Here is a 95,533-nt window from a genome sequence, read left to right as displayed (position 1 = left end):
GGTATATATATGGCAGCGGATGTATGTACATCCGCTGCCATATACTTTAAAGGTTTAAAATATCCCCCTATTGGTCGCATATAATTTGGAGATAAGGTTAACCATTAACTTTAGTGAAATAGTGTTTAAAAAGTTGATAAAAACGCGTCACATGAAGCGGTTTTTCGCCTCTATACTGATGAAGGAAATAAAAATGCCACGCTTTTCCTCGAGCGCTTGGTATCACCCTTTTAATCTGCTCTTCGGCCAAAAGAGAGTGAACTAGAAACTCTGGTAGCAAAGCCACTCCCATATCATTTAGTACCATTTCTAAGGCCGTGTTGGGGGTATTGGTTCTTGCATAATGTTGCACGTCAATCAGCACTTCATTGGCATGGCTATTATCAAATAAATGTAACGTACCGTGTTGCCATTCAGTAGCGATAAATCTGTGTTCTGGCAATTTTTCTATGTTGTTTATACTGCCGTGCTGCTTTATGTATCGAGGCGAAGCACAAAATATTTCTGACACTTTACCAATTGACAGCGCACGATAATCACAATCTTTAATATTGCCGCCAAAGATGGCGGCATCCAACTTATTCTCTATCAAATCTTGCCATCTACCCGTAACTAATAATTGTGGAGTAAGTTTCGGGAATTCTATACATAGCTGTTTCAACGCAGGTACAACGATGTCTTTTTCGAAAAAAGGGGGAACCGATACTTTAAATAAGCCACTAGGTTGGCTTTTTGCATTGTCCAGTTCTGCAACGGTGAGATCTATCTGCTCACTAAGGAGCTCACTGCGCGCAAGTAGCGTCTCGCCGACGGCAGTCAGAATTACGCCGCGGGTGTTGCGTATGAGAAGTTGTTGCCCTATTTCACTTTCTAATTTTGTAATTTGTTGGCTAATCGCAGATTTGCTCAATCCTAGCTTTTTAGCCGCTAATGTAAACGATCGCTTGTGCGCAACTTCAACAAAAATAAGTAATAACGGGGCCAATTTTACGGTGTTCATAATATTAAACAAAGTGTTCAAATAGTGCTTATTGTTCAATATGTATTACGGGTTTATCTTGAGTCAACGAAAAGAGATGAATAGCAGTTTTTAAATAGTCAGTAATAAGGAACCAAAAGATGCAAAGTTTAGTTGTCGTTGACCTAACCCCAGTAAATAAAGCTGTCATAGCGGAATATAGCGCTTTAGCAGCCGAAACATTAAAGCCGTTTAACGGAGAGTTTATTGCCAAAGGTCATATAGAGGTATTACATGGTGAGGCTGGGCATCCGATGAAAGCTGTCATTGCGTTTCCTGACAATGAAAGCGCAAAGGCGTGGTACAACAGTGCGGCGTATCAAGCCATTGTCCCCCTTCGCGATTTAGGTATGCATAGCCAATTTCATTTGGTGTAGATAAGGTAGTGACTATTTTTAATAATGGGGAGCCGAGCCTTGGCTGCCCTTTATTCTGCCTGCGTATATTAGCGTAGATGAGTAAGTTTTGTTCTATTAACCTATAGGCAAGGCGCCGCCGCACAACGATGGATTGGCACTACAGTAGCAATGAACATTTTCAATTAATTCACGCGCTTGAGCACTTGGGCTAGAGGAGTTGGGCCACAATGCATAGATAGGGCGAGTAAATAACTGCTCACTATGAAACTGCAACTCAGGCGTTTTATCATCTATGAGTGTCTGAATTTCAGTACTTGGTAACAGTGCAGCCCCATTTCCCGACGCCACAAACTGTTTCGCTAGCGTAATATCACCCACGTAATGCGTATAGTCATACGCGCTGGCTAAAACATTAAATTGCTCAGCGTTGGGAATTTGTTTGATGGTGTAGGGTACAAAAAGGTGAGAGGTATTCAGTTTCTTATTTCTTCCAACAACGTGAACAGTAACGCTGCCCATTTTTCTTTGAATTAATGAAGAATCTTGCTGATCGCCCACACGAAACGCGATATCAAATTGCTTTTGACTGGTTAATACGTTGCGGTTGTCGGGCTCGATACGCAGTTGTAATGTTGGGTGAGTAAATTGAAAATCACTGAATGGTGTAAATAGCGGGCCGGCTACCAAGTTTTGTGGGCATAACACGCTAAGCATATTTAGCTGTGTGCTGTCGTAAGCTTGCACCTTTTGTTTTACGCGTAAAATAACATCGGCAACATCATCGTATACCATTTTACCGAATGCAGTTAGCACTACGCCTCTGGCCGAACGTGAGAGTAAAGGGGTACCAAGTCGTACTTCAAGTTTTGCGATACGTTTTGATAACGCTGAGGGCGATATACGTAAATCTTCCGCCGTTTTGGCAAAACTGCCTCGTTGGATCACTTCGATAAAAAGCGTTAAGTCGTCTAGCACATCAATTCCTGCAATCTAAGGTTTCCATTTCGCTTATTCTCACCGAGCGACATAGGTATACACTAACATCGCTCAAAGGAGGAATGGATGGAAAGAATTATCTTTACTGCGCTGTTTTCATGTTGTCTGTCAGGACTGATGTCCGGTTGGGTGACCTTTATTAATTTAGGGGTCACAGATACGTTTCTGTCAGATTGGTCAATGGCATTCATCAAGGCTTATTCCATGGCCTTTTTGGCTGCATACGGCCTTGCTAAGCCAATTAAATTATTAACCCAAAAAATCATAGGATCAAATTCATGACAAAAGTCGACAGACCGGTGCATATTGTTGCCATTATTCAACCACAGTCACGCTATTATGAAAAGGGAGTAGAGGCGCTTCAGCGCCTTCTACTCCCCACTAGAGGAGAGCCAGGATGTATTCGCTTTGATATTTTTGAAGATAGAGAAAATGGCCAATACATTTTAGTTGAGCACTTTAAAAGCCAGGCCGACTTAGACTTTCATTACGCGCAAGAATATACCAAGTCGGTATTTGCACTGTATGAAACCATTTTGGCAACAGCACCTGAAATTCGCTACCTTTTGCCCATTGAGGCAAGCTAGCACCTAAATCGCTACATAAATAAATTTAACTCAAAAAGGCTCAACAACAATGTAATGTGTAGCGCACTAACAAACTCGCTTGAGTCGGCCTTGTGCCGCTGTCTATCAATGCTACGTTAAGCAGCAATGCTGCGTTTGCAATCCACAAAATTACCCCTACACTCGGGGTGCAACGTTGAAGCTACTGCACAAATGCTTTAAAAGCAGACTGCAAAAAACATCAATTGAAGGGGGCTGGCCATACTTAAGTAAAAATCCTCGATAATTACGCGGGGTAATTAAATGAACGTGCGCAACATTGGCAATGCTTACGCCGCTTTTACCGATAAGTCTTCTAAGTGTTCGCTTATTGACAGGGTTTTATGCTTGTCTCGCAGTTAAAAATTAAGTAGAAATAAACAACCGCTAAGTCAGCCGATTTTTGCGATGAGTAGAGAAGCGCATGTTTGGCTTACAGACTAAATATTTTTGAATATCAGTCATATTTCATAGCGAAGTGATATTTTGGAATAATAAAAATGCGTTATTTTTACTCGTTTCAATAGAAAGCGTTAGTTGGTTCTACCCGCATTATTGATTTCATGAAGTATCTGAAATTAGCCAAATAAAGTATCTACCCTTACGCCATCAGATTAGTCTACTTGCTGAACAACTCACTATTTATGCTTTGCTTCTCGATTGGCCTTATCTGCATTCGGTCATAGTGATGGCGGCAAACGGCAGTTGCAGTAATTAAACGTGCTTCGGCAATAAAGGCAACAGGAGAGCAGATGTCTCAGTCTAATGAATTTTCAGGTAAAACCGCGGTCATTTCGGGCGCAGCGGGTGGAATTGGCTTAGCCCTAAGTGAGGCATTAGCAGCGCAGGGAATGAATATTGTTATGGGCGATATCGACGCTGCAGCCCTTGCACAATCTAGCGAAGGTTTGCGTGCTAAGGGTTACAAGTTAATAACCTGCTCACTTGATGTAACTGATTATGCCCAGTGGGAAGACGTTGTTGCAAAAGCTAAAGACGCGTTTGGCAAAATTCATATGGTCATCAATAACGCAGGTGTGGGTGGTTCTCCTGGAAAAATAGAAGACTCAGAAGCTGAAACTTGGCGCTGGGTAATGGACGTGAATGTAATGGGCGTGTTGTATGGAGCCCAAGCTTGCGTTCCTGCCATAAAAGAACATGGTGAAGGGGGCTGGGTGCTAAACGTGGCATCGATGGCGGGCATGATGGGTATGCCATACGCGGGCGCATACTGTGCCTCTAAGGCCGCAGTAGTCTCAATGACTGAAAGCTGGATGCCAGAGCTAGAGCCCTTCAATATTCATACGTCAGTATTATGCCCTGCATTCGTAAAAACTCGTATTCATGAGTCTTATCGTAATAGACAAGAAAAATACGCGGTAGCCACTGAAAAACGTATCGATAAAGAAAAACTAAAAGCAGGGGCTAAAGCTGCCACCATAGCGGTGGAGTCGGGAATTCCTGTATCAATGTTAGCTGAACGTGTGTTGGAAGCATTGCGTTCAAAACAAATGTACATTTACACGCATCCAAACTATCGCAAGGTAACCCGCGGCCGCGCAAAAGCGATTGATAACGGGTTTGTCGATGCTGAAAACAGCCCTGTGGTAGGCCATTTAATTGACGATGACATCGTCACTTTTTAATTAGACGCATTTGCTTATTGAGAGCTGTGCTTTTTATAAACGCCTTACTTTTTAACTATCATTTTAGCGGTAAAAAAAGCGTAGCGATTACCGCTGAAAGCGAACATGCCCACCATGATTTAGGAGGGGGAGTATAAAAACCTCCCCTAGACAGCGCTTGCCTAATGACGACGATTTTTTAACCTCTATATTAGGTAGTTGGTCGTGTGTTTATTGAAACTTTATAGGTTTATTAGTAACTCTATATAGTGTTAATACCTATAATTCTAAATTCAAAATAAACACTCTGTGGATAATAATAATGAAAAAGCTTCTTAAAGCTGCAGTAGCTGTATCTCTTGCACTCTCATGCTCGACTGTTTTTGCAGAAAAACCTAACGACGACAAACCTATTTTTAGCAGTTCTACTTTCGAAGCAATGGAGCTGAGAAATATTGGGCCTGCTTATATGTCTGGCCGAATAGCCGATATTGCTATCGATCAAAATAATCCTTCAACGTGGTATACCGCAGTAGGTTCCGGTGGCGTATGGAAAACTACGAATGCGGGTAATACGTGGGCCCCCATTTTCGATAAACAAGCAGTATATTCTATTGGCGATGTGACCATTGCGCCAAGTAATTCGAACATCATCTGGGTGGGCACAGGTGAGAACAACGGTGGGCGTCATATTAGCTTCGGTGACGGCGTTTACAAGTCTGTAGATGGCGGTCAAACATGGAATAACGTAGGGCTGGAGAAGTCTGAACATATCTCCGATATTATTATTCACCCTACCAACCCTGATATCGTGTGGGTTTCTGCCCAAGGGCCGTTATGGTCTGGCGGCGGTGAACGCGGCCTTTATAAAACCACTGACGGCGGCGACACGTGGAAGCAAGTACTTACGCCTGCCGATAAATGGACTGGTGTAACCTCGTTACTTATCGATCCACGTAACCCTGATAAACTTTACGCAGCTACATGGGCTCGCCAGCGTTCAATTGCGGTATATGTAGGGACTAACGAAGGGGCGGGCATTCATACGTCTGACGATGGCGGTGAAACCTGGACTGAACTTAAAACCGGTTTGCCAGAAGGCAACATGGGTAAAATAGGCATGGCGATATCGCCTATGAACCCAGATGTGCTTTATGCCACTATCGAGACTGACAACCGCAAAGGCGGTTTCTATCGTTCGGCAGATCAAGGTGCAAGTTGGACTAAGGTATCGGATGAAGTAGGTGCAGGTACGGGCCCTCACTATTACCAAGAAATTTTTGCTGACCAACACCAATTCGACCGTGTTTATATTGCCAGTAACTACAGTAAAGTGTCTGATGATGGCGGTAAAACCTGGACGCCAATTAACACGAAACGTAAGCACGTAGACGATCATGCCATGGCATTTCACCCTACCGATCCTGATTTTGTTTTGATGGGATCAGACGGTGGTATTTACATGTCCCATGACAGAATGGCGAACTGGCGTTTTATGGCTAACTTGCCGTTAACGCAGTTCTATAAAGTGGCGCCGGATGATTCAAAACCTTTCTACATGATTTATGCGGGTGCACAAGATAATTCTACCCAAGGCGGTCCTTCACGTACCAATCGAAAAGAAGGCATTAAGAATAAAGATTGGTTCTTAACTCTAGGCGGGGATGGCCATCAGCCGGCGGTTGAACCGGGTAACCCAGATATTATGTATTCACAGTGGCAACAGGGTAACCTTACCCGCGTAGACATGACCACCAAAGAAGGTGTTTACGTTAAGCCGCAGCCATTACCGGGCGATCCAGCAGAGCGCTACAACTGGGATGCACCTATTAATGTGTCTAGCCATGACCCTGCTCGTATTTACTTTGCATCACAGCGAGTATGGCGTTCAGACAATCGCGGCGATAGCTGGACGGCCGTGTCTGGCGACCTAACCCAAGACGGAAACCGTATGCATATGCCTATGATGGGCAGAACGTGGTCGGTAGAAGCGGGCTGGGATTTGTACGCCATGACAGAATTCCACACTATTGCTAACTTCTCTGAAAGTCCAGTGGATGAAAACATTCTGTGGGCGGGTACCGACGATGGCATTATTCAAGTCACTACCAACGGCGGTGAGTCGTGGAAGAAAATCGAATTAGACGATATTAAAGGCATACCCGCTACCGCTTATGTGAACGATATTCGGGCTGATTTGTACGATCCCAATACCGTATATGTTGCTCTAGATAACCATAAATATGGCGACTACAAACCCTATTTGATCAAGTCGACGAACCTAGGCAAAAAGTGGACATCACTTGCCGATGACCTACCTGCAAAACACCTTGTTTGGCGTATTGTGCAAGACCATGTGAACAAAGATTTGATGTTCATTGGTACCGAGTTTGGCGTTTTCTTTACGGTTAACGGCGGTATAAAATGGGTTGAACTTGATGGCGGTATGCCAACCATTTCTACTCGCGATGTAAAAATCCAGCGCAGAGAAAACGACTTGGTAGCCGGTACATTTGGCCGTGGTATTTATATCTTAGATGATTACGCACCACTTCGCGCATTAACTGAAAAATCGATGGAACAAGATGCACTTTTGTTTGCGCCTAGTCGCCCGGTGAAATGGTTTCAGTTAGACACTAGGCACACTGACTCAGACGGCGACGACCGCTTCGCGGCTGAGAACCCAGCACATGGTGCTACGTTAACCTACTTCTTAAAAGACAGTTTGTTAACCGCGAAGGGTAAGCGTCAAGAAGCTGAGAAAAAGCTAATTGAAGATGAAAAATATCCTAAGTACCCAAGTTGGGAAGCAATAGAGGCTGAAATTCAAGAACCTGAACCTGCGGTTTATATCGAAATTCGTGACAATGCAGGCGACGTAATAAATCGCGTAGCGGGCAGCACGAAGAAAGGACTTCACCGCATTACGTGGGATATGAAGTATTCAAATACCACACCACTTACCAAAAAAGATAGTAAAAATAATGGTTTAATGGCATTGCCAGGCACTTATAGCGCTACACTGTTTAAGCGTGAAGGGGCAACTGTTACTCAGCTAGCTGAGCCTGTTGAGTTCACGTTAAAATCTATCTATGAGGGTGCACTTAAAGGGGCATCTGCTGAGGAAATTGCAGCTTATGGTAATGCGGTTGATAAAGCGCAAAAACGTGCGATGTCTTCAACTACTGTGCTAGGCCAAGTGAAAGAAACGATGGCATTACTTCGTGTTGCTATTGACCGTACGCCTAGCGATGTTAGCCAACTTGAAGCGCAATTTGCGAGCATTCAGAGTGAAATAAACGATATTAATAAAGCGTTTAGTGGCTTAGAGTCGCGCAATCGTAAAGGGATTAAGCCGGCTAATATTATGAGCCGCTTACGTTACGCAAGGTCTGCATTAGGTTCATCTTATGGGCCAACTCAACAGCATAAAGACCAACTTGGTTACGCTGAAGATGAATTAAATCACGTGATTGCGCGCATTAAAACGTTGCATGAAACCACGCTGCCTGCGCTACAGCAAGCGGTGGTGAATGAAGGTGGTCCTTGGACTGCAGGCATTCCGGTTATTGCAAACTAACGAGCGTTAGTGCAAACAGATGCGGCAGCGTTACGCTGCCGCGTTTTTTATTTTCACCCTTCTTTTTTAGCTTTACTACCGTAGCAAGACCCAATGAAAAGCCTGTCGTATTCTTTCTGTTTTTTATCTTTTGCTAAGTTTTCGCGTTTTGGATTAGCCCCTTTTAGACTATTGTTAACCGTTTCTTTTTTAGCCGTCCCCGTTTTTTATGCCAGTGCTACTGATGCTCAAGGGGCTGACGAACCTAGCTTCAATGGTGTTAGCGCCAAGGAAGTCGAGCGTTACACTGTTACCGCAGAGCGCGCCTATTACAATCAAACCTTAAACAGCATTTTCCCCCAATATACTTATGATAAATCGAATCTTGTGGGTAGCCCCCACATTAATGACATTTTGCTCCAATCGCCTTCAGTTAACTTAAATGGGCAAGGTGGGCAAATTCAAAATATCAATATTAGGGGCTTTTCTCGCTGGCGAATTCAATCGCTTATTGATGGTGTACCTATTGAGAGTGATCGCCGAGCAGGCGCGAGTGTGGGGTTTGTTCCTCCTTCATTTATTCAAGGCGTGGCCGTTATGCCAGGTGCTGCGTCTACCTATTTAGGGTCGGGCGCTATTGGTGGTGCTGTAGATTTGTTACTTCCATACAACACAGCACCAAACCTTCAAATAGGGTGGAGCAGCAACCAACAGACACAAGATTATAGTTATGCCGATTACACAGGGAATATCGATTGGAACCTGTCGTATCGTAACGGAAATAACGGCTCAGATGCACAAGGTAATACCTTGTTCGATAAGTTTGAACAAACGGCATTGTTTATTAGGCATCGACCTGAAAGTGGTGTGCTGAAAGAAGCCTGGACGTTGTATTCAGACAACCGTGATATTGGTAAATCCAGCAGCGACTTTCCAGAAGATAGAGTAACTACCTACCCAGAAAATACGCACTGGCTAGGTAAAATGACGTTTGTATTCTCTGATATATTTAGCAGCCACAAAGCTAGTAACGACACCGCTAGCAATAACAGATCTAGTGACGACATATCTAACAATGACATAGTGAGCAACCTTTGGTGGCACCAATCCACATTGGACACCCACATTGTAAGACCCGAGGATCGGATAAACGAAAGTGAAAGCGAGGCGTTAGACTTCGGGTTTGATGTGGGCAGTAATACACGCATTAATAACTGGCAAGTGAATTGGCAAGTTCAGTTGATGGGGCGGGAGGGGGTAACTATTGATGAAAAAGAGCTCACCATGGTTTCCTCTGCTACTCAATCTCTTGTAGACGAGCCTGTTATAGAGCAGCCCTCAGGCCTAACCAGCTCATTCTTCATTTCTGAATTGGCTTACGAGCTTCGTACATTGGATGCCAGTGAAACCACCGTAGCAGGTATTGCTGATGCATCTCGAACCTTTGGTGCTACGACGCTAGCGTTTGGAGGTAGGTTAGATTGGCAGCAACAGTCTAACAACGTTGACGATGTTGAAAATACTAACATCAGCGGTTTTATTGGCGCTAGCCATATACTTTCGCCGCAATGGACGGCAAGTGTTTACTTATCTAGCGCCTTTAGGAATCCGTCATTAACTGAACGCTATTTCTCCGGTGAAACCCCTCGGGGTACCGTATTAGGTGATGCCGATTTAGATACAGAGCAGGCCACAAATATACAGGCTTCGTTATCGTATAACAGCAACGGCTTAACAGGTTCAGTTGAAGTGTTTCGGCAGAAAATCAACCACTATATTGAGCGTACTACGGTATCTGAAGATGTTCAGGTTTACAGTAATTTAGACAGTGCGACCATTCAAGGCATAAGCTATCAGCTAGATTGGCAGCAGTCACAAGGTGTAAATAGACCGGAAAATAATGCACCAGGAAAGGGGTATTGGTTCGCGCAGTTAAATGGCGCGTGGATTGAGGGCGAAGATAATATAGGTAGCGCTATTGCTGATATTCCGCCACATAGTCAGCGACTAACACTAGGATACGAAGTGAGTGAAATTCGCCTATTTTCAACAGTTGTTTATCGTGCCAGCAAGCGGGATATTGGAGATGGTGAAAAAGAACTCGATAATGTAACCACAGTAGATATTGGCGCGGCTTGGCAATTCAACCAACGTACTTCACTGCAAGCTAGCTGGCGTAACCTTACTAATCAGCAATATTATGTGAGCGCCGACGATAAAGCCGCATTTGCGCAAGGTGAAAGTGTACAGCTAGCGTTAACCTTTTTGCTGTGAACGATAGTAACGTTTTCGATATTTACTCTTTAACGTAGTAAATAACATCACTAAGCCCGTCAGCCATAAAATGAATAGCAAAATGGCGGCGGGCAAAAACAGCCATAACTTTGCGCCTTCAAAAAACCAGCTGCCATCGTGAATAGCTTCAATGGTATCGGTACGCCGATAAGCAACCAGCAGCACTTCGCCATTGGTTGCGTTCAGCTGCACTTCCCACTGATTCTTTCCGCGTACTTTTATAATGCCTTTGTCGGGCCTAACGTCTAAACGGTCGATATCATCCCAGCTATTCAGTTTCGCTTCTGGTACGTCTTGAACCACTTCAATAATAGTATCAAAGCTTATAGTTGGGGCATTGCTAAGGGCTTTTTGAGTGGGCGGTTGTAGCCAGTCGAACTCTTTTTTTACCTGCAACAAAAGACCACTGCCAATCACAACAACAACAGGAATAAAAATGGCCAAAGAGAGCCACAAGTGAAAATTGCGGCTTGTTTTACGCAGGTTAATCGACATGCACTTACTACCTAAAAATGGACACTCATTATACTGCATCTAATTTAGCGAGTAAAAAATGTCAGCCCACACTAAGATTTCAAGCGACGAATAAATGGGTTAAAAGCGCTTGGTAATAGCCGTAATATTGGTAATCTTAAAGGAAGCAGAAAATCAACTGAGTAAATCCATGAAACACAGGCTTCTTGTATCACTATTTACCTTGCTGTCGTTTGCCTTGCTGCCAGCTGCCCTAAACGCCGAAGCACTTGAATCCCCTGAAGCGCTTGAAATACATAAAGGGCTTAAAACACTAAAAGTAGCCACGTTTAATGTGAGCATGGAATCGACTAACTACAAAGCGCTCGGGTTAGCACCTAGTGCTGAGGTTTTACAACAGGTGCTATCTAATGGTGAGAATCAGCAAGTTAAAAATATTGCTGAAATTATTCAACGTGTTAACCCAGACATTCTGTTACTCAATGAGTTTGATTATATCGCCGACCAGTCAGTAGGCATTGATAACTTTATAAAGCATTACTTGAATGTATCTCAGGCGGGTCAAAAAGCGGTGGATTATGGCTATGTTTATACAAATACCGTAAACACCGGCGAGCCCACTAATTTTGATTTAGACAATAATGGCAAAAAAGAACAATACGGCGGTGATGCCTATGGATACGGCTTATACCCAGGCCAATATGGCATGGTGGTATTGTCTAAGTACCCTATTGAACAGGCGAATACACGTACTTTTCAAACCTTTAAATGGCAAGATATGCCTGATGCGCGACAGCCAATTTCACCCGCTACCGCACCAAATGAAGAGGATAAACCTTGGTATTCAGAAGAGGAGTGGAAAGCTTTTCGCCTAAGTTCAAAATCTCATTGGGATATTTCGGTGAACGTGAACGGAGAAATAGTGCACGTATTGGCCATGCACCCCACACCGCCAAATTTCGATGGTGAGGAAGACAGAAACGGTACCCGCAATCACGATGAAATTCGCCTAATGGCAGATTACTTAACACCTGAACGTGGTGGCTATATATATGACGATGCTGGCGAGCAGGTTAGCTTAAAAGAGAACGACCGGTTCGTATTAGTCGGCGATTTTAATGCTGCTGACCTTGGTGATAAGCACAGACCAGATGTGATTGAGCAGCTGACGGAAAGCCCTTTAGTGAACAATAGCCTTATTCCAATAAGTGCTGGCGGCGCAGAAGCATCTAGTGAAGCCTTCAGTAGCCGTTTCACTGCATATTGGGGGGCAAGAGCCGATTATGTGCTGCCTTCACAATATGGCTTTGACGTAAAAGACGCTGGCGTATTTTGGCCTACCAAAGAGAGTGACTTGTATAGGTTAGTTAAAGACAGACAAGCAAGTTCTGATCACAGAATGGTTTGGGTATCGTTAACTATAAAATAGCTCGTTTTTTGTTTTGTGCCGTTTAACGCTGCTTAAAGTGCTTAAGAAAACCGTCTAACGAACACGTTAATTGATGAAGTGGTGCGGCACACCTATCAGACGGCTGGATAAACTGTTTCGCCTCCAGCCGCCAAACGTTAAAAAAATTTAATGAACTGCTAATCTGTTCTGCTCTGTTGCCCGTTTATAACCTCATACGCCTTCGCTTACGTCGCTTGTTGTAGTCCGTGTTTATGAGGAGAAGCTTCTTTCTATGAACGATCCTACGTTAATTATCCTAATGTATTTTATCATTCCCATCTGGTTTCTGGCGGGCATCGTCGACTGGTACTGCCATAAGCGTAGTCATATTTCCGGTACTAGCGGCGCGAAAGAATCACTTATCCATTTGCTTATGTTCGCCGAAGTAGGCATTCCCCTTTTCATGGTGCTGATATTCGAAGTAAACAGCCTAATTATCGCCATCAGTATCCTGCTCTTTTTTGTGCATGAAGCAACGGCAATGTGGGATGTGTCTTATGCTGTGACTAAGCGCCGTGTAGGGCCCATTGAACAGCATGTTCATAGCTTTTTAGAAATGATCCCGTTGCTTGCCTTGGTTTTGGTGGTGGGCCGACATTGGCCGCATTTTACTGCACTGTTTGGTATCGGCGAGATCTCCGCCGATTTCTCGCTACAATTTAAAGAAGACCCTTTACCCACATGGTATTTAGTTACCGTGCTATTGATAGCACTAGCCTTAGAGTTTGTACCCTATTTGGAGGAATTAATGCGTGGTTTGAAAGATAAAAATCAAATCAAGAGGGGCGAGACCACTGGCACTCGCATCAGAAACGTCACCCCCCTTTCAGATGGGGAAGCCGAAGCTGCTAGCCCCTATGCTACGTCAGTGGCTGGGGAAGAAGATCCCGGTGTGGCATTAGAAGAACTGGTAGAGAGTAGCAATGTGGTTACCCCTATTTCCAAGAAGTGATAAAAAACGGTAACTGGGTATCCATAGATTAGTTTTACCAACGAAAGTAAGGGCCCCTTAATCTGCATGCTATCCATTGTTTCATACCTGTAGTGGCATAACATGAAGTAGCGCATATTTGAGGGGGCCCGGTTTAAGCACCGTGTCTTAAACTTATTCCTCGGTCTGCTTGTTCTTCATTTCAGCTTGCGCTTCCTGCCACGCTTTATAATCCTCGAACCGCTGTTCGTAGCGAAGCACCTTACTATTAGGATCGGCAACCACCACATCGTATTCGGTTACCATTAAACTGGTTTGGTTTTGCATATCAAGCGTAGTTACTTCACCGTTTACGCTAACCTCTAGGGGCATAGGGAAGGGTAAGTCACCTTCTGTTTTCCACGTAAAGGTGACTTCATTTTCTGTATGGGCCACATCTAATATAGGTAAGGCCGCGCTAAATATATACACGTCAAAAAACCAATCTAAATTATGCTCGCTGTTTTTATTGACGATATCGATAAAGTCTTGAGTATTGGCGAAAATAGGTTCGAAATTGCCTGGTTGTGGGTCGACACGGCCATACACAAGTTCGGTTACCGAGCGGAAAAAATCTTTATCGCCCATTAGCCCTCTAAGTGTATGAATAACCCATGAACCTTTGGCATAAATATCACCCGCAGGGCCTTTTTCGTACACATCTTCTTCAGACATCAATTCGTTGCTAACGATAGGGTGAGCATTAGCCAACCCTTTTCGCTGCGCATTAAGCTTCACAAAATAGGCTTCATTGCCGTGTAGGTATTGGGCATATAACGGCTGCATGTAGGTGCCAAACCCTTCGTGTAACCACATATGGTCCCAGTTGTCGTTGGTCAGCTGATTACCAAACCATTCATGGGCAAATTCGTGCTGCATTAACCAATCGTATCCAGCATCATCTTTTCTATAATCATTGCCATAGGCGTTTATGGTTTGATGTTCCATACCCAGGTGAGGCGTTTGTACTATGCCTACTTTCTCGTCAGCAAACGGATAAGGGCCAATCATACGCTCGAAAAAGGTAATCATTTCAGGTAGCTCGGCAAACAAAGCTTTAGCTTTGTCTTCGTTTTCTGGCAGGTGATAGTAGGTTAACGGGTAGGTGTTACCGTATATGCTGGTAAAACTTTTGTTAAGCGTTTCATAAGGCGCAATGTTCAAGGCAATGCCGTAAGTATTGTGTGTCGACTTGGTTTGCCAATGAAAGGTGTGGTCGCTACCTTTTTCTTCAATAGCAACCAATACGCCATTACTGGCGGCCACAAGGGGCTTAGGTACGGTAATGAAAAGCTCGGTGTTAGCGGGTTCACCATAAGGTTGGTCAATGCACGGCCAGAAAAGGTCGCACCCTTCACCTTGCACTGCGGTTGCCAACCATGGATGACCATCCGGTGTTTCTTCCCACATCACACCGCCATCCCAAGGGGCTCTAATCGGCGTTCGTGGATGACCAGAATAGACAACGCGTAACGTTGCAGGAAAAGCCACTTTGCTATTTGGCGAAACAATAAGCTCGCCTTCAAGGTTACTATATTGCTGTGCAGGTAGCTCGGTAGCATTCAGCCAAACGCTTTCAATAGTAAAACGAGTGTCTAAATCCACAGAGATTTCTTGTTGTGGTGAAGGAGCCTGCAGCGTAAGTGTGGTATCGCCAAACAATATCTCTTTGTCAAAATCGAAAGAAAAGGCAAGCTTCGCATGACTAATGGTTAGATGCTTTTGCCTTTCAGAAATCTCTCCGCCTGATTTCAAAGAGTAGGGGGTTGATAGCTCAGCAGTGGGCACCTGATTAACTGAAGAGGCGGGTTGAGTTGCACATCCAGCAATAAATGATGAGGCACACGCTAGGGCAAGCGTTTTTAATTTCATGTGTTTTCCGTTTTTATTATTGTGACTTCGTTATTCCGTTCTTACTGTTATAGGAACGGGAGCAAGATAAATCAATAACTTATCTTTCGCAAAAGTCCTAATACTATGCAACGTGTAAACGGTTAATACGAGGGTAAGTAGGATGAAAAGCAATAACTGACCGTGTGGTTAATCTAATTTCTGATAAAGGCGGCTTTGTATAAGGCGACTATTTTCATAGCCTATCTTAGCTGGCTATCTTTACTGCCCCTACGGTTGAACAACGACTCTACTTTGCTTGTTTTTTCCATTTCGGCTTGGCAGTTAATACATAATTGCACACCGGGCACTGCGATGCGTCTGCGTTCAGGAATACGAGCATCGCACTCTTCGCAAAATACAGCACTCTCGCCTTGATACATGTTGTTTTTAGCACGCGCCACGGCATCTTCAACGCTTGCGTCTATTTGATCTTGTACTGCCCCATCTTTTGCCCAGCCACTGGCCATGTTTGCTCCTAAGCGTATCTTGTTAATTTTGCTACTAACCGGTATCAAAATTAATCAGCATCGATATTAATCACTAGCGTTAACCATAGAATGAAGCAAAGACAGTGCCGAGCCCTTCCTTAATATTTTTTGAGAATAATTACAGCAGGTTAGGGTAAGCGAAAAAGATAAAGCAATATAGGGAATGATGAAGTGTTCGTAGTCTTTACTGATGGCAGTGAAATATTTGCTTCGTACTATGTTGGAATGGTCTAAGACAGAGCGGTCTAACACAACATAGCCTAAGAAGGAATAGCTTGAGAGAGTAGCCTTGTTTGAAGAAAACACTAAAAGGAGCAAGAGCTCCTTTTAGTATTCTTACTGTTTTGGGCTTAAGCTTACTTATCAGTGCCCGCCGTTAATGGCTGGTCAAGTTTATAGTCGAGCTGCACTAACAAACCTGTTTGCCTACGCGCAACACCACCTTTTACAGCCGGTTTGTATTTCCATTGCTTAAGCGCGGCTTTTGCACTTTCATCAAATACGCCTTCGGGAGTGGCATTAACTACAGTGATATTGTCGGTGGTACCGGTTTTAGAAATATCGAATTGCAATACGACAAAGCCTTCAATATTGCCTTTTTCGGCCGACTTGGGGTAAGCGGGCGATACAAATTCTACCGGGGCTGCTTCATCAACTTTCGACTGCTTGTGTTCAGTATTTTGAAGTGGCACATTGGCTAACGCCATGTTGGCCGTTACTAAGGCAAAAATAGCAGCTGTGCCAGCGGCAAGTAATTTATTACCTTTATGCGGGGTCTTAATCGCGTTTAATCTTTTAATCATTGTATTTTTCTCTCCAAAGGTTGGGTACAGGTTTACTGCTTGTGAATTATGCTCGGCACAACATACAAGTGCTTTTGCATAAATGAGTTTCTCGGTTGGTGATTTGTTGGCGAGCACTGCGTTATCGCATGCTAATTCTTGACTGCTACGAAACGATTTCAATGCAATCCAGAGCACGGGGTTAAACCAAAAAAGCACCGCAAACGCTAACGCAATGGCATTCCATAGGTTATCTTTGTGTTGGTTATGGACACTTTCATGTTCAAGTATTAATGCTTGTTGAGTGCGTGAAAAAGCAGTTTCAAAGTAACTTGGCAGTAGTACGGCTGGTTTCAAAAAGCCAAATAGCATAGGTGTTGAGGCTTTATTAGAATAATAAGCGCGAAGGCAAGGTGATGTATTTGAGGTTACCGGAACCGTTGCGCTAGGCGCTCGCACAAGGTGCTTTTTATCAATAGATCGTAATATATTTATATGGTTTACCACTATGTAAGCCGCTACTGCGCTAGCACCCGTTGCCCATAACCAAAACAACACATTAAACTGCTCATCGGATACACTAGGGTTAATACCCACTAAATAGCGGCTGATGCTATTAGTGGGAATAGAAACCAAATCAATTGGTAGGTTGTTCATCACAAGTGCAGCCGGAAGTAATAACCATGCTTTGTAAACAAACGTAGTGCCTAGTTGGGCAGTGAGGAATCGCTCACAAAGAACCAATAGCGCCAGAACAACGGTTAACATAGTTTGCTGAGAAATCATCCACTCAATCATTGTCTTTCTCCCATTGTTTGATCACCGCTTTAAGCTCATCGATATCTTCTTTAGATAACTCGTTTTGGTTGGCAAAGCCTGCAATCATTGGCGCAACTTTACCTTTGAAGAGTCGGCTTAAAAAGCTACTGGTTTCTTCCTGAACATATTCTTCGCGGGCAATTAAGGGGTAGTAAAGGTATTGGCGCTGCTGCTTGTGAAAACTGATAGCCCCCTTTTTTACTAAGCGTCCAAGCAAGGTTTTCACCGTTTTTTCATGCCACGGTTTATGTTGATTAAGGCGCTCAATGACCTCGTTAGACGAAATCGGATTGCTGTCCCAAATCACGTCTAATACTTCAAACTCGGTATTGCTAATATCTGGCTGCGCTTTAGGTGTGTTCATAATTATTTCGCTTTAACCAATGTGGTAGTGGCTTTTCTATAAATGGATTACATATGTAGTCTCAATTTAAGATTACATGTGTAATTCTAAAGCGCAAGTTTTTATCGCGTTTTTTTTAATCAGTGCTGGAGGGAAGGAGGCTGGCCTGTCACGGGAGTGGCCTATCAGTGGAGCAGGAAAGTGTGAGTGGTTAGGGCGAGACGGGATAACTAGTAACTACTCATGCCCATCTATTTCATTTTGTAGGGTGTCTAGCTCATCCAGTACTCTCATAAACTTTCTGCCAAACTCAGTGACCTCGTACTCAACTCGGGGCGGAACTTCATTGTAAGAAACGCGGGCTAAAATATTAAACTCGATATTTTTGCGTAAACATTGGTTGAGTACTTTTGTGGTAAGGCCATCTACGCACCGCACCATTTCGCCGGGGCGATTAATACCATTATTCAGAAGTTGGTAAATGGTAAGCGACCATTTACAGCCATAAATAGTTTCTACCATCTGAGCAGCTTTGCTTGGTGCTAATTTTTTTGAAAAATTCTTCTCTAATGTTTTCATTAAGATGTACCAAAAAGTACCTACCTTACCGATAAGTACTTACTTTTTAAGCCTATTAATTACCGTTAAATTCGCCACACAGTTTAACATAACCAAGGTAATTAATTATGCATACTTCAAAAATAGCACTAATAGTAGGTGGCTCTAGTGGAATGGGATTAGCCACCGCCAAGCAACTTATTGCTAAAGGTATTAGTGTTGTTATTTTAGGTAATAAAGGTAGCAAATTAGCTACTGCTAAATCTGATTTAGAAGCGATATCGAAAGATGGCGCTACGGTAGAAACTATTCAAGCTAATTTATATCTTAAGCAAGACATAGACAAAGTTATTCATAGTATAAACACTGAAAATCGACATGTTCAGCACCTAGTGAACGCTGCTGGCTACTTTAACCCTAAGCCATTTTTATCTCACGAAGGCAGTGATTACGATACTTATGCAAGCTTAAATCGCGCTACTTTTTTTATTAGTCAGGCAGTGGCGAATAATATGATTAAGCATGGCGGCGGTGCTATTGTGCATATTGGTTCTATGTGGGCGAAACAGGCAATAAAAGCAACACCGTCTTCTGCCTATTCAATGGCAAAAGCAGGCTTGCATGCATTAACGCAACATATGGCTATGGAACTAGCAGAGCATAATATACGGGTAAATGCAGTATCGCCTGCGGTAGTTAAAACGCCTATTTATGAGTCGTTTATTGACCCATCTGAACTTGATGATGCGCTAGCCGGCTTCAACGGTTTTCATCCAATAGGTCGCATTGGAACACCTGATGATATCGCTAATAGTATTGTCTTCCTGTTACAAGAACAAACGAGTTGGGTAACCGGTGCGATTTGGGATGTTGATGGCGGTGTTATCGCTGGGCGAAATTAAGCGGATTATTTCATTGCAAATTGGTAGCTGGCAAGGTCGCTTGTTCGAAGGCGTTTAATTGGCTGTTTTACTGTCATTAAACGCCGCGAATTTTCTTGAAAATACTAGCGGACAATAACGATAAAAGCCCTGTTACTATACCCGCAAGTAAGCCAACCCAAATAGCGTGCAGGGGAATAAAAAGAAGTGCCAATGCGGCTGTCGATGATAGGCGCTCACCATTATAGGAAGGGTAATTTAAGCCCCAATATCCCCAAAAATGGAAAAGTGCTATTGCTATTAGTGCTCCCCAAAATGCCATTTTTTCATGAGCAGAATAATAGTCACCAAGGAATGCAGCTAGGCTAGTAAGCAGCAAGTAAGGAATAAGCCGAAAGGGAGCCGATTCAAAGTAAGCAAAAGGAGAGGAATATCGAAAGATGTGCTCGAAGCTGGCTTCGAAACCATAACCGCCAATGGTAATGGCGAGTAACCAATCTACTGTTATCTCATTGATTACAATAAAGCAGAAAATCAATACACCCCAAAACCATTTGTTCATCTCTCGCTCCTTTTTGATTCAGTGCAATCATTGCTTGGTATCTGAAACCTTAATTAACTTCCCGCCAAAGCGCCTCATGCTTTACGTTTTTTTGCTAGAAATTTACACACAATCACAAACAGCAGTTCTGACGGTAGAGATTAATGTTGCCCATCAAGTGAGGTGTTTAGCGCTGAGGTTGGCACAAGGCGTAGCCAACGGAAAAGCAAACCATTAAATCATGTGGTTTAACAATTGCTTCAATTGGCTGCGATAGACTCTTTATGATTCAAATGTATTGGAATACCGATGTTTTTTCTTTTCAATTTAGGCTTAGTAGTGAGCGTGATTTCATGAGTGTAGTGCCGGAGTATTTAAACCGTAGGCGGGCGTTAAAAACCCTAATTGGTGGGGTGTTAGGAACCTTTGCGGCGTCAAAATTGGTTCATGCTAATAGTAAAGTTGCATCATCGACCACCGCTAAGTTACCCCCAAGACCTAATAATATATCGCCCGAGTTGCTGGCAAAAGATGAATCATTTTGGGCACAAGTTGCACTGAATTATGACAAAGCGCAGGGGATAGTTAATTTAGAACATGGTTACTGGGGAAAGATGTCTAAGCAGGTGCAGGAAGTATTTGTTGATAAAACGAAAATGGTGAATACACAACTTTCCGTTTATGCACGTAAGCATTTCTCTGAGGACCTAAAGCTAAGCGCTGGCAAAATCGCACAAGCGCTAGGTGCTAATTATGATGAAGTCGTTATCACTCGTAACGCGACGGAATCGATTCATAACTTAATGCGTCAGTACAACGACTTTAATGCTAACGACACCGTATTATTTGCCGACATCGATTACCCTAGCTTTAAAGACACCATGCGGTGGTTGGCTAAAACGCAGAACGTCGAACCTGTGGAAGTCACGTTACCTGCGCAAACCAATCAAGCTGAGATACTCAGGGTATACACGAAAGCCTTTGATGAAAACCCTAATTTGAAGCTAATGCTGCTTACTCATGTGAGTAATCAGCACGGCCTCATATTGCCTGTTGCTGATATCGCTAAAGCCGCAAAAGCCCGTGGTATAGATGTTATTTGTGATTGTGCCCAATCGTGGGGGTTGCTCGACTTTAACATTACCGACTTAAATGTGGACTGGGCAGGCTTCAACTTGCACAAATGGATAGGCAGCCCAGTGGGGGTGGGAGCGCTTTATATGAAGAAGGGCACGTTAGGCAAAATATCTCCATACCCCGGTGAGACCGACCCTACCAATACGTTGGCCCACAAGCGGGTTCATACAGCGACTTCAAATTTTGCGTCTATCTTGACGATCCCAACCGCTATCGATTTTCATCAGTCTATAGGGGCTGCCAATAAAGAAGCTAGGTTACGTTACCTGCGTAACTTGTGGGTAGAAGAAGCAAGAAAATTGCCTAATATTGAAGTATTGGGCGGCGAAGATGACGCATCAAGCACAGGAATGGGGGCATTTCGAATAAAAGGTAAAGCGTCGCTAGACGATGCCAAAGCTTTGCAGAAAAGACTAGAAAATGAATTCAACGTATTTACGGTAGTAAGAGTAGGGCTAGCCAGTGGTTGTTGTATAAGAGTAACACCGCAGATATTCATTTCAGCTGAAGAAATAAACCAATTAATTCTAGCGTTAAAAAGCTTATAAAAAGGAAGAACGATGAAGAAATTTATAGTATCGACAGCAGCTTTATTAATATTAATGCCTTTAGTTGCAAGCGCGAATTCGCCAGAGGAAAACCTCAAAGCGGCGGGGTTTACTTTGCCAGCGCCAGTGAAGCCGATAGCCAATTACGTAACATGGCGACGTGCGGGAAACATATTGTACTTATCGGGTCACGGGGCCTGTGAAGGCAAGAGTGTACTTGGCAAATTGGGGCAAGACGTATCGGTAGAGCAGGGTTACGATGCTGCTCAATTGGTGGGGCTATGCGCGTTGGCAACGATTAAAGAAGCCACTGGAGATTTGAGCACGGTAAAACAAGTGCTACAGATAACGGGGATGGTAAATGCCACTGATGATTTCACTGGGCATTCACTCGTGATAAATGGCTTTTCCGATATTTTTGTCACTGCGTTTGGTGATGATGGTAAAGCAGCAAGAGCCGCCGTTGGCATGAGTAGCTTGCCGGGCAATATGGCGGTTGAAGTGAGCGCAGTTCTTGAATTGAATGGGAGTTAAACGAGGAGCTTGAGGGAGAGCTCTACAGTGGCTAAATCTGCGTTAGCATTGACGTCAAACGCTTAGCATAAGTAACAGTATTCAAAAATAACTGTTCGCAGCCTCGCGCATGCATACATCATACATACTACACCGCTTCTATTTTAAACAGTCAATACATGGCCGGCGTGACCGGCTTCATGTTTCTCGAACCTTCAACGATATAGCCAATTAACGCCCAGCTTTTTTGTGTGAGGGACTTCGTGTGTAACAAAGCCTGTGCAAAATATTAAGATACTTTGGCAAGGCTGACCTCGTGGCCTCAATTCGCATTTTTGTACGAAAGGTCTATTTTTGAAATAAGATAATAGTGAAGACTTGCGGTTAGTTTTGATGAAATATATGGCGAACTTGATGCCTAAGAGTCAGAATTATCTGAGTTTTTACTATGTTTATACATTGTTAATTAAACCTTAGTCTAAAACGATTAAGTTAATGGTGGGTAAAAACTAAAAATAAATTGAACTTTTTTATATTATTGAGTTTTTGCCTAAGATTATGATTTTTATGTGTTTGTAATTTTAGTTTGCTGATAAGGTGAGATGGGTTCGGTTATTTTTTTAAACAAATATTTTACATAATGCAATTCTTCTAGTAATCTTTTACTTAATCGATTAAGTCGGTGTTTGTTAATTTATGGTTTTAGTTCTCTTTCGCTTGTTTCTATAAAGTTGAGCGTAAGAGAGTTTCGCTTAGCTTTGGAGAATACCCATGCACACTACATTTAAAAAAAGCGCATTGGGCATTGCAGTGTTAATAGGCCTAAATGGCGCTGCTTTAGCTCAAGACTCTTTATCTCAAGATAATTCATCTCAAGAGAAGAAAGCAAAAGAAACGTATGAACAGATCGTGGTAACAGCCAGCCCCGCTGGTGTTTCCGCACAAGAGGCAAGTGTCTCTGTTAGTTCGTTTGATGAAGAAGACGTCATGAAACTAGCACCTCGCTCAACGGCTGAGGTGTTCCGTGCGCTGCCAGGCATTCGCGCCGAATCATCAGGCGGTGGCGGCAACGCAAACATCACTATTCGTGGTATCCCTTTGGCGACGGGCGGCTCTAAATTCATGCAAATCCATGAAGATGGCCTTCCCGTTTTAGAGTACGGCGATATTAACTTTGGTAACGCAGATAACTTCTTGCGCTACGATTGGTCTGTAGAACGGGTGGAATCGGTACGTGGTGGTTCAGCATCTACATTTGCCAGTAACTCACCGGGTGGGGTCATCAACATGATCAGCGCAACGGGAGAACAAGGTGGTGGTGCAATCGGCACATCTTTTGGTCTTGATTACGAAGAGTTTCGTTTAGATTTCGCTTACGGCGGTGAAATAAACGACGATCTATATTTTCATATTGGTGGTTTTGCACGCGGTGGCGAAGGTGTTCGTGACACCGGCTATAACGGCGATCAAGGTGGCCAAGTAAAAATCAACTTCACTCAGTTACTAGATAACGGTCATTTACGCTTTTACTTCAAGCATTTAGACGACAGGGTGACTACCTATTTACCAGCTCCGGTATTGGTAAAAGGTAACGGCAGCTATGGCGCAGTAGATAACTTCGATGCAAGCAGCCAAACACTGCATTCTGCTTACACTACCAATGTTTCGACTTTCGATTCTTTCGGTAACCCAGTTAATCGTGATCTAACGGACGGTATTGAATCTGAGGTGACCTCATTCGGCTTTGAAGCTGATTTAGAAGTGGCAGAAGATCTTTACCTACTTAACAAATTCAGAACGTCTGATGTAGGCGGTGGATTCGTATCTCCATTCACCGATACTTTCGGTGCTTATGGACCGCAGTCTGCTAGCAGCATGGCTACCGCTATTTGTGCATCAGCCTTAGACGGCGACGGTAATGCTTTTAACTGTGATTCAACCAGCGTAACGCTTGCGAATGGTCCAAATGCCGGTGAAGAGTACAACGGCTTAGCTTTCCTTAATTTATTGTTCGATACGACTTACAATGATTTAGGTAATATGATCAACGATTTAAGCCTTCGTAAAGAGTACGATAATGGCGTAACACTTACCGCAGGTTATTACTACTCTAAGCAAGATATCGCTATTAGCTGGAACAGCTGGAATACGTTTATTCAAACGGTTGATGGTACTAACTCTCAGTATCTTCATATTGAAGATGCCGACGGTACTGCACTTGTTGACCAAGGGCTTTGGGCTCCAAGCTTCCTTTCATGGGAATGGGATTTAAATTACACCACTACAGCACCATACATCAACGTAGGCTTCGAAGTGGGTGATAACTGGTTGTTTGACGTGAGTGCACGTCGTGACACAGTGCAAGCAAACGGTGAGCTTATCAACTCTTGTTGTGGCGGTAACACTGATGTAGACATCAATGGTGACGGCATTATCTCAGGCAATACCGAAGATGCATCTGCATCAAATGGCTTCGGCTTCGGGGGTGGTGTAATTCGTTTGAACCGTGCTAACGCAACAAGCCAAATAGTTGATTATGAAGCAAGTAATACATCATTCTCATTAGGTGGTTCATACCTGTACAGCGACTCTGTGACTTTCTTTGGTCGCTATAGTGAAGGTGGCCGAGCGCTAGCTGATAGACTACTTCAAATTGCTGGTACCCTTAATGCAGATGGCAGCTTAACGAGTACGACGAGTGGTTTCGACGAAACAGAGCAGTTAGAGTTTGGTGTCAAGTACGGTACGCGAGACTTCAATTTTAACGCGACATTGTTCAATACGGTAACCCAAGATACTCAAGCTGAAGTGACAAGCGGTTTAACCTTTATTCGTGAATACGAAGCAACAGGTCTAGAACTTGAAAGTAAGTACGATTTCGGTAACGGTTTCACAATGTCAGGAAACGCAACGTGGACAGATGCAGAAATTAGTGAAGACAAGTTCAACCCTGCATTAGTAGGTAAGACACCTCGTCGTCAAGCTGATTTCATCTACACGGTTATTCCACAGTACGACTTCGAAAACTTTAGCATCGGTGCGTCTTTACAAGGTTCAACTGAGTACTATGTGCAAGACTCAAACGAGCTTAAGCAAGATGCTTATGTGGTGGCTAACTTATTTGCAACTTGGTATGTATCTGACCAGTTCTCAGTATCGTTGAATGTAAACAACGCCACTGATGAATTTGTTATCACTGAGTCTGAAGAGAGTGCTGCATCAGCTGGCGATATCATTCGAGCTCGCCCGATTAGCGGAAGAACGTCTTCAATTCAATTGAAGTACGCCTTCTATTAATCGCAGTTCGCCGCGGCGCTGCTTTTTGCAGCCGCCGCTGGCGCTGTTTACCGTATTTAGCCGCAGGCGCTAGTTAAGATATTTAGGCGCAGGTGCAGTAATGCGTTTATCTTTCTTAAGTATCAAAGGTAAATCTCCATGTCTACTAACCAAACGAGCGAGCATAACTACGGGTTAATTCGCTGGTTAACCTATTTGATGTTTATGATGTTTGCGATGACATCCGACTCGGTAGGCGAAATCATTAAAGAAGTAAAAATTGAGTTTGCAGTGACCAATACTCAAGCGAGTTTAATGCACTCTTTGTTCATGATTGGTATCGCTTTTTCTGGACTGTTTCTTGGCTTCTTAGCAGATAAATTTGGTCGTAAAAATACGCTAATATTGGGCTTAGCCTTATTCGCGATTTCTTGCTATCTGTTTATGGTAGGCAGTACCTTTGCTTTTATTCTAAGTTTGGTAACCCTATCAGGCCTGGCAGTTGGGGTGTTTAAAACCGCTGCACTTGCCTTAATTGGCGATATTTCACGCTCAACTAAAGAACATACTGGCACCATGAACGGTGCTGAAGCTTTCTTTGGCGTTGGTGCAATCATTGGTCCAATTTTAGTGGCCTGGCTGATTACTCAAGGCGTTCACTGGACTTGGTTGTACGTCATAGCCGGTGGTTTATGTACCATACTAATTTGCATGGCACTGATGGTTGAATACCCACAAAGCAAGGCATTAAAAGAGAAGCCTACTAGCCTTGTCGATAGTCTAAAACTGCTTAAAGATCCTTACGCACTAGGCTTCTCTATTGGTGCGTTTCTTTATGTTGCGGCCGAGAGCGCAATATATGTGTGGATGCCAAGCTACTTAATTTGTGACGCTAACTCGGCATCAGATATTTACAGCTGCTACGCCAATGATTCTACTCAAACACTCGCCATCTACGCCGTTTCTGTATTCTTTGCTTTGCGTGCAGTAGGTCGGTTTGTCGGAATTTGGATGATGCAGCATTTCGAGTGGACCAAAGTGCTACTGTTATTTAGTTTCATGATAATGGTGTGTTTTGTGGTTGGTTTAATGACTGGCCCAACATTAGCCGTTTTCCTTTTCCCATTAAGCGGCATATTTATGTCGGTCATTTATCCTACTTTCAATTCTAAAGGCATTAGCTGCTTCGAGAAGCGACAGCACGGTTCAGTGGCGGGCGTTATCTTATTCTTTACCGCTGCGGGCGCTGCGGCTGGGCCTTTTATCATGGGCGTGGTGAGCGATGCCTATGGTGGCGATGCCAAGTACGGGTTTGTAGTAGCCACAGGCTTTTCTATCTTGTTGTTCCTAGGGTTACTTTACAACGCTATTGCTCAGCCAACGCGAGCGCGTCTGGCCATGATTGAGAAACGAGAATATGGCGTTGACTCAACTACACCTGGCTAAAGCAAAGACGATTAGTTAGAGCAATATTACGTTTCACTATATACATTAAATCAATGCAGTGCTTCTTGTTGCCATAGAAGCTATGCAAGTCTTCGGTGCAATTTTGCTTTTCAATGCGCAGCACCCCGTTATTTGGAGAATTTTCATGCCTTTACGCAATGGTGTTCAACTCATTACCTATGCAGACCGTTTGGGTCAAGGAAATATGTCTGGCCTCAATACGCTTTTAAGCACCACGTTAAAAGGGCTGTTTACAGGCGTTCATATTTTACCTTTCTATTACCCATTCGATGGTGAAGATGCAGGTTTTGATCCTATCGATCATACTACCGTTGATTCGCGTTTGGGTAGTTGGGCCGATGTGAAGCAGATTGGTGAGTCGATGAATATTATGGCAGACCTAATAGTGAATCATATGTCTGCGCAAAGTGAGCCTTTTTTAGATGTGATTAAACAGGGGCGAGAGTCTCAGTACTGGCCGCTATTTTTAACAAAAAAATCGGTATTTAGCGAAGATGATGCGGCTAATATTACCAATATTGGAAAGGTCTTTAGGCCTCGCCCTACGCCATTTTTCTCTGAGTATGAGTTAGATAACAAAGAGGTGGTGCCTTTTTGGACCACGTTTACCGCTAATCAAATTGATATTGATGTTGAGTCTGACTTGGGTAAAGCATACCTAGAATCAATCCTAGAAGCTTTTACACAAAGTAATGTCGATTTAATTCGTTTAGATGCCGCAGGTTATGCCATTAAACGCGCTGGCACCAACTGTTTCATGTTAGAAGAAACCTTTGAATTTATTGAAGCATTAAGCAAGCGGGCACACACTATGGGCATTCAAAGCTTGGTTGAAATTCACAGCCATTTTGAAACTCAAATTGCTATTGCGTCTCGTTGTGACAGTGTTTACGACTTTGCGCTTCCACCATTGGTATTGCACACCCTATTTAGCAAAGACGCATCCGCCTTGGCGCATTGGTTGTCTATTTCCCCTCGCAACTGCTTCACCGTACTAGATACCCATGATGGAATCGGTATTGTTGATGTGGGAGCAAGCGGTGACAAGCCTGGGCTTTTGACTAACTCGCAAATCGACAATTTGGTAGAAACCATTCATGTTAACTCGAATGGCGAGTCGAGAAAGGCCACTGGCGAAGCTGCGAGTAATGTCGACCTGTATCAAATTAACTGCACTTATTATGATGCGTTAGGAAAGGACGATTATAATTACTTGCTCGCGCGTGCGATACAGTTCTTCAGCCCAGGAGTACCACAAGTGTATTATGCTGGGATGTTAGGGGCGACTAACGACATGGAGCTGCTAGCGAAAACTAATGTGGGTCGTGATATCAATCGCCCTTATTTAAGCGAACGCGATATTGATGAAGCTCTCGCTAAGCCAGTGGTAAAAGGCCTAATTGAATTAATTCATATTCGTAACGATACGAATGCGTTTAACGGCGATTTCTCTGTTACTGAAGATGCAGGTACTTTGTTATTAGTCTGGACATTAGGTGAAGAACGCGCCGAATTACGGATAGAAATGAGCACGCTTGATGCAAATATCACATTGCTAGAAGGGGGGCTAAAATCAACCCTTTCTTTAGCGAAACTCACGGCATAGTCTCTGTTCTAGCCCGAACAAAAACAAAAAAACGCGGTAGTGGCTTCATTTATTCAGTCGGGGTCACTACCGATTATTCATCATTAAATTCAGCTTGTTACCCTCATAAAAAAGCGCAAAACCTTGCTCTTTGATTGATACGTTTACCATTTCCTCCAGATAACACGCAAAGCTGAAACTGAATTGGTTGTATTTTGTGCAAATAGTGTTAAGTTAATATTCAATAAGTTTAAATAATAACCATCGAAATGAAGTATGTTTCAAGGTTGCATGGACACAGCCCAATGCACTTCACCACTTCAGAGCGACTAAAACGAATTCAACAACACTTGGGTGTTTCACCTGATGGTGTGCTTGGCGGAGAAACGCTTTCAGCCCTTGAAAAGCGGTTACTTCCCATCGAAGAGCGCCTGACCCAAGTTACCTCAACAATAACGCCTGCCAATTCAAATGAAATAAGCCTTACGCTTTCACAAAAGGGGATAAACCTTATTGTGCAGCATGAGATCAGTTCAAAGCAATATTATGAAAAACGGCTTACCCATCCCACGTGGCCTAAAGGTGAATCGGGGATCACTATCGGTATCGGTTACGATTTAGGTTACGCGAGTAAAAGCCAATTTCAATCAGACTGGCAGTCGCTCCTTAGTACCTTTGATATGGTGAAGCTTACCCGGGTTTGTGGCCTGAAGGGGCAAGCCGCTAAAATACATGTCTCTTCTTTACGTTCTGTTACGGTGCCCTTCGATGCCGCGAAACATGTATTTGTTCACTCATCACTGCCTAAATATGCACAAAAAACAACATCTACGTACCCAGGTGTCGAGTACTTGAATGCTGATGCTCAGACTGCATTGGTCTCGTTAGTGTATAACCGTGGAGGTAGCCTGAAAGGGGATTCACGACGAGAAATGGCTGCCATAAAACCTTTGGTTTTAAGCAAAGATTACGTTGGCATTGCGCTGCAAATTACCAAGATGAAACGATTGTGGCAGGGCAGAGGGCTCGATGGATTGTTACACCGGCGAGACGATGAAGCTAATTTAGTCAGGCATTCAGATAGAAGGTATTTAGCTGGCGACTTAGTGAGGGTGGCGTAATGAAAACGATTCAGCACGATTTACATTTACGATACGAAGCTTACACCCGAGCACATCAGCGCTTCGCCGAAAGGGGGGAGTTCCGGGTTGAAATATACCAAGGCAGATTGGAAATCGACAATCAGCACGACATCAAGCATTTGGCTACCTCTTCATTTTCTCAGGAAATGGTAGAAGAAAGTGCAGTTATACCAGCATCTATACCAGCAGTTCAGGACACCGCTTTGCCCTTGTTTAAAGCGCTGTTTAATACAAACTTTGTTAAGGCAATAAAGCTGCTTTTTTATTAATTTATAGAAGGAATTTTATGATGGGAAAGTTCAAAGACGCAATGCAAACTATGGCAGACGGTATTGGCGATTTGTCTAAACTTGATGTCGTGACATTTCAAGGCTCAGTCACACTGAACGCAACGGATACCGCGCCGTTAAAATTTGATGACGTGATGTCCTCTGCCATGGGTAATACCACGGTGGCAGTTAAGGTGCTGGCCAGCACTCAAACCAGTATCGATGGCGACATTGTTGCTTTTTACGATAAGGATATCACCGAAGAACAGCGACTTGCTCATGCTGACTTGGTGCTCGCAGGCGCTGAATCTCGAGCAGCATCTATCGAGTTTGTGAGATCTATTGTTGGGGAAATTGCGGATTTGTAGTGATGGACGACAAATTTGGCACAGTCGATAAGTTGGGGAGGGGGCTTGATGCTTCGGTATCTAAGCATTATTTGCCCAACGCAACGTTAGCTTCAGATAACCCAAATGAAATAGATTCTTCTGCCTATATTCGCGCCATTAGATCCCGTTTAATTGAGCTAGGTTACTTAGGTGAAGGGCATAAATTCACGAATCGTCATAACCCTCAGATTGACCGCATACTGATTAAAAAAATAAAGCAGTTTCAACATGATGCTGGTATTACCCAAGACGGTTGGGCCGGAAAGCTAACATGGCAGGCATTGGAGTGCTTAGTAAGCTTTGAAAACCAGCAAAGTCCTGCATTCTGGGGCAATGTTTGGCGAAATGCTTCTAGCGAGGAATGGAGAAGTTCATGGCAGCAATCAACGCCAGAAAATCAACCCCAATTATGGCTATTTAAAGATGGGGTTTTACAAAACAAAGCAGTGATGCGAGCGGTGTATTGTCGTTTGTATACACTCGGCTTTTTTACCGATTGGGATAAACATCGCATTCACACCAAAACTATCATCAACCCTAGCGAAAATGCCGACTTTCAAAATGCGATTGACCAGTTTTGTGTGTTTGCCAAGCAGCTGAGACTAGTGAGAAATTCGTGCTCTGGATTGAATATGGATTTACTCAACGCCATATTTGAATACGACAATATCGTTTCTAGGTTAAGCGACAATGCACACTTTGAACCCGCAATTACGACGTACCCTAAAACTATAGAAGCGATCGCCAGAGTAGAGCTTTGGTTGCTCGGTTATGATATTTCACCGGGGAAAGATCAAACGATTAGAAGAGCTACAAGAAGATTCAAAAAAAGAACGTTTATCAGCGTATCCAAAACTCAACTCGCGATTAAAAAATTTTATTCTGACTACCCCGTGGCGCTCGAACGTGATGAAATAAGTGATAAGGGACACCCAATAAACGCAGCTTTAATGGCGGCATTCTCTGCGCTATCCACCGACATAGAAGTGGACGAAAGTGACAGTGAAAAATTGAACGCTTCGGTAAGTCAACTATGGCAAAGTAAAAGTAAGCAAAGTGCGTTAAGAGCACAATTTAACAGGCTAGCCAATGGTATTTTCGACGGATTAAAGCGAATGGTAAGTTGGCTATTTGGCGCAGTAAAACGCGTGCTTGAAAAAACAAAGGAAGTGATTGCGAATATCGCACGTTACATTAGCAAAAAAGCACGCAAGAATTATTTGAGTGTCGTGAAAGCGTTCGATATTGTTTATTCAGGCATGTCGTATTTAAAAGGTAATGCGTTTCACTATGGTACGCCCTCTAAAGCTTGTTTCGCCCATGACAATGATTTTGATCAGTTTTGCTGCATAGACCCAAAAGCGCTAAACGAGCAGCTTAGTTTTGATAGAACCCAGTATGCTTTTCAAGCCAAACTTTATGTAGCAGGATTAACTATTGTTGGTCATTTATTGCGTATAGCGCAACGAGTCGTACGAACAGTTTCTTCACCTGTAGGTTGGCTTTTAGCTCTACTTTCGTTGGCAAATCTTGCTAACTCTATAAAGGCAATAAGCAAGCAAATCACCCTTGTTCAGAAGTATGAACTTGACGTTACACATCAAAAGTCGTTGTTTAAAACACGAATTTCTTAATGTCAGACTGTGTCTTTACCGCGTATTTTTAACTTCCACTTTTTCTCCACATTGTTTCCCGTACTTATTTAGTAAGGTCGTTGTTCGGTAATTATTTTTTTCCTGAGTATGGCTGTGTGCTGGCTAAGTACTTGTTTACCCAGCTTTGCTCGGGGTTATAGATAGGCGGCGGTAAATTGAATCTGTGCCTTATATTTTACAAAGGAAACAACGTGAATAACGATCTGCTCAAAATTGCTTTTATTTCACTATTTTTGTTTTTAACTGCCTGTGGCGGTTCAAGTGATTCAAGTACTGAAGTAACCGACAGTAGTGCAATCGATGGCTCTGACGATACTTCTGATAATGATGATACCAATGATAGTTCTGATAGCGATAGTTCTGATGACGACGCGCAAAATGATGAGGCGGGAATAGATGTCGATGCGACTTTGTTTCTTACCGGAGAAAACGTCAGCATTGATACTGTATCCTGTACCTTGATGAATGGTACGCAAACATTGTGCTACGAAATAACATCAAAACACACCGCAGAAGAGCACGATATGGGCCCTTGGTGCCCCGAAACAATTTACGATACTGCCGAAGAGGGGGGGCTTTGGTTTGACAAAGGTGAAATAAATGATCTAGATGGCGCTTTCATTGAAAACTTGGCCACCTATTATGATGACCCCGGCTTTAAGATGTACGAGGACGACGGTACCGTTCGCAGAATGGAAACCGCAGAGGAGTGCGCAGAGGGTGCAGATCCTAATATTGAAGACAAATACACAAACATGTGTGCTCAATGCTTGCCCGAGTGGGTAAGTACACAAGTGACCTATCTCATCCCTATTACACCCATTAAGCAAGACGAACCGGTTGAGCTGAGCGATGGCCCCACGTTAGAAGTAGCAGGGGTAGAGTATGGACCTTCAGTAAGAGGCTTGGCATTCAATGGTGTTAGGTTCGATCATCCAGCCGACATCGATATTATTCTAGCTGGGTATCAAATTGCGCCGGTAGATGATGCAGGTGGGCACGTAAACAACAGCTTAGGTTATCACTATCATGGCGACACCGGCATGACAACTCGTATTGAGCAATCGGATAGTCATGCGGCAATGATTGGCTATGCCCTTGATGGTTTTGGTTTGTACGCAAAGTTAGATGACAACGGTAACGAAGCAGAAGATTTGGATGAATGTAGAGGGCACAGCGACGACACTCGTGGCTACCATTATCATGTACTGTCGTTAGAGAGCAACGAGTTCTTAGATTGCTTTTATGGCGCGTGGGCAGAGTAATCCAGCGGGTATATTATGAATGTAGTTAAACAGTCGGTGTTAATTGTGACCTTGTTATGGTGGTCTATTAGCGTTCATGCCCACGGATTCGATTATTCTGTTGTCAGGTTAACGGAAACAGAAAACCATATGTGGCGCTTAGCCGTAACCTCATCATTAGATGCTTTTAGAAAAGAAGTGCGTTTGCACTTCTCCAAGACCCCTTATACTACTCCTGAGGAATTTAACGAGCAGCTTCTTAACCATATTAGCGCAACGTTGAGTATCAACGCAGAAAATGAATCTGTTTCACTTGGTGAAGGTACGGTATCTCTTGGGCATGAAACATCGGTTGTTTATACCCAAATCAAGCTTCCCAAAAGCGCGCAAAAAATGGTGCTTACTAACGGCGCAGTAAAAGACATCTACCGTCACACCACTAAGCTAATCGTTACGCCGTGGGCAGCAGATAAACAGTCATTTATTTTAAATAAGTCGAACAACTTTACTGCAACTATTTTGCTTCTCTAACTTGACGGTAGCGACGCTACCATTCTTCGGCATACCTTTTTGTTAAAATTCGTTACCATGGCCTTATAGCATTAGTTTTAGCAATCTGTTTGTTGCACTGTTCATATTGCACCTTCCATATTGCACCTTGCAGATTCCGTTTCTGCGGGTTGTAAAAAGTAGTGATATTTGATTGTGTGAAATTCGGGATTGTTTAAAAGAAAGGATACTTAAATGAGTAAAAACACAAAGCTTGCTGTGGGCGTTTTGGTTGCACTTGGCGTTTGTTATGTAGGAGGAAACGTTTATGCTTCCTCAAAAGCCAAAGACGCAGTAGATGAAATGATCGCTGAACTCCCTGCTACCACTCAGGTTTCTTACCGCGATGTAAGTGCGACTATTTTTGGTGATGTATCTATCGACGACATTCGCATTGGTGATGACAGACAAGGGCATATCGTGGTTAAAAACATTGCCCTTTCAGGTTTCGAAGAAGCATTAGAGAATTCTACTGAAGGAGAGGTGCACTTTTCTGGTGTCTCGTTTTCTGAATATAAAGGTCAAGGTGTTGATGATACGCCAGATGATATTCAAGAAATTTTGGTTCATATGCTGATGAACGAAGGGAAAACCCTCGATCAACGTTTTGCTTTTGAAGTAAATGAAGATGACAACGAATACCGTATTAAAGAGCTGACTTTCGATGTGGAAGACGCTGGCCGTATTTCACTTTCAACAGACCTTTTCACAAAAGCCCCAATTTCAACGGCCCCTGAGCTTATTGCGCAGCACTTAATGGCTGCGATAGAAATTGGTGAGTTTACCCTTTCGTTAGAAGAAGATGGGCTGGTTGATAGGTTATTTGCTTCACAAGTTACCGCCGAGAAAAGCCTTGATGATTTACGCGATGAAGCAATCGATGGTTTGAAAAACGCAATGAAGCAGTCTGAGCCGCAAAGAAAAATGCTTTTAGAAGGAACAATTGCGTTACTTGAAGGAGGGGAAGTTACGCTTTACCGTGAAAGCGATGAACCTTTTTCGATAGTGCCTATGACGATAATGTCAGGCCCTAATGGCGCGCTGGCGACTTTCATACGAGATGGCAAGTTTCAAATAGAGGTAGATTAGGCGTATTCAATTTACCACCTGATTTGGCTGCTCATCACTGGAAGAGCAGCCCTGTTGTCCCCAGTACCTGAATGGTATGCAGTTATTTTTATTCACGCTTGCATTCACCTTAATTTCAGGCAAATCCTTGCGCTTATTCCGCCTTCCTATCTATGCATTACTAGTTCTGCAAAAACCATCTAGCGCTTCACTCATTTGCGTTCGAAGCACATACCTTCCTATAAAATCTTAAAATGAACAAAAAATCTCAATGTTTGCTGCGAGCTTTTCGAGCTTCACCGCACATAAACCTATGGTTGCCTAGATGTCGAAGGCTGTAGACGGGGCACCCATTCATTTGACTTAAAAAATACTTAAGGAAAAAGCACCATGGCCCTTCCAGAAAGACGTTCAGAACAAGAGCAACGCATCATTGATAGCGAGAAAGTTCGAAAAGAAGCTGCCCAAGTGGCTCGGCAAAGAATAGAGTCCGAATACGAAGCGCTCTCGCCTACCGAGACTATCCATAAAACGAACAATGATGAGATGCTTACTTCAAAATCCATGAGTTTTACCAAAGGATTACAGCACAATGAAATCACTGGTTTATTGTATAACGAAGACGACTTTGTGAAATTTGTGAAAGGCATTAATACTGGTGATCCACAAGATATCTTAGACACCCCTATTGGTACGACTGTTAACTATAAATGGCGGGGCTGGGAAAGTTCTGCAGCTGGCCTTACTTATGATTTACAGGGACCAGATAGTCACTCGGTCACTATGCCAGCCCCTCCAGGTTTGGAAAACAAAGATGAACTTAGTGCTGAGATTGGTGAAGTTTATGCGCAGGCATTGCTTAGAGACGCACATTTTGCTGCTTTCTCAATGAATGAAAATGTTTATAAGGAGTTTGTTGGGCAAGAATGGGGGAGTAAGCGGGTTAGCACAAAATACGCTCACGTTGAATCGGTGGTCGAATGCCTTAACAGAATACCTTTTTTTTCATCTGACAATGTTCGCGGCCCCTTTACGCCAGTGAATGCATTTCGTGGTATTTCAAAGGGGGATTTAGATGGCCCTTATCTATCACAATTCCTACTGACGGGTGATAATGGCCTAAACAATAAGAACGATGGATCACCTGAACATGATGCTAGTGATGGCATAATTTCTTACGGGGCTCAAACCATCAATCAAAAGGTGAGGTTTGCACGTTCAGATGACTACTTGACTGACTGGAGTGAGTGGTTAGATATTCAAAATGGCGGCGATGCTCGCGGTTGTGAAAAATACGTTGGTGACCAAAGACGCTTTATAACCACCCCTAGAGATTTAGCGACATACGTACACTATGATGCGCTATATCAAGCGTATTTGAATGCGTGTTTATTGCTGTTAAATGTAGGAGCCCCCCTTGGAGAAAGGATCCCCTACGCTAAAAAAGAGGGGGAAACAGATACAACTTATAAACAACAGGGCTTCGCGCTGTATGGTGGGCCACATATTCTGTCATTGGTGACAGAGGTTGCCACTAGAGCTCTTAAAGCGGTGCGCTATCAAAAATTTAACCTGCACCGACGTCTGCGCCCAGAAGCACTGGCTGCGAGATTAGACAAATGCCAAGCGTATCCTGCTAGCTTCGAGCCTCAATTTGCAGAGATACGCGAAGTGATAGAAACATCGGGTTTGGCAGATAAGCTTGATAACAATCTGCTATTGCCAATGGCGTTTGCCGAGGGGTCGCCAATGCACCCATCTTATGGCGCTGGACACGCAACGGTTGCAGGTGCATGCGTGACCATTTTAAAAGCGTTTTTTGATGCGAGTTGTTTTTTACATATCACCAATGATGGTGAAAACTTTTCGGTAGATAGGCACTGTCGCCAGCATGATAACGCATTTATTCCTTCGTCGGATGGCCGCCGTCTACGAGTAGTCAAAGTAAGTCAGTCATTGAGTCTTGAGGGGGAGTTGAATAAGCTGGCGGCTAACATTTCTATCGGGCGAGATTGGGCTGGTGTACATTACTATTCCGACTATGAGCAATCTCTCTTAATGGGGGAGAAAATAGCTATTTCTATGTTGCAAGAGCAAACAATAGGACACAATCCGTTAGAAAGTCTCGCGTTTACGCTTCACCGGTTTGACGGCAATGAAGTGGTTATTACAGAGGGGCAAGTGCGTTAGCACTGCTTTTTAGGGGGAGATCAAAAGGGGATTAAGGGAGAGATGACATCTCCCTATGATTCCCTCCCTAAGGGCAATCTATGTAGGCTTCCACAGTTCATACTGCGTCATCACTTTATTAAACATAACGCTTTGTATGTAACCGTTTAGCCACTGCTTTAGGTTAGGGTAGGGCGATTCTCGATACCATTTTCGTTCAACTTTAGAAAATTGGCGAATAAAGGGCAGCAAGGCGATATCTGCTAGGCTTTCTTTTGTGCCAAAGATAAATCGGTCCGCTTGCTCATCTTCCATGCCTCCTCTAGTGCTATCAGCACCTAAACGCGCTTCTAAATCTTGCAAGTAAACTTCACAGGCTTGCCTGCACTCGGTGATGTTATTTTCGTGATAGCGTTTGGCTGCCTTGTAAGCATTTAATTGGGTTTTGAATTCATCATCGAATGTTTTAATTAACGCCAGCATGGCAGGCAGTGCATTGGGGTCTTGCTGATGCAATAGGTCTTCTGGATCGTTTTGATGCAGTGCCCACAACATCACATCCAAACTTTCATCTATCACGGTATTAGTGCCGTCTTGATTGGGCAATACGAGGGTGGGCACCGTACCTTTGGCAGACGCTTTAATCATGGCGTCTGGCTTATTGCTTAATACCACTTCACGCACTTCAACGTCCTGCGCCGCTTTAAACAAACCAATTCTTCCACGCATGGCATAAGGGCAATTGCGCAACGAATAGAGTATGGGGCACTGACCACGCTGAGGTTCATATTTTGGGGTAATTGCGGGTGCGCTTTTTTGCTCTTGTTGTGGCTTAGCATGTGGTTTTGAAGGTGGCATTGGGGGTTTTATCTCCATTTACCGCGATTAATCTGCCGTTATGATATTCATTGAGCAAATATGCAGGTAAAATCCTCGGCATAAAATTTCCCACAATATAGCATCTACATGAACAGTACTCACATGAATCCGAAAATTGAATTATTAGCCCCAGGTGGCGATGTTGATGCGATTAAAGCCGCCATTATCGCGGGAGCCAATGCGGTGTACTGTGGGTTAGACAATTTTAACGCACGAAATCGTGCGTCTAATATTTCATTTGATGCGCTGGTGGGCGTTATTCGCTTGGCGCACCAATACGACTGCGAAATCTTTTTAACGTTGAATATCGTTATTCTTGAAAAAGAATTTCCCACCCTTGCAAAGCTATTAAGCAAACTGGTTAATACCACGCTTGATGGTGTCATTGTACAAGATATTGGCATGTTCAATCTTATCAAAAAGCATTTTCCTACGTTGGATATCCATGCCTCTACCCAGATGACCACGCACAACATCGGTCAAATCCCATTCCTTAAAAAGCTAGGGGCATCGCGGGTTAATTTGTCTAGAGAATTAAACCTGCGAGAAATTACTGCCATTACTAAAGTGAGCCGTGAACACGACGTGCTAACCGAAGTGTTCGTGCATGGGTCGTTATGTGTGGCGTTCTCAGGGTTATGTTATTCAACTTCTGCGAGTGCGGGGAACTCGGGTAACCGAGGGCGCTGCAGTCAGGCGTGTCGAGAAGAATATGAAACCACCGAATCTGGGCATAACTTTCCGCTAAATATTAAAGATAACTCAGCCTTTTTCGACCTGCCGGCATTGATAGAAGCTGGCGTGTATTCGTTTAAAGTAGAAGGACGGATAAAAGGCGCAAGTTACGTTCATACGGTCATCGACAGTTTTAGAAAGCAGATAGATGGCTTTTTAGAAACTGGCGAATTGTTAGAAGACGGCGAACGCCTTTATAAGGTTTTCAACCGAGATTTTTCTAACGCGTTTTTACGTGGCGATTTGAACCAATCGATGTTTATTGATAACCCACGAGATAACTCAAAAAACCATGCTATCGAAAAAGCGGCACAAACAGAAAGCGTAAGCGATGCGTCTGCGAAAGACGTCAACCGTATTTCAGTGGTGCAGATACAAGAAGTGAAGCAAACCCTTTATCAAGAAAAGAACGAACTACACGACTTAGTAAGAGAGAAAATTCAGTATTTATCTATTGATAAAATACCTACTACGCTGGCTTTTTCAGGTGAAGAGGGAAGTTGTTTAACCCTAACTATTAAAACACATGGCTTAGCCGCGGGTCAGTCGTCTATAACTGAAGATGGCTCTGTTAAAGACAACATCAATTCAATCGCCCCTAAAACTATTATATTACGTTCTGAAGGCGTGTTATCGAAAAGCGAGAAAAATGCACTAGACGAAGTCTTGTTAGAGAAGCGTTTTAGGAATTTAGGCACCGGCGAATACTGCATTGCCGATCTTGATGTTACACAACTAGGTAAGGGCCTTAGTTTGCCGTTTCGCGATGTTACTGCGCTTAAAAATGAAGCCATGAAACAGCTTAATGGTGAACAGTCGCTAATTCCTGAAGTGGTATTACCAAAGCTGACAAGTTACCCCAAAAGCGAAGCCGATAAGCAGCCAGCGCTTTCGTTGTTAATTTGTGATGAAGCAGACGTGCAGTTAGTCGATGAAACGGATGCTGACATTTACTTTAAGTTGCCAGATGCCTATAAGCGCAATTGCACTAAGTATGTGGGTTTCTTAAAAGATAACCCGCGTTTAATTCCGTGGTTCCCCGCGGTGCTGATTGGCAAAGATTACGATGTGGCAGTGAATATACTTGAACAAGTCATGCCGCCATTAATTGTAACCAATAATACCGGTATTGCTTATAAGGCAAATGAATTAGGCATAAAGTGGATTGCAGGGCCGTTCTTAAATACCACCAACTCGTATGCTTTAATGGCGATGAAAGAAGACTTCGATTGTTACGGTGCGTTTATTTCAAACGAGCTTAATCGAATGCAAATGAAGAATATTGCACGGCCTCAAAACTTCAAACTGTTTTACAGTATTTATCATCCTATATTATTGATGACCAGCAGGCAGTGCTTCTTCCAACAAAGTGTGGGTTGCGAGAAACCGCGTATCGATAACGGGTGTATGCTTTCGTGCGACAAATCAACCAGCATTACCAATGTGAAAGGCATGTCGTTCGCCATCGATAAACAAAAGGCCGGATATCCGAGTATTTACAACGAAGATCAGTTTTTAAATATGGAAGTGATGAACGATTTGTCTGACTTGTTCGATGGCTTCATGATCGACTTAACCAACATTGGCGCGGGAGGTAAAGTATCACCCGACAAGGTAGCGCTAATTCGCCAATTCGAACAGCTATTAGCCGGTGATAAACACGTAGAAGGCACACTAAATAATATGGTGCCAGCTTCAACGGTAAGCCAGTACCACGCTGGTTTATAAGCTAACGCACACAAGTGTAAGCATCAATAAAAGCCCTTGGTTGTTGAATAACACCAAGGGCTTTTTTGCATTCTACTCTTGGGTATAAGAGGCATCTTTATCGAAAGTAATGGTGCAGCGTTGGTTATCAAGCAATACAAAATCTGCTTTTGGGATAAAGTCATCGTGCTCTTTTTGTATTCTTGCCTGAGCTTCACGTTTCACTTTGTTACGCTTAATCGTCGTGACAAAATGGCGCATTTCGTGAGGGTTACTGAGTTCAAGCTCGGGCACTTTTACTGGCACACCGTTGTCGTCTTTAGCGACCATAGTGAAAAAGCTGTTATTGGTATGCTTCACTTTATTGGTCTTGATGTTCTCAGACGTGACTTTAATACCCACCACCAATGAAGTGTTTCCGACATAATGCACAGTAGCGTCTAGCGATAATAGCTCGCCCACTTCCACAGGCTGTAAAAACTCAACGCCATCAACCGTAACCGTTACGCAATAGGCGCCGGCATGTTTACTGGCACAGGCGTAGGCAACTTTATCCATTAAAGACAAGATAATACCGCCATGGACTTTTCCGCCAAAGTTGGCAAAAGAAGGAACCATTAGTTCAGTTAAGCGTGTTCTTGAAAATGCGACAGTACGTGGGCTCATAGTTAACCTTTATATTGTTATAGTCGATGTAGTTGTAGGGTAGATAGCTTTTTTAAGGTACAAGTGCCAAAGGATACAAGTGTTTTTAACATAAGTGCGCTTAGTTTTTATCTTTGAGCAATGCGAGCGACTTCTTTTATCGCGTTAATGATGTAATGATTCCACTGTGCTGAGGGAATTGGTGAACTAGCTCGGCTCGTTCGCCCAACTTCATATCAATATATTCGAAACCTGGGGCTACCGCTTCTCCTATTAGGCCGTAGCCATACGGGCCTGTAGTCAGTATTTTTGATGCCTTCCATGTACCGCCTTTTACCACCATTTGCATCTTATGACCTTGCGTAGGGTCGGGCCCTAATATATGAGTTTCAAGGCTGCCATCTTGGTTAATTAGATAATACGTGATGGGGTCGCCCATATGGAAGTAATGCATGATGTCAGAACGGTTCATATGAAAATGCCCGATAGGGGATTTGGCACTTAGCAGGTAATAAATAGAGGTCATATTTACTCTATCGCCATTTTCTGTACTTATTAGCGGCCTGTGATCTGCTTTGAACGTTTGGCGAAAAAAGCCCCCTTCAACGTGACCGGTTAAATCAAGTGACTCAATGAGTTGTTCGGCGGTGAGCTTTTTATCGAATGACTTTGCAGATTGAGTAGCGGTAGTAACGTTAGTACAGGCACTTAGCAGGGTACACAGTAAGGTTACTAACATAGCAAAGGAAAGAAGGGAGCCTTTAATTTTTAGCATAATAGCGCCAATATTTAATACGTAGATTTACTTTCTAGCATACCTAGATAAACAAAAGATTATTAGTTTTTTTGCGCCCCAGAGAATTAACCACATGTTATGGCGAGTGTGGGCACAGTGTCGGCCTTGCGAAAAAGAAAAGCACGGAATAGTTAGGCTAGAAAAGAGAAGCTGTGTTTAGTGAATAAGTGAAAAATTCACACCTGTTGATTCTAAAAATTCACCTTGAATACGAGATTGTTGATTTCCACGGGGCACCATGACGTAGCAGGGCGGAGCAGGATCAGTTTCTTGAAGCTCAAACCACAGTGTATCCAGCACATCTCTCCCGTGGAGCAAAAAGGTTTCGCCCCAAGATGTGGTATACAACACCGAGATTTCTTCAACGCTCGCTTTTTGCCTGAGCGTGTTGAAATTCACAATAGCTAGGCAAGTTGTTACGCGGGCGGCGGTGAGCAGATAATCCCTTTGTAGAGAAGAGACTTTAATCGGCGGAAAGTAGCGGCAGATATGTTTCAATAAGTCATTCAAATCCAGCTCGCTCACTTCACCGGTATTGTAATCAAGATAGATGGTGGTTTTTGCGTCGATAATACGATTTGCAACGCACCATACAATTGATTCAACTGCTGAGTATGTTTGCGTTATTTTCTGACTTTGCGCTATTTTTCCCGATTTACTGAGTGAGTCTGTGGCATAGACAGTCCATACATCTTGCCCCGATTTATTTTGCTTTAATGAAACGGTTACCGTTTCACAGTAGAGGTTTTCATCAAATGCGCGGCGTAGAAACTCGATTTTATTAGGCTTTTTGCCATAAAATGTACTGAGACGACGACCTAGCACGGTCATGTCTTTTTTACTCATGGTTTGTTGTTCAGCCCCAAGCTGACTTGAAATACGTCGATAGCATTTCAAAAGAAATCGATGAATTCGTCGGCTTAATTGAACCCGCTCGTGAAATGTCCATTCGTGCTGATTATCCAAATGATAAAGGTCTTGTTTTGTCCATCCCCACTTTTTAGCATAGGCCGCTATAATCTTGCGTTTAAACGTAGAGGTTTCGCCACGTTGCGGTGGTTGGCTGAGCTTGCAATTGCATTTGAGGTATAGACACTGCTGAAGCAACAACATGTCTTCAGGCTGCCCCTCTTTTTCATAATGCTCAATAAGTTGGTCGAACATCAGTGCATAAGGGTCTATTACCGCGACGTGTCCAGGTGCTTCGGCACCACGGTGAACATGCTTTTTAAGCAAGCTACACAAGGGCTGGCCGTGCTCAATATGAGCAAGATAAACTTCTAACTTTGCTATTTTGAGTACCGACTTAAATGGCGAGTCCATGGCTTTGCTTAACTGCCATATTGCGGCACCAAACAATTCGCTGGCGTCGAGTCTTTCGAGGTTTCCAAGATCCATAAACCAGCTTAAATCTGGAGAGCCACCGTCTTCTAGGTGGTTTTTTAATGCTGCATATTGCTGATCATTAGTTTTTTCAGGGGTTAACCACCAAAAAGGTGCCTTTCCAGCCACTACAATATTAGTGGTGTAAAACTCAGCTTTAAGAAACAGGGCTTGAGCAGAGCCAGCGCTTTCCCCATCGGCAATGCCAAAGTCGTTGCGTCGCACATTGTCAATTTCAGATAGGAAAAAGTGCACTTCTATACCGAATTTGCTGTCCGCCCAACTTTCAATGGCAGTTAATTTTTCTTGTAGTTTATTAAGCGATGCTTCTGAGAGTTGTTTGCCATCGACACACACCCAATAGTCGAAATCAGACGAGTCTGTTTGTGCAATGGTACCAATGCTTCCCATAAGGACTAAGGCTTCAATTGCCCGCTGACGGGGCCACAGAGGCTTGATATCAGAGAGTAAATCACGCTTATCAGGGAAGCACTGCAAGAGTGCATTTTCAACAACGTCTCGGAATGAGTAGTTATGGATACCAAAGGGAATATCTTCACCTTCAATATAACCTGGAAGCTCAGGATGATTTACGTGCAGTAAAAACGGCAGAACATGGAACAACGGCTTGTGCTCAGCAGGCATAAGCATAAGTGCACGTTCTACCCTAGCCTTGTTGTACCTAAGTACACGTAACAGGCGTATTGTTAGATTCTTTTTAATTGATAGAGACTGTTGCTCTGTCATTACTGCTCTTTTGTATCGATAGTTATTTCAAAAATAGCGCGATTTTCCATTGTCTGCCTCCTATTTCTATTATGGCAGTGAAAAGTAGACGTTTAGCCTGCGCTTCCATTATCAAAAATTTGTTTAAACTCATTCAACCATTACTGGGCTTATCGTCTTTAGTATAACTCGTTAAACTTCGCAGCATCTAAAGTATTCGCATTAAATATTAGGAATTAGTTATGTCTAATCAAATTATCAGTGATTTAAACCAGCGTTATACCGTTAAAAAGTACGACAGTAGCAAACGTATTTCTTCAGAGGACTTAACCACTATATTGGAAGCATTAAGGTTATCAGCTTCTTCTATAAATTCTCAGCCTTGGAAGTTTGTCGTGGTTGAAAGTGACAGCGCAAAACAGCGTCTACACGACACTTTTGCGAATAAGCACCAGTTCAACCAATTGCATGCAAAAGAAGCATCGCACACGATCTTATTCGCTTACGATCCTAAGTTTACCAAAGAAAAGTTTGTTAAGCGTGTTGATGCTGAAGTGGCGTCTGGTCACTTGCCAGAAGCAATGCGTGACTCATTTATGGGGGCTTACGCTTTTGCAGAAGCTAATACTGACGAGAACGGCTACAACGGCGCATGGACAAAAGCACAGGTTTATCTAGCATTTGGAAACTTGCTTCACACATTAGCCCGTCTTGGTATTGCCTCAACGCCGATGGAAGGCGTGGACGCTGACTTGATTGGTGAATTGTTTAGCGAAGAATTAGACGGACACATTTGTGAAGTGGCGCTAGCACTTGGCTATGCAGACGAAGAACAAGATTGGAACCACGGTTTACCGAAGGCACGTTTGCCAATGGAAGATGTGATCACCGTTGTATAAATACGTTAGTCTTGCACTCTAGCAAGAGCGTCGCTCCATAAGGTTACCTGATTACGACCCAACGATTTCGACTTAAATAACGCGAGATCGGCTTGATCGATAAGTTCAGAAGGCGTTGTCGCATTAAAGCGAATAGAGGTTACGCCCAAGCTACAGGTAATCGCGATATCATCAAAGCGACAAACTTGAATGGTTTCTCGCATGTTTTCAGCTATACGCATGGCTTGGTGAGAGGAGGTATCTGGCAATACAATGCAGAACTCCTCCCCACCAAACCTCGCTACTACATCGTTTTGACGGACGCAGCTCTGCAAGGTATTGGCAACGCCACGAAGCACTGAATCACCCACGGTGTGCCCGTAACTATCATTGATAGATTTGAAATAGTCGATGTCTATCATAATCACACAATAGTCTTCAGACTGTGGATTTCTTGCAAAATCCCGCTTCATCAAATCAAACAAAACACGGCGATTAAAACAGTTTGTTAATGGGTCTCGTGTGGCTAAATAGCCAAGTTCTTGGTTGCGCTGTTTCGACACAATAAAGCGACGATAAATAAGCAGTATCAGTATTAAGCAGACAGCTAATAACAGTGCCAAAGCGACACTGGCATATCTGTTTTTAGTTAGTTCCAATTCTGAAATGGTGGTGGCTTGCTGGGCTATCTCAATTTCATTGTTCTTTCTGGCCAGTTCGAGTTTGTCGAGTTTGTTTTTTTCTCGCAGAGTTTCTAATTCTATTTCCAGTCTTAAGGAGTGTAGCTTGGCTTTCTCAAGCGCGAGTTCGTTATTGTTAATGTCTTCTTGAATAACTTTGCTTAAGGCGATTTCTTGTTCAGCATATTGTAAGGATACCGCTAAATTACCTTTAGTTTTCTCTGCTAGTCTTAAGTAACGATAACTTTCTAACGTATAGGCTTTGTGGCCATTTTCACGTGCTAATGTCAGGGCGCTTTTAAGCAGCCTTACGGCCTCCTCCATGTTAGTATCAATAAGCATAGCTGCTAATGGAATGAGAGTTTTAATTTGATAAACATCACTTTCGATTTCTGTGGCTAAAGCCAGTGATTCTCTATAGTAATTGAGCGCGCTGGAAACGTTATTTTCGTCTCGTTTGATGTTCGCCAATATTCGCTGAGTTTTTGATTGTTTTGCCTTGTCATTACTGTCTCGGTAGATATCATCCGCTTTTTTCGCTAACAATGTTGCCGAAGCATAGTTACCCTTGTTCCAATCGATAATCGCGCTTTCTCTTAGCGCGGTAGCAAGGGTTTTAGGCTCAACCTTTTCCTCCGGCAAACTAATTGACAGCATGTAAAACGAACGAGCTTGGTCGAATTGTTGCAGCCTAAAATATATATGACCTATCTGATTCGACGTTTTAGCTATGCCCGTTGCATTATTGACCTTCTTATAATACTTATGAGCTTGATGCACATGTTTTAAGGACTGTTCATAGCGGCCTATGTGGCGGTAAATAATCCCTGCTCCCATCAACGCTTTAGCGCGGCCTTCAGCATCATCTATTTGGCCGTGAAGGGCTAAACTTTGTAATGCGTAGTCTAGCGCAAGTACTAAATTACCGAGATATCGTTGTGCTTCAGCCAGTGTATTAAAGGTACGCGCCATAGACTTTATTTCATTTAAGTCGGTATATATAGCTAGTGCTTTTTCATAATACTCAGCGGTTTCTTCCCGGTTCTCTAATCGCTTGTAGGCCTCAGCAATTCTGACGAGGGTTCTTGCCTTTCGGTTTTTAATGTCGCTTTCGGGGGCGGTGAGATATTCAATGGCCATCAAATATTGTACGACCGCGATAGAGTGCTGGGACAGTGCGAAATGATAATCACCCTTGGCGATTAACGTTGAGGCAATAGGAAAGTCTTCACCGTATTGAAAAGCCAGTGGAACCAGTATCGAAATCGCTTCATCGGCTTGGTTAAGTTGCTTATCTTTCACCAATGCATTGATATAACCCGCATACGACAAGATGTAATTTTCCGTGTCGCTGAGTCTTTCGAATATAGCCGACGCGGTTAAAAAGTGGTGTCGTGAACTTTTGTTTTGACGGGCTTGCCTTGTTAATTTTCCAAGTAGAAAATGCGCCTGTGCAGTCGTGCTAATATCATCTATTTCTTTCGATATTTTCAAGGCTTGATTAGCCCGTTCAATACTGCGCTTTAGTGAGGAATCTTGTGCTAATTGTGCCTGTGAAAGTAGCGTCTCAGCGCGCTGAATTGAAGCTTCCTCCCGGGAAGGCAAGGGGCTAACCTGCTGCGAATAGGCAGAAGTAAAAACATTCAGTAACAGGATAAAAGCAAAAAAACGCATTTACTATGAGTTCGGGTTACGACAATAGAGTAAATAAAGTATAAATGCTCACGCTTTGTACTAACAGAGTGAATGTGGTGCTATCAAAGGTCAAATAGTCTAAGTCGTTGTACAATAAAGCATCTATTACTGCTTTCATTGTTGCTTATTGCTTTGATTGCCCCCATTTGAAACACTGACGAAGTCACTTAATTAAGGATACTATTTCAATGAGCCGACATTTTGATAACGCCGAAGGATTGTGTGAAGACAAGGATAAAGCGACAGAAGGTTTTGTTTTCAACCAGACCATGTTACGTATTGCCGACCCCGCACGTTCACTTGATTTTTACACGCGAGTGATGGGCATGACATTGTTAAAACGTCTTGATTTTGAAGAAATGAAATTTAGTCTTTATTTCTTAGCGGCGGGTGATGATTTTTCTGATATTAGCAAAGACGACAGTGAGCGCACCGCCCAAACCTTTGGTCGTCCTGCGATGTTAGAACTCACTCACAATTGGGGTGATACCGCAGACACGGCTCATTATCATAATGGGAATAGTGAGCCAAAAGGCTTTGGTCATATTGGCTTTCACGTACCGAATTTGGAAGCTGCATGCGACAGATTTGAAGCGCTAGATGTCCCTTTCCAAAAACGACCTAATGACGGTTCGATGAAAGGCATTGCATTTATTAAAGATCCAGATGATTACTGGATTGAAATATTCGATGCTAAGCAAACGGCCAAGGTATGCGCCCCGCACTTAATCAAGTAATGCAAGGCGACCCTTTCTCATGGTTATCAATACTATTTAGCGTAGCCCCATGGTGCTGCAGGTACGGGTATAGGTTGGGTTAAATCAAAATCAACCCGGAATTCTCTGCCTTCTCTAATCAATCGGTAGGTAAAGGTTTCCGGGTAAATAAACATTTGCCAAATATTGGAGCTTGATTGGGGGATGCCACTTTTAGCAAATAAAGCTTTAGAGTAGGCGTCAGCGGGGAAAGATTGAACCTGTGGCCAGCCAGCATCAAGCGTATGACCGCCGTACATGGTTGACTCCGAATAGCTACCATCTTCATGGCGATGATCATGTTTGAGCGACAAACCGGAGCCAGTTTTTGTAATGATCCACGTTCGAGATGCATCTTCTCCCACGTGAAAGGGAATATGTAACACGTCGTCTTTACAGCGCCTGACATGCATAACCAAAGGTTTATCAGCCATGCTGCTGGTGGGCTGATTATCAACTGTTATTTTACCTGCAAACGCTTTCCCGCATAGCGCGCGTATACTCTCAAAAAAGCTATCGTGGCTGGCAATAGACACTAAAGGGGCGGGCTGAATGATAGGGTCTGCTGCCATCTCTTCTGTGCTAAAAGCCGTCGCGGGCATTAGTATTGGCGTCATTATTAGCGCTACGGTGCCCAGCGCGACTATTCGGGGTGCTATTTGAAGCAGTTTTAAGCTAATTTTCATGCGTTACCTTAATTATTATTTTTATTATGGCCTAGTTATTCCAGTTTCTTGGTACTAATTGAACGGCACCTTCAACCACGTTCATGTCGAGCGGTACTTTACTCAATAGTGCCACTTTAGGGTTCTTCATATCTAATTTATAAACAGGGTTAACGGCCAGAAAAGCGTTGAGTAAGTTCATCACTTCGTTGTTTAATGGCTTTAGGTTTCCCTTATAGCCTCCTGCTTCTACGCTTGAGTCGAGTAAGTTAAGGTTGCGGAGAAACACCGCTTTTTGCTCACTATCATAGTAGGGGCTACCTTCAATCTTAAAGGTTAAACGTACAGGGTATTTAAACGCGAAAGCATTAATTTCTGCACCTGTGTCTAAGCCAAGGGATATAACATCGCGGCTATCAGGGCCGATGTCTACACTAACGTCGTTCACATTAAGCTTCACGGGTAAGCCCATTAAGTTTACGTTTTCAGTTAAATTCGGTAGTTGTTTATTAAGCAATGACTGGACTTCAGCATTTGAAAAAGAGAAAACCGCTATGCCATTAGTGCTTGCACATCCGGTGAGGAAAAGTGTGATAGCAAAGAGTATAACTTTCATAAAAAACCTTCTGTATAGAGTTTATAGCCTACGATGAAAACAAGAGAGTGTTCTATAACAAGCAAGCTAACCATTCTCATTATGTCATGTGCCTAACATAAGTGACTTTTATTTTGCTGGAAAGGCTTCAAGTAAACTGGTCACTAACTCGCCAAGTTTATTTTGGATAGTGACTGAATCGGTAGATTCTACTTCTACACTTCCCACCGCACTGTAAATAAACGTATCGCCTCTTACCACATCGATTTGCAGGTTTTGATATTGCGTTACGCGCTCACCAATGGGCACGCTGAATATACTGCCAAGAGAGATGCCACCAGAACGGCCAAATACACCCGTACCTAACCCAAGGTTTAACCGCGTGTCATTTTCTTCACTGGCGGTTGAAGGAAGGAAACCTACCAGCACATCTGCACCTTCTTCTGGTGAGGGCTTGAGCCCCTTTGCGATAAGTGCTCTGCTAATCGCCGATGTAAGTTGGCTCTCTATTTCAGGGTTTAAGCTATTCAGTGGTGGTCGAACAAAAAACGTATTAATTTCGGCAAAATTTTGGCTTTCATCAATGTTAATTTGCGGGCCTTTGCTGGCACAGCCAGCTAAGAAGCTTAACGCCAAAAAGGCAAAAAGCACGTAAAAAGGCTTTCTTGCTGTATGTTTACTTTTATTTGTTAGTGTCATAGGTACGCCGAATAAAGGACTGCTGTAATGGTTTAAAGATGAAAACAACCAATTAGGATCGATTTAGTACTGCAAATAACGCAAATTGAACATTAAGCCCCATCAATTCACGCAAACCCGTGGTTTTAATTCGCGGTCTATTAGCCATTGCGATAAACTACGCCATAATAAATGAGCCACTTCTAGATTAAGACTAAAAACCATGATCCACAATGATGTTCTACGACGCCTACGTTTTGCTTTGGCAATTAACGATACCGCCGCTATTGGTATTTTCAAGTTAGTAGACTACGACATGGATGTAGATTACCTTCATTCAATTATGAAAAAAGAAGGGGAAGAAGGGTATTTACCTTGCAGAGACAAAATCATCTCTTTGTTCTTAGACGGCTTAATCGTTAAAAGACGTGGCAAGCAAGAAGGTGTTGAGCCTGTTATTTTAAAAGCCGGTGAGCGTTTGAGTAACAACGAAGTGCTTCGAAAAATCCGTATTGCTATGAGCTACAAAGACGAAGACATGATTAACGCGCTTCAAATGGCTGATTTCAGATTAAGCAAAAACGAACTGTCTGCTTTTTTCAGAAAACCCGATCACAGAAACTATAAAGTGGCTGGCGATCAAGTTGTGCGTAACTTATTACAGGGCATGGTGAAGAAGTATCGCCCTGATGCGAAAAAAACAGCACATACCAAAGAGCAAGTTCGCCAGAATGTAAAAGCGGATATGCAGGCCCAAAAAGTCAAAGGGCAAGTGAAAGAGCAGGCCAGAAATAAGGCGACTAAGCCAAGTTCTGTGTGGGGCAAAACCTCATAATCGTGAGCTGATAACTATCGGGCGTTACGCTTTGCACTGTATCTAAAGTGCAAAAGTTTGAAGATTCAAACATACGCGTAGCGCTATCTTCTTTGGCAATAAACCGTATAAATCTGCATGCTACCATCCTCCCCGCTTACCAAATATCAAGCATTAGTCGATTCGGGAAAAATTCACAAAGACCCATCCCAACAACACGCCATTGCATTGCTTCAGCAGCTGTATCGTTCATTTCAGAGTGCTCACGGTGACGCTTTTTATAAAAGCCCGCATCCACACAGTAAAGGCATTTATTTGTGGGGCAAAGTAGGGCGGGGCAAAACCTTTCTGATGGACTTGTTAGACGCGAGCTTACCTAGCACGTTTTGCAAACGACAGCACTTTCATCATTTTATGCAGGACGTTCATAAACGGCTAACTGAACTGTCCGGAAAGGCAGAGCCGCTGCGCCATATTGCGAGGCAACTAAGTAAGCAGTACAAAGTGCTGTGTTTTGATGAGTTCTTTGTGTCTGATATTGGCGATGCAATGTTGTTAGGCAATTTACTGCAATACATGTTTGCACTGAATATGGTAGTGGTGTGTACCAGCAACTGTGCGCCGAACGAGCTTTATCGAAATGGATTGCAGCGGGAACGCTTTTTACCGGCAATCGCTGCAATTGAAACGCATTTAAATGTGCTGCACCTGAATGGCGAACAAGACCATAGAAAGCGTGCACTTAATTACATTCAACGTTATTTCGAACTACCCGAGTCGTTACAAGATCAAGCAACATTGCATCAAACCCTTCTTAGTCAGTTTGGCTTAACACTTAATAGTGCGACTTCAAGCATAACAGTGCTGGGACGAACTATTGAAATCGTCGCCCAACGTGAATTTGATGCACGTAATTCAGAGATGAGTCATAAGGCTGCCTGTTTCAATTTTTCGGCATTGTGTGAAGGGCCGCGAAGCCACTTTGATTATGTAGAATTGGCCAAGCTGTACAAAACAATATTATTGTTCAATGTACCGCCCATGAGCGGGCAAGCGTACGAGCGCATTAAGGCACGGGGCACAGAGGATAATGGGTCGAATATTAACATCGCCTCTGCTGAAACCGGAGAGCGTGAGGTGGTTTTAGCACCCATGGATGATGCATTACGCCGGTTTATTGCATTGGTAGATGAATGTTACGACAGTAAAACTAACTTGATAATGACCTCTTACGTGCCTCAAAATGAGATTTATACTAGTGGCGCGCTTATGTTTGAATTTGAGCGGGCTAGAAGCCGATTGATAGAGATGGCATCAGAAGAGTATTTACAATTAGTGTCGGGCTGATGATGTACACAAATTAGCTAAATTACTGTTTTAGTTGGTTAGGAAGGGAGCAATTATTGACACACGATCATGCAATTTTACAAAGGACTAAAATTTAGTGAAAATGACGATTCAATAGTGTTAATGAGAATGGTTAAAATCTGACATTTACGTGATTTTGATTTAAGCTTTTGATTTAAATGAATTAAAAATGTTGGCATTTAGGTTGCAAAATTAACTTTGACTTAACCTAAAGGATGACAACAATGAACACTTTCACTAAAACACTGGCTACAATTACGCTTTCTTTATCTACTATCGGTATGGCGAGCGCGGCAGATTCATTATTTGCAGCAGACGATTCGGTTACTTCTAAATTATGTGTTGTTGCAGCACAAGGCAGCAAAATTCAACTGCACAAATCGATTAAAGACTCTGGTTTGAGCAAGCGCTATATTGCTGAAAACGTAACTTGTAATGATCAAAACATCTTAGCCTTTGTGCAAGATTATGCAGAAGACCCAGATAAAATGAATAACGTACTAACTAACGGTAAATTTAATACCAACGTTGAAATTATCGATTTGGCTGTAGCGAATACAAAAAAGTAATAATTTGGTAAAATGAAGCCTGAGTATGTAGTTTTACATTTACATTGTTGTTGCTCAGCACATAATTTAAAAAAGGTGGCCATGGCCACCTTTTTGCTGTTTTAACATACCTACCAAGGCCTACTATCTGACTTTCTAGGCGGCAGGTAAAAAAGCTCGCAAGAATGCTTGTAAAAGTACTTATAAGCGCTTTCGCAAATAAGCTTATAAATTTTTGAGCGCATCAACAATATCTTGAGGCTCTGAACGGGTTCGATAATCGACATCCACATAACGCCAGGTTACGTGGCCTTTTTGATTGAGCACAAAGGTTGCTGGAATGGGGAGAATATTGCCATTACCCTTGTTGATGGTTTCTAGGTCGAGTTGCCTATCGTTTTTCATGTGCTCAATTAGAAACTCGGGCACTTCCCATGCTACCCCGAATTGCGCTGCAACTTTAGCACTTTGATCTGACAATACGATAAAATCCATCTTGCTAATTTCATCTTCGCTGAGCGAATCATCGGGCACCTGCGGGCTTATAGCGACAAGCGTTGGGCCGAGTTGTTTAATATCGGCTAATCGAGACTGAAGGGCTCTAAGCTGTAAATTACAATAGGGGCACCAACTCCCGCGATAAAAAGTTACGACAACAGGCCCTTGGTTTAATAGAAAAGTGAGTGAAACCGTATTCGATTTTGCATCTGGCAGCGTGAACTCAGGTGCTTTATCACCAATTGCCAATGCATCACTGCCTTGCTGAAACGATTTAGCTTTTGCTATTTCTGCGTCTACCCCTTTCATGAAGTCTGGGTTGCCTTTACGGCCAGCTTCAACCTTAGCCTGGGTTAGTTCTTTTAGCGTTGCCATATAAGCCTCGTGGTGAGATACATGTTGTGTATCTGGTGAATTGATTAGGGAATGACGGTAACGCCTTCGAGTTCTTTATAAAACTGCTTTGCACTACTTTTACGATAATCCCTTCTATAGAGGGGGGACAACACAAAAATTTGCTCATTGTACTTATTAGTTCGTGGCGGGATTAGTTTAGACAAAGATCAGCCTGAAAAGAGATTAGTCATCAGAGATTACCTGGACAAGCACACCATAATAGTTATTAACTAAACCAGACTTGTCATTTTTTATTTAAGGGTTGTTATGAGCCATCAGCGGGAAAATAGCCATCAGCGGGAAAATAGCCATCAGTGGGAAAACAGCCCTCAGCGGGAAAACAGCCCTCAGCGGGAAAACAGCCCTCAGCTGGAAAGCACAGCCATTCCACAAGAAGCTTTCGACTGGTACGACGCTTATGCCCACGGCGGCATGGACAGACGTACATTCATGACCAAGCTCACAGGGTTGGTCGCCCTCGGTTATTCCATGTCTTTCTTAACCTCGGCATTACTGCCTAATTATGCGCTGGCTGAACAAATATCCTTTAATGATCCTGATATAACCGCGACCTACGAAACTTTCGCTTCACCCAAAGGGCACGGAGAAGGTAAAGGGTATTTAGTCGTACCGAATGCATTAACACAAAACGAAACCACACAAAAGAAAGCGCCGGTGGTATTGGTAATACACGAAAACCGAGGGCTAAACCCTTACGTTAAAGATGTGGCCAGAAGACTGGCGAAGGCAGGGTTTATTGCGTTTGCTCCCGATGCCTTGTTTCCAATAGGAGGCTACCCTGGCAACGATGATGAAGGCCGCGCTATGCAGCGAACCCTCGACCGCTTGAAAATAGAACATGATTTTGTGGCCGCCGCTGAATTTATTAAAGCGCATGAATTATCTAGTGGAAAACTGGGCGCTGTAGGTTTTTGCTTTGGTGGTTATATGGTGAATTACCTAGCGGCCATTGATAGCGACCTTATCGATGCAGGTGTGCCTTTTTACGGCACCCCAGCAGCCAAAGAATTACGCAAAAATATAAAGGCACCATTACTTATTCAACTTGGTGAATTAGATGCGCGAGTAAATGCCACTTGGCCAGAATACGAAGAAGATTTGAAAGCGTATGATGTCTCTTACGAAATGCACATGTACAAGAATGCGAATCATGGTTTTCATAATGACTCTACGGGGCGGTTTGACAAAGACAATGCTGAGCTTGCATGGTCTAGAACCATTGCATTTTTTAACGCTAAGTTGGCGTAAGTTACGTACTTCAAAGGGGTTGTCAACGTCTAATGCTTAAGCTAATAACTCATTAAGAATGCAAGGTCTTCAACATAAAGCGCTTTTAGCAAGGTTTTTGGGAGTGGGGGTATTGCTTATACAATTTGCCTTTTTCCCCTCCATATTGTGCTTTTATGATACGGCACATCGTGTTCGATGGCTTTTTGTCTAATGAAGTTTTCTATCATTGTCCGACTACACTGGAATTTTTGTATATCAATATAGATACGTTTTTCTCTGTTATTTGAATCAAAAGATACGCTGGTATGATATCTGGTTCGGGAGTACTCGATGGACGTAATATCCACCCATACTAATCTGACATCTTGCCCTTTTAAGCAATAAAGCACGCCATCTTCATTTAATATGAAGTGATCCTGAGCGTGAATTTTCCACTTTTTCTTGTAATACCAATATAAAAAAGGGGAAGCGGGTAGCAATAAAGCGCCAACTATATGCCTAAAATCATCTTCGCTTTCTTTAAATAGCATCCAGGCGCATACCGCACCAATTACCGAACTAAATAAAAATAGTATGAGGCTAATATCTTTGTAGTCTCCACGAATAGATGCGCTAGTGCTGTTCTGAGTTAGTGTAGCTAATCTAGCTTTTATGCTATCGACTCGCTCGGGGTATGCGTGACGGTCAATAGTTTCTAATGCTTCTAGTAACTCAGTGTGGGAGTAAAGGGCGTAATTCGGTTCCATGAATTTTAATTTAGTTGGTTACTGCCATTGTTTAAGCAATATAAAAATTGCAAAGGCAATTAGCAAGCTAAGCGCAGTTTTTACACTTATAATGTCTTTCAAAAATAGCGTGTTTACCACTACAGAATTTATGTCTTAGTTATTGAAAATTAAAGAGTGTTTTAATTTTTTAAGGCAACTAATTCACTGTTGTGGTGCACCTTTCATTACCAGCGGCGATCTCTTGGTGCATTGCCAAAGCGTAAAGGTGGTTAATGTGAATGGTTATCTTCCAAAACGATTGAGAATGAACTCATCAGATGAGTTGCTTAGGCTAGGTGACTGCTCGCCTGATTTAAATAACGCCTGTATCTATACTTAAGTCTAACGTGATTGGTATGTTTATTGTGATGTGTTGATTGAGCTCCCACTTGGTTTTCCTCCGAGTTGGTAAGTAGTTACAGTCATAGCAGGAAACACACTCATGATAAAAACAAATAAACCGTTCCGTCCCACATTGTTAAGTGTCTCTATTGCGGCATTGTTTGCCGTCAGCCCTGCGTATGCACAAGAAAGTGAAATCGCCAGTGCTGAAGCTGAAGAAGAAAAGATTCAAGTTGTAGGTCGTCGTATCTCTACTACCGAGGTGGCAATTGGTACTGGTGAAGTGACCAATACCCTAGCCGTCACACGGGAAGCGTTATTGTCGGCCCCAGGCGGTATATCTGGGCTCAAAATGTTAGAGAGTTTACCTGGTTTTAATGTGCAAACGGACGGTGCATTAGGGTTATATGAGTTTGGAAACTCTGTGAATGTGCGTGCATTCAACTTAAGCCAAATGGGGTTTGTATTAAACGGCGTGCCCATGGGGCGTTCAGATGCCTTCGGCGGTAGCCCTATTTTTAGATATGTCGATAACGAGAACTTAGCGTCTGTAGTGGCATCTCCAGGTGCAGGCGATGTTTCCGCACCAAGTTATTCTACCCTAGGGCCTATAGCCTCTTACTATTCGGTAGACCCGTCTGACGAAGCCGGTGGCATGATGTCATACACCATTGGCGATGATGATTTAAATCGCTCTTTCGTTAAATTGGAGACCGGAGATATTAATGGTTTCAAGGCTTATGTGAGCCGTTCGAAAACCGATAGCGATTTATGGCGCGGGCCAGGTACTATCGACAGAGAGCACATTGAGGGTAAAGCAATTTATGCCTTTAGTGACGAGACTACATTTACCGTTAGCTATGTGGCGAATGACTTTTTTGACTACGACTCACCCTCCGGTACCGAAGCGACTTTTGATGATAACTATTATTACAGCTACCTAGACGCCATTCCTGAAGGATGTATTGCCCCATTAACGGGTGTTTACGATTTCAACCAAGATGGTGTTGCGGATGAAAACGATTTTACCCCTGTGTTTACCGGTAGTAATTGTACAAGTTACTACGAAGACCGCGTAAACGTTCGTGACGATAAGCTTTATTCTGCTCAGCTTGAAACCTACTTGTTAGATAACTTGTTATTTACCGGTACTTATTATTTTGAAGATAAAGATGGTTATGGTGTTTCTCCCGATTCTTATAGTAACACCTTAAGTATTTATGAAGATCAGGCTGCAGCAGGGCTAGATGTAGTGCATCCACGTGGCGTGCAATATGGCTTATCGTCTGTAGGGGGTGATAGAAAAGGCTTTGTTGCTGATTTTAGCTTAACACTCGATGCCCATGATATTCAATTTGGTGGCTGGCAAGAAAAAGACACTTACCATCGTACGCAACAGCGTTTAAATAAAACGGGCGGTAGTGCTGATGGTGACGTGATTTGGGATGAGGTGGCATATTATCGTCGAGATTACACCTCGGTACGTGAAACTACGCAGTTGTACGTGAAAGATACCATTAGCTTAATGGACGATAACTTAAAACTTGAATTGGGTATAAAGTCATTAAGTGTGGATTATTCACTAGACGGGTATCGTGATTACGATGATTACGAAATTGATGGTGAAGCAGGTTACGGCCCTCAGTCTGTGGGCGGCAAATTTAGCAACCATTTCTTACCTTCAATAGGTGCGGTATATACCCTAAATGACACCGACCAAGTTTTTGCGTCTTACTCGAAAAACTACGCGCTACCTAATGGTACAGATGACATTTATGACAATGCGGTTAGCTTTGAACCCGATACTCCCGAAGGTGAAGAAGCCGATAATATTGAATTAGGCTACCGTACCAACAAAGAAAACTTTAACGCGGCATTAGCGCTATTCTATACCCGCTTTGATAATCGTTTGTTTGCCAGTAACGTATTAAACCCCGCCACCGGGCAGCCAGAGAGCTTCTATATTAATGGCGGTGCTTCAGAAGCCTACGGCTTTGAATTATCAGGTGTTTATCAGCCTGACGTATTCAAAAAACAGTTATACATGAATGCCAATATCTCGTACAAAAATGCCAGCTTAGTAGATGGCTTTGGTAGTAATCCTGAAGGCAGCGCCTTGGCTGATAGCCCAGACTGGGTGATGACAGGTGGCATTACCTACGAGCCAACAGAATGGCTAGTAGCGAATGTATCGGCAAAATATACCAGCAGTCGTTATACCGATTACGCCGAAACCTATGAAATGGATAGCTACACCACGGTAAGTGCCTATGTGGATTTAGGCGGTGTGAACCCCTTCGGTATGCCTGAAAATGTGAGCTTACGGTTAAACGTAGATAACCTTTTCGATAAAGAAGTGTTGTCGTTTGCGTTTGTAGGATCGGCTTTCTATCGCCCTTTAAGCCCTCGTAACGTGCAAGCATCATTAACGGTAGCTTTCTAACATGACAACTAAAACAAATAAAAAACTGAATCAGTTAAACAAAACAATGATTGGGGTAGTGGTAGCCTTAGGTCTTGGAACCACGATGGCGAGTTCTGTAACACAGGCAGCTGATACCGTATCTCTAGAAGAGGCTGAAGCTATTCAGCGTAAACTAGTGACCTTGGACACCCACCTAGATACGCCCGCGCATTTGGTTAGGCCCGGGTTTGATATTATGGAACGGCATACCTATGGCCACGACTTTTCGCAAGTTGATGTACCGCGTATGCAAGAAGGAGCGTTAGACGGTGGCTTTTGGGTGCTCTACACCCCGCAAGGGCCGCTAACGACAGAAGGTTATCAACAAAGCCGTGATACCGCTTTACTACGGGCGCTTGCTGTTCGCACCATGGTTACCGAACATCCCGAAACCTTTGCATTAGCACTAGAGCCCGATGACGCTAGTGAGATCAAAAAAGCCGGCAAATATATTGTCTATATGAGTATGGAAAATTCCTATCCCCTCGGGACGGATATGAGCCTACTTGAAACATTTTTTAAGTTTGGGCTACGCATGGCGGGGCCGGTACATTTCAAAAACAATCAGCTTGGTGATAGCTCTACCGATCCCGAAGGGGTAAAGTGGGGTGGGCTCTCGCCGTTAGGTGAAACCTTTGTGAGTGAGGCAAATAGATTAGGGATTGTGCTGGACGGCTCACATGCCCATGATGAAACGGTGAAAGACATGATTAAATTGTCCAAAACACCGATTATTTTGTCTCACACTGGTGTGAAAGCGATTTACGATCATCCCCGAAACATTGACGACGACTTGCTCAAACAGCTTGCTGAGTCGGGCGGTGTCATTCAAATGAATGCTTACAGCGACTACCTTACTGCATTGCCTGAAAATCCTAAGCGTAAAGAAGCTTATAAGGGGTTAATGGCAATGGTTAAACAAGGTGTTGACCATGAAAGTTTATTAGAAAAACGCAGGGAAATAGAGCATGAGCACCCCGCGGTTAAAGCGTCGTTTGATGTGTACATGAAACACTTTTTACATGCGTTAGAGGTAGTAGGCCCCAAGCACGTAGGTATTGGCGCTGACTGGGATGGCGGCGGCGGTGTAGACGACATGATGGATGTGGTTAATTTACCCATGATTACACAACGATTGTTGGAAGAGGGCTATACCGAAGAAGACCTAGCAGATATTTGGAGTGGTAATGCGTTACGGCTACTTCAACAAGCCCAAGACTATGCTGCCAGTTTGAAATCAGCGAGCAAATAGTTACACTGAATTGAAAACGTGCCCTATTCATTTGGTGAGTAGGGCGTTTTTTTATCTTTAAATAACAGCTTGGAGTTTGCATGAAATCGTTACCCCTTTTAGCGTCAACAGTCGCCGTTGTATCAGCTTTATCCACTCCTTTGTTTGCCCATGCGGGCAGTGATGATTTTGCAGCAGGCCCCGTATTTGATAACTATGGCAAGCATGCGCCTGTGCCAGGCGTGAGTGTGTCGCCTCAGCAACAATTTAAAGTCGCCTTCGACGTGGCTAAAGGAGCAGATGCGGGCAAGGTAAACCGCAAATTTGATTCACTTGCTCGTTTTATTAATATGCATGTCGCCAACGGCGCTAAGCTTGAAAATGTTCAACTAGCGTTAGTGGTGCACGGATCAGCTACCCTAGATGTTATTAATAACGCGGCTTATCAAAAGCGAAAAGGTGAAGACAACGGTAATTTAAGTTTATTGCGTGAACTTATGGATAAAGGCGTGCGAGTAATTGTGTGCGGCCAATCTTCGGCAGCTAATGATGTGCAAAGTGAGATGTTAATAGAGGGCGTTGAAATGGACTTATCTGCAATGACAGCCCATGCCCGCTTGAGTGAACAGGGTTTCAGTACCAACCCGTTTTAATCTTTAGCACAGCTGAGCACTCCTTTTTTAATAATATCTAGAAAAGGCGTGTTAGCAGGTAGCGTTCCATAAGCTAAACCTTGCTGATTGCCTAACCTTGCTTCACAAAAAGTGTTCGCCATTACGCTATCGGTACCATTTATTAACAAGGCGGCTTGCATGGCAAGGGCGGTTTGCTCTGTAATTAATCGGCTGCGAATTTCTAGGTTGGTAACATCCTCGAATGAATCTAAAAGACGTTGAAAGTGCGTGTCGTAGAAAGCATTTTTCCCTTTTGCACTATGCAATAAATTAAAAAGCGCCGCTTTAGATTCTGGCTCTTTGTGCAAGGCGCGAAGCACATCTAAGCATTGTACATTACCACTACCTTCCCAAATTGAATTAAGCGGGGCTTGGCGATATAACCTAGGCAAAATATTTTCTTCCACATAACCAACTCCCCCCAAGCATTCCTGGGCTTCGTTAATAAATGCAGGCGTGCGCTTACATATCCAGTATTTACCAATCGCCGTAGCGATACGTGCCAGTGCGGCTTCTTTCGGATTGGTTTTACTTGCATCAACGGCGCGGGCCACCCGCATGGTAAGTGCCAGTGATGCGGCACATTCAAGCGTAAGGTCGGCGATGACATTTTGCATTAACGGCTGGTCAATAAGTGTTGCACCAAAAGCTTCTCGGTGACTAACATGATGATAGGCTTGCACTAACGCTTGCCTCATAGAGGCCGAAGAGCCAATCATACAATCGAGGCGAGTAAGCGACACCATGTCTATGATTACGCGCACACCACGACCTTCATCACCTATTAAGTAAGCAGTAGCTCCCTGAAACTCAACTTCTGATGAGGCATTGCTCCAGTCCCCCAGTTTGTCTTTCAAACGTTGTATACGTACTTCGTTTAAGGTGCCATTAGGCATAACTCTAGGTAATAAAAAGCACCCTAGGCCGGCGTCAGTTTGCGCTAGTATTAGGTGCCCATCACACATAGGGGCAGAAAAGAAGAACTTGTGCCCCACAATGCGGTAGCTGCCATCTTGTTGCTTTGTGGCAGTGGTCGTGTTGCGACGAACATCGGAGCCCCCTTGTTTTTCGGTCATCCCCATACCGATAGACAGTCCATTCTTGTGCTCTGCTGGTAAGGTGCGCTCATCGTAGTGGCCATGCACGACCTTATTTACCCAATAATCTGGTAAGCCTTTAGCCTGCCGTAGAGCAGGAATAGCAGCATGGGTCATAGTTAGGGGGCAGGTTGTGCCGGCATCGGCCTGAGAGTGCATGAAAATTAACGCCGCTCTTACGACATGCGCGCCTTGCTGACCTTCATGCTGCCACGAATAATTGTGTACGTTACCCTGCATGGCCGCGTTCATAAGCGCGTGGTAGCTTGGATGAAACGCCACATCATCAATTCTGCGACCATAACGGTCGAAAGGATGAAACTCGGGTCTATTTTTATTGGCAAGTTCGCCGTGCTCCATTAGTCGAAAACCTGCGACTTGCCCAAAGGCACTTAGCTGAGTTTCTATTTCATCGTATGGTTGATGGTTTAGGTTAGTGTTTGGCGACGTTACATTAGCCATTACAGCGTGCTTAAGCAGGGTGTCATTCTGCCACAAGTTATACGCGGGCAAAGGGTGTGGTTGATTCTCAACAACATGGGTATTGAACAACGTAGGTGCAGACATAGTAAACTCGCCTTGAAATTTTATTGAACATTACTCTTTTCATCTTTTTGTGTCAAACGGTGTAATTTTGATCGGGTAGTTATATTGAAGAATTTGTTTGAGCGGCTTTATTTAATACGTGTTATTTAAGTGCGTATGTTCAGGTACATATGGCCAAGTAAGAGGGCGGAAAAAGGATATACTTTGTAAATGCAGGGCATTTAGGTAAAGTGCTCACTTGATGTCGTTTTAATTACTAATAGATTGGTAAAGCAATATGTTACCCGAAAAACCTACCGATAAACCCGTAGCCCGCCACTTGCTGATGAAGCTACTTGGTTCACGCCCCGGTATAAAAATGGATGCAGCCAGCGCCGTGCGGGTAGGAGCCTTGTTTGGTATTTCGGAAAATAACATTCGAGTTACCCTTACTCGTCTGCAATCGGCAAAGTTGCTTAAGCTGGTGGAGCGTGGCTATTACCAATTAGGCAAAGAAGGCGAGCAATTTGCTGGGGAGATCAGTAACTGGCATACCGCAGAGTCTAGATTATGTGAATGGCGTGGAGACTGGCTTACCGTGCTGACTACCGCATTAGCAAAAAGTGATCGCAAGGCTACACGGGCACAAGACAGGGCACTTAAACTAATGGGTTTAAAAAAGCTCTCAGCGGACTTTTATGTTAGGCCGAATAATCTTAACGACACGGTAGGTACGACACGAGAGCGTTTGTACCGATTGGGGTTAGATAAAAGCGCTGTGGTGTTTAACGCATCAGACTTCGCAGAGGCGACAGAAAAAAAGGCTGCAGGGTTATGGCAAACCAAAAGCCTTGAAGCTAGCTATGAAGAAGGGTTAATTGAACTCGCGAGGTCGCGTAAGCGTATAGAAGGCCTGACACTAGATGATGCAGCAAAGGAATATTATCTCGTTGGCGATAATGCCCTAAAACGATTGGTCTTCGACCCACTGCTGCCAGCGCCTTTGGTAAATGTTGACCTTCGTAAAGCATTCCGCGCAAAAGTCGAAGAGTACGATAAAGCTGGCGCTGAAGTCTGGTATGCATTTTTAAATATAAATAAGTGAGGAAAGAGGTATGAGCACGGAGGTGCTTGCCTGAAGCTATCTTTGTGGCACACTGTCATTGGAAATACCGAAAAACGGTTGCATAGATACGCACAGATTTTCCAACTTAAATACGTGACATGGAATAAGTAGTATGACGTCAAACCGCCCCCTGTTTAAACATATTCGGAACCACACCGCGCTTTTCAGTGAATTGTCGCGTTATCGTAACATCGCGGTGCAGGGCTTAGGCCTTTCTCAGTACGAATTTCACAAAACCCCCAAGTTTGTCGCAGAAGATGGAAGCCGGCTTACCATTGAGCCGGAGCGAAGTATTGTATTACCTAATGTAGAGCAACTTAAGGGCGTAAAGAGTAAACTTGAAAAAGCCATACCTACACTCACGATGGTTGAACATAGCGAGATTGGTTATCGCTATCCTACCGCAGCCTTAGCAGGGTTAGACGCCCCATTTATCAAGCGAATGCGCTCTGAGTATTTTCATAAAGTTGATGAAGATCGCAGTATTTGCCGGCCTGTAAACTTATCGTACGGTATTAAAAGCCGTGGGAAAGCAGATAATCGCCAAGAGTATGAAGTGTGGATGCCTGATGAGGCACCAGAACAAAATCCTTTACCACTATTAATTGATCTCTATGGTGAAGACTTGCCCAACGATGTGCGTCACTTTGTAGAACAACCTTCGAAAGTGCACGGCTGGATGGGGGTAAAGCGGGCGGCATTTGAAGCCTTGTATCAAAATAAAGCACTATGTGGAGATCTTGTGATTTGTGTTGCCATGAGCGTAGACGCATACAATATTGGTGCGCGCCCTGACTTGTCGTTTTCGCCAGAAGCAGAGAGCAGTATAGCGGCCAGTAACGCCGAACTAGAGTGGGAAATAGAGGGCTACTATGCGCCACGTGACTGGGAGTTCGATCACGACATGGTGTGGTCGGCAATTAACCACACACTCGCCGCTATTAATGCACCTTTAACTGATTTATACGGTAGTATCATTTTGCCTGTTGTAGAAAGCAAAACAGAACGTATTTTGTCTACGCTTAAAAGCTTAGGCGTTCAACAGGACGAGATTGATGATATGAACCTACAACCTTGGGAGTTTATGCTTAATGAAAGTTCCCATAGGGTTAAATCTCACGATCCATCCAGGCCCGTCAATCTTTTAGGAAGGCTAAACCGTTTGTTCTACCAGCAAGACCGAAAACTTCCTTCTCTAAATTGGATGCACGATTTAATTACGTAGTAGTGAAAGTATAAAAGCCGTTTCGGCTATTTACTTAATCATTGATGCCTACCGCACAGTCGGTGGGCAATGTTGTCGCAAAACCCTCATTACTTTTCTGACGCAAATTTGTAAATACATACCCACCCTCGCACCACATAGATTAGCTCGTTTGATCGCTTAAGCACTTTAATAACTTCAAATATCTATCTTTAACCTGCTGAATATAGCCGTATCCAATATTAGATAACAATAATGTACGTTACATATATTCGCATTTTGTAACAACGATTGTTAAAAAGGTTAATTTTTGTAAAAAACTTACAGAATTGATGTGAAAAGTACAGTTTTTTGGTCTTTTATGTAATTAAATTACGAAATAAGCTTTCTTTTACGTAATTTTTGGTCATAATATACGCGTTGCTTAAGAAAACTCTAATTTTGTTACACAATAGGAATTACATTATGAAACTGTCAACTTTCGCCATTGCTTTAATCTCTTCAGTAGCGTCTTTAAATGCTTTTGCTCAAGACGTTCGTTTAAACCCAATTAATCAAAACATTGAAACGCAAGCTTGCTACACAGCTGCGACAGAAGGCTATAGAGCAGCAAAGCGCTTAATTCGTGACAACGGATTAAATGTTGCGTCTTTCAGTGCATCATTGCTTTGTAATGACGTAAGCTTAAGAAAGTTTGCTGATTTATACAGCAATAAAACTACCAGTGAAACTAAAGGTATCGCGCTTGTTGCTAAGAACGAAGATATCGCTTCAAAAGCATGTCTAGATGCCGTTTCAATCGGTACAGAAAAAGCACTAGCTAAGTATGGCTTAGAAGGCGAAACCATTATTTGTAACCACAAAGAAATGTCAGCCTTTGCTCGTGCATACAGCACAGAATCAGTAGTTGTACGTCCATTCTCTGAATAGGACAGCCACACTGATTTAACGTTTGTTCACAGTTTCATGGCCCACTCGGCAACTGGGTGGGCCAGTAACTTATTTTAATCACTGCGCCTTCTGGTGTGAAATAATACCTCTCAAAAGCCTCCTTCTCTTAAACACTAAACCAAACAACCCATTCATTACTGATTAAAAAACGACAACGCTAACTTTCCACAAATGGGTACTAGCCTCAACGGTTTAACTTTTACTTTCTTTTATCTATTCATTTTTCCATCAACAATCTCCATTGAATATGCACATTGTGCACCCAAGCCCCGTGCTATTTTACTGACTATTCACGTTCCTTACGTTTGTTTGCAATATGCGTAAACGTTCGAGTACCGCTGCAGTAAATACCAATAGAGAGAATCATTATGTCGAAAAGTCACTACGCACTAGCTGCATTATTTTGTGTAAGCATTCTGTCGGTATTAGCAGGGTGCGGAGGGGGATCATCTACCGATGAAACCGTAAGCAGCGACACCAGTGTGGATACGGGCACTGGCACAGACTCGGGTAGCGACGGTGATTCGAGTGCAACCACATGCGACTCACCCATGACCGAGCTTTCAAGTGCTTATCTTGAATTTGTTGCGGCGCCTAATGTCACCATTGTGTTGTCTGAAGATGGATGTACGGTCTCGCTAGAGTCGGCAGGCAAACCCGATCACACTTCGTCATACTGGGATTCAGGCAATGCCAGCGGCTTATATGTTGAGCCTGAAGATGAGACCTTATTCAATCAAAAGCGCTCACCGGGTGACATTGAAGATTACATTAATGATTTTGATTTAACTGTACCGGTATCGCCAGAGCTTGCTGCGACGTCATCAGCCACGCCGTTAGGTGCTATTGGCATAGCGCTCAGCGGGGCACCGATTTTCAATGATTCAGAGGGGACGGGAGATGTATCGCTGGGCGTAATACAAGGTTTCGATAGAAATGGTGCGCACACGGGGCCGCAAACCTACCACTATCATCTAGAGCCACAAGCTATCTCTTATGATGATGATTCGCTTGTAGGTATTATGGCAGACGGATTTTTCATTTTTGGAAGACGCTGCTATTCAACCGTAGGCTACCCCACCGACTTGGATGAGTCCAACGGCCACACGTCAATTACCCTTTATACCGGTGGTTCAGAAGAAGATGCTGAATATCACTATCACGTATCGACTGAACAATACCTAAACGGTGAGTACTACCTTATTTTCCCGGGTAACTTTCAAGGTACGCCGAGTGATATTAACTAAATCAATAACCTGTAAGTTGTTGATGTTCTGTGCACTTTGGCTAGCAACAACTTACGCGTCGGTAGCCTACAGTTCTAGACCACCATTAGTGGTGTATCAAAGTGACATATCTTTGAATAAGCAAGGTGTTCGGATTTACAAGAGTACGCCTTTCACCGGTAAAGTGGTGAGTTATCACCCCACAGGAAAACTGGCTACAGAAGACGAATTTATAGAAGGACGCCGAGCTGGAGTCGCCAGAAAGTGGTTTTCCAACGGCATTTTAGGCTACGAGTCGTTTTATACATCTGGTGCGCGAGATGGACGTACACAAACCTGGTGGGTTAACGGTAATCTTCGCTCGGCATTCGTGTATGAAAACGGCAAAGTCGAAGGGGAGGGATGGCGTTGGTACAGAAATGGCGCCAAGTTTAAGAAATTTAACTACCACGAAGGGCAGCCAACAGGCTTGCAGCAAGCGTGGCGTAAAAACGGCACCTTATACTCTAATTTTGAATACAAAAATGGGCGGATTTATGGGCTTAGAAAAGCGAACAATTGTGTGGGGCTTGAGGATGAAGTTATCTCTGTTGACTACTACCAAAATCAAGCAAATCTTAGTTTGTAGCACTTTGCTTTTATTGGGTAATGCGTTTGCTTCATTTGCATATGGCACCGCCGAGTTACCCTATTACAACAGTAAAGAATTTACACCGCACTGGATTGAAAGCGGTAGTGAAGCGCTTAATGGTTTTCACCAAATACCGCCGTTTAGTTTTACTAATCAAGACGGTGAAGAGGTCAGCGAAAAAGATTTCGATAATAAAATTTACGTGGCTGGTTTTTTCTTTAGCACTTGCCCTGGTATTTGCCCCATGATCCGCTCTAAGTTAGCGAAGGTACAAGAAGCATTTATTGATGACGATAACGTAAAAATTCTTCAGCACTCGATTAGGCCGCATACCGATACGGTAGAATTGCTAAAAGCTTATGCGGATAAAAATGGGATTGTGAGCGGTAAGTGGTATTTGGCGACAGGAGAGCGAGATGCTATTTATTCATTAGCAAAAAGCGCGTACTTCGCTAGCGACGATCTGGGAAATTTGCAAAATACAGAAGATTTTTTGCATACGGAAAGCCTGCTATTGATAGATCAGAATCGCCATATTCGCGGCATATACAACGGGCTTAATAGTGCTTCTGTCGATTATTTGATAGCGGATATTAAGGTGCTGAACGCTCAGTTAACGTTTAGCATTCCGACTGAATAATAGGCCTAATTATCAGGTTTAGCGCGTTTATCGGTGGAAAGATAACGGTAAATAAACGCGCCGTTAGCACTTGCGGCTACTCCCCTGGTGAAATGAGATGCAGTACCTTTTGTCTGCCGTCGAGATACTTAACTTTTTCACCATCAAAAAATGCATCTTCCTCCAACATGATGCGAATGTCCTTCCCCCATTCTGGAATATAGGTTGCGGCATTGAGCTCAATGGAATAAACCGTGTTTGGATACATGGGATAGTCGCCCTGTATGGGAACACCTTCTTGGGCATCCCACATCCCAATAGTTGGTCCTGCTGCATGGCCATGGAAGCCAAGGGGATGAGTATAAATGGAGGGTGTAAGCCCTTCTTCAATGGCTTGTTCTCGAGACATTTGCAAAATCTCGTTGCCAGTACGCCCCACTTTAAAATTGCTAGTAAGAATATCTTGCAAACGGTTACCTGCAGCAAAGGCCTTCATTATGCTTTCAGGAGGGGCGGTTTCGCCAGCTTTTAACACATAGGCGTGTTGCTGTTGATCGGTATTTAAACGCAAGTAAGTAATGCCAAAATCAACATGAATAAGGTCGCCAGGCTGAATTATGTTTTCACCCGAGCGCTTACTAAATGCTTTTATTTGATCAAATTTTTCTTTGTCAGCACGTTGGATAGACACTGAGGGATGAAACCAGTTTTCTAACCCCAATGCTTTGCTTTGGTCTCGCAGCCACCAAATAACATCGTCAGTGGTGGTGGTTCCAGGGGTAATGACGTCGTTTGAAAAAGCCGTACCAATAAGCTTGTGGCCAATTTGAGTCAGGGTTGGGTAGTGTTGCATTTCAAGCTTACTACGGGTTTCTAGCCAAGCAATGGCAAGTTTTTCACCTGATACCACACGGTCTTTAAATGTAGGAGAGAGGGCGGCCATGAACTTGCGGTTTTCAGTGCTACTCATACCATCAGCAAGCGCAAATGCATCTGAAACATTCACTGCAATTCGTTTAGGGTTGCGCGCCTCTATAACGTCGGCAAGTGCTTTGTACTGATTAGGCTGAGCTTCTTTGTCCCATGCTTTTTCGAATAAATCGGCCACTGCATACCGCGCTACGGCCAAACGTTCAAGAGGCTTTCCTTCGCCAGGGTTATAAATGACTAACATGGTATGCCTGCGGGCCGACAACCATGTTGATGGCAGCATGGTTTTAATCACGGGATCTTCATTGTATTCCCGCGACATAATTACCCACATATCAATATTGGTACGCTGCATAAGGCTGGGTAAAACCTGCTCGAATCGTTGCACTAGTATTTCATCGACCAGCGCGCTCCTAGCCTGCATATCCATGACATCTTTGGCCATACATTGCACACTCACCAACAACAAAACAAGCGTATAAACTGGTCTCATTCCCTTTCCTTATTTGTTTGAATTATAAGCATGTAATCATTAAAACTATCATAAGCTGTTTAGCTTAAGCAACGATGGCTACAATGAAGTAGAGGAAAGAATAGCGTGACTCGCTGTAGCGATCATAGGTCTGCTAGAAGCTACATATAGGCTGGGTTTATAGTGAGTATAAGCGGCTCGATAGGCGCGCATCTCCACTGGTATTGATACGGATCAATACATTAAACTGAAATTCCTTGTTTACTTTACATTAACACGTTGGGCATGTTGTAGAATTTTTTGAATTCAATGTCGGCAATTTTCCTTTAATAGATAAATTAAATTGTGATTGCAGTTTAATCATCATCGATTTAGGTATCACCCTAGCCGGAGACAGTTATGAATGCAGAGATTGATTTGCAGCAAATAATAGAAAATACCATGGTGTTAGTGCTAGCTGGAGGGCAAGGCTCTCGATTAAAAGCGCTTACAGAAACACGGGCTAAACCGGTACTAGAGTTTGGCAGTCACTGTCGGATCATCGATTTTCCCCTTTCAAACTGTGTTAATTCCGGCCTAAATCGAATTGCGGTACTCACCCAATATAAGTCTCAATGTTTAATTCGCCATTTGATGCAACATTGGGGCACGTTGAACAACAGTTTTGGGGGGCGATTAGATATTCTTCCTGCCTCCCAGCAACAGTCTGAAAGCTGGTACCAAGGTACTGCAGATGCGTGTTTTCAGAATATTGACTATATCAAATCCAGAGCGCCTAAATATGTGATGATCTTATCGGGGGATCACGTATATCAAATGGATTATCGCAAACTGCTGGCAGAACATGTGAAAAATGGCGCTGAAATGACAGTATCTTGTATAGAAGTGCCTACTAAGAATGCGGCAAATCAGCTGGGAGTGTTAAGTGCTGATAGCAAAGGTCAGGTAACCGCTTTCGACGAAAAACCAAGTAAACCTCATCCATTGTTAGATGCTCCTGAGTATTGTTTGGCCTCAATGGGCAATTATGTAGTGAATGCTGAGGTGCTCTATCGGCTACTTAAAGCAGATGCTAAAACATTGGGATCAGATCACGATTTCGGTAAAAACGTGATCCCCAATATTATTGAACACCACAAAGTGTTTGCGCATCGATTCAGAGGCGCTGATGGTTGCCAAATTCCCTATTGGCGCGATGTAGGTACCATTGATAGTTACTGGCGGGCTCATATGGATTTGCTGAACAACAGCGATGTGTTGAATTTAGCCGACCCCTCTTGGCCCATATGGGGAAGTACCTTGTCTAGCGCGCCAACTCAAATCCGGGGTGGGGCGCAAAAAGGCCAGTGCGATCTCAATCAGATTTTGATTGGCACCGGTTGCCAATTAACTAATTGCCGTATCCATCACACTGTTTTGTCATCCAATTGCGCAATCGGTGATGGCGCCTCACTTCAAGGGTGTGTATTGCTGCCTGATGTGACTATCGAGGCCGGAGCCAAATTAAAAAACGTTATCGTCGATAAAGGCGTGACAATCCCTGCTAATTTGTCTATTGATGATACTAATATTGCCAAGCACTTCGGCTTTTCAGTAAGCGAGAAGGGAGTGACGTTAATCACTCAGCAAGTCATTGATAGTTTTGCCGACGTGGAAATATATTTTGACGTACCGCAAAAATCGACGAGTGTAAGCCCAATTAGACCAATACATTCAGAGCTGTCGACTCGAAACATCGCCCGTACTCATGTTTCCACCGCGCTGAACGACCGTTAATATAAAAGCATACTTAACGAGCAAAAAATAGGCGCTTAGTGCGCCTATTTTCATTATAACGTGTGCTTGTCTCAGCGTTTTTACCGTTGATTGTGCATAGCGTGAACTACAAGCTAAAAAGATAAGGCCAGTAGAGGCTTAATCAATTAGCGGCTCATCGTCATCTTCCTCTTCCTGCTTCTCGTATTTCTCTTCCTCTACCGGTATCACTTCCTCAGAAGAATAATAAACGCTGACAGGTGCAGAATAGTTTGGCACGTCGTCGTAGGCAAATACCGAGTAATACTTCTCAACATTCGGGTTACCGAAGTTGTCATAGGTATACTCATCTGAGCCTGCATAAAGCTTCACGCCATCAAGAGGAGAGCGCGGCGAGTGGAAGCGGTTTCTAACCACAAACGCGCCCACTAAATCGGCATGCTTCGGGTTGCTCCAACTTAGCTTAACCTGACGATTTTCTAAGGTTACGCTTAAGTTAGCTGGTGCCGGTAGAGGTTCTTTACGACGCTCTATGTACTTAATCACCAATTTACACACTTGATTACTGTGTAAGTCATGCCAATTGACCAGCATGTTCTTTTCAGCGCTTGAAGATGTTGAACGAACCACGAAATGAAAAGGCGCATGTTTCGCATGCATTTCTTCTAATGCTTCTCGGCAGTAGCTGTCAAAAATAAAGTTGTGCGAGTTTTTGTCTTTAAGTTGAGCGTTACTCACTTCATAACCAATAAACTCTTTTTTCTCTCTATTTTTCACGCTTTGGTAGTCAAGATCTTCAAGACCCGCTAATTCAATGGTGAAACGAATATCTTGAGATGTAGGCAAGGCATTGTCGTTGCTCATCGTTAAGTAGGCTTCGGTGATCACGGTTTTCTTAGGATCAGGCAAGTTTTCGGTTAAGAAGGTCATTTGCCCGTACACCACATCGCCGTTTTCATCAAAACCAGACTGCAGTTCATTTTGATTCACTTGTGCTTTCGATACCGTGCTAAGTGATGATGGGGTTAGCTCTACCTGTTTGCTTGGAAGCGTATAAATAACTTCCAAGTTAGGGCGGTAATGAATACCTGAACCAAACTTTCCGTACCCAATATCAAACTGCATCATTTGCGAGTCTGCGCCAAGAGGCAGTTTTCTAGGACCTTCAACGCGAAGCAATAAGGTACCGTTCTTAATAGATTTGCGAATAATGCGACGCTCAGCCACATTTAAATCCCAATGAGACCAAATACCTTGAGTTAGTTTATCTGAGCGAATCTCATCGCCAAGCGTTTGAATAGGCTTAGCTTGGTGAATTTGATTGAAATCGGTGATGTCAGATATTTCTGATGGGTCGAGAATTGACACTGTCCATTCGCCAAAATTTTCTACTTTGGCGTTAACGCGGTTCATCGGGTACAAAGAGAAACTCGCATTCTTAATACGGGCTTCTTCAGGTAAGTTTTCCATATTAAATGCAATTACCCCGTAACAGATACCACGGCGTTTATTCACACCTACAAACAAGGAGTTGTAGCCGAAATGGTCGCGGTTTTTCTCGAGAGTATATTGGCCTACATAACCAATACCGCGCTTCGATGGGAATAAACCTCTGAAATATTCATCTTCAGATAATTGGGTCTTAAGCTTAATTTCAGGGCTAAACGGCGATTTGGTATCAGTGACCTTATTAACTGCACGTATATTGTAGAAATATTTCTGACCACTTTTAAGCTGTACGTCGGTGAACGAGTGTTTGCCAATAATCGCGATAAGGTTATCTTCACGGCAAGGGCTTTTCACTGTTTCAGAGCGATACAGTTCAAAATAAATATCATCAGATTCTGGATAATCCCAGCATAGAGTCGCTTCGTAAACGCCCACTGATTCAATAGTGAAATTATCTACCCGAGCGGGTGCTTCATTAGAGTAGTTTTTCGCTTCTGATAAGGCGTAAAGCACGGCAGGTACATTCTCGTCTACACTTTGCGACATATTCGTCATGTAATCAGGAATGTTGCGAGTGCCCACTTCTACCACAGCTGAGATAATACCTAACGAGTAGTAATATTCTCGGCCACTACCGTTAATCAAGTTTGTAGGTGGCTTGCCACGGTGAATACCGTATTGGCGACCCGTTACCTTATGGATTTCACGGTTCATATTGGCGCACAATACGTTTAAGTCGGTACCTTCAATTTCAGACTCGTGATTAAACTTATGGGCAGGGAAAAACACATTACCTTGGGAGTGGTAATCTAGGGCAATAGTTATGTTTTTATGATCCAGCACGAAATCGCGAATGGCAGCAGTTTCTGGTTCAGAGAACGCGGCTGGGCCTGAGTAGGTGTTTACCGTAGTATCAGCAGAGCGCTTAAAGCGAACACCAAAGTTACGGTTCAAATCAACACCAAAAGTGCCATCGCCATTATCTCTTCTATTCTTTCGCCAGAAAGAAAAGTGGGTGCGTGAATATTCAAAACCGTCAGGGTTCAAACACGGCACCATGTAAAGCGTATTTCGGCCTAATGCTTGTTGAATAGATGGGTTATGGTCAATGTTGGTTAGCACATAATCAATAAATTTTATGGCTAACTCGTTACCAATCCATTCTCGAGCGTGGATAGTGCCGGTAAATAATAGCGCGGGTTTGCTGTCTGCGGTTTCAATGTTAGCAGATACGGTAGCCATCATAATTGGTCTACCTTCCCATGTGGTTCCGATACTATGCACTCGAATAAGCTCGGGGTATTTTTCCTGAGCCTGTTCCAAAAACGCCATTGTTTCTTGATACGAGGTATATTGTTTTTTCATTGTTTCTTCTTAGCTAAGAGAAATCAGTGGTTACCAGCGTAGTCTTGAAATTATCCCAATGCGCGATAATTGCATCGACTTTCTTTTGCTGAATGTTTTTAACCGTCAGAAACACGCTTGGATCAGCATAAATCGCTTTTGACGTGCCTTCTTCACCCAGAGTACTGATTATCACCTCTGTAAGCTTAGGGCCTATACCTTTTACGCCAGCAAAGAAGCTTTCTAGCTCTGACGTAGTTAAAATGAGTTCGTCTGCATCTGCTTCAACACCGTCTTCAAACTCATCATTGCTATCATTTAAAACACGCTCTAGTCCATCACCAATAACGTCATCTAGGCCATCGTCTTCACTTACATCTTGGTTTTCTAAATGTAAGTCGGTAAAGATTTGCGCTTTGCTTTTTGGGGTGTAATTATCTTGAAAATTCCAAGATTCACTTGGCCATTCTTCGTCAAGCTGCAATTCAACAGGTAGTAAAGGATATAATTCACGATTCGTTACGGCTGCTGCATCGGCGCTGTCATAACTTGGTGTGTATTCACCAAAGGTAATGTTTCTCATGGTGCGTAACAATGGCGTGCGAATTTTACCCAGTTCCTCCCAGTTATACAAAGGAATGTGCGGTTTCTTAAAGCGCTCTGAACACAAGGTCCACATTATGTACTGGCCGATCCAGTCACGAATATAAGGGAACGCAGCAAAAGCGGTAGCGCATTCTAGAATGCGGAATTTACCGTCAACGCCTAACGCGATATCCGACGCCCAGTATTCAGCTTTAGCGGCCTTTGAAGCGTTAACCGCAATTTGTAGCGCTTCTTTAGGTACATTAGCGTAGTCCATAGAGCCGCCTTGGCTAGTATTAGTCAGCCATTCACCTTCCGGCGGACGACGCCAAAATGCGCAAACCGGCTTATGACCTATTAGCATAACGCGTATGTCTGCCTTCATAGGTACAAATTCTTGCACGTATACCGGATGATATTTCTTTTTCTTAAGCAACTCGGCCGCTTCTTTAAAGCTATCTACCTTGTGAACGAAGTAGCCGCCATAATTAGACGGGCCGTAAGATTTCTTAATAATCTTCGGGTAGCTAGCGCTACGCAAAAACGCCATCGCCTCATCTTTTTCATAGAAAATGTCAGTCTTGGGAATAGGAAGGTTGTGCTTTTCACAAAAATGCGTGACGTTTTCTTTCGACTTGTTGGCAAACTGCGTGTCCATTGTTGGCAAAAAGCGAACGTTCGGTAGCTCACGAGCAATTTCTCGAAACGTTTCGTACGCTGTGGCTGGAATGTTGCCAATAAGAATATCAATATTTTTGCTTTTTACTTCACGTACAAAGCGGGCCTTGTCGTTACCCCAGTGGTAACACACAGTTTCAATTTTGTCTGGCCAACCCTTAAAATTCGATTTATCGAAGAAGCGCAGAACGTGATCTAAGTAGAGTAGGCCAATGGTAGGTAGTTTAGTTGTAGACATTTTACTTTCTCGTTTAAAGTTGAGAGGTTAGCGCAGCCTGCATGCTTGCGCGCTTTTCAGTTGCTTTTCGCTCAATCAAATTAACGATCCGCTCTATTTTTCCATCATTGAAGGTTAACCCTGCGGCCTCTTGTTCAGGGGTCGCGAATGCTGGAATTCCGTTTACTTCTAGTACTACATATTCTTCATGTTCTTGGTCGTAAATTACGTCCACTCCCGCGATATCCAGCCCCGTTACTTTTGCGGCTTTAATCGCTAACGCGACCAATTCGTCATTCGGTTCACGGCGTATAACTGAACCACCGCTTGTTACGTTCGTTTTCCAATCATCTTTAGGCGCTTTACGTCCATAGCACCCTACGAATTCACCATCAACGATGTCAATTCGATAGTCTGTCATGTCGTAATTAATAAAACGTTCAACGTAGAAGTGAGGAATGTTGGTCTGATCCAAAAATGGAATAAGCATATCTAAAGAGCGCTCATCTTCTACCTTTACAATACCCATACCGCCCCAGCCATCGGTCGGTTTATACACTAAGCGCCCGCCCCACTCGCGAATAGTGTTTTTAAGCATCGGCTTGTCTTTGGTGTTACAAAGTCGGTAATCGGGCGTGCGTATACCTGCACGAGATAAACGGTGGGAAGTACGAAGTTTATCTTCTGACAACGAGAATGATTCAAAACTGTTAAGGCACGGAATCGATTCGTTTAATACTTGATAAAGAAAAACTTGATAGGGCGTTTGTTGCCCCGCATTGTATGAAAAAAACGCATCTAACTCTTCCATATTTACGTTGTGACACGTGATGGTTCCGTTATGCGCGTTTGCATGGCCTAAGTTAAGATCGGTAATTGCTTCGATATCGCGATCTCGTAATTGATTGACGATTTTAGCCTGTATGGCAGTACCACCGCTGTTGCTGTACATCCACATCCCGACTGTATACTTTGGCACGACTTTTAACCCTATTTTTTAAACCTAAGAATTGACATTCTTTTTGGTTTGCGTAAGAAGACATCTCAACTAAAATATTTGCACCAAAATGGGTGGTAAATAACTATTTTAGATGAGAAATATGACATATATTAGACTTCAGGGTACGTCTTGGTACGAGGAGTCCCTCCCAAAAGCGGCGCCATTAAACGGCTAAATTGCGAACTATTCAAGTTTATTTTTTGTGCAAATGAAATTAATTTTGAATTTTTTGAGAGTAACGTTTAAAGCGTGTGTTTTGTGTGTGAATAAACCTTGATAATCAAGGGTTTCAGCGTGGTTTGGTTTTAATCAATACTTGGAATAAATATCATGAATAGTAGTCTGGACTTTACCGAACTTGCCACGATTATATCGCTCAACTCTTACACTAAAAATAAAGCGGGTGTAGATCGTAATGCTGACATCTTTAATATGTGGATGGAGCAGCTTGGTTTCTCTGTTGAGACCCATCGCCGAGATGTAATCGGTAATCATGTTCACTATCTGTCTAAAAAGAGTGAAGGGGCAAAATTACTGTTACTTGGTCACCTAGATACCGTATTCCCACCTGATACTTTTACCGAATTTCGTGAAGATGATGAATGGATTTACGGCCCTGGTGTATGTGATATGAAAGGCGGTAATTATATTGCACTCACTGCCCTTAGACACGTATTTGCCGAGCAAGGCCACATTACCAACATAGATATGCTGTTGGTGAGTGACGAAGAAAGTGGCAGCGACGATAGCAAGCTTCTTACCAGTGAAGTAGCCAAAGCCTACGATGCCTGTATGGTTTTTGAAGCGGCAGGGCCTGATCACGACGTGGTCATTTCTCGAAAAGGCATTGCTACCTTTCAGATTGAATTTGAAGGCAAGGGAGCCCACGCAGGTAATCACTATACCGATGGTATCAACGCTAACTTGGCAGCGGCTCATATGTTAATTGCATTGACGAACTTAACCGACCTTGAAAAAGGCACTACGGTTAATGCCGGTAAAATGAAAGGTGGTTTAGGCGCAAACACCATTTCCCCCAGTGCCAGCCTGACGGTAGAAGCACGTTTCACCCAATCAGAAGAGCGGGACAGAGTGTTGGCCGCGTTTGAAGAAGTGGCCCAAAACCCTGCTGTAGAAGGAGTAAAGATAGCTTTGACAGGTGGGTTACAACGAGATGTTATGCAGCCTACAGAAGCACAAGCGCAGTTTATCACTGAGTTAGAAAGTGTTCTGGATGCGCCTTTAAAGCTTGAAAAGCGCGGCGGAGTTAGCGACGCCAATGTAGTATCAGCAGCGGGTGTCCCTACTCTTGATGGTTTTGGACCCTATGGTGATGGCGACCACACCATTCACGAACGTGCCAGTAAAGCCAGCTTTGAACGCCGTATTAATGAGGTGAGTAAAATACTCGCGCATTTTAATGGCGGGAAATAGGGGGCTAGTTCTGGCGAGTATTTTTTATACGGGCCAGAGATATTTCAAGCATAAATAACTAACTGAAAATATTGATACGAATTATGAAAAGCCTGAAATCTATTCTTCAGGCTTTTTCATATAACCTTGGTCAAACCAGCTTCGAAAAATGCTGTCTATCCGTTTATCTGTTCGTTTACCGCATAAATGCCAAGGGTTAACCCAGCCTTAACCCGTCCTTAAATAGCATGCTCCCATTCTGGATTCGCCGTGCAACTGTGTGAATCTAACCACTTCGGTACTTAACTTAATTAAACGATGGTAGGACTCCTTAATGAAGACGTATGCACTGGTCCCGATTGGCCTCTTAATCATAGTGTCGCTGCTTAGTGGCTGTGAAGAACAATCTAGCACGCCCCCAACTGCACCTGTTACAGAGGTGTCTTACATTAACGTTACCTCTACCGAGCATAAAATAGATACCAAGCTGCAAGGAAGAGTAACTGCCTCTATGGTGGCCGAGGTACGCCCTCAAGTGAGCGGTATTATTCAAAAGCGCCTATTCACCGAAGGGCAAATGGTAGAGCAAGGACAAACCTTGTATCAGATAGACCCTGAAACCTACGAAGCAGCTTATAACGAAGCAAAAGCTACGTTAAACAGTGCAAAAGCAACAGTGGCGACGGCTAAATTAAAAGATGAGCGGTATGCAAAGTTGTTAAAAATCGAAGGTGTGTCTCAACAAGATGCTGATGATGCCCACGCTGCTCATTTAGAAGCGAAAGCAAATATAGAGATGTACGAAGCCGCATTGGAAACCGCCAGAATCAATCTTGAATATACCAAAGTGCTTGCGCCTATATCGGGGCGTATTGGTATTTCTTCAGTAACCCAAGGCGCGTTAGTGACTGCCCAGCAAGACACTGCATTAGCCACTATTCGAACGTTAGATCCTATTTATGTAGATATGACAAAAAATAGCAAAGCGCTGCTTAAGCTACGCAAACTAATGCGTGAAGATAACATTAAGCAAGGTACAACCGACGTGGCCTTGTCCTTAGAAGATGGAAGCACTTACGACCACCTCGGTGAATTAAAAATGCAAGAAGTGGCAGTTGACGCTTCTACCGGCGCGGTGACGCTACGTGCCCAATTCCCTAACCCTGATGGTTTACTATTACCTGGTATGTTTGTTCGTGCATCGGTCAGCGAAGCGGTTGATGAGAACGCGATTTTGGTGCCTCAACAAGGTATCTACCATGAGGCGACTGGTGAAGCTTACGCTTATGTTATCGACGACAGCAACACGGTAGAAAAACGTATTGTCGAAACCATTAACGCGGTAGGTAACCAATGGCTGCTAGAAAGCGGACTAACTGAAAATGAAAAGTTGTTAGTCGAAGGCGCGGGTAAAGTAGGGCCCGGCAGTGAAGTAAAACCTGTTCAGGTCGAAATGAATAGCAAGGGCACTATGGTGACGGTGACAGATGCTGATAGTTCCACGACATCTTCACTGGGGAGTAAATAGGCCATGTTAGCGCGCTTTTTTATCGACCGCCCCGTTTTTGCGTGGGTAATCTCCATCATCATAATGCTTACAGGTATTGCGTCTATTATGTCACTACCTGTGGCTCAGTACCCTAGTATAGCGCCACCGGTTATTAGTGTAAGTACCACTTATACAGGGGCTGATGCAGAAACCGTAGAAAATAGTGTTACCCAAATATTAGAGCAGCAACTTACCGGCCTTGATGGCTTGTTATACTTTTCATCATCAAGTACTTCAGATGGTGGTGCTTCCGTTAATGTGACCTTCGAGCAAGGTACTGACTCTGATTACGCGCAAGTACAAGTACAAAATAAGGTTGAGCAGGTAAATTCTCGCTTCCCAGAGGCAGTGCAATCTCAGGGTATAACCGTGACGAAATCGAACACTGACTTTTTGTTAGTAACCGCGGTTTATGACACCACAGATACAGTATCGGCGTTTGATATCTCAGACTATATCTCTTCAAATATGGAAGACGCTATCGCACGTATAGAAGGGGTAGGTGACACTCGTGTGTTTGGTTCCGAATACGCCATGCGAATTTGGTTAGATCCTACCAAACTGGCTGCTTACGAGCTTATGCCATCTGATATTACAAGTGCACTTGATGCGCAAAATGTGCAAGTACCCGCGGGTAACATTGGTGCTATTCCATCTGCGGGTAGCCAAGAGTTAAATGCCACGGTTACGGCGCAATCAATGATGTCTACACCAGAGCAGTTTCGCAATATTATCGTGAAATATGATTCAACAGGCGCAAATGTATTATTAGGTGATGTAGCGAGAGTAGAAATTGGCAGCGAAAGTTACTCGGCTATTCCTCGTTTGAACGGTCATCCCGCTTCGGGTATTGCGGTGATGTTATCGCCAGGGGCTAACGCACTAGCTACCGCTACGCGTGTGAAGGACAAAGTAGCAGAGCTTGCTGTGAATCTGCCGGACGGCTACGAAGTAACCTTTCCCCGAGATAGTACCGACTTTATCAAAATATCTATCACGGAAGTAGTGCATACCTTGGGTGAAGCGGTAGTGCTGGTGGTGATTGTGATGTGGCTGTTTTTACAAAATTGGCGTGCCACACTTATTCCAGCTATCGCGGTACCTGTAGTGCTATTGGGAACATTTGGGGTGCTCTCGGCATTTGGTTTTTCTATAAATACACTTACGATGTTTGGCATTGTGCTGTCTATAGGATTACTGGTGGATGACGCCATCGTGGTGGTAGAAAACGTCGAACGGTTAATGGAAGAAGAAAACCTCGCGCCACGAGATGCCACCATCAAATCAATGTCAGAAATTACTGGTGCGTTAATCGGTATAGCGGTTGTTTTGTCGGCAGTATTCTTACCTATGGCTTTCTTCGGTGGTTCCACAGGCGTTATTTACAAACAGTTCTCCGTAGCCATCGTGTCGTCAATGATCTTGTCGGTAGTGGTAGCACTAACCCTTAGCCCTACGTTGTGCGCAAGCTTACTGAAGCATAAAAAACCTGCGAATAAACAGGCTGCTACATCAGGTAAAGCGCCCCGTAAAAGCTTCTTTCAGTGGTTCAATGCAAAATTTGATGACCTTACCAACAAGTATGCAGGTCGCGTTTCCCGCATGGTTAATCAAAAAGTTCGCTGGATGGTGGTGTACGCGGTGATTATTGGTGTATTGAGTGTGCTGGTGGTAAGAATGCCAACAGGATTCTTACCCCAAGAAGACCAAGGCAGCATTATGTTTCAGGTGAATTTACCCCCTGGTGCATCTATTAAGCGCACCCGTGCAGTAGGCGAGAAAGTCACTGACTATTTAATGACAGAAGAAAAGGATACCGTCGTAAGAGCTTTCTCTATTTCAGGGTTTAACTTCAGTGGAAGTGGTCAAAATGCGGGAATGGGATTTGTATCTTTATCTCCTTGGGACGATCGCACTGAAGATGATGAAAGTGCCGATGCGCTTATTGCCCGCATGAACAAAAATCTATCGACTATTCGCGATGCCAATGTGTTTGCTATGTCGCAACCGGTTATTCAGGGGCTAGGGCAAAGCAACGGATTTACGTTCGAGCTACAAGCCGCGACGGGAACCAGCCGTGCTGAGCTAACTCGTTTAAAGAATGAATTGCTCGCTAAGGCCCGTCAAAGTGAGCTACTCAACAGTATTCGTGATGGCGCGTTAAGTGATACGCCTCAGTTAAAAATTGATATTGATAACGGCAAAGCAAGTGCGCTGGGTGTATCGATGTCAGATGTTTCCGCTACCCTGACTTCAGCGTGGGCTGGCTCATATGTAAATGATTTCATTGACAATGGTCGAGTGAAAAAAGTGTACATAGAAGCGGATGCTGAATATCGCTCAAAACCTGAAGATTTAAATGAATGGTATGTTCGAGGCACTAACGCCGATGGTGAAACGACCATGACCTCGTTTGAGGCGTTTAGCTCGTCGTCTTGGTCAAGTGCTCCGCAAAGTTTATCGAGGTTCAACGGTATAGCGTCGTACCAAATTCAAGGTGCAGCCGCTAGTGGCGTGAGTTCGGGTCAAGCTATGGCTGAAATGGAACGTTTAACTCAAGACGTCGGGCAAGGTAAACTCACTTACGCGTGGAGCGGTTTGTCTTATCAAGAAAAACTATCTAGCGGACAATCGTCTGCCCTGTACGCTATTTCAATATTAGTTGTGTTCTTGGCACTTGCCGCCTTATATGAAAGTTGGGCGGTACCGTTTTCCGTGATTATGGTTATTCCATTAGGGGTTATAGGGGCGGCGTTGGCATCTAGCATGCGAGGGTTAGACAACGATATTTATTTCCAAGTAGCGCTACTTACCACTATTGGTCTAGCGGCTAAAAATGCCATTTTAATTGTTGAATTTGCTGAAGCATCCTACCAAAAAGGCATGTCGTTAATTGAAGCTGCACTGACTGCTGCAAAGTTAAGATTGCGCCCTATTATCATGACCTCTCTGGCCTTCATGTTAGGTATTTTACCCTTAGCAATATCTACAGGGGCAGGGGCCAATAGCCGTGTTGCCATTGGTACCGGTATTATCGGTGGTACCTTCACTGCCACTGTACTGGGTATATTCCTTGTGCCTATGTTCTTTGTGTTGGTGCGAGGCCTGTTCCCTAAACGTCGAACAGTTTACTCAGATAATGCTAATGAGCATGCAGTTTCATCAGCTGCTCAAACCGATACGCCTAAGCCGTTGGAGAATGGCCATGATTAAGTTTTCTAAATTGCACAAAGGTAGACTCTTGCCTATCGCAGCGGCGTTAGTTTTAGCTGGATGCAGCTCAATGGCGCCAGACTATTCACGCTCTGACGCTACGGTAACCAATGAATGGCAGCTCGAAAAGGTTGAGCTAACACAAGGTTTATCATCGCAACAAGCGTTAGATATTCCGTGGAAAGACTTTATTAAAGACGAACGGCTAGAGAAGATCATCGATTTGGCGTTAAGCAGTAATCGAAGCCTTCGGGAAACGCTAGCCGATGTCGAGTCGGCGCGAGCGACTTACCGCATTCAAAAGTCAGATTTGTTCCCTGATGTTGATGTGAGCTTAAGTGGCGATCGCACCAAGTACTCAACGGGCGAAATTGATACTACATACGAAGCAGAGGTGGGATTCAGTAGCTACGAGCTAGACTTATTTGGTAAAAATCGTAGTTTATCTGAAGCTGAAATGGAAACTTATTTAGCCAGTAGTGAAACCGCGAAAGCGGCAAAAATTTCACTTATTGGTGAAGTTGCCAACGCTTGGCTAACCTTGGCGGCAGATAGTAACTTGCTGACGTTAGCCGAAGAAACGGCCAGTAACGCTAAACAAGCCATGGATATTACGAATAAACGTTTATCTTATGGCATTGATTCGCGAATAGATGTAGCCAGCGCTGAAACTATTTACCATGCCGCCCGCTCTGATATAGCCAGTTATAAAACTCAAGTGGAGCAAGATAAAAATGCGCTTCGTTTATTAGTAGGTGAGAAATTCGATGACAATCTGCTTGCTTATACCTTGCCTACTGACACCTATGGAGGGAGTGACAGCTTGGTAACTGATGTACCGGTAGGTGTCTCATCAGATGTATTGTTAGTGCGACCTGATGTGTTGACTGCCGAGCATGCGCTTAAATCTGCCAATGCGAATATAGGTGCGGCGCGCGCTGCGTTCTTCCCCAGCATATCGCTTACTGCGACGGGCGGGTTGGCCAGTTCAGTGCTATCGGATATTTTTAGCGGCGGTGCCAGTTCAATTTGGAGCATAGCGCCCAGCATTAGCTTGCCCATATTTGATGGGGGAGAAAACAAGGCAAACTTGGCCTACAGTGAAGCACAGCAGCAGAAGTACTTAGCCGCCTATGAATATGCCATTCAAAGTGCGTTTACCGAAGTTGCTGATGCATTGGCAAGGCGAGCCACAATTCAAGATCAGCTTGAGGCTGAAGGTGCCTTGGTTAAAGCATCTGCCCGAAGTTACGAACTCTCTTTCGCTCGTTATGAAAATGGCATTGATAGCTTCCAAACTGCATTAGAATCGCAGCGTACTATGTATAGCGCTAAACAGTCTCTTATTGCTACGCGACAAGCAGACTTAGTTAACCGCATCACTCTATATAAAGTGTTAGGCGGCGGTTTAGCACCTACCGAGGGCGAAGTAGAATAAAAAATAGGGTCAGAGTAAATTTAAATTAACTCTGACCCCTTTTTTCCACTTTTTACCTCAGCTTCTTAGCTGGTATACGACACCACTTCAGCTTCAATACCCTCTCCAAGCATGAAATAAAAACGCCTTCCAGGTTCGTAGTTACCGTGGTTGTATGTATCAAAACCTAAGGCGAATACTTTTTTCTCGATAGTGTCTAAATGCTTTACCACGATACCTAAATGATTAACGTGGGCTAGGGTGGTGTGATCGAATGAGGCTTTGCTTTCACTAGTTGGGTTGCTAAGCGTTGTATTCACTTCTTTCGGGGCGTACAGCGCAAGATAAGCAGAATCTGACCCAACGTGTACGGTGTAGCCATCATCTTTGGCAGGGCCGCTCCAACGAATATGCCAGTCAAATAGTTCACATAATGTGTTAGCGATGGTATCTGGATCCTTGACCGTAATGTTAGCGTGTTCAAGTATAGCTGGTTGCATAGTGTTTCCTTATTGATTAAATGGGGTTATGGATTAATCGTTAGAAACAGCTTAATATCTCAAGCTAACTTTAGATCAAGTATTAAGTTTAACTTTTTTAAAATGGCCCCTGAACCCCTTGTTAGCATTGGCTTTGTCGCAAAGCGAACTGGCAATGCTGTATCGCTTATACGTTACTACGCGAACGAATCTCTCATACCCTCTGTGCGAACATCTGGAGGAAACAGGATGTTTCCTCGTTCGGTTATACGTAGGGTGTCGTTTATATTAATCGCTCAGAAATTGGGTTATGCACTAGAAGATATTCGGCAACTTCTTAATACGCTGCCCGATAAACGCACGCCGAATAAAGAAGACTGGGCTAAGCTTAGTGAAATATTTAATGCACACATAGCAAGGCGTATATCAGAGCTAACAGCGTTACAATCCTCATTAGAGGGATGCATCGGCTGTGGCTGTTTGTCTTTAGACAAATGCAACCTGTACAATAAAAACGATAACATTGCCGAGAATGGAGCGGGAGCCCGATTCCTTTTAGGTGACAGCCCGAAGTAAAATAGACGCTGAATATAGGAACTCACCTTTGGCAATAACAAAACCAGCTAATTCAAACGCTAGTACTAGTATGCACACCCGTAATTTACATAGAAATGGCTACCCGATGGCCGCGCTGTGCCAAGCACATCCTGAATTATCGGGCTATGTGATTAATGCTAAGAGTGGCAAGAAAAGTATCGACTTTGCCAATCAAGACGCCGTTAAAGCGCTAAATGCAGCATTGCTTATTCACTACTATGGACTTAAAACGTGGGACATACCTAATGGGTATTTATGCCCGCCTGTACCTGGTCGAGCTGACTATATTCACGGCATTGCCGATGTATTGGCGCGAGCCAATGGTGGCGTTATCCCTAAAGGCGGTGAGGTAAAAGGGCTGGATGTGGGGATTGGGGCTAACGCCATTTATCCTATCATTGGCAGTCAAAGCTATGGTTGGCAGTTCGTGGGGAGCGACATCGATGCGGTATCAGTGAAATCGGCGAAATCAATTGCTAACAAAAATCCAAAGCTTTCCCCTTTATTGTCGGTACGAAAGCAGCCGAATAAAGCGAAAATCTTTGAGGGCATTATTCAGCCTAACGAGCACTTCACTTTCACCATGTGTAACCCTCCGTTTCACAAATCTGCCGAAGCTGCGGCGCTGGGAAGCGAGCGCAAAGCCATCGGTCTTAAAGGAAATAAGCAAAAACGAAGTGGAAAAAAGCCTCGTGTTGATATTCAGGCTAATACAAACGCACATACCTCTGCTAAAGCGAAACCCGATATCAGTAACGTAAAGCTAAACTTTGCAGGAACAGGTAATGAATTGTGGTGTGAAGGGGGCGAACTCGCTTTTATACAACGCATGATCATTGAAAGTGTGGCGTTTAAAACACAGGTAGATTGGTTCACTTGTTTAGTGTCTAAAAGCGACCACCTAAAACCCATTGAAACCAGCATCAATTACTATGGTGCAACAAAATTTCTGAAAGTAGACATGGGGCAGGGGCAAAAGCAAAGCCGATTTGTGGCGTGGACGTTTACTGAATAAATGTTAAATAATGGGTCAGAGTACTTTAATCAATGAATAATCATTAAAGTACTCTGAATCCTTTTAAGTTTTCAAAAGTTTGATTAAGGATGTCATGAAAGTATTAAGGAAATTACTACTCAGCTTTGCGGTAATGGTTTGCGGGGCGCAATTATCAGTAGCACAACAACTTGTTATAGAAGAGCAAGTGCTGAACTCAAACGTTCTCGATGAAGAACAAAAGTTTACCGTATACCTTCCTGAGAACTATGATAGTGACGCGGATCATAGGTACCCTGTTTTATACGCTCTGGACGGAAAGTATTATAAAAATATGGTGAGTGCCGTTATTGCTCAATTTTATGCTGATGGGCTAATACCTGACACAATTGTTGTCACAATCGAAAATGAGGATCGCATTAGAGATTACACTCCAAGCCCTCACTCTACCGTTGACGTTGAAAGCGGTAAAGCTGATAAATTTCTAGATTATATAGAAAAAGAACTTATTCCCTTTGTCGACTCAAACTATAAAACTTCCGATTTTAAAATACTTCAGGGGCACTCATTAGGCGGGTTATTCTCTTTATATGCCCTTCAAGCTAGGCCAGAACTATTTACTGCTCATTATGCTTTTAGTCCGTCTCTCCATTGGGGAGATAACGCGACAGTTAAAAAAATAAAGGAGTATATTTCGTCACGCAAAACCTTAAACCAGTTCATTTATATGAATTTAGGTGATGAAGTTATTGTAAGTGGATACACAACACGAAATACAATGAGGGATTCTTTTTTAGAGTTAAGCGCCTTTTTTGAGGAAAAATCCATTCCAGGGCTAAGAGTGAAAAGTGAGGTTTTTCCTACATTGCCTCATGTAGCAACCAACATAACTGGGCTAGTGAACGCAACGAATGCGCTATATCGAAACTGGGTATTGTCCTTCCCTGTAATGGAAAAAGGCCCCGAGGAAATATCGGCACACTATAAAAAGTTATCTTCCGACCTATATTATAAGGTAAAGCCCCGTATAGGTTCCCTGAACTTCGCTGCTGACTACATTACGAACGGAGTGAAGCAGCCTGAAAAAGGCATGGCAATACTTAACTACAATGCCTCGCTTTATCCTGATTCAGCACAGGTAAAGTTTAGCCTTGCTAAAGCTTATAAAAGCCGTGGAGATAAAGTTCGTGCTAGAAAGTTTAGTGAAGAAGCATTAGTGTTGATTAAAGACGATGTAGCGCTAAAAGCTTCTATTACCGAATTTTTAGGAACATTATAAGCTGTTCAAAATATGATGGGGCAGAGCACTTTAATCACTATTAAAGTCTTATGCGCCCTTTTTCAGGCTTCTTTTCATTAAAGTACTTTGACCCCATTTCGTTTATTTAGGAGTGTCCAATTGTTTCTCAGACTGGTTCGAAACCTCGTACTTCTTGGCTTAACATTACTCTTTTGTTCTGTTTCTACTGCTGATACTAAAATAGAGAGAAAAATGTATAACCCGTGGGAGGCGGAAATAGGTTACTCCCAAGTAGTTATTGCAGGTGACAACGTTTACCTATCTGGTATCGCAAGTGATAAAGCTACGCTGGAAGCGCAAGTAAGGGAAATCTATACCCTTATACAAAATACCCTTAAAGATAATAACCTAGGCATGGAAAGTATTGTAAAACAGGTTATTTATACTACTGATATCGACGCATTCAAAAAGTTAGGAAATGTGCGAAAAGAAAAGTTTAAAGAGGGCCATTATCCAAGCTCTACGCTAGTAGAAGTACAACGGCTCTATAGCCCAAACCACATGGTTGAGATAGAGGTGGTTGCGTTTAAAGAATAAATATATCAATGGGTTAATTAAGCCATCGCTCGAATTATGAGAATGTAAAAAAGAATGGAATGGCTCACCAAAGCAACTTAACACCTCAAATGGAGTAGCGATATGAAACGGATACTCATTGTTCTGATACTGATGTTTACTCAGCACGTTAATGCTGACGCTGTTAGAGAAATAGAAGAAAGAGAAGTTTTCTCTAAAGTGTTAAACGAGCAGCTTTCGCTGTTTATTCAGCTTCCCCTTTACTACCACGAAAATGCTGACTATGCCTATCCAGTGCTGTATTTATTAGATGCGCCTGTAGGTATCACATTGAATTCCGGTATTCTCGACCCATTAGTTGGTTACAACATTGCGCCTCAAATGATTATAGTTGGGGTGTCTACAAATGATAGAGACAGAGATTTTACCCCCACCAATGACCGCAAATATGCAGAAAATAGCGGTGGCGCAGATGCATATCTGAAATTTATTGAAACGGAAGTTATTCCCTACGTAGATGCTAATTTTAGAACCGAAGATTACAGAATATTCTCTGGGCACTCTTTCGGCGGCCTGCTAGTGGCCCACGCATTTTATTCAGCTCCAGACCTATTTAATGCCTATTTTGCGTTTAGCCCTAGTTTGTTTTGGGATGAGAAGTTAGTGGCTAAATCCCTTGTATCATTTACCGATAAACAACAAAGTAATCACAGCGTGCTTTACGTGAATACCGGAAATGAAGGGAATGCGGAAGTTAAATCTCCAGAGGGCAAAGCAATGCTAGAAGGCATTAAGTTTATTGATAACGCCTTGAGCCAGCACACACCTAAAGGCCTTCGCTACAAAATAGATTACTTTTCACATGAACCCCATCAAGTAACCCAAATTATTGGTACCTATCACGCATTTAGGCACCTTTACCCGTCGTGGGATGTGCCGTATGAAGCTTATTTATCTGGATACGATGCAGTAACTGCTCACTTTGCTTCGTTAAGCGACATGTATAGTTACCATATAGCAGCTAAAGATTGGCAGCTCTCTGATGCCGCGCTATATGAACTACATGAGCGTAACAATCCTAATGAAGCCATCAAATATTTACACGCGGTGTTAGAGCAACAGCCTGAAAATATTGAATATATGTCAACACTAGCATTGGCCTATGAAAAGAGTGGCGCCCTGCCAGAAGCTTTAAATACGCTTAGTGAAATAAGCGGGCAGATAGGTGAAGAAGACGAGATGTACACCGACATCGCTGCAAGAATTAGCAGAATTTCTAAGCTACTGAGCACAAATTAAAAAGACAAGTGCGGCCGTGGAGAAGCATTATTTGTCGACATGTTGGCAGTCTACGAATGGAAGAATAGATTCTTGCTTTCGGAAGAGTAGTTCTAAATAGTAGGGTTAGAGTACATTAGTAACCAGTAATATACTCTGACCCCATTTCGGTTTATTCGCCCAGAATGTCAGTGGTTTCTAGTGCTACATCAAGGCTATTTGCTACGCCAGGGTATGCAGAAGACGGCGTGCTTCCATCATCATTGGTTAAATCACGGATGTTTTTTTGAACCGTAATAATAGCAAATAAGCTAAGTATAAATGCCATGCCATAAAACCCTTTCTCGCTAAGGAACATGTCGGCGTTAAAAAGGCCAATACCCAGCAAGGCAATAGAACTAAAAAATGCAGCCCAACACATACCTACAAAAACCGTGGTGGTTGGAAGACCTTCTTGTTTATCTCTTACCGTCTTTTGTAAGGTTACGGCTGAAAACATGGCTAAAATGAAAATTGCTAAATAATAGCCTTTTTCATTGAGTAAAATATTGGCGTTCCATAATCCAACAAGGTAGCCAATAACCCCAATCGCAAGGGCGGCCCATGTTGCTGAGATATATGCTTGTGTTGGTTTATATACTCGATGTGATGTTGTTTGCATTGTTATAAATTCCTTTTGAGTTATCTTTAACCCTACACGAGTTCCTTTGAAAACATATCTAACTGCGGTTAGATATATACTTTTTATTATTAGCATCCCAGTCTACGGAAACCTCCTGTTTAACAGCGTTGTCTACTCAGCATAGACCACTCGATGTCAGCATCCTTAATTCTGCAAATAGATGTTTAACGTTGAGGTTTCTAGTCCCGTAGATGCTCCTCTTTAAAGTACTTCTTATCGACCGCCTAATGTTAAAACCCATTATTTAGCTGCTTAGGTTCAAGAATATACATGGGCAAATATACGAACAATGCTTGTATTAGTAAATACGAACGCTTAAATCAGATTGACGGCTGTTATGGCTAATCGATAAGGATAGAATTTGTGATGGGTCTGTTGAGAGGGGAAATAACAATAATCTATTCTGCCACCCGTCTTTCTAACTTATTTATGAGGTAAGTGTAAACCTTGAGTAAATCTGAGCTGCTCCAATGTTTGCCAGTATATTATTTGAACAGGTGATGAGTGAGAAACTAGCGGGAAGGATTACAATATGAAGCGTTTTATTTTTGTTTTGTTATTAAGCAGTGGCTTGTTAACTAATCAGACTTTCGCTTGTTCGTCTGATTGTGTAGCGGTGAAGCAGGTAGATGATGTGATTATCGTTAGGGGATTCGACGCTACAGGCAATATTATGTACAGCCACCCCGTCTCTTTAGCTGAAACATTAAGCTTAACGGCAAGCAATTTGTCTATCAGCGATATTTCTGTCAGTACGTCATCTGGAACAACAAACTTAGCTGATGGTGGAAGGGTGGAGACAAGCGCAAATGTGTATACAACAGTGGTAGATATTTTAATTGTTGTTACCACCGCCATTTTTGATGTAAACGGTAAGCTATTGCTCGTTGATACAAATACTAAGACGCATCAAAATTTTGAGTAGCGGCCTAAAAGAAATAGGATCAAAAAAAGAGGAGCAGAGTACATTACAGCTGATCCTAAAAACGCCATAATCGACTTTGATTTCTTGGTTTGAGATACAGTACTCTGACCCTTTTTTAGTTTTAGAAACGGAAGGTGGCATATGAAAAATGTAAAAGTAGCCTTGGTAACAGGCGGGGCGAAGGGCATTGGCGCAAGCATCGTTGAAAAGTTAGCGGCGAATAATGTTGCCGTGGTAGTTAATTATGCCAGTAGTAGTGATGCTGCAAACGAGCTCGTTGATAAAATTAAAAGTAAAGGTGGGCAAGCCATTGCGGTAAAAGCTGATGTGTCGAAAAACACTCAGGCACAAAGCTTGTTTGAAGCAGCGCTACAAAAATTCGGTAAGGTAGATGTACTGGTGAACAATGCGGGCGTGATGGCGCTTTCACCGCTAGCCGATACCAGCGATGAAGATTTTAACAAACAGTTCGACGTTAACATGAAAGGTGTATTCAACATGCTCCGGTTAGCATCGACCCAACTTCATGTAGGCGGAAGTATCATTAACCTTTCCACCAGTGTAGTGGGGCTTAAATTAGAGCGCTATGGTGTGTATGCCGCGACTAAATCTGCGGTGGAAACCATGTCAGCTATTTTGTCGAAAGAGCTAAGAGGTAAAAATATTTCGGTAAATTGTGTCGCGCCAGGGCCTACGGAAACAGACCTATTCACTGAGGGGAAATCCCAAGAACTCATCGATAAGCTCGCCAATATGAGCCCAATGGAAAGGCTAGGTCAGCCTGAAGACATTGCTAATGTAGTTAGCTTTTTAGCTAGCGACGAAGGACATTGGGTTAATGGACAAGTGTTACGGGCTAATGGTGGGGTTATTTAACTTAACTAGGTAATTTAACCGAAAAACAGCAGGTTAGGTAAAAGGAATTTTTACCTAAAATGAGCATGAGTTTAATAAGCGTAAATTCCCCGATTTGCAATTGAAAATGATTCTTATTTAGGTTAAGGTGTGCGCCAAATTTTAGTCCTTTATACTTTAGTGGAATACAATAAATGTCGCGCAGCGCTACCTCACTTGGAATTTTTCTTTCTGGCTTATCTGGGTTTGTTTTTCTTGGATTTAACAATGTAGTTCACGCTCAAGAGGCTGAAACTGACTCGGTAGAACATGTTGAAGTTAAAGGTAGAGCGCAGCAGTTTTACTTAGATACCAAAACCAAAATCGGTACTAAAACTGATGTTGATCTCATCGATATTCCCATGTCTGCGCAAGTACTTAGTGCGCAACTTATTGCTGACCAAGCTGCACGTGATATTACCGACTTATATCGTTCTATTGCTGGCGTCAGTGAGTACAGCTATTCCGGCGTGACATTTCGCGGCTTTCGTGACGAAGATAACGTATTTTATGATGGTGTAAGGGGCGATCCTTATTCAGGCTTCAGCGTGCCTGACTTATTCAATGTTGCCCGGGTAGAAGTGCTAAAAGGTCCTGCGGCAGCGTTATATGGCGGCGGAGAACCTGGTGGCATGATTAATTACGTCACTAAAAAACCTACCTTTACCGAAAATAAAGAAATTACCATAACAGGTGGCAACTATGATCTGCGCGGTATTTCAGGTGAGGCTACAGGTGGGTTGACCGATGATGTGGCCTATCGGATTGGTGGTTTTTATGAAGCACAAGATAGCTTTAGAAATAACGCGGATATGGAAAATATCGAGCTAGCTGGCGGTATCCTCTATAACGTTAGTGACAATACACAGTTGACCACCACCTTCGATTACATCGTTCAAAACCTCGGCGGCCACCGACTTCGCGGTGTCCCCGTTGACGATGAAGGCAATTTCTTAGTCGATTTAACCTATAACGCGAACGAAGAAAGTGACTTTCAAGATATGGAAGCATTCGTCTTTCAAACCCAGTTAGCACACACCTTCAGCGACACATTCAAGGTTAGTTCTACCCTTCGCTATTTAACCAACGAGCGAGATCAGGCTTATCACGAGTCTCGCAGTTGGGTTGATGTTAACGGTGACGGCGAAGCTAATATTGATGACGAGACTATTCGACGTGAATATCGCAGCCAATACCGTGCCAATGACGAAGTCAGCCTAACTACTGACTTCGTTTACGACTTCAGCACAGCGGGTTTAGAGCACCAATTATTATTTGGTGGTGATTGGCACTACATAGACACGGAATACGATTACCTGCGTGCTAGGTATGAAGCTGATGGCATCGCTAATCTTAATATTTTTACGCTAAATTATGGTGAAACCGATCCTAGTACCTATAACCTTACTGACCAAGAAAGAGATGGTATACGTCGTAACCGTCAAGGGTTGTACGTACAAGATATGGTGAATTTAACAGACAATATTATTGTTATGGCAGGTGCTCGTTTTGATAGGTTTGACGAGCGAGACAAAGAGACTGGAACTGAATACGACGATTCAGATGTTACCTATCGTGCAGGCATTACTTATAAACCGTTTAAAGCAATGTCGGTGTACGCCAACTATTCAGAAAGCTTTAACCCCGTTGATGCCACTGACCAAGCTGATGCCAATGTTACTGCCCTAGAACCTGTTAGCGGTGATGCCATTGAGTTTGGTGTGAAAAACGAGTGGTTGAACGGAAGCATTATGACCACAGTCGCCGTGTATCATATAAGCAAAGAAAACTTGGTTTACAATAATCCTGATTACATTGAAGGTGAAAATGACGATACCGAATCAGCGCTCATTAATTTTGGTGTAGTAGAAAGTGATGGTGCCGAATTTACCTTGGTAGGCGATATTAGCGATACCATCAGCGTGACTGCTAACTACGCGTACAACGATACTATTGTGGTTGACGGTAGCTCAAGCAACACTTTTGGTGAGGGTGATAGATTTGTAAATGCGCCACGTCATCAAGCTGGCTTGTGGACAAGGTTTGCGATTAATAGTATCGACTCATCTATTGCTTTTGGAGTGAATTACGTGAGCGAGCAAATAAGTGCAGATGCGCAAAGGGTAAAGCCTTTCACTGTATTTGATGCAAGCTGGACAACACGATGGGACGCGGTTTTACTTAGTGTAAATGTGAATAATTTATTTGATAAAGAGTATGCAGTAAGCGGCTTTAGCGAAAGAAATGGCCACTTCCCAGGGCAGCCTCGCGAAATTATCGCCCAGCTTCAATATAATTTTTAATAAGTGCTAAGCAAGTCTACATGGTTTTCTATTCACAGCTGGGTGGGCGTTAAGCTTTCCATCCTGCTGTGCTTCATAGTAGCTACCGGCACGCTTGCTGTGGTGTCCCACGAAATTGATTGGTTAGCTAACTCAGCAAAACGGGTATCCCCGTCAAGTGTAAGTGATATGAATTGGCAGGCGGTTTATGCACAAGCTCTTACTAAAACCGCGCAATTAACCCCCCCTGTACGAAAAATAGAGTCTATCCACGCGCCTCTTCATCCTTGGTTCAGTGCAGAAGTTATCTATCGCGATAAGGATAACCAACGGCACCGTTTGTTTTTTCATCCCACAACAGGTGAGCATTTAGGCGATGGACGCTGGTTAAACTGGCAGCGATTTTTGCGAGTAATTCACCGACATCTAATGTTGCCACTAACGCTTGGCATCACCATTGTTAGTGCCTTTTCTATCGCTATATTGGCGGTACTGATTTCTAGCTTGTATATTTATCGGCGCTGGTGGAAGGGCTTCTTTCGCACGCCCCGTTGGCGGCACAGGCAAACCCGTTGGGGCGACTTACATCGGTTAGTTGGTGTTTGGAGCTTATGGTTCTTGATTGTGATAGGACTTACAGGCAGCTGGTATTTAGCAGAACGTTGGGGCGCAGCTGCTCCCAGTCGTGACAAAGGCTACGCAATGACCGAAGCCGCGATGGACGCACCAATAATGCCAACTCAAGCCGCGTTTATCACTATGTTGCATATTGCACGAGCGCAGTTTCAAGCGCTTACCATTCAAGAAGTGCGACTTCCCAACAAGGCCGCTGGGGTAGTGGTGTTCCAAGGCCAAGCCAGTGCAATACTGGTAAGAAGCCGAGCGAATACCATTCAATTCGACCCTGTTTCTGCTGAAGCCGTTTTCAAGCAAGATGGAAATGATTTGTCGTTACATACCCGTATTTCAGAAGCAGCAGATCCGCTGCATTTTGGTGTGTGGGGTGAAGTGCAAGGGAGTACGGGGAAGTTAGCGAGTAAGATTTTGTATTTTTTATTTGGTATTTTTCTTACGGCCCTTTGTATAACTGGCACGTACATGTACGGGTTGCGAGTAGGGCGAAAGGTTGACAGTATTTCTTCTAAAAATACACCGTTTGGGGCCTGGCGAGTCGCCTTAAAAAAGATGGGGTGGGCAGCGTGGCTTTTTGCTACCGGAATTGCTGCTTGTTTAGGATATGGAGCCTATTCTTATTTACCTTTTGGAAGTTAATAAGGGCTTTCTTTCTCTGCAATCTATCAAAACAGATACTATTTTTCCTTAAATTCGATTAACTGAATGTTAATGTTTATCATTTGTGTTTGTGCTAGCATCGCGTTTTTGAAAGCTTTTGTCAGTATTTTGTATAGGAAAACCTTCATGCAGCGCAGTCGTACGTCAGTAAATGTTCGTTTAGGCCTTAAGTTAGGTAAAAGTTTGGGGCTTGGCTTGGGCCTAAGCGTTGGAGGCATTGCACTATCGAATGCGGCCTACGCAGAAGAAACAATGACGAGCGAAAATGAAGTAGAAGTTATTAAAGTAAAAGGTACCTATTTTAACGACTATAAAGTAGGTGATGCATCTGGCGCCATGCGTGCGAATGTTTCATTACTTGAAACGTCTCAAGCCGTAACTGTCATTCCTGAAACTATTATAGATGAGCAACTTGCAACAACCTTAGGTGAAGTACTCAATAACGATGCCAGTTTGTCGCCGGGTTCTAAACAACGTAACCGCGAAGTATTTAGTTCTCGAGGCTTTGAATTAAGCTCATCTACTGGCTATTTGCGAGACGGGCACCAGCATTGGTCGCACTATCAACAGCCTATTGAAACGCTTTCAAGAGTAGAGGTTATCAAAGGGCCGTCTAGTATTTTATATGGTCAGTCTGCACCTGGTGGGCTTATTAATATGGTAACCAAGCAACCTACCGCGTCTCGCTTATTGGAGGTTAGCGCAGACACCGACCAGTATGGTTCTACACGATTTATGCTAGATGCTGGTGGCGAGATTACTGACGATACCGGCTATCGCGCAGTATTGGTGAAACAGGATGTTAATTTCGATCGTGAATATCAAAATGGCGAGAGAAGAGAGCGCGATCGCTTCCTAGGTTCATTAGTGCTAGAACATAAAATTAATGACAGCTTAATAGTAAATGCTTACTACGATCGAACCAACGATAAAGCGGGTTTAGATACAGGCGCATGGTTAGATGAAGATGCTAACGTAATCAGCAATAGAAATACCATTAACGATTTTTCTTGGGCGTTCACTGATATTCATGTTGAAAACAAAGGGGTTAAATT

At 43.3% G+C, this 95,533-nt stretch carries 78 protein-coding genes and 1 pseudogene; 53 read left to right on the top strand and 26 right to left on the bottom strand.

Translation table 11 applies throughout. From position 1 onward, the window contains the following. Positions 1 to 97: 97 nt before the first annotated feature. On the bottom strand, positions 98 to 1,000 hold the full coding sequence (locus tag KYS23_RS17670) for a LysR family transcriptional regulator (RefSeq protein WP_159534651.1): 903 nt from the start codon (positions 998 to 1,000) through the stop codon (positions 98 to 100). Between the two features lie 119 nt (positions 1,001 to 1,119). Here KYS23_RS17670 and KYS23_RS17665 point away from each other — a divergent pair, with 119 nt between their 5' ends. Continuing rightward, positions 1,120 to 1,395 carry a DUF1330 domain-containing protein gene (locus tag KYS23_RS17665; protein ID WP_159532473.1) on the top strand — a complete coding sequence of 92 codons (276 nt, stop codon included), beginning with the start codon at positions 1,120 to 1,122 and terminating at the stop codon, positions 1,393 to 1,395. A gap of 96 nt (positions 1,396 to 1,491) precedes the next feature. On the opposite strand, the gene KYS23_RS17660 is transcribed toward KYS23_RS17665, so the two are convergent. Further along, on the bottom strand, positions 1,492 to 2,352 hold the full coding sequence (locus tag KYS23_RS17660; protein WP_218419614.1) for a LysR family transcriptional regulator: 861 nt from the start codon (positions 2,350 to 2,352) through the stop codon (positions 1,492 to 1,494). Positions 2,353 to 2,439: 87 nt separating this feature from the next. On the opposite strand from KYS23_RS17660, the gene KYS23_RS17655 reads away from it, so the two are divergent. From KYS23_RS17655 to KYS23_RS17635, 5 genes are all read left to right on the top strand, one after another. Next, positions 2,440 to 2,655: a DUF2798 domain-containing protein gene (locus tag KYS23_RS17655; protein ID WP_218419613.1), complete on the top strand. Its 216-nt coding sequence runs from the start codon at positions 2,440 to 2,442 to the stop codon at positions 2,653 to 2,655. Then, positions 2,652 to 2,960, top strand: coding sequence for a putative quinol monooxygenase (locus tag KYS23_RS17650; RefSeq protein WP_159532467.1), 309 nt, complete (start codon positions 2,652 to 2,654; stop codon positions 2,958 to 2,960). Before KYS23_RS17655 ends, KYS23_RS17650 begins: the two co-directional genes overlap by 4 nt. 770 nt (positions 2,961 to 3,730) lie before the next feature. Beyond that, entirely contained in the window at positions 3,731 to 4,624 is an 894-nt protein-coding gene (locus KYS23_RS17645; RefSeq protein WP_159532465.1) for an SDR family NAD(P)-dependent oxidoreductase, read from the top strand. A 301-nt stretch (positions 4,625 to 4,925) separates the two neighbouring features. Next, the gene (locus KYS23_RS17640) at positions 4,926 to 8,183 is read left to right on the top strand and encodes a WD40/YVTN/BNR-like repeat-containing protein (RefSeq protein ID WP_218419611.1); all 3,258 of its coding nucleotides are present in this window, start codon (positions 4,926 to 4,928) and stop codon (positions 8,181 to 8,183) included. 93 nt (positions 8,184 to 8,276) lie between these two features. After that, positions 8,277 to 10,436, top strand: coding sequence for a TonB-dependent receptor plug domain-containing protein (locus KYS23_RS17635; protein WP_218419609.1), 2,160 nt, complete (start codon positions 8,277 to 8,279; stop codon positions 10,434 to 10,436). Here KYS23_RS17635 and KYS23_RS17630 read toward each other — a convergent pair. Continuing rightward, complete coding sequence (locus KYS23_RS17630; RefSeq protein WP_218419607.1) at positions 10,419 to 10,952, bottom strand: PepSY-associated TM helix domain-containing protein; 534 nt, start codon at positions 10,950 to 10,952, stop codon at positions 10,419 to 10,421. The two genes, KYS23_RS17635 and KYS23_RS17630, sit on opposite strands and share 18 nt — an antisense overlap. 169 nt (positions 10,953 to 11,121) lie before the next feature. Here KYS23_RS17630 and KYS23_RS17625 point away from each other — a divergent pair, with 169 nt between their 5' ends. After that, positions 11,122 to 12,360, top strand: a complete 1,239-nt coding sequence (locus tag KYS23_RS17625) for an endonuclease/exonuclease/phosphatase family protein (RefSeq protein WP_218419605.1) — start codon at positions 11,122 to 11,124, stop codon at positions 12,358 to 12,360. 253 nt (positions 12,361 to 12,613) lie between these two features. Beyond that, complete coding sequence (locus tag KYS23_RS17620) at positions 12,614 to 13,333, top strand: diguanylate cyclase (protein WP_218395894.1); 720 nt, start codon at positions 12,614 to 12,616, stop codon at positions 13,331 to 13,333. 153 nt (positions 13,334 to 13,486) lie between these two features. Here the strand turns inward: KYS23_RS17620 and KYS23_RS17615 are convergent, their stop codons facing one another. The 5 genes from KYS23_RS17615 to KYS23_RS17595 all read right to left on the bottom strand — a co-directional run bounded on the left by KYS23_RS17615 (position 13,487) and on the right by KYS23_RS17595 (position 18,255). Next, positions 13,487 to 15,223 (bottom strand): M1 family metallopeptidase, encoded by a 1,737-nt coding sequence (locus KYS23_RS17615; RefSeq protein WP_159532455.1) that lies wholly within the window; start codon positions 15,221 to 15,223, stop codon positions 13,487 to 13,489. Between the two features lie 221 nt (positions 15,224 to 15,444). After that, on the bottom strand, positions 15,445 to 15,711 hold the full coding sequence (locus KYS23_RS17610) for a DksA/TraR family C4-type zinc finger protein (RefSeq protein ID WP_159532453.1): 267 nt from the start codon (positions 15,709 to 15,711) through the stop codon (positions 15,445 to 15,447). Positions 15,712 to 16,088: 377 nt separating this feature from the next. Continuing rightward, entirely contained in the window at positions 16,089 to 17,312 is a 1,224-nt protein-coding gene (locus KYS23_RS17605) for a M56 family metallopeptidase (protein WP_218419603.1), read from the bottom strand. Beyond that, positions 17,305 to 17,697 carry a BlaI/MecI/CopY family transcriptional regulator gene (locus KYS23_RS17600; protein WP_129739741.1) on the bottom strand — a complete coding sequence of 131 codons (393 nt, stop codon included), beginning with the start codon at positions 17,695 to 17,697 and terminating at the stop codon, positions 17,305 to 17,307. Before KYS23_RS17600 ends, KYS23_RS17605 begins: the two co-directional genes overlap by 8 nt. Before the next feature lie 216 nt (positions 17,698 to 17,913). Next, complete coding sequence (locus tag KYS23_RS17595) at positions 17,914 to 18,255, bottom strand: winged helix-turn-helix transcriptional regulator (protein ID WP_013783094.1); 342 nt, start codon at positions 18,253 to 18,255, stop codon at positions 17,914 to 17,916. A gap of 107 nt (positions 18,256 to 18,362) precedes the next feature. Between KYS23_RS17595 and KYS23_RS17590 the strand changes: the two genes are divergently transcribed. Further along, the gene (locus KYS23_RS17590; RefSeq protein WP_218395898.1) at positions 18,363 to 19,136 is read left to right on the top strand and encodes an SDR family NAD(P)-dependent oxidoreductase; all 774 of its coding nucleotides are present in this window, start codon (positions 18,363 to 18,365) and stop codon (positions 19,134 to 19,136) included. 76 nt (positions 19,137 to 19,212) lie between these two features. Here the strand turns inward: KYS23_RS17590 and KYS23_RS17585 are convergent, their stop codons facing one another. Next, positions 19,213 to 19,677 carry a hypothetical protein gene (locus KYS23_RS17585; protein ID WP_218419602.1) on the bottom strand — a complete coding sequence of 155 codons (465 nt, stop codon included), beginning with the start codon at positions 19,675 to 19,677 and terminating at the stop codon, positions 19,213 to 19,215. Between the two features lie 332 nt (positions 19,678 to 20,009). Between KYS23_RS17585 and KYS23_RS17580 the strand changes: the two genes are divergently transcribed. The 13 genes from KYS23_RS17580 to KYS23_RS17520 all read left to right on the top strand — a co-directional run bounded on the left by KYS23_RS17580 (position 20,010) and on the right by KYS23_RS17520 (position 36,688). After that, positions 20,010 to 21,341, top strand: a complete 1,332-nt coding sequence (locus tag KYS23_RS17580) for an aminotransferase class V-fold PLP-dependent enzyme (protein ID WP_218419621.1) — start codon at positions 20,010 to 20,012, stop codon at positions 21,339 to 21,341. A gap of 12 nt (positions 21,342 to 21,353) precedes the next feature. Continuing rightward, a complete protein-coding gene (locus tag KYS23_RS17575) occupies positions 21,354 to 21,875 on the top strand; it encodes a RidA family protein (protein WP_013783098.1) in 522 nt (173 codons plus the stop codon). 750 nt (positions 21,876 to 22,625) lie between these two features. Continuing rightward, positions 22,626 to 25,151, top strand: coding sequence for a TonB-dependent receptor (locus KYS23_RS17570; protein ID WP_218395903.1), 2,526 nt, complete (start codon positions 22,626 to 22,628; stop codon positions 25,149 to 25,151). Between the two features lie 138 nt (positions 25,152 to 25,289). Further along, on the top strand, positions 25,290 to 26,576 hold the full coding sequence (locus KYS23_RS17565; protein WP_159532441.1) for an MFS transporter: 1,287 nt from the start codon (positions 25,290 to 25,292) through the stop codon (positions 26,574 to 26,576). A gap of 145 nt (positions 26,577 to 26,721) precedes the next feature. After that, positions 26,722 to 28,203, top strand: coding sequence for a sucrose phosphorylase (gtfA, locus tag KYS23_RS17560; protein ID WP_218395905.1), 1,482 nt, complete (start codon positions 26,722 to 26,724; stop codon positions 28,201 to 28,203). A 284-nt stretch (positions 28,204 to 28,487) separates the two neighbouring features. Next, the gene (locus tag KYS23_RS17555) at positions 28,488 to 29,303 is read left to right on the top strand and encodes a lysozyme family protein (protein ID WP_159532437.1); all 816 of its coding nucleotides are present in this window, start codon (positions 28,488 to 28,490) and stop codon (positions 29,301 to 29,303) included. After that, positions 29,303 to 29,593 (top strand): hypothetical protein, encoded by a 291-nt coding sequence (locus KYS23_RS17550; RefSeq protein ID WP_159532435.1) that lies wholly within the window; start codon positions 29,303 to 29,305, stop codon positions 29,591 to 29,593. The genes KYS23_RS17555 and KYS23_RS17550 overlap by 1 nt, the downstream gene beginning before the upstream one ends. Positions 29,594 to 29,610: 17 nt before the next feature. Continuing rightward, positions 29,611 to 29,961 (top strand): hypothetical protein, encoded by a 351-nt coding sequence (locus tag KYS23_RS17545; RefSeq protein ID WP_159532433.1) that lies wholly within the window; start codon positions 29,611 to 29,613, stop codon positions 29,959 to 29,961. A gap of 2 nt (positions 29,962 to 29,963) precedes the next feature. Continuing rightward, entirely contained in the window at positions 29,964 to 31,616 is a 1,653-nt protein-coding gene (locus KYS23_RS17540) for a peptidoglycan-binding domain-containing protein (RefSeq protein ID WP_159532431.1), read from the top strand. A 212-nt stretch (positions 31,617 to 31,828) separates the two neighbouring features. Continuing rightward, positions 31,829 to 32,902 (top strand): YHYH protein, encoded by a 1,074-nt coding sequence (locus tag KYS23_RS17535; protein ID WP_218419601.1) that lies wholly within the window; start codon positions 31,829 to 31,831, stop codon positions 32,900 to 32,902. Between the two features lie 15 nt (positions 32,903 to 32,917). Beyond that, the gene (locus KYS23_RS17530) at positions 32,918 to 33,412 is read left to right on the top strand and encodes a hypothetical protein (protein WP_159532427.1); all 495 of its coding nucleotides are present in this window, start codon (positions 32,918 to 32,920) and stop codon (positions 33,410 to 33,412) included. A 213-nt stretch (positions 33,413 to 33,625) separates the two neighbouring features. Further along, on the top strand, positions 33,626 to 34,519 hold the full coding sequence (locus KYS23_RS17525) for a YdgA family protein (protein WP_218395914.1): 894 nt from the start codon (positions 33,626 to 33,628) through the stop codon (positions 34,517 to 34,519). Positions 34,520 to 34,888: 369 nt separating this feature from the next. Beyond that, on the top strand, positions 34,889 to 36,688 hold the full coding sequence (locus KYS23_RS17520; protein ID WP_218419599.1) for a vanadium-dependent haloperoxidase: 1,800 nt from the start codon (positions 34,889 to 34,891) through the stop codon (positions 36,686 to 36,688). A gap of 78 nt (positions 36,689 to 36,766) precedes the next feature. Here the strand turns inward: KYS23_RS17520 and KYS23_RS17515 are convergent, their stop codons facing one another. Continuing rightward, positions 36,767 to 37,525 carry a glutathione S-transferase gene (locus KYS23_RS17515; protein ID WP_218419598.1) on the bottom strand — a complete coding sequence of 253 codons (759 nt, stop codon included), beginning with the start codon at positions 37,523 to 37,525 and terminating at the stop codon, positions 36,767 to 36,769. A 123-nt stretch (positions 37,526 to 37,648) separates the two neighbouring features. Between KYS23_RS17515 and KYS23_RS17510 the strand changes: the two genes are divergently transcribed. Then, positions 37,649 to 40,009: a peptidase U32 family protein gene (locus KYS23_RS17510; protein ID WP_159532419.1), complete on the top strand. Its 2,361-nt coding sequence runs from the start codon at positions 37,649 to 37,651 to the stop codon at positions 40,007 to 40,009. A 72-nt stretch (positions 40,010 to 40,081) separates the two neighbouring features. On the opposite strand, the gene KYS23_RS17505 is transcribed toward KYS23_RS17510, so the two are convergent. The 3 genes and pseudogenes from KYS23_RS17505 to KYS23_RS17495 form a co-directional block, all read right to left on the bottom strand. Continuing rightward, complete coding sequence (locus KYS23_RS17505) at positions 40,082 to 40,654, bottom strand: acyl-CoA thioesterase (RefSeq protein ID WP_159532417.1); 573 nt, start codon at positions 40,652 to 40,654, stop codon at positions 40,082 to 40,084. A 136-nt stretch (positions 40,655 to 40,790) separates the two neighbouring features. Next, positions 40,791 to 41,294 (bottom strand): annotated as a pseudogene (locus tag KYS23_RS17500) (cupin domain-containing protein); the annotation flags it as partial. 291 nt (positions 41,295 to 41,585) lie between these two features. After that, entirely contained in the window at positions 41,586 to 43,559 is a 1,974-nt protein-coding gene (locus KYS23_RS17495) for a class I adenylate cyclase (protein ID WP_159532413.1), read from the bottom strand. A gap of 221 nt (positions 43,560 to 43,780) precedes the next feature. On the opposite strand from KYS23_RS17495, the gene KYS23_RS17490 reads away from it, so the two are divergent. After that, entirely contained in the window at positions 43,781 to 44,437 is a 657-nt protein-coding gene (locus tag KYS23_RS17490) for an NAD(P)H-dependent oxidoreductase (protein WP_159532411.1), read from the top strand. A gap of 5 nt (positions 44,438 to 44,442) precedes the next feature. On the opposite strand, the gene KYS23_RS17485 is transcribed toward KYS23_RS17490, so the two are convergent. Continuing rightward, positions 44,443 to 46,701, bottom strand: a complete 2,259-nt coding sequence (locus KYS23_RS17485; RefSeq protein WP_246604479.1) for a tetratricopeptide repeat-containing diguanylate cyclase — start codon at positions 46,699 to 46,701, stop codon at positions 44,443 to 44,445. Positions 46,702 to 46,979: 278 nt separating this feature from the next. Here KYS23_RS17485 and gloA point away from each other — a divergent pair, with 278 nt between their 5' ends. Then, entirely contained in the window at positions 46,980 to 47,528 is a 549-nt protein-coding gene (gloA, locus tag KYS23_RS17480; protein WP_159532407.1) for a lactoylglutathione lyase, read from the top strand. Positions 47,529 to 47,560: 32 nt separating this feature from the next. Here gloA and KYS23_RS17475 read toward each other — a convergent pair whose 3' ends face one another. From KYS23_RS17475 to KYS23_RS17465, 3 genes are all read right to left on the bottom strand, one after another. Next, entirely contained in the window at positions 47,561 to 48,148 is a 588-nt protein-coding gene (locus KYS23_RS17475) for a hypothetical protein (protein ID WP_159534647.1), read from the bottom strand. Positions 48,149 to 48,263: 115 nt separating this feature from the next. Further along, positions 48,264 to 48,827 carry a YceB family lipoprotein gene (locus tag KYS23_RS17470; protein WP_159532405.1) on the bottom strand — a complete coding sequence of 188 codons (564 nt, stop codon included), beginning with the start codon at positions 48,825 to 48,827 and terminating at the stop codon, positions 48,264 to 48,266. Positions 48,828 to 48,935: 108 nt separating this feature from the next. Continuing rightward, positions 48,936 to 49,505: a DUF4136 domain-containing protein gene (locus KYS23_RS17465; RefSeq protein WP_159532403.1), complete on the bottom strand. Its 570-nt coding sequence runs from the start codon at positions 49,503 to 49,505 to the stop codon at positions 48,936 to 48,938. Between the two features lie 202 nt (positions 49,506 to 49,707). Between KYS23_RS17465 and KYS23_RS17460 the strand changes: the two genes are divergently transcribed. The 3 genes from KYS23_RS17460 (at position 49,708) to KYS23_RS17450 (ending at position 52,235) form a co-directional block, all read left to right on the top strand. Further along, a complete protein-coding gene (locus tag KYS23_RS17460) occupies positions 49,708 to 50,319 on the top strand; it encodes a YehS family protein (RefSeq protein ID WP_218395920.1) in 612 nt (203 codons plus the stop codon). 117 nt (positions 50,320 to 50,436) lie between these two features. Further along, positions 50,437 to 51,645 (top strand): cell division protein ZapE, encoded by a 1,209-nt coding sequence (gene zapE, locus KYS23_RS17455; RefSeq protein ID WP_218419595.1) that lies wholly within the window; start codon positions 50,437 to 50,439, stop codon positions 51,643 to 51,645. Between the two features lie 245 nt (positions 51,646 to 51,890). Beyond that, positions 51,891 to 52,235 (top strand): DUF3718 domain-containing protein, encoded by a 345-nt coding sequence (locus tag KYS23_RS17450; RefSeq protein WP_159532397.1) that lies wholly within the window; start codon positions 51,891 to 51,893, stop codon positions 52,233 to 52,235. A 204-nt stretch (positions 52,236 to 52,439) separates the two neighbouring features. Here KYS23_RS17450 and KYS23_RS17445 read toward each other — a convergent pair whose 3' ends face one another. Continuing rightward, positions 52,440 to 53,087: a peroxiredoxin-like family protein gene (locus tag KYS23_RS17445; protein ID WP_218419594.1), complete on the bottom strand. Its 648-nt coding sequence runs from the start codon at positions 53,085 to 53,087 to the stop codon at positions 52,440 to 52,442. A 288-nt stretch (positions 53,088 to 53,375) separates the two neighbouring features. Between KYS23_RS17445 and KYS23_RS17440 the strand changes: the two genes are divergently transcribed. Then, positions 53,376 to 54,377, top strand: a complete 1,002-nt coding sequence (locus KYS23_RS17440; protein WP_246604477.1) for a dienelactone hydrolase family protein — start codon at positions 53,376 to 53,378, stop codon at positions 54,375 to 54,377. A gap of 116 nt (positions 54,378 to 54,493) precedes the next feature. Here the strand turns inward: KYS23_RS17440 and KYS23_RS17435 are convergent, their stop codons facing one another. Beyond that, entirely contained in the window at positions 54,494 to 55,105 is a 612-nt protein-coding gene (locus KYS23_RS17435) for a hypothetical protein (RefSeq protein ID WP_218419593.1), read from the bottom strand. Positions 55,106 to 55,568: 463 nt separating this feature from the next. Here KYS23_RS17435 and KYS23_RS17430 point away from each other — a divergent pair, with 463 nt between their 5' ends. The 3 genes from KYS23_RS17430 (at position 55,569) to KYS23_RS17420 (ending at position 59,816) form a co-directional block, all read left to right on the top strand. After that, positions 55,569 to 57,911, top strand: a complete 2,343-nt coding sequence (locus tag KYS23_RS17430; RefSeq protein WP_218419591.1) for a TonB-dependent receptor — start codon at positions 55,569 to 55,571, stop codon at positions 57,909 to 57,911. 1 nt (position 57,912) lies between these two features. Further along, positions 57,913 to 59,184, top strand: coding sequence for a dipeptidase (locus tag KYS23_RS17425; protein WP_218419589.1), 1,272 nt, complete (start codon positions 57,913 to 57,915; stop codon positions 59,182 to 59,184). An 80-nt stretch (positions 59,185 to 59,264) separates the two neighbouring features. Further along, entirely contained in the window at positions 59,265 to 59,816 is a 552-nt protein-coding gene (locus KYS23_RS17420; protein ID WP_232370659.1) for a DsrE family protein, read from the top strand. Here the strand turns inward: KYS23_RS17420 and KYS23_RS17415 are convergent. Further along, positions 59,813 to 61,501, bottom strand: coding sequence for an isovaleryl-CoA dehydrogenase (locus KYS23_RS17415; RefSeq protein ID WP_218419588.1), 1,689 nt, complete (start codon positions 61,499 to 61,501; stop codon positions 59,813 to 59,815). The genes KYS23_RS17420 and KYS23_RS17415 overlap by 4 nt on opposite strands. A gap of 256 nt (positions 61,502 to 61,757) precedes the next feature. Here KYS23_RS17415 and KYS23_RS17410 point away from each other — a divergent pair, with 256 nt between their 5' ends. The 6 genes from KYS23_RS17410 (at position 61,758) to KYS23_RS17385 (ending at position 67,237) form a co-directional block, all read left to right on the top strand. After that, positions 61,758 to 62,564 (top strand): PaaX family transcriptional regulator, encoded by an 807-nt coding sequence (locus KYS23_RS17410; RefSeq protein WP_159532383.1) that lies wholly within the window; start codon positions 61,758 to 61,760, stop codon positions 62,562 to 62,564. A 133-nt stretch (positions 62,565 to 62,697) separates the two neighbouring features. Next, entirely contained in the window at positions 62,698 to 63,810 is a 1,113-nt protein-coding gene (locus KYS23_RS17405; RefSeq protein ID WP_218419587.1) for a hypothetical protein, read from the top strand. 444 nt (positions 63,811 to 64,254) lie between these two features. Next, the gene (locus tag KYS23_RS17400) at positions 64,255 to 64,719 is read left to right on the top strand and encodes a DUF3718 domain-containing protein (RefSeq protein WP_218419585.1); all 465 of its coding nucleotides are present in this window, start codon (positions 64,255 to 64,257) and stop codon (positions 64,717 to 64,719) included. A 389-nt stretch (positions 64,720 to 65,108) separates the two neighbouring features. Next, positions 65,109 to 65,987, top strand: a complete 879-nt coding sequence (locus KYS23_RS17395) for a YHYH protein (protein WP_218395934.1) — start codon at positions 65,109 to 65,111, stop codon at positions 65,985 to 65,987. Then, positions 65,974 to 66,594 carry a toxin-antitoxin system YwqK family antitoxin gene (locus KYS23_RS17390; RefSeq protein ID WP_159532375.1) on the top strand — a complete coding sequence of 207 codons (621 nt, stop codon included), beginning with the start codon at positions 65,974 to 65,976 and terminating at the stop codon, positions 66,592 to 66,594. Before KYS23_RS17395 ends, KYS23_RS17390 begins: the two co-directional genes overlap by 14 nt. Further along, a complete protein-coding gene (locus KYS23_RS17385; protein ID WP_159532373.1) occupies positions 66,542 to 67,237 on the top strand; it encodes an SCO family protein in 696 nt (231 codons plus the stop codon). The genes KYS23_RS17390 and KYS23_RS17385 overlap by 53 nt, the downstream gene beginning before the upstream one ends. Before the next feature lie 76 nt (positions 67,238 to 67,313). Here the strand turns inward: KYS23_RS17385 and KYS23_RS17380 are convergent, their stop codons facing one another. Next, a complete protein-coding gene (locus KYS23_RS17380) occupies positions 67,314 to 68,639 on the bottom strand; it encodes a M24 family metallopeptidase (protein WP_218419584.1) in 1,326 nt (441 codons plus the stop codon). Between the two features lie 378 nt (positions 68,640 to 69,017). Between KYS23_RS17380 and glgC the strand changes: the two genes are divergently transcribed. After that, the gene (glgC, locus tag KYS23_RS17375) at positions 69,018 to 70,394 is read left to right on the top strand and encodes a glucose-1-phosphate adenylyltransferase (protein WP_159532369.1); all 1,377 of its coding nucleotides are present in this window, start codon (positions 69,018 to 69,020) and stop codon (positions 70,392 to 70,394) included. A gap of 138 nt (positions 70,395 to 70,532) precedes the next feature. Here glgC and KYS23_RS17370 read toward each other — a convergent pair whose 3' ends face one another. The 3 genes from KYS23_RS17370 to KYS23_RS17360 are packed head-to-tail and all read right to left on the bottom strand — an operon-like array spanning position 70,533 to position 75,625. Next, complete coding sequence (locus KYS23_RS17370; protein WP_159532367.1) at positions 70,533 to 73,187, bottom strand: M14 family metallopeptidase; 2,655 nt, start codon at positions 73,185 to 73,187, stop codon at positions 70,533 to 70,535. Positions 73,188 to 73,200: 13 nt separating this feature from the next. Further along, complete coding sequence (locus KYS23_RS17365) at positions 73,201 to 74,667, bottom strand: ATP-grasp domain-containing protein (protein WP_159532365.1); 1,467 nt, start codon at positions 74,665 to 74,667, stop codon at positions 73,201 to 73,203. Positions 74,668 to 74,680: 13 nt separating this feature from the next. After that, positions 74,681 to 75,625, bottom strand: a complete 945-nt coding sequence (locus KYS23_RS17360) for an ATP-grasp domain-containing protein (protein WP_159532363.1) — start codon at positions 75,623 to 75,625, stop codon at positions 74,681 to 74,683. 351 nt (positions 75,626 to 75,976) lie between these two features. Between KYS23_RS17360 and KYS23_RS17355 the strand changes: the two genes are divergently transcribed. From KYS23_RS17355 to KYS23_RS17340, 4 genes are all read left to right on the top strand, one after another. Then, on the top strand, positions 75,977 to 77,080 hold the full coding sequence (locus KYS23_RS17355; protein ID WP_159532361.1) for a M20 family metallopeptidase: 1,104 nt from the start codon (positions 75,977 to 75,979) through the stop codon (positions 77,078 to 77,080). 313 nt (positions 77,081 to 77,393) lie between these two features. After that, positions 77,394 to 78,587, top strand: a complete 1,194-nt coding sequence (locus KYS23_RS17350) for an efflux RND transporter periplasmic adaptor subunit (protein WP_159532359.1) — start codon at positions 77,394 to 77,396, stop codon at positions 78,585 to 78,587. 3 nt (positions 78,588 to 78,590) lie between these two features. Continuing rightward, positions 78,591 to 81,821, top strand: a complete 3,231-nt coding sequence (locus KYS23_RS17345; RefSeq protein ID WP_246604475.1) for an efflux RND transporter permease subunit — start codon at positions 78,591 to 78,593, stop codon at positions 81,819 to 81,821. Continuing rightward, complete coding sequence (locus KYS23_RS17340) at positions 81,814 to 83,259, top strand: efflux transporter outer membrane subunit (protein WP_159532357.1); 1,446 nt, start codon at positions 81,814 to 81,816, stop codon at positions 83,257 to 83,259. The genes KYS23_RS17345 and KYS23_RS17340 overlap by 8 nt, the downstream gene beginning before the upstream one ends. A 65-nt stretch (positions 83,260 to 83,324) precedes the next feature. On the opposite strand, the gene KYS23_RS17335 is transcribed toward KYS23_RS17340, so the two are convergent. Then, entirely contained in the window at positions 83,325 to 83,738 is a 414-nt protein-coding gene (locus KYS23_RS17335) for a VOC family protein (protein WP_218419583.1), read from the bottom strand. A 102-nt stretch (positions 83,739 to 83,840) separates the two neighbouring features. On the opposite strand from KYS23_RS17335, the gene soxR reads away from it, so the two are divergent. The 5 genes from soxR (at position 83,841) to KYS23_RS17310 (ending at position 88,423) form a co-directional block, all read left to right on the top strand. Beyond that, positions 83,841 to 84,293 carry a redox-sensitive transcriptional activator SoxR gene (gene soxR / locus KYS23_RS17330; RefSeq protein WP_041452735.1) on the top strand — a complete coding sequence of 151 codons (453 nt, stop codon included), beginning with the start codon at positions 83,841 to 83,843 and terminating at the stop codon, positions 84,291 to 84,293. Positions 84,294 to 84,363: 70 nt separating this feature from the next. Next, positions 84,364 to 85,329: a 23S rRNA (adenine(1618)-N(6))-methyltransferase RlmF gene (gene rlmF, locus KYS23_RS17325; RefSeq protein WP_218419616.1), complete on the top strand. Its 966-nt coding sequence runs from the start codon at positions 84,364 to 84,366 to the stop codon at positions 85,327 to 85,329. Between the two features lie 94 nt (positions 85,330 to 85,423). After that, positions 85,424 to 86,587 (top strand): alpha/beta hydrolase, encoded by a 1,164-nt coding sequence (locus KYS23_RS17320; RefSeq protein ID WP_218419581.1) that lies wholly within the window; start codon positions 85,424 to 85,426, stop codon positions 86,585 to 86,587. A gap of 213 nt (positions 86,588 to 86,800) precedes the next feature. Continuing rightward, positions 86,801 to 87,145 (top strand): RidA family protein, encoded by a 345-nt coding sequence (locus tag KYS23_RS17315; RefSeq protein WP_218419580.1) that lies wholly within the window; start codon positions 86,801 to 86,803, stop codon positions 87,143 to 87,145. 102 nt (positions 87,146 to 87,247) lie between these two features. Beyond that, positions 87,248 to 88,423, top strand: a complete 1,176-nt coding sequence (locus tag KYS23_RS17310; RefSeq protein WP_218419578.1) for an alpha/beta hydrolase-fold protein — start codon at positions 87,248 to 87,250, stop codon at positions 88,421 to 88,423. Positions 88,424 to 88,574: 151 nt separating this feature from the next. Here the strand turns inward: KYS23_RS17310 and yiaA are convergent, their stop codons facing one another. Then, the gene (gene yiaA / locus KYS23_RS17305) at positions 88,575 to 89,063 is read right to left on the bottom strand and encodes an inner membrane protein YiaA (RefSeq protein WP_218419577.1); all 489 of its coding nucleotides are present in this window, start codon (positions 89,061 to 89,063) and stop codon (positions 88,575 to 88,577) included. Between the two features lie 553 nt (positions 89,064 to 89,616). Here yiaA and KYS23_RS17300 point away from each other — a divergent pair. The 5 genes from KYS23_RS17300 to KYS23_RS17280 form a co-directional block, all read left to right on the top strand. Continuing rightward, positions 89,617 to 90,009: a hypothetical protein gene (locus tag KYS23_RS17300; protein WP_218419575.1), complete on the top strand. Its 393-nt coding sequence runs from the start codon at positions 89,617 to 89,619 to the stop codon at positions 90,007 to 90,009. Positions 90,010 to 90,150: 141 nt separating this feature from the next. Further along, positions 90,151 to 90,885 carry an SDR family oxidoreductase gene (locus KYS23_RS17295; RefSeq protein WP_159532348.1) on the top strand — a complete coding sequence of 245 codons (735 nt, stop codon included), beginning with the start codon at positions 90,151 to 90,153 and terminating at the stop codon, positions 90,883 to 90,885. A gap of 173 nt (positions 90,886 to 91,058) precedes the next feature. Next, a complete protein-coding gene (locus KYS23_RS17290; RefSeq protein WP_218419573.1) occupies positions 91,059 to 93,206 on the top strand; it encodes a TonB-dependent siderophore receptor in 2,148 nt (715 codons plus the stop codon). Positions 93,207 to 93,209: 3 nt separating this feature from the next. After that, positions 93,210 to 94,457, top strand: coding sequence for a PepSY-associated TM helix domain-containing protein (locus tag KYS23_RS17285; RefSeq protein WP_218419571.1), 1,248 nt, complete (start codon positions 93,210 to 93,212; stop codon positions 94,455 to 94,457). A gap of 273 nt (positions 94,458 to 94,730) precedes the next feature. Next, on the top strand, positions 94,731 to 95,533 hold an 803-nt coding region (locus tag KYS23_RS17280; protein WP_246604481.1), incomplete at its 3' end, for a TonB-dependent siderophore receptor.

Origin of the sequence: Alteromonas lipotrueae, from assembly GCF_019249255.1 — a bacterium.
Taxonomy (GTDB): domain Bacteria; phylum Pseudomonadota; class Gammaproteobacteria; order Enterobacterales; family Alteromonadaceae; genus Alteromonas; species Alteromonas lipotrueae.
The sequence above is the reverse complement of the archived record's forward strand: the minus strand, read 5'-3'. Positions and strand labels throughout refer to the sequence as shown.

Excerpts from the sequence above, each read along its gene's own strand:
- KYS23_RS17670 (WP_159534651.1), bottom strand. The coding sequence starts at position 1,000 with ATGAACACCGTAAAATTGGCCCCGTTATTACTTATTTTTGTTGAAGTT.
- KYS23_RS17665 (WP_159532473.1), top strand. The coding sequence starts at position 1,120 with ATGCAAAGTTTAGTTGTCGTTGACCTAACCCCAGTAAATAAAGCTGTC.
- KYS23_RS17655 (WP_218419613.1), top strand. The coding sequence starts at position 2,440 with ATGGAAAGAATTATCTTTACTGCGCTGTTTTCATGTTGTCTGTCAGGA.
- KYS23_RS17650 (WP_159532467.1), top strand. The coding sequence starts at position 2,652 with ATGACAAAAGTCGACAGACCGGTGCATATTGTTGCCATTATTCAACCA.
- KYS23_RS17645 (WP_159532465.1), top strand. The coding sequence starts at position 3,731 with ATGTCTCAGTCTAATGAATTTTCAGGTAAAACCGCGGTCATTTCGGGC.
- KYS23_RS17640 (WP_218419611.1), top strand. The coding sequence starts at position 4,926 with ATGAAAAAGCTTCTTAAAGCTGCAGTAGCTGTATCTCTTGCACTCTCA.
- KYS23_RS17635 (WP_218419609.1), top strand. The coding sequence starts at position 8,277 with ATGAAAAGCCTGTCGTATTCTTTCTGTTTTTTATCTTTTGCTAAGTTT.
- KYS23_RS17630 (WP_218419607.1), bottom strand. The coding sequence starts at position 10,952 with ATGTCGATTAACCTGCGTAAAACAAGCCGCAATTTTCACTTGTGGCTC.
- KYS23_RS17625 (WP_218419605.1), top strand. The coding sequence starts at position 11,122 with ATGAAACACAGGCTTCTTGTATCACTATTTACCTTGCTGTCGTTTGCC.
- KYS23_RS17620 (WP_218395894.1), top strand. The coding sequence starts at position 12,614 with ATGAACGATCCTACGTTAATTATCCTAATGTATTTTATCATTCCCATC.
- KYS23_RS17615 (WP_159532455.1), bottom strand. The coding sequence starts at position 15,223 with ATGAAATTAAAAACGCTTGCCCTAGCGTGTGCCTCATCATTTATTGCT.
- KYS23_RS17610 (WP_159532453.1), bottom strand. The coding sequence starts at position 15,711 with ATGGCCAGTGGCTGGGCAAAAGATGGGGCAGTACAAGATCAAATAGAC.
- KYS23_RS17605 (WP_218419603.1), bottom strand. The coding sequence starts at position 17,312 with ATGATTGAGTGGATGATTTCTCAGCAAACTATGTTAACCGTTGTTCTG.
- KYS23_RS17600 (WP_129739741.1), bottom strand. The coding sequence starts at position 17,697 with ATGAACACACCTAAAGCGCAGCCAGATATTAGCAATACCGAGTTTGAA.
- KYS23_RS17595 (WP_013783094.1), bottom strand. The coding sequence starts at position 18,255 with ATGAAAACATTAGAGAAGAATTTTTCAAAAAAATTAGCACCAAGCAAA.
- KYS23_RS17590 (WP_218395898.1), top strand. The coding sequence starts at position 18,363 with ATGCATACTTCAAAAATAGCACTAATAGTAGGTGGCTCTAGTGGAATG.
- KYS23_RS17585 (WP_218419602.1), bottom strand. The coding sequence starts at position 19,677 with ATGAACAAATGGTTTTGGGGTGTATTGATTTTCTGCTTTATTGTAATC.
- KYS23_RS17580 (WP_218419621.1), top strand. The coding sequence starts at position 20,010 with ATGAGTGTAGTGCCGGAGTATTTAAACCGTAGGCGGGCGTTAAAAACC.
- KYS23_RS17575 (WP_013783098.1), top strand. The coding sequence starts at position 21,354 with ATGAAGAAATTTATAGTATCGACAGCAGCTTTATTAATATTAATGCCT.
- KYS23_RS17570 (WP_218395903.1), top strand. The coding sequence starts at position 22,626 with ATGCACACTACATTTAAAAAAAGCGCATTGGGCATTGCAGTGTTAATA.
- KYS23_RS17565 (WP_159532441.1), top strand. The coding sequence starts at position 25,290 with ATGTCTACTAACCAAACGAGCGAGCATAACTACGGGTTAATTCGCTGG.
- gtfA (WP_218395905.1), top strand. The coding sequence starts at position 26,722 with ATGCCTTTACGCAATGGTGTTCAACTCATTACCTATGCAGACCGTTTG.
- KYS23_RS17555 (WP_159532437.1), top strand. The coding sequence starts at position 28,488 with ATGCACTTCACCACTTCAGAGCGACTAAAACGAATTCAACAACACTTG.
- KYS23_RS17550 (WP_159532435.1), top strand. The coding sequence starts at position 29,303 with ATGAAAACGATTCAGCACGATTTACATTTACGATACGAAGCTTACACC.
- KYS23_RS17545 (WP_159532433.1), top strand. The coding sequence starts at position 29,611 with ATGATGGGAAAGTTCAAAGACGCAATGCAAACTATGGCAGACGGTATT.
- KYS23_RS17540 (WP_159532431.1), top strand. The coding sequence starts at position 29,964 with ATGGACGACAAATTTGGCACAGTCGATAAGTTGGGGAGGGGGCTTGAT.
- KYS23_RS17530 (WP_159532427.1), top strand. The coding sequence starts at position 32,918 with ATGAATGTAGTTAAACAGTCGGTGTTAATTGTGACCTTGTTATGGTGG.
- KYS23_RS17525 (WP_218395914.1), top strand. The coding sequence starts at position 33,626 with ATGAGTAAAAACACAAAGCTTGCTGTGGGCGTTTTGGTTGCACTTGGC.
- KYS23_RS17520 (WP_218419599.1), top strand. The coding sequence starts at position 34,889 with ATGGCCCTTCCAGAAAGACGTTCAGAACAAGAGCAACGCATCATTGAT.
- KYS23_RS17515 (WP_218419598.1), bottom strand. The coding sequence starts at position 37,525 with ATGCCACCTTCAAAACCACATGCTAAGCCACAACAAGAGCAAAAAAGC.
- KYS23_RS17510 (WP_159532419.1), top strand. The coding sequence starts at position 37,649 with ATGAATCCGAAAATTGAATTATTAGCCCCAGGTGGCGATGTTGATGCG.
- KYS23_RS17505 (WP_159532417.1), bottom strand. The coding sequence starts at position 40,654 with ATGAGCCCACGTACTGTCGCATTTTCAAGAACACGCTTAACTGAACTA.
- KYS23_RS17495 (WP_159532413.1), bottom strand. The coding sequence starts at position 43,559 with ATGACAGAGCAACAGTCTCTATCAATTAAAAAGAATCTAACAATACGC.
- KYS23_RS17490 (WP_159532411.1), top strand. The coding sequence starts at position 43,781 with ATGTCTAATCAAATTATCAGTGATTTAAACCAGCGTTATACCGTTAAA.
- gloA (WP_159532407.1), top strand. The coding sequence starts at position 46,980 with ATGAGCCGACATTTTGATAACGCCGAAGGATTGTGTGAAGACAAGGAT.
- KYS23_RS17475 (WP_159534647.1), bottom strand. The coding sequence starts at position 48,148 with ATGCCCGCGACGGCTTTTAGCACAGAAGAGATGGCAGCAGACCCTATC.
- KYS23_RS17470 (WP_159532405.1), bottom strand. The coding sequence starts at position 48,827 with ATGAAAGTTATACTCTTTGCTATCACACTTTTCCTCACCGGATGTGCA.
- KYS23_RS17465 (WP_159532403.1), bottom strand. The coding sequence starts at position 49,505 with ATGACACTAACAAATAAAAGTAAACATACAGCAAGAAAGCCTTTTTAC.
- KYS23_RS17460 (WP_218395920.1), top strand. The coding sequence starts at position 49,708 with ATGATCCACAATGATGTTCTACGACGCCTACGTTTTGCTTTGGCAATT.
- zapE (WP_218419595.1), top strand. The coding sequence starts at position 50,437 with ATGCTACCATCCTCCCCGCTTACCAAATATCAAGCATTAGTCGATTCG.
- KYS23_RS17450 (WP_159532397.1), top strand. The coding sequence starts at position 51,891 with ATGAACACTTTCACTAAAACACTGGCTACAATTACGCTTTCTTTATCT.
- KYS23_RS17445 (WP_218419594.1), bottom strand. The coding sequence starts at position 53,087 with ATGGCAACGCTAAAAGAACTAACCCAGGCTAAGGTTGAAGCTGGCCGT.
- KYS23_RS17440 (WP_246604477.1), top strand. The coding sequence starts at position 53,376 with ATGAGCCATCAGCGGGAAAATAGCCATCAGCGGGAAAATAGCCATCAG.
- KYS23_RS17435 (WP_218419593.1), bottom strand. The coding sequence starts at position 55,105 with ATGGAACCGAATTACGCCCTTTACTCCCACACTGAGTTACTAGAAGCA.
- KYS23_RS17430 (WP_218419591.1), top strand. The coding sequence starts at position 55,569 with ATGATAAAAACAAATAAACCGTTCCGTCCCACATTGTTAAGTGTCTCT.
- KYS23_RS17425 (WP_218419589.1), top strand. The coding sequence starts at position 57,913 with ATGACAACTAAAACAAATAAAAAACTGAATCAGTTAAACAAAACAATG.
- KYS23_RS17420 (WP_232370659.1), top strand. The coding sequence starts at position 59,265 with ATGAAATCGTTACCCCTTTTAGCGTCAACAGTCGCCGTTGTATCAGCT.
- KYS23_RS17415 (WP_218419588.1), bottom strand. The coding sequence starts at position 61,501 with ATGTCTGCACCTACGTTGTTCAATACCCATGTTGTTGAGAATCAACCA.
- KYS23_RS17410 (WP_159532383.1), top strand. The coding sequence starts at position 61,758 with ATGTTACCCGAAAAACCTACCGATAAACCCGTAGCCCGCCACTTGCTG.
- KYS23_RS17405 (WP_218419587.1), top strand. The coding sequence starts at position 62,698 with ATGACGTCAAACCGCCCCCTGTTTAAACATATTCGGAACCACACCGCG.
- KYS23_RS17400 (WP_218419585.1), top strand. The coding sequence starts at position 64,255 with ATGAAACTGTCAACTTTCGCCATTGCTTTAATCTCTTCAGTAGCGTCT.
- KYS23_RS17395 (WP_218395934.1), top strand. The coding sequence starts at position 65,109 with ATGTCGAAAAGTCACTACGCACTAGCTGCATTATTTTGTGTAAGCATT.
- KYS23_RS17385 (WP_159532373.1), top strand. The coding sequence starts at position 66,542 with ATGAAGTTATCTCTGTTGACTACTACCAAAATCAAGCAAATCTTAGTT.
- KYS23_RS17380 (WP_218419584.1), bottom strand. The coding sequence starts at position 68,639 with ATGAGACCAGTTTATACGCTTGTTTTGTTGTTGGTGAGTGTGCAATGT.
- glgC (WP_159532369.1), top strand. The coding sequence starts at position 69,018 with ATGAATGCAGAGATTGATTTGCAGCAAATAATAGAAAATACCATGGTG.
- KYS23_RS17370 (WP_159532367.1), bottom strand. The coding sequence starts at position 73,187 with ATGAAAAAACAATATACCTCGTATCAAGAAACAATGGCGTTTTTGGAA.
- KYS23_RS17365 (WP_159532365.1), bottom strand. The coding sequence starts at position 74,667 with ATGTCTACAACTAAACTACCTACCATTGGCCTACTCTACTTAGATCAC.
- KYS23_RS17355 (WP_159532361.1), top strand. The coding sequence starts at position 75,977 with ATGAATAGTAGTCTGGACTTTACCGAACTTGCCACGATTATATCGCTC.
- KYS23_RS17350 (WP_159532359.1), top strand. The coding sequence starts at position 77,394 with ATGAAGACGTATGCACTGGTCCCGATTGGCCTCTTAATCATAGTGTCG.
- KYS23_RS17345 (WP_246604475.1), top strand. The coding sequence starts at position 78,591 with ATGTTAGCGCGCTTTTTTATCGACCGCCCCGTTTTTGCGTGGGTAATC.
- KYS23_RS17340 (WP_159532357.1), top strand. The coding sequence starts at position 81,814 with ATGATTAAGTTTTCTAAATTGCACAAAGGTAGACTCTTGCCTATCGCA.
- KYS23_RS17335 (WP_218419583.1), bottom strand. The coding sequence starts at position 83,738 with ATGCAACCAGCTATACTTGAACACGCTAACATTACGGTCAAGGATCCA.
- soxR (WP_041452735.1), top strand. The coding sequence starts at position 83,841 with ATGGCCCCTGAACCCCTTGTTAGCATTGGCTTTGTCGCAAAGCGAACT.
- rlmF (WP_218419616.1), top strand. The coding sequence starts at position 84,364 with ATGCACACCCGTAATTTACATAGAAATGGCTACCCGATGGCCGCGCTG.
- KYS23_RS17320 (WP_218419581.1), top strand. The coding sequence starts at position 85,424 with ATGAAAGTATTAAGGAAATTACTACTCAGCTTTGCGGTAATGGTTTGC.
- KYS23_RS17315 (WP_218419580.1), top strand. The coding sequence starts at position 86,801 with ATGTATAACCCGTGGGAGGCGGAAATAGGTTACTCCCAAGTAGTTATT.
- KYS23_RS17310 (WP_218419578.1), top strand. The coding sequence starts at position 87,248 with ATGAAACGGATACTCATTGTTCTGATACTGATGTTTACTCAGCACGTT.
- yiaA (WP_218419577.1), bottom strand. The coding sequence starts at position 89,063 with ATGCAAACAACATCACATCGAGTATATAAACCAACACAAGCATATATC.
- KYS23_RS17300 (WP_218419575.1), top strand. The coding sequence starts at position 89,617 with ATGAAGCGTTTTATTTTTGTTTTGTTATTAAGCAGTGGCTTGTTAACT.
- KYS23_RS17295 (WP_159532348.1), top strand. The coding sequence starts at position 90,151 with ATGAAAAATGTAAAAGTAGCCTTGGTAACAGGCGGGGCGAAGGGCATT.
- KYS23_RS17290 (WP_218419573.1), top strand. The coding sequence starts at position 91,059 with ATGTCGCGCAGCGCTACCTCACTTGGAATTTTTCTTTCTGGCTTATCT.